The organism is Sphingomonas sp. ID1715 (assembly GCF_013044515.1).
Lineage (GTDB): Bacteria > Pseudomonadota > Alphaproteobacteria > Sphingomonadales > Sphingomonadaceae > Sphingomonas_B.
This window is the reverse complement of the sequence record NZ_JABEPR010000007.1, coordinates 108054-192123: the sequence shown is the minus strand read 5'-3', so window position 1 is coordinate 192123 and position 84070 is coordinate 108054. Positions and strand designations below refer to the sequence as shown.

Here is an 84070-nt window from a genome sequence, read left to right as displayed (position 1 = left end):
TGGAACGGTCCCAACTTCGGTAACGGCTGAACCTCTCGCCGGTAGGCCATGTCCGCCTCCGGCGCCCGAACCGCCTTACGCACCACACCACGCGACAGATGCAGGTCGCGCGCTATCGCCTTGATGGCCTTCCCCGACGCGTGCTCGCGTCGGATCCTCAACACCGTCTCCAATACCAACATCCCGATCTCGCCGCCTGACACACCGCCAAGCGTGCAGCCTAGACCACCGGGATGAGGGGTCTTTTTTCGACGCCGATCACCCCGCTACCGGGGTCCTTTTTCCACGCCGATCCACACTGATCCCACCCAGCGCGACTATGAGCGGACATTGGCACTGCTGGAACAGGAGCTTGGGGACGAGCCATTCGCGCTCGCCACCCGCGGCATGATCAAGGCCGTACGGGACAGCTATGCGCGCCAGACCCGCAAGGCTCACAAGATCAAGCAGATGGTGAGCCGCCTCTATAGCTGGGCAGACGAAAATGAGCTTGTGCCCGAAGGCTTCAATCCCGCGGCACGCATCAAGCGCCTCAAGCGCAAGGGCGGCGATCAGGAATATGTCGTCTGGTCAACCCACGAGATCGAACTCTTCCTCACCGAAGCCCCTGAACATGTTCGCACGCCGGTACTTCTGGCGCTCTACACCGGGCAGCGTGCCAACGACATTGCCCGAATGCTCTGGTCGCAGTGGCAGGGCGACTATATTCGCGTCCGGCAAGCCAAGACCGGCGCGATGCTCGACATCGCCTGCCACCAGCGCCTCAAGGCGCACCTGGAGACGCTGAAATCGACACGCTTATCGCTCAAGGGCACCATCTGCCTTACGGTAAGGGCCAAGAGCTTCAACGCGAACAATCTGGGAAGCGCGATTCACCGGGCGGTTCAGAACATCGCTGCCATGCCAAAGAACCGCTCGCTCCACGGACTGCGATACGCCGCAGGGTCTGCGATGGAAGAGGCAGGCTGCACGATCTCCGAGATCGAGGCCGTCCTGGGGCACAGGACACTCCGCATGGCGCTCAAATACGCGTCGCAGCGGCTCCGGACCCGATCGGCGATGACGAAGGTCGAGTCCTCTTAAGGCCAGCGGTGACAAGCCCGCATCGTTATGAAGCAAAGGATCTGGTGAGGGGCATAGCTGCAGCGCTCCATGAGCGACGCTCGCAACGCCGAAGGGACCCGGGGTGCTGTTCTCGAGGAGGCTCCCTGGGACGGCGCTGACGGCGCTAGACCGTCCGGCGAAGGAACAGCGATTTTAGCTTGCCCCATGCCGTGCGGCGCTCCGCAATCTGACGCCGCATCGTTGCCAAGTTGTGCGAACGATAGCGTTCGGTAATCCGAGGATCGTCTGCGAACTGATCGAAGATCTGGGCCGGGTCATTGGCCATAACGAGATGTGCTTTGCGGCCCGTCAGATCCGAGCGGAGATACTCGAATAACGCTTGCAATGTCCCTGTCGCATCGCGTTCCCGGCCCGATGCGAGCATCTCGTCTATATATTCCCGGAGGACGATGGGAGCGGCTTCGAGCTGCCTCTTGGCCGTGTCATCGGACCGATTGAGTTCGACCACGTTTGCGAGACGACTGCGGAGACAGTGGAACGGGTGCATGATCGGCACCTTGAGTTCGGCGATGCCGCCAGTCGTCTGCACTTGGAAGACCAGGTCTGCGGCGGATTTTTGCAATCTATCGTCCGGCACACCTTTCACGTGAGTGAGAAAATCGATTTCCACATTGTGGCCGTCGATGGTCGCCTTCACCCTGGCACTCTCGGGGGTATGGTCGTCTCGGCCCGGGAGCAGGACCTCACCATCGATCAGCTGCGCGAGTTTTCTCGCTGCGTCTACCTGCCCGAAATAGTCCAGGTCTTTGGACGTGTAGGGGCCATAGTAGGCGAGTTCATTCGCCTTCTCGAAATAGCGCTCAGCCCAGATATTGAGCGCCTGCCCACCGACGATGAATGCTCCGTCAGAGAGCGTCAGTGCGGACGCGATGCGATGGACGATGTCAGCGGGAAGCGGTTCGCCGCTCAGAGATGAGCGCTCTGGTGCTCAGCCGAGGAACCGACAATCTCAAGGGGCGCCAAAAAGCTGTTGCGGACCCGCAAATCCTCGCGCGAGACCCCGCTGCGAAGGGCAGCATCGTCGGCGGCGCGGGCAAGCGACTTCTCGCGCCGACGCTCCACCGGATCGAAATAACCCATCTTCAGCATGGTCAGCTCCGCAATCTCTCTACATTCGAGGATGTTTAGGGTCAATGAACGCGCGAAACGCACCGCCCTTTCCATAAAATGCTGTGCAGATGTGTGTGCAGATGTGGTGGCAATGGCTGCGACCCACAAGCGTGCCAGATCGCGCCATTCCACTGCCCTCCTACCCGATCGATCCTCGACAAGGGAGACTTGGGCTCCGCGGGGCTGTCAGTCACAGACCGCTGTCATCTCTCTCACCTGGGGCCCGCCGCCTTGCCCAGATCACCAAAGCCTCGGCTCTGCGGATCGCGGCCCATCCAAGCATGATCGCAGGAAGTGCCACAATCAGGTGAGATAGCAGGTCCATCGTCTCTCTCCCGCAAAGCCCAGCCTGAAGCACAAAGCTGTAGATGTAGGAAAGATTTTTGTTCCTGCTTCGTTCCTGTTGCGCGATGAGTAGCCGATGCGGCTTTCGAGCGACCATCTGACCTTCAAAGCGCTCGCTGCCCTGGACGAGGCCGCGGAAGCGACTGGGCCGGTGCCCAAGTCCTTCGCCCTGCGCTTCGCGCTCGCCTATCTCTACGCGATCTCGACTGGCGAGCGATGGATGTTCGACGAGTTCTGGCGGCGGGCCACGGAGCCATGTGCCGGCGACTTTGCGGGCGCCCTGGCCCGACGACAGAGCCTCAACGCCGCCTTCAACGGCATCTGCCGTGTCGCCGGCATGGAGCGAACGCCCGAGCTGATGCAGCGCTTGCGGCAGGCGCAGGAGCGTCGTGAGCACCGCCCGGATTGAGACCACCGCCTGCTTCGGGAGGTACCGAGTCGATGCGATGATCCGCTGCACGGTCTGCCGCCACACCGCTCGGGCAACGCCGCCCGAGCTGCGGCAGATGTTCCCCTATCCGCTCCGCTTGCAAACGGCCGCCCACCTGTTGAGATGCTCAGAGTGCGGCGCCAAAGGGCAGGTCCACATCGCTCCCGTTCCTGCGCAGGCACGCTAACGTCCCACATCTACAACCAAAGATCGGCGGACGTCATGGACCAGAACGGGCGGGCTCGGACGGTGGGAGTGCGGAAGTGATCGGGACGGCTCTTGCGGCGGGACTGGCCTTTGCCTGCACACCGGTACGAGTCTGGGACGGTGCTGGGCCGATCTGGTGTGCGGAAGGCCCCAAGATACGGCTGCCCGGCGTCGCAGCCCGCGAGACGGACGGGAGCTGCAGACCGGGTCACCCCTGCCCCGCCGAATCCGCAACCGGCGCCAGGGCCCGGTTGGTCGCGCTGCTCGGCGGCGCTCGCGGCCGATCGCCGGAGGGGCACGTCCTGGTGCGGGGACCGAGACTCCAGTGCCGATCCACGGGCTCGGCCGGCGGATCTCGAACAGCGGCCTGGTGTTCGTCGCCTCGCATTGGCGACCTGTCCTGCGCAATGGTTCGAACCGGTGCCGTGCTTCGCTGGGAGCGCTACTGGCGCGACCATCGATGCCCGGCGCGACCCGTCGAGCATTGAGTGCATCCGTAGGACGTGCCAGCTTGGCGGCATGTGCAATCGCTACCGCATGACTGCCAAGCAGGCCGAGCTTGCCGCACGCTTTCGTGTAGAGCCGATCTATGCGCCAGACGAGAGCTTCCCGCCACCCGAGCTGTTTCCGAAGAAAATGGGCTGGGTTGTGCGCGAGGAGGACGGCACCCGGCGGCTCGACATCATGCGATGGGGTTTTCCGCATCAGGTAAAGGGCGCTTCCGGCAAGATGCTCGACAAGCCGGTTACCAACGTACGAAATCTGAGCAGCCCCTTCTGGAAGTCTGTGCTCAAGACGCCGGAGCGGCGCTGCCTGGTCCCGGTCACCGACTTCTGCGAAATGGCCGGCCAGCCCGGCAAGATGAAGCAGCATTCGTTCAGCGTGCCGAGCCGCGCCATCTTCGCTTTCGCCGGCGTCTGGCGACCAGCCCCCGGTGGCAACGTCTTCGCTTTCCTCACATGCGAGCCCAACGAGATCGTGAAGCCGATCCATCCCAAGGCCATGCCGGTTGTGCTGCACGATGAGGACTTCGACGGATGGCTGTCCGGCGAGTATGACAGCGCCTGTGCGCTCGCCGCGCCCTACCCTTCGCAGCTCATGATGCTGGCATGACCGCTCGCCGCCCGTCCTTCCGGAGCTTCCACGGCGGATACTGGGTGGGCATTGCGGTCGCGATCGTGCTGACGGTCGGCGGCGCCGCGGTGCTCGCATAGAATAGCTGCGCCATGATGATCGAACATGAGGATCACGACCGGACCCCGGATCGGCTCAGCACCAGGATGCTGGCTTCGGCCTTTGTGGCCTTTGGGCTGTTCGCGATGGCAAGCAGCATAGCGTTTCTCGTGCGCCTGGTGCTGAGTTAGCAGCGCTGGCACTCGCCCCGTCCGGCAACGATCGCCCAGCGCATCGAATCACCGCGGAACGCCCTCTTCAGTTGCCATCCGCAGCACCCCTGATTATGGGCCCCGACACCGATTGCGAACTTTTCTGCGAACTTGCTGCGAACTTTTCGGTTGCGTAACAAGTTTTCGGTTTAGTTTCAGGTACTTGGCCCGATGGCGGAGTGGTTACGCAGAGGACTGCAAATCCTATTATTTCGCGACCGTGCGATGGTGCCGAGGCGGGAAGATCGGCTTCCATCTCGAAGACGCCCTGGCCATTTTCGGACTGACCGACGACATCGACAGCGGCTATGCCGAGCATCATCAAATCCGCGACCGGCGTCAGACCGTGCATTTGCCGGCCAGCATCGTGCTGGTCGCGACGCCGGTTCCGGTCACCGTACGAGATATCTCGCAGACGGGTATGCGGATCGAGGGCCCGGTTGCGGTCGACACCGAGTCGACGCTGCTGATCAAGTTGCGCGACCGCCCCTTGCTGCTCGGCACCGTCCGCTGGGCGTCCGGCGCCAAGGCCGGTCTTCAGATCGCCGAGCGCATCGCGGTCCTGAAACTCGTCTACCATTATGACTGAAAGAGGAGCGCCTTACTTGGCCTGATCGTCCTGGGCGAGCAGCAGCGCGCCGTGGAGCCCGGCATCGGCCAGCACGGGTGCCACGACGAACGGCGCGCTGCTGCCCGTTTCCGGCAGATAGCCTGCAAGCTTGTCGCGCAGCGTGGCGTTGACCGTGGCCAGGATGCCGAGCCGCGCCAGCACGCCGCCGCCCATGACGACCCGCTGCACACTGAGGCCGAGGCGCAGGGTCATGGCGAGCTGCGCGAGATAATCGGCCAGTACCAGCCGAAACGGGTGCCCTTCGCCCAGGCTGTCGAGCGGAGCGCCGAGGCGCGCCATGATCGCGGGTCCGCTCGCCAGGCCTTCAAGGCAATCGCCATGATAGGGGCAGATGCCGGCAAAATGATCGTCAGGATGGCGCCGCGGGAGCATGTGACCGATTTCGGCATGCAAGGCGCCATGATGCGGCGCCCCGTTCAGCAACAACCCCCCGCCAATCCCCGTTCCGACCGTCACATAGGCGACGTGCCGGCACCCTTGCGCTGCACCGAATCGCGCCTCGGCGAGGGCTGCAGCATTCACGTCCGTATCGATCACGACGGGGCAGCCGAGCCGCCGCTCGAAAAAGGGTGCGACTTCGGCATGTGCCCAGCCCGGCTTGGGCGTCGCCAGCATGCACCCCCAATCAGGAGAAGCCCGATTCAGCCGCACCGGGCCGAACGCGCCAATGCCGAGTGCCGTGATTGAGCCATGTTGCTCCGCCCATGCTTCGAGGATCGTTGCGGCGGTCGCGAGCGTCTCGTCCGGCGTCCGGGTCGGCATCCGCTCGACCGCCAGCGGCGCCGCCGGATCGTGACCGACGGCCACGATCGTCTTAGTCCCTCCCATTTCGATACCGGCCAGCAGCGGGAGAGCGTCCATTCGGTCACGCTAGTCGAGCCGGCGAAGCGGAGCAAACACCCCTAGAAAAACTAAGCAACACTTACTATATATCTGCATTATGGCCGACCAGATTGGGTTCCTCACCGGAGACGTGTCGCGGCTGCTCCGCCGCGCTTTCGACGTCCGTGCGCGGGAAATCGGCGTGACGCGGACGCAATGGCGGATGCTCACCACTCTCTCGCGCAATGAAGGCGCCAACCAGGGGCAGCTCGCCGAACTGCTTGATATCGAGCCGATCACGCTTTGTCGGCTGGTCGACAAATTGTCGGCGGCCGGGCTCGTCGAGCGCCGGCCCGACCCAGCCGATCGCCGCGCCTGGCGCATCTATCTGAGCGAAGCCGCGCACCCGATCATCGCTCGATTGCGTTTGCTTGCCGACAGCCTGCTCGACGAGGTTTTGGCGGGCATGGACGAAGGCGAGCGAGCGCATTTGGCCGAGCTGCTTGGCCGCATGCGGGACAATCTGGTTGCCGCCGAACGAAACGAACGAAAGACTGCTCATGGCTGACGCCGACCGCCCGATCATCGCCGATACGGAACTCGCGACCCTGATGGTCGCTGAAAGGCCGAAGCGCCGCTGGGGCCGACTGGTCGCGCTCGTCTCCGTGCCGCTTATCATCGTCGCGGTCGGGGCCTATCTTTGGCTGACTTCCGGCCGGTTCGTGTCGACCGACAATGCCTATGTTCAGCAGGACAAGGTGTCGGTGTCGGCAGATGTCGGCGGCCGTATCGTCGAGGTGCGCGCTGCCGAAAACGCCCATGTGAACAAGGGCGACGTGCTGTTCCGCATCGATCCGGCACCTTATCAGATCGCCGTTGAACAGGCGCGGGCGGCGCTCGCCAATGCGCAGGTGCAGGTGCAGACGCTGCAGACCGAATATCAGGGCAAGGGCGCCGATATCGAAGGCGCGCGCATCGCCATTCAGGCGGCGCAGGAGGATTTCGCCCGTCAGTCGGCGCTGATGGCGCGCGGCTTCACCACCCGCGCCTCCTACCTCAACTCGCAGCACGCGCTGCAGCAGGCGCGGGTGCAGCTGCAGAACGCTCAGGCCCAGGCCGCCGAAGCCCGCGCACGACTGCAGACCGGTGCGGCGGTGCCGGGCGTCAATCCGGCGATCGCCGCCGCGCGCGCCCAGCTCGACCAGGCCCTGCTCAATCTCGAGCGCACCACCGTCCGTGCGCCAACCTCCGGCACGGTCAGCCAGGCGGATCGGCTGCAGGTCGGCAACCAGATCGTCCAAGGCCTGCCCGCGCTCAGCATCGTCGTCGGCGACCGCGCCTGGGTCGAAGCGAACTTTAAGGAAACCCAGCTGAACAAGGTGCGCGTCGGCCAGCCCGCCCAGCTTGAGATCGACGCCTATGACGGGCTGAGGCTGAAGGGCCATGTGATGAGCTTCGGCGCCGGCACCGGCTCTGAATTCTCGGTGCTGCCGGCGCAGAATGCGAACGGCAATTGGGTGAAGGTGACCCAGCGCGTGCCGGTGCGAATCGCGATCGACGAGGCTTCGCCGCGGCCGCTGATCGCAGGCCTCAGCGCCAATGTGAAGGTCGATGTCCGCAACGGCCGCTAGCGGGCCGGCGGCAGACATCGCCGCCACGCCCGTCGAACAGAAGACGCTGCTCACCATCGCCGTGATGATGGCGACGGTGATGCAGATTCTCGACACCACGATCGCCAATGTCGCGCTGCCGCACATGCAGACGGCGCTCGGCGCCACCGCCGACACGATCACCTGGGTGCTGACCAGCTATATCGTCGCGTCCGCGATCGCGATTCCGATCACCGGCTGGCTGTCGGACCGGGTCGGCTCGCGCAACCTCTTCCTGGCCGCGGTTGCCGGCTTCGTGCTCGCCTCGATGCTATGCGGCACCGCGACAAGCCTGGAGGAAATGGTTGCCTTTCGCGTGCTGCAGGGGATCAGCGCCGCGTTCATCAATCCGCTCTCCCAGACCGTGATGATGGACATCAACCCGCCGTCCAAACAGGTGCGGGCGATGACCATCTGGGGCCAGGGCATCATTATCGGGCCGATCCTCGGACCGGTGCTGGGCGGCTGGCTGACCGACAATTTCGACTGGCGCTGGTGCTTTTACGTGAACGTGCCGTTCGGCATCGTCACCTTGGCGGTCATGTGGGCCTTGCTGCCCGCCAAGCCGCTGCGTCCCCGCCGGTTCGATCTGTTCGGCTTCTCGCTGCTCGCGCTTGCCGTCGCGTCCTTCCAGATCATGCTCGATCGCGGCCAGCAGGCGGACTGGTTCGACAGCTGGGAGATCCGCATCGAAGCCGCCATTGCGCTCGGCGCGGCCTGGATGTTTGGCGTGCACATGTTCACGGGCAAGGCGCCGATGTTCGAAAGGGCGCTGCTCACGAACCGCAACATGGCGACCGGCCTCTTCTTCATGGTCGTGATCGGCGTCATCATGTTCGCGACGATGGCGCTGTTGCCGCCGATGCTACAGCGCATCTGGAATTATTCGGTGGTCGACGCCGGCGCGCTGCTCGCGCCGCGCGGCGTGGGCGTGCTGGTGACGATGACGGTCGCCGGCAAGCTGATGGGCAAGGTCGATCCCCGCTGGCTGGTCGGCACCGGCATGACACTCGCCGCATTGTCGCTCTGGGAGATGACGAGCTGGTCGCTCGGCATGGACCGCACCTGGATCATCATCAGCGGCGCGCTGCAGGGGCTCGGCATGGGCCTCGTCTTTCTGCCACTGAACCTCACCGCCTTCGGCACGCTGGACCCGAAATACCGCACCGACGGCGCCAGCCTGCTCAACCTCTTCCGTTCGATCGGTGCGTCGGCGGGAATCTCCGTGGTGACAACCTTCCTCGGCCGCAACCTGCAGACCAGCCACAGCGACATCGCCGGCAACGTCACCTCGTTCAACCTGCCAGCCATGGACCCGAGCCAGGCGCAGCGGCTCGGCACGTTCGGCGACACCGCACTCGCCATGCTCGACGCCGAGGTCAATCGGCAGGCGCTGATGATCGCCTATCTGGACGACTTCAAGTTGATGGCGATCGTCACGCTATGCGCGGTGCCACTGGTGCTGCTGCTTCGCCGGCCGCGCGGGCGCCCCGCGGCCGACGAGCATCATGCGATGGAGATGTGACCGCCTACGGCTTGGGCGCGAACTCCGACCGGCCCGCCTGCCACAGCGCGAAGCTGAAGATGTCGGTCCATACCTGATCGAGCTGGCTGCGGGTCGATCCGATGCCGTGTCCGGCGTCGAAGTCGATGCGCAGCAGCACCGGCTCGCCGCTGGTCGTCGAGGCTGCCAGCTTCGCCGCATATTTGGCGCCGTGGAAGGTCGCCGCGCGCGGATCGTTGATGCCGCTGACGACCAGGGTCGCCGGATAGCGCGTGCCCGGCTTCACATGCTCATAGGCGTCGAGATCGTACATGATCTTGAACGTCCTGGCGTCGGTGATCGGCCCGCCCCATTCCTGGATGTCGGCGAAATTCTGCTCCGAGACATAGCGGATCGGGTTCATGAAGCCGACATTGGCGACCGCGCCGGTGAACAGGTCCGGCCGCTCGTTGACCGCCTGCCCGACCATCACGCCGCCCGCCGACGTACCGAGAATCGTCATATATTCAGGGCTGGTGAGCTTGGTGCGGACCAGTTCCTCCGCCACATCGATCGCGTCGCGCCAGGTGTTCGCCTTTGTCTCCGCCTTGCCGGCATAATGCCATTTGCGGCCGAACTCGCCGCCGCCGCGGACGCTCGCCTCGACATAGACGCCGCCGCGGTCGAGAAACGGGATCATCTGGCTGCGATAGGCCGGCGTCATCGAATAGCCGTAGCTGCCATAGGCCTCGATGATCAGCGGATTGCGGCCGTTCGTTACCAGCCCCTTGCGCGCCAGCACCGTGTACGGAACCTTGGTACCGTCACGCGCCGTCGCGATCAGCTCGCGCGCTTCGTACTTTGTCGGATCGAGGGCGGCGGGTGCTTTGACCAGGCCCAGGTCGACCAGCCTGTCGCCGTCGAGCCGATAGGGCTGTGCCGGCGCGAACCAGCCGCCAAGGCTTACAAAGCCACCGTCCGAGTCCAGATCGGTCTCGACCCAGCGCACGGTGCCCGACACCGGCAGGACGATGCGCCGCGCAACCCCGTCGCGGCCGACCCGCCACAGCGCGGACTTGCCCCCTTCCAGGGTCTTCAGGATCGCTCCTGACTTGGATGCGGTGATGCTCTCGATCACCGGGTTGCCGGGAATGGCGATCGGCTTGGCGGCGGCCAGGCTCGGCGCCTTGGCGGACGTGAGCAGTAGCCGGCCATTGCTGTCATCCTTGCGCGACACCAGCCACAGCGCGTCGCCGGACAGCGCCACGTCGACGATCAGATCGTCGAAGTCGGCGACGCGGGACCAGCCTGCCTTGCCCGCGACTACGCTCTCGCGGTCGGCGCGATAGACCGCGCGTTCGGAGCGGCCGTCCCACACGCCGAGCAGCGCCGTATCGGAATCGGGCGACACGAACACGCCCTGGAACTGGTCCGCGGTCAGGGGCACCGGCGGCTTGGCGCGATCGATCAGCACGGCGTCCGGCCCGCTCGCGCCGAGCCGGTGCAGCCGCGCCGAGTTGTTGACGTAATAGGTCGGCGTGCCCTTCTCGCCGACAAAGGTCAGATAGGTGAAGCCGCTCTCATCGGGCAGCCAGCCGAAAATGCCGAAATCGGTGTTGGGAATGCGATCCGGCAGCAGCTGCCCGGTCGCGGTGTCGACGATATGCAGGATCGACGCCTCGCTGCCGCGCTTGGACAGGCCCACGGCGACATAGCGGCCCTTGGGCGAAGCCTGCCACCAGTCGATCACCTGGTCGCCGCCGGCGACCTTCGCGGGATCGACCAGCACCCGTTCCGCGCCATTGCCGGTCCGCACGTAAATCACCGTGTCCTGCGCGCCGGCATCGCGCCGCTGGATCAGCCGGTGCGGCCCCGCCTGAACGACTTTCTGCACCGTCGTGACCGCGCCCGACAGCGCCTCGGCATCCTTCAGGAACGCCGCGCGGCCCGGCACAGACTCGAACGTCGCCCGCGTCGCATCCGCCTGCGACTTCAACCACGGCATCCAGCGCGAATCCTTGCCGCTTTCCATCCAGCGATAGGGATCGGTGATCTTGGTGCCGTAATAGTCGTCGGTGACCGGCTCGATGGGCGCAGGCGGCGGGGCGGCAAGCGCGCCCGCGGCGCAAACGGCAAGCAACGACAGACCGGAACGCACAATCGACGCACGAATCATGACACTCTCCCCCTGGGTCGCGGGCAGCTTAGGGAAAGGCTGCGGGAAATCGAGTGGCTTCAGATCTGCAGCTGGCTGCCCAGTTCGACCACACGATTGGTCGGCAGGCGGAAGAACTCCATCGCGCTTTCCGAGCTTTTGAGCATCCAGGCGAACAGCTGCTCGCGCCATAGCGCCATGCCCGGCATGGTCTTGGACGCGATGAGCTTCTGGCGGCCGAGAAAGAAGCTGGTGCTCATCATGTCGAACGGCGCGCCGCATTGGCTGATCCCGGCCAGGTCGCGCGGAATGTCGACCTCGTCCATGAAACCATAGTGCAGCACGGCGCGGTAGAAGCCTTCGCCGGCATCGTGCAGCTCGACCCGCTTCGCGTCGCTCACCTGCGGTACGTCCTCGACCTTGACTGTCAGGATGATCACCCGCTCGTGCAGGATCTGGTTGTGCTTCAGATTGTGGAGCAGCGCCGCCGGCACTGCATCGGCGGAACTCGACAGGAACACGGACGTGCCCCGCACCCGGTGGACCGACGATGCCGCTGAAGCGATGAAGACCGGCAACGGCAGCGCGCTTTCCTCCAGCCGTTGCCGCATCAGCAGCCGGCCCTTGGCCCAGGTCGTCAGCACGGTGAAGCTGATCGCAGCCACCAGCAGCGGGAACCAGCCGCCGTCCGGCACCTTGGTGATGTTCGACGCGAAGAAAGCGCCGTCGACCAGCAGGAACAGGCCGATCGTCCCTGTCGCGAGCAGGCGGTTCCAGCGCCACACCGCGAACACCAGCACCGCCAGCATCATGGTCGTGATCAGCATCGTGCCGGTGACGGCGATGCCATAAGCGGAGGCGAGCCGGCTGGACTCGCGGAAGCCGAGCACCAGCACGATCACCATCAGCAGCAGCCCCCAATTGATCGCGGGGATGTAGATCTGGCCGGCGGCCGTCTCGCTGGTGTGCAGGGTGCGTAGTCGCGGCAGGAAACCGAGCTGGATCGCCTGATGGGTCACCGAAAAGGCGCCCGAAATCACCGCCTGGCTCGCGATCACCGTGGCCAGCGTGGCGATACCGACCAGCGGTAGCCGCGCCCAGTCCGGCGCCATCAGGTAAAAGGGATTGGCGGCCGTTGCCGGATCGCCGAGCATCAGCGCGCCCTGCCCGAGATAGTTGAGCATCAGGCACGGATAGACGATCGCCAGCCAGGAAAAGCCGATCGCGCGCCGCCCGAAATGGCCCATATCGGCATAGAGCGTCTCGGCGCCCGTGACCGCCAGGAAGACGGAGCCGAGCGCCAGGAAGGACAGCTTCGGGTCGTAGACGAAGAAGCGCACGGCCCAGGCGGGGTTCAGCGCCTGCAGCACCTCCGGCCGAGCCGCGATGTTGGTCACGCCCAGCATGGCCAGCACGGCCATATAGACGAGGATGACGGGCCCGAAGAGCCGCCCGACTTTCGCGGTGCCGCGCGCCTGGATCAGGAACAAGCCCAGCAGGATGCACAGGGCGATCGGCAGCACCAGCGGCTGCAGGCGCGCTTCGGCGATCGTCAGCCCTTCGACCGCAGACAGCACCGAAATGGCGGGCGTGATCATCGCGTCCCCATAGAAGAGGCAGGTGGCGAGCACGCCGAGCAGCACCAGCGCCGGTGCCCATTTCCGTTCGCCCAGGCTGCGCGAGATCAGCGACAGCAGGGCGAAGGACCCGCCCTCGCCCTTATTGTCCGCGCGCATGGCGACGAAGACATATTTGACCGTGACGACCAGCATCAGCGCCCAGAAGATCAGGCTGAGCACGCCGAAAATGTGCAGCGCATCCACCTTCAGCGGGTGCGGCCCGAGGAAGCTTTCCTTGAGCGTATAGAGCGGCGAGGTGCCGATATCGCCATAGACGACGCCGATCGCGCCCAGCATCAGCTTGGGGAGTGCGTCACCGGGTGTGTGTTCGCCGGCAGGTGCGCCGCCGGCAGCTGTGGTCATGGTGGCCATGCCGCTCAGGTGCGCGCTGGCCACATAAAGATTCCATGAGGATCCCGTGAGTCCGGCGTAAGCAAAACGGGGGAATCCTGCGCCGCCCTCTCGACCTTCGCCCCAACAGCGCGCACCTTCCGGCGCATCATGACGACGCGCATTTCGATCGCTGCCCAACCCGCGGAAGGGTTGCCGGCCTTTGCGGCCGCCCTCCTGCTGGTCGCCGCCTCGACGGTGATCGGCCTTGCCATGGCGCCTTATTGGGGTACCGGCGCGGTCGACCTCGTCTATCTGCCCGCCGTCCTCGCGGCGGCCGCTTTTGCCGGGCGCGGCCCCGCTCTGCTCGCGGCGATTGGGTCGGCGCTCGCCTATAATTTCTTCTTCACGGTGCCGCTCCGGACCTTCCGCATCCACAGCCCGGCCGATTTGGTCACCGTGATTATGCTATTCCTGGTCGCGCTCGTGACCTCGACCCTCGCCTCGTCCTTGCGCCGTCAGGCGAGCCTTGCAGCCGCGCATGCCGACCGCAACGCGACGATTGCCGGCCTCGCCCGGTACCTTCTCAGCTGCGCGGACGCGCAGGAGATCGCCGATGCCACCGTCGCCGAGCTCTCCTCTCTGTTCGGCTGCAACGCCGTGATGCTGACCGGCGCGGCCGACCCGCGCATCGTCGCCGCGCGGCCCGGCTCCGCGGCGCTGACGCCGAGCGACCTGGCCGCCACCGCCGTGGTGCTGACGACCGGCGAGCGGACGGGCCGCGGCCTTGCCGGGGTGACGACGATCGAATGGCAGCTTCACCCGGTTCGCTCCGCCAGCGACATCCTCGCCGCGGTCGCCCTCGCGCGCGACGATGGCCAGCCGGCCGTGTCCCGCGACGAACTGTCCCTGCTCGACAGCCTGCTCGACCAGGTTGCGCTGGCGCTGGAACGCGCGCGCGCGGACGCGGAAGCGCGCGATCTCGCCACGGTGCGCGAGCGCGACCGGTTGCGCGCGACGCTGTTGTCGACGGTCGGCGAGGAGCTGAAGCCGCCGCTCCACGCACTGGTCGCCGCCGCCGCCGCATTGCGCCGCACCGGCGGGGCGGACAAGGAGCAATTGTCGGTCGTCACCACCGAGGTGACCCGGCTGCAGCGCTACCTCGACAATCTGCTGCAACTCGGCCCCGCTCCGGACGAGCAGCCGTTCGAGACCGGCGGCGTGACGATCGACCTGTATCACCGCACCGTGCTCCGCGACGGCGCACCGGTTCACCTCACGCCCAAGGAATATGCGGTGCTGGCGGAGCTCGCCAAATATCGCGGCCGCGTGCTGGGGCACGCCCATCTGCTCAAAAGCGCTTGGGGCCCCGCATATGAACGCCAGACCGACTATCTGCGCGTCGCGATCCGTGCCCTCCGCCAGAAATTGGAGCGCGATCCCGCCCGCCCCAGGCTGATCGTCAACGAACCTTCGGTCGGCTACCGCCTCGTCGCCTGAGCTTGCCGGGCGGTATTGCAGCCCCCATTTCCTGCTCTGGCGTCCTCCACAGAACAGAAGTAGAACTCGGCCCCTATGCTGACTCACATCCTTCAGCTGCGGTGTTCCGCATGCTGACCCACATTCAGGTGCGCGGCGCGCGCGAGCATAATCTCAAGGGCGTCGACCTCGACCTGCCGCGCGACAAGCTCATCGTGATCACCGGCCTGTCGGGTTCGGGCAAGTCGAGCCTCGCCTTCGACACCATCTATGCCGAGGGGCAGCGGCGTTACGTCGAGTCGCTCTCCGCCTATGCGCGCCAGTTCCTCGAGCTGATGCAGAAGCCGGACGTCGATCACATCGAAGGCCTCTCGCCCGCCATTTCGATCGAGCAGAAGACGACCAGCCGCAACCCGCGCTCGACCGTCGCGACCGTCACCGAAGTCTATGACTATATGCGCCTGCTCTGGGCGCGCGTGGGCATCCCCTACAGCCCCGCGACCGGGGAGCCGATCGCTGCGCAGCAGGTCAGCCAGATGGTCGATCGCGTCATGGCCCTGCCCGAGGGCACGCGCGCCTATCTGCTCGCCCCCGTCGTGCGCGGCCGCAAGGGCGAGTATCGCAAGGAGCTGGCCGAGTGGCAAAAGGCCGGCTTCACCCGCGTCCGCATCGACGGCCAGTTCCACGAGATCGACGAAGCCCCGGCGCTCGACAAGAAATACAAGCACGACCTGGAAGTGGTGGTCGACCGCATCGTCGTGCGCCCAGGCATCGAGAGCCGCCTCGCCGACAGCTTCGAACAGGCGCTGAAGCTGGCGGACGGGTTGGCGTATGTCGATCCGGCTGATCCTCCAAAGCCGGACACCCAAACTCCGTTCGCTTCGAGCGAAGTCGAGAAGCGGGTGGCCGGGGAACACGCCCCCCCGGGCCGCATCGTCTTCTCCGAAAAGTTCGCCTGCCCCGTCTCCGGCTTCACCATCCCCGAGATCGAGCCGCGGCTCTTTTCCTTCAACGCCCCGCAAGGTGCCTGCCCGGCCTGTGACGGCCTCGGCGAAAAGCTGATCTTTGACGAGAACCTCGTCGTCCCCAACGAGACGCTCAGCCTGAAGAAGGGCGCGATCGTGCCCTGGGCGAAGAGCCAGCCGCCCAGCCCCTATTACATGCAGGTGCTGGCCAGCCTTGCCCGCGAGTTCGACTTCGCGCTTGACACGCCCTGGGCCGAGCTGCCGCCGGAGACCCAGCGCGTCATCCTGCACGGCACCGAAGGCCGCCCCGTCACCCTCCGCTTCATCGACGGCCGCAAGAGCTATGAGGTCAAGAAGCCGTTCGAAGGCGTGATCGGCAACCTCAACCGCCGCCTGCTGCAGACCGAGAGCGCCTGGATGCGCGAGGAACTCGGCAAATACCAGTCGGCCCAGCCCTGCGAGACCTGCCACGGCGCCCGCCTCAAGCCCGAGGCGCTGGCGGTGAAGATTGCCGGCCGCGACATCAGCCAGGCCACCCGCCTGTCCGTTGTCGACGCGCTCGCCTGGTTCACCTCGCTCCCGCCGCACCTCTCCGACCAGCAGCGCGCCATTGCCGAGCGCATCCTGAAGGAGATCGTCGAGCGCCTCGGCTTCCTCAACAATGTCGGCCTCGACTATCTGAACCTCGACCGCACCAGCGGCACGCTGTCGGGCGGCGAAAGCCAGCGCATCCGCCTCGCCAGCCAGATCGGCTCCGGCCTGTCGGGCGTGCTCTATGTGCTCGACGAGCCTTCGATCGGCCTCCACCAGCGCGACAACGACATGCTGCTCGCCACGCTGAAGCGGCTGCGCGACCTCGGCAACACCGTGATCGTCGTCGAGCATGACGAGGATGCGATCCGCACCGCCGACTATATCGTCGACATGGGCCCCGGCGCCGGCGCGCATGGCGGCGAGATCGTGGCTCAAGGTGATTTGGCCGAGCTACTCAGCCACGAGAATAGCGTGACCGCCGATTACCTCTCGGGACGGCGAGAAATCGCCGTCCCGACGAAGCGCCGCAAGGGCAATGGCAAGAAGCTGACCGTCCACGGCGCCCGCGCCAACAATCTGCGGGGCGTCACCGCCTCCATCCCGCTCGGCACCTTCACCTGCGTCACCGGCGTGTCGGGCTCGGGCAAGTCGAGCTTCACCATCGACACCCTCTATGCCGGCGCCGCCCGCGCGCTGAACGGGGCGCGGATGGTCTGCGGCCCGTGCGAGAAGATCTCCGGCCTCGAACATTGCGACAAGGTGATCGACATCGATCAGTCGCCGATCGGCCGCACGCCGCGCTCCAATCCGGCCACCTATACCGGCGCCTTCACCCTGATCCGCGACTGGTTTGCCGGGCTCCCCGAGGCGCAGGCGCGCGGCTACAAGCCCGGCCGCTTCTCGTTCAACGTCAAGGGCGGGCGCTGCGAGGCCTGCACCGGCGACGGGCTGCTCAAGATCGAGATGCACTTCCTGCCCGACGTCTATGTGACGTGCGACGTCTGCCACGGCGCCCGCTACAATCGCGAGACGCTGGAGGTGAAGTTCAAGGGCCGCTCGATCGCCGACGTGCTCGACATGACGGTCGAGGACGCCGCCGAGTTCTTCAAGGCGGTGCCCGGCATCCGCGACAAGATGGCGATGCTGGTCGAAGTGGGCCTGGGCTATATCAAGGTCGGCCAGCAGGCGACGACGCTGTCGGGCGGCGAGGCCCAGCGCGTCAAGCTCGCCAAGGAACTCAGCCGCCGCAGCACCGGCAAGACGCTCTACATACTGGACGAGCCGACCACCGGCCTCCACTTCGAAGACGTCCGCAAGCTGCTGGAAGTCCTCCACGCCCTGGTCGAACAGGGCAACAGCGTCGTCGTGATCGAACACAATCTCGACGTCATCAAGACCGCCGACTGGATCATCGACCTGGGGCCGGAAGGCGGCGTCAAGGGCGGCGAAATCCTCGTCACCGGCACCCCCGAAGACGTGGTCAAGGAACCGCGCTCGTTCACCGGCGCGTATCTCGCGCCCCTGCTTTCCAAACCCGTTCGTGTCGAGCGAAGTCGAGACACCGGGTCGAACAAAGCGGAGGCAGCCGCCAGCGCGCCGGCCCGCCGCAAGACCCGAGAACGCGAACCCGCCGAATAAATGTCCCTGATCGCGCTCGCCCTCGCCGCCACGCTCAGGCTGGACCAGGGCGCCCGCGCCTATATCCCCGCGTCAGCGGGCGAAAAGCCCCCGCTCCTCGTCCTCCTCCACGGCGCTGGCGGCACGCCGAACTCGATCCTCGCTGCCTTTCGGCACGAGGCGGAGCGCCACGGCGTCGTCCTGCTCGCCCCCAGGTCACGCGGCCTGACCTGGGACCTGATCGCCCAGGCCCGCCCCCGCACCACCGCCGCTCCGACGCTCGACGAAGACCTGACCCGCATCCGCGCCGCCATGACGGCCTTGAGCACCCGCCGTCCCACCGACCCCGCCCGCACCGCGATCGGCGGCTTCTCGGACGGCGCCAGCACCGCCCTGACGATCGGCCTCGCCCACCCTCAGCTCTTCGGCACGATCCTCGCTTACTCCCCCGGCATGGCCTTCGCCCCGAGCCGCTACGACCCCGCCCAACGCATCTTCATCGCCCACGGCCGCAGCGACACGGTGCTGCCTTTCGCGAACACGGAGCGCAACCTCGTCCCCGGCCTGCAAGCGCGGGTAAAGGTCACCTTCCGCCCCTTCGACGGGGAGCACGGCATGACCGCGGAGGTGCAGGAGGAGGGGGTGGCGTACTTTGCTACCTAAGCGAGCCCATATTCTCAGCGTTTAGCTAATGAGTATCATGCTCTCGAGGGCGCAGCGGGGAATAGTTAACTTGGGCGATTAAACAAATCGTCGCCCCGAGGCTTTGGCTGCTGCTTAGGACGTTCAGCCCGAACCCGATCCGCAATCTGTTTCGCCTCAAGATAAGTCTGAACGTACTGATCGACCCGCGTCTCTGATAGTGGCTTGAGGTCAGACTGCGGGATGAGTGTCGCAAAGACCTCATCTTCCCCGGAGAGATCAACGATTTCTACACTACCAGTTGCCCAATCTCCCTTGCAGTAGGCTTGCAAACCCAAAGTCGCATAGAGACTTAACTTTTCCTCAAGCAGCGCTACTTTGCGCGGTTGAAGAAGCGGGATTATAGGCACACCGTCCTTGACATACCAACAAACAGCCTTGACGTTGATGACAACTTCAGGCCCCCATTCAATTTGCCGGCTCGTGGTAAGTCCTGATTGTGGAAAATCGGCGAATCGTTTGGTTTCTACCGGGTCACGCTCTCCAAGTTCACACAATGCGCGGATGCAAGCTTCAACACGGGGATGAGTTCCTGGAAAGACGATATGCGCGGACGTTGATTTGATGACCCCTCGTCGCGCTGCTGGCATTGCCGCCCAAGTGTGCGCATGAGTGAAGCCAATCTTGGCTTCATCAAACTCAAGCATTCGATCTACAGTGAGTCGCACATTGCCCGCTTCGGTTACGCTCGCAACGGAGAGTGCCAATGGAGCGCTTGAGCGAGTAGCTTTTGTCATTTTTAAATGAGAACAGAACGGGCCCGAGGAGTCAATGGACTGCCCGTTGAATCGGTCTCTCGTGGTGGCGTTGGATCACTTCGTTATCTATTGATCGACCTTTTATAGACCCCTTCCGAAATCGCCGAAGCGTTTCAGCCCAAGGGCCAGATTCCGAATGTGACATGTTCGATAGAATCGATGCAGTATACCTAGAGTAGGACTCAAAGCTACTTCGGATTAAAGGCTCGTAAGGGCCAAGCTTAGCTGAAACAGGAACCTCCCTATTGCACGTGATAGGATTGAAGATTTCCGCTCGAACACTGATCGGTGCCGCTTCGAAGCGCTTAAACTCGTGGAAGATAGAAGGGATGACTGGCCCAAATTCCCACGCCTCGAAGTCTTGTCTAATGAGCGGCTTACCTACGGTAACTAGAAAGTCGGCGTGACAGAAATACAGCAGCTTTTGAAGCTTCATAGGGGATACTGATATCCCCGCTTTGTCGGCCCAATCCAATATAAGGTTGGCAAGGGACTTCGCATCCACCGCCTCAAAACCAGGAGTATCTATCAGGGGTCTACGCCCCGCTACGTCCATCGCCCTGCTCCCTACCTGCGGTCTTCCATAGCATAGACGGAACGTCGCCTTTTCACCGTATTCTCAGCGAGACAAGTACCATCTATCCAAGCGATGAGAACATATCAAGAACGGTAAAACTTTTGTGGAAAACTGTGGCGCCTTTGTCGCAGCCGCAGATGCTGCACACACGTGCAAACTCCCACCACTCCGACCCAGAACGACCCTAAAGAAGTTAAGGTCTTGCGGCATGCCTCGCCGTCGCGCATTCCGGCTCCAGCGGAAATCCAAGGGCAAGCAGATGAAAAAGATCAGCATTTTCAACAATAAGGGCGGGGTCGGCAAAACCACCTACATGTATCACGTCGCGCACCTTCTGGCAGAGAGGAGTCTCTGCGTCCTAATGGTAGATTGCGATAGTCAATGTAACCTGACAGCATACACCCTTTCCGACGCGGCGATTCGCAGGGCATGGTCGGCCGATGGAAATAGCATCTATCGTGCGATAGAGCCGGTCTATCGAACTACCGGCGACATTCGGAACCGAGCGCCGACCCCCGTGCCAAATGCGCGTGGAGACCTCCATATAATTCCCGGGGATTTGAGGCTCACAGATTTTGAAGACGTCCTGGGCGATACGTGGAGTGGCGCTCGCGGCGGAAGCGAGCCAGCCTTGCGCGCGCAGTCTGCGATCCATCGCTATATTAGCTGGGCAGCAGACAGAGTTTCTGCTGATTTAGTCCTCATCGATTTAGGGCCTAACTTGGGCGCTTTGAATCGAGCTGTCCTCGCCACCAGTGATTACTTCATTACTCCTGTTGCCCCGGACCTCTTCTCGATCCAAGGTACCGAAAATCTCGGCAACAAATTGATCTCTTGGCGGCGCGATTGGGATCTATGCAATGCCTCTTGGCATGATCCTACGCTGTCGATTCCCTCGGGTCAGCCAACCTACTTGGGCTACGTCATTCAGCGGCACAATTCGATCCAACTCCACTGGAATGACGGAGGGGTGGCAAATTTACGGTAACGAGCTTGAAGGTGCTATCAAGGAGAACATCGTCGATAAGCTAACGCCAATTGGACAAGTAGTTGCGTGGGAAGATGCCGACTACAAACTTGGTCAAATCCCTAATCTTCACAGTCTTATTCCGTATTCGATGGATGCCCGGAAACCTATATTTTACTGCAACTCTGGAGATGGCTTGAGAGGCGCACATATAGCGTCTGCTCGGGACTCGGCTGATCATTTTCAAGAGATAGTAGATACGCTCGAACAAGTGGCGGGATGGTGAAATCTCACCACCGCGCCAAGCTCACATCCGCCTGCGCTCCCGCTCGTCCGCGTAGGTCTAGCGGATCGGGTCCACGCCGGGTGGAGCGGGGGGCGGCTGTTGCGGACGAAGGCGGGCGCCATGTCGCGGCCGTGCATCCAAATAAATTGCTGGTCCACAGCCATAGCTGTTCCAGCATCACCGCCCTCAACGCGCTCACAAATGCCCGGCCCACCACGCCTCCGACACGATCGCGATCGGCACGCCGCTTTCGCGCAGGTCGACGGCCTTCATGATCTTGGTTCCGAAGCTTGAGTGCTTCCAGCTTTCGGTCGCGTACATGCCGATCACCAGCACGTCGGTGCTGCGGGTAAGGCTGCCGCACTCGCCGCCGCGCCCGGTCACGGCCGCTTGGCACTCCTTGCGCTGGCCGAAGTTGAAGGTGCCGGTGAAGCAGTAACGCCGATCCCTGAACGTCAGCGCCGGTGCCGGATCGCACAGCGGCAGGGTCGTCGCCTTCATCACCTCGCCCAGCTCGAAGTCGCGATTCGAAAAGCTGTTCAGCGTGTCGAGCAGGTCGCGGCATTCCTCGGGGTCGGCGATGCCGTCCGCGAGGATGAGGTTCACCCGCTGGTACAGGCGCCGCACCATCGGCTGGTCGCTGATCGCCATATTGGCCGCGAGCCACTTCTGCAGGAACTCGACCTCAGCCTGGTTGATCATCCCGTCCGCCGCGATCCCGCGCGCAAGGCCGACCAGCTCGTCAATCTGCCGATCGGTGATCCGATCGCCGCCGACCTGGTTGTAGAACTGCTCGCCCTGCATGCCCCCCCCGCCGTCACCCCGGACTTGATCCGGGGTCCACCTTCTTTCCCCGGCTGCAGCAGAAGGGAAGGTGGATGCCGGATCAAGCCCGGCACGACAGGCAAGAAGCATCAGGGCAGGTTCCTCGGCGGCGGCGCCTTACCCGGCGTCTTCAGCAAAGGTTCGAAGCCCCAATCCTCGGCCAGGTCCCGCCAGGACGGGTTAGCCTTTTCGATCAGCGCCAGCTTCCAGTCGCGACGCCAGTTCCCTTCGACAAGCTCAGGACAGGCTTCAGCTGCTTTTCGCGCGCGATCGCGCCTGTCATGTCGCCGCCTGCCCCGAAACAGACCAGACCTGTCCTGAGCCTGTCGAAGGGCGCTTGCAGCCATAGCGTTCCGTGAACCCCTGGAAGCTGCCCTCCCGATGCTGCCATACGCGGCCGAGCAGGTCCGAGGTGACGCCGATGTAAAGCGTGCCGCGAAAGCCGCTCGCCATGATGTAGACCGCAGGGAGCTTGTCGCCGTGCATCTCACAACCCCTGTTCGTCTTGGCGGACTTGATAGAAGCTAAGGTGGACCGCGGATCGAGTCCGGGGTGACGGAGGAGAATGAACGGTCCCGCTGGCAATCGCATGGGCCAGTATGCGGGCGAGCGACAAAATCCTGTCCTACACCGTGCCGACCGCGTTACATCGGAGCGGTCGGTGCTCCTCGGGCCCGGCGACATGTTGGAAAAGGGCGTTTTGCTGCGAACATTCGTGACCATTCGCGCTTTGCGTGCCCCGGTTCAGCCGCGCCGCGAGAGTGAATCCCGCGTCGGACGGTGCTTTCGGCACCGCCGGCCGATCGCGCCACCGGCGCTGGATTTAGCTTCGGCTAAATCCTAGCGTGGCGCGATGTGCAACGAAGTCCGTCGTCGGATCGCGCTAGGGCAGCTGCGCGAGGATTGGGGTCAGACGCGCATTCCCCTGGTCTTTCCGGAAGGGGCGCCCAACATGGCGCCGCTGGAAAGCATCCGCATCACCGATCCGGCCGTCATCATCCGCGCCGCCGGCGGTCCGGACCAGGCCGAGGCGGTCACCCGCCGCTGGAGCTGGCCCGGCACCCACGGCAAGCCGGTCTATAATTTCCGCTCCGATGGCCGCGAGTTCCGCTCCGGCCGCTGTCTCATACCAGTCGACGGCTTTTTCGAATTCACCGCGCCTGCGGACCCCAAGCAGAAGCGCAAGGACAAGTGGCTGTTCACCCTCGCCGACCATGACTGGTTCTGCATCGCAGGCCTGTGGCGCAGCGATCCGGCGGTGGGCGAGGCGTTCACCCTGCTCACCTGCCCGCCCGGACTTGACACCGCGCCTTATCACAGCCGCCAGATGGTCGTGCTCGGCCGCGACGCCTGGGCAAGCTGGCTCGACCCGGCCGTCCCCGCCGCGCAGCTCTGCCAGCCGCTCCCGGCCGGCAGCCTGCAGGTCAGCCGCGTTTGAACGGCGCCATCTCGCCCATGAACGCCGCCTCGCGCGCCACCGCCGCCCGCTCCCGCTCCAGAAAGTCGGCGATGGCGGCGCGGAAACCGGGATCGGGGATGAAGTGCGCGGACCAGGTCGGCACCGGCACATAGCCGCGGGCGAGCTTGTGCGAACCCTGCGCACCCGCCTCGACCGTCTGCAGCCCGCGCGCGATGGCGGCATCGATCGCCTGGTAATAGCAGAGCTCGAAATGGAGGAACGGCACTTCCTCGGTCGCGCCCCAATAGCGGCCATAGAGCGTGTCGGCGCCGATCAGGTTCAGCGCGCCGGCGATCGGCACCCCGTCGCGCAGCGCCAGGATCAGCAAAGTGCGGTCCGCCAGCCGCTCGCCGAGCAGGGAGAAGAAGCGGCGGGTGAGGTAGGGCCGGCCCCATTTCCGGGATCCGGTGTCCTGGTAAAAGGTCCAGAAGGCGTCCCAATGCGCCTCGGTCAGCTCCGCGCCAGTCAGGTGGCGGATCTCCAGCCCCTCGACCGCGGCGGCGCGCTCCTTGCGGATCGCCTTGCGCTTGCGGGAGGACAGGTCGGCGAGGAAGTCGTCGAAGCTCTGATAGCCGCGATTTTGCCAGTGGAACTGGCTGTCGGTGCGGATCAGCCAGCCGGCCGCCTCGAACAGCGGCACCTGATCCGGCGCGACGAAGGTGGCGTGGGCGGATGACAGCCCGCTCTGCACCGTCACCGCTTCGATCGCCGCGATCAGCTGCGGCGCCGCGCTCTCGTCGCGCAGCAGCAGCCGTGGACCGGGCACCGGTGAAAAGGGCACGGCAACCTGGAGCTTCGGGTAATAGCGGCCGCCCGCCCGCTCCCAGGCATCGGCCCAACTATGATCGAACACATATTCGCCCTGGCTGTGGCTCTTGGCATAGGCCGGCGCCACCGCCACCGGCCGCCCGTCCTCACCGTCGACGATGATCGGGATGGGCTGCCACCCCGTCCGCGCCGTCGCCGATCCGGACTCTTCGAGGGCGGACAGGAAAGCATGGCCGACGAACGGATTGCCGCTGCCGGCGCAGGCGTCCCAGTCGGCGGGGTCGATCGAGGCCACGCTCTGGCCGATCCGCGCCACGAACTCGGAGGAGGAATCGGCCATGGCATCGATGTAGGATGCCACTGCCGCCGCGGCTAGCGGCTGAGGACGATCAGCTCGGTCCGACGGTTCTCGAAGCGGCCTTGGCCGGTCTGGTTGGAAGCGACCGGGTTGCTCTCGCCGCCGCTCACCGCTTCGATCCGGTCCTCGTCCACCCCTTCGCCGGTCAGCGCCCTGGCGACGCTGCGCGCTCGGGCATAAGCGAGCCGCTGGTTGGGCAGCTCGCCGCCGCTCGCATCGGTATAGCCGACCACCCGCACCCGGGCATTGGGATATGCGTTCAGCACGCGCGCCAGATTCTCCAGCTCGTTTTCGTCATCGTCGCGGATGTCGAACCTTCCGGTGTCGAAGTTCAGCCGGTCGAAGCTGAACGTCTTCGGCGCCGCCTCCTGCGAGGCCAGATAGGCCTGTACGTCATAGGAGAGGGTATTCGGCGCCAGCTCGACCGTCTTGCCGTTGGGCAGCGCGACCGGTGCCGCGGCGGGCTCGGCAACACCGGTCTGGCTGGCGGCCGGGACGGTGGCGGCCGGTTCGGCCCCGTCCCGGTCCTGCAGCAGCACAACGAGCAAGATCAGAGCGAGCAGCCCGGCGAGGATCCACGGCAGCCATTTGCGCAGGTCGATGGGCGCCGCGCCGCCGCGGTGCGGCCGCCGCCCGTGGAGGATGTCGAGCGCGCGCTGGTTCAGCCGCACGCTGTCCGCCTCAACCCGGTCGATCAGGTCGGCCGCGACATAATGATGCTCGCCGTCCGGCGTGCTGTCCTTGGCCAGCTTCAGGCCGAAGCGGTCCGACTCATCGACATTGCCGATCCGCTGCCCGTCCGGCGTCAGCACCGGCATTCCGGGCCGGATCACATGCGGCTGAAGCATCGACACTCTCCCTGTTTTCTGCCGGGTAAACAGAAAAAGGGTCGAACGGTTTCCTTGGCGCGATCAGGCGATCCGGTCGCGCAGTTCCCGCTTCAGCACCTTGCCGATCGGGCTGCGCGGCAGCTGATCGACGGCGTGCAGCGCCGATAGCCGCTGCGTCTTGCCGAGCTTCGCATTGGCAGCGGCGAGCACGGCATCCTTGTCGCCGCCGTGAACAAGGACGGCGAAGCCGACCGGCGTCTCGCCCCAATCCGGGTGCGGCACGCCCACCACCGCGGCCTCGACCACGCCCGGCTCGGCCGCGAGCACGGCTTCCAGGTCCGACGGGTAGATGTTGAACCCGCCCGAGATGATCATGTCCTTGGTGCGGTCCATCAGGATCAGGAAGCCGTCCTCATCGAAGCGGCCGACATCGCCGTGGCGGATGAAGCGGCGGCCGTCGCCGTCGAACCATTCCGCGGCGCGGCTGGCCTCCTCCCGCCCCTTATAGCCGCTCATCATCATCGGCCCGCGCCCGACCACCTCGCCGACCCCGCCCGGTGGCACTTCCCTACCGCCCTCGTCGATCAGCTTCATCTCACTATTGGGCGCGACCCGGCCGACCGTATGGAGCTTGTCGGGAAACTCGTGCGCGACGAGCACGCAGGAGGCGCCACCTTCGGTCATGCCGTAAAACTCGATCAGCCCGCCCGGCCAGCGATCGAGAATGTCGCGCTTCAGCTCGGCCGCGAACGGCGCGCTGGTGCAGAATTTGAGGCGATAGCTGGAAAGGTCGAAGCGATCGAACTCGGGCAGCGCCATCAGCCGCCGATACTGGACCGGCACCAGCATCGTGTGGGTGACGCGGTAGCGTTCCGACAGCTCGAGGAACCGCAGCGCGTCGAACTTCTTCATCAGCACCACGCTGCCGCCAAAGCCGAGGCAAGGCAGAAAGCTGACCAAGGTCGTGTTGGAGTAGAGCGGCGTCGACAGCAGCGTCACCGCATTCCGGTCATACACCCCGGCACGCGCGAGATAGTTCCAGCGCATCTGGTGCGACTGGACGATGCCCTTGGGCGTGCCGGTCGTGCCCGACGAATAGATGATGTTGAACGGGTCGTCGGGGCCGATCTCGACCGGCGTGGCGCGGCTGCCTTCAACAGGAAGCCAGCCATCCAGGTCATGGAGCGAGATCCGCTCAACGCCGCCCGGCACCTCCAGCTGAATGTCAGGATCGGCGAAGAGGTGGCGCGCGCCGCTGTCCTTGAGCATGGCAGTCAGCGCTTCTGGCGAGGCGGAAGTGGTCAGCGGCGCCGCGGCGGCACCGGTGCGGATCGCGGCCAGGAACACCGCGCTATAGGCGATAGAGTTCAGTCCGACGATCGCCACCGCGTCGCCCTTGCCGACGCCATCCCCCTGCAGCCGCGCCGCGATCCGCTCGACCAGGGCATCCAGCTCGCCCCAGCTGATCGCGCGCTGCTCGTCGGCGATCGCGAGCTTGTCCGGCTGCTCGGCCGCCAGCGCCCGGAATAGCTCCGAATGGTCGGTGAAAGGCTCGGCGAGAAGTTCAGCGGACGAGCGTGACAAAGCTGTATCCCTCGTGGTCTTCGCGAGCGGCTTCCCGCCAGCCGGTGAAGGGGGGCACGATCGTGTCGCCTTCCGGGCTGCCATGCACCTCGGTCAGTTCGATCCGGTCGGCCAGGGGCTCGAACAGCCGGAAAATGTCCGCTCCGCCGACAACCGACACGCGCCCGCCATCGGCCAGTGCAAGCGCGTCATCAACGGTACACGCCACTTCAGCGCCTTCGGCTGACCAATCGCCGCGAGTCAGCACGATGTGACGGCGGCCCGGCAGCAGCTTCGGCAGGCTCTCGAACGTCTTGCGGCCCATGATCATCGGAGCGCCCAGTGTCAGCGCCTTGAATCGCTTCAGATCCTCGGGAATGCGCCAGGGAAGCGCCCCGTCTTTGCCGATCACGCCATTTTCGGCGCGGGCAATGACGAAGACCACTTCCGGCTTCACGCGCCGTGGCGGGTCTGGTTGAGCTGCGGCGCGCGATATTCGCCCTGTCGCTGCAGCATCCAGCCGGGGTATTCGGGCGGCAGCTTGCTCGCGGCATCGAGCTTGGCCAGCTCGTCGGCGGTGAGTTCCACTTCGGCGGCGGCAATGTTGTCGGTCAGCTGCTCGACCCGCTTCGCACCGACGATCACGCTGGACACGGCCGGCTGGTGCAGCAGCCAGGCGAGCGCGATCCGCGCGACCGAAACGCCGCGGGCCTCCGCGATCGGCTTCATGACGTCAATCACGTCATAGGCGCGGTCCTTGTTGACCGGCGGGAAGTCGAACCCCGCGCGGCGGCCGCCATCGCCCTTCTCATCCTCGCGGCTGTACTTGCCCGACAGCAGACCGCCGGCGAGCGGGCTCCAGACCATCAGGCCCACGCCCTCGCTCTGCAGCATCGGCACAATCTCGCGCTCGAGGTCGCGGCCGGCGATCGTATAATAGGCCTGCAGGGATTCGAACCGGGCGAGGTTCAGCCGCTCAGACGTGCCGAGCGCCTTCATGATCGACCAGGCCGCCCAGTTCGACACCCCGACATAGCGCACCAGTCCGCGCTGGACGAGATTGTCGAGCGCGCGCAGCGTCTCCTCGACCGGCGTCGCCGGATCCCAGCCGTGCATCTGGTAAAGGTCGATATGATCTAGCTGCAGCCGCTTCAGGCTGGCTTCGACCTGGTTCATGATGTGGTAGCGCGACAGGCCGCGGTCATTCGGGCCCTTGCCCATCGGCCCCATCGCCTTGGTCGCGACGACCACCTGATCCCGGGCGATGCCGAGGTTGCGGAGCGCCTGCCCTGTGATCTGCTCCGAAAGGCCCTCGGAATAAACGTTTGCCGTGTCGATGAAGTTGATACCGGAATCGATCGCGGTCTTCACCAGCGCATCGGAATCGGACTGGTCGAGTTGGCCGATCGCCGTCCACATGCCCTGCCCGCCGAACGTCATCGTGCCGAGGCAGAGTTCCGAGACATAGAGGCCGGTACGGCCGAGCTTGTTATAGCGCATGGGACAACTCCTCAGACGGCGACGGGAGCTGCGATGTGGGGGTGGGGATCGTAGCCGGCAACCGCGAAATCCTCGAGCCGGTAGTCGAAAATGCTGTCCGGCCGGCGGAGCAGCTCGAGCTTCGGGAAAGGGCGGGGTTCACGGGCGACCTGCTCGGCAACCAGATGCTCGTGGTTCAGATAGACGTGCACGTCGGCGCCCATCCAGACAATCTCGCCGGGCTCCAGATCGCATTGCTGGGCGAGCATCCGGAGGAGGAGGGCCGCCTCGAAAATGTTGAAGCCGAAGCCGAGACCCAGGTCGCAGCTGCGCTGATAGAGGATGCCCGACAGCCGGCCGTCCGCCACATGATATTGGTAGGTCATGTGGCACGGCGGCAGCGCCATGCGGTCGAGTTCGGCCACGTTCCAGCCGGTGAAGATGTGGCGGCGGGAGGCGGGATTGTGCCTCAGGCCATGCACCAGCGCCTCGATCTGGTTGATCGTGCCGCCCTTGCCATCGGGCCAGGCGACCCATTGCTTGCCATAGACCGGGCCGAGATCGCCCCATTCAGCAGCAAACGCGTCGTCTTCGACGATGCGCGCCTCGAACGCGTCCCGGTCGATCGCCTCGCCAGTTTCGCGGCGAAAGCGGTCGAGCGGCCAGTCGGTCCAGATATGCACGCCCTGTTGGACCAGCGGGCGGATATTGGTGTCGCCGGAGAGGAACCAGATCAGCTCCTTGACCGCCGATTTCCAGAAGATCCGCTTGGTGGTGAGCAGGGGTACGGTGCCGTTCGACAGGTCGAAGCGCATGGTGACGCCGAACAGCGAGCGCGTGCCGACGCCCGTGCGGTCGCGCCGCTCGCTGCCCTCGGCCCAGGCCCGCCGCATGGCGTCCAGATACTGCTTTTCCGGGTGAGTCATTGCGGCGGTCTTTGCGCGACCGGGCATGGCTCCACAAGCCGCTTGCAAGCGATGTAATGTTGTATCATCCTGCGCTCACGGTCCGCAGAGGCCGAGTCACAGGAGACGATGCCATGACCGCAGACGGATTCCTCAACCAACGCCAGCGCCATCCGGTCGCGATGGCCGCGGCAATCGCCATCAACCTCGCCGCGGTGACCGCCGTGCTGCTCGCCAAATCGGGCTATGTGGTCATCAAGCCCGATCCGTTCATACTCATCCATCCCACGGAGCCGCCGGTGCCAGAGCCCGTCACTGAGAAACAGCCCGAGATCAAACGGCCCACGAAGTCGCCGTTCGTTCCGCCGCGCGAGGTCCCGACCAAGGCCGAACCGAGCGATCCGACGATCGAAGGCACTGGCTCTTTGCCCCCGTTCGGAAACAGCGGCGCTGGAACAGGGACGCGCATAGAGCCGACGCCCACGCCGACCCAAACCGCCACGCCCCAACCGGTCACCGTGGGCGCCGAGCCGCTGCCGAGCGCGATCCGTGACTTCCAGCCGCCTTATCCCTCGCAGCTGCTCCGCACCGGGGTCGAAGGCAAGGCCGTCGTACGCGTGCTGATCGGCACCGATGGCCGGGTGAAGCAGGTCGCGATCATCTCCGCCGACGATCCGCTGTTCGCCGACGCGACCGAGCGGCAGGCGCTGCGCAAATGGCGCTTCAGGCCCGCGACTCGAGACGGCGTGGCGATCGAAAGCTGGAAACAGATGACCGTCCGGTTCGAGATCAAGAGCTGAGGCTGGCAAGCGGGGCACGGGCCGCCTATCTTCCCCCCATGTCCCGCTTCCACCGCTACAATCCCCTGACCGGGCTCAAGGACCTGCGCAGCTTCCTCGGCACGCGGCAAAAGCATGAGCTCGTCTTCGCCTTCCTGGCCGTGGTGGTGACGGTCACGATCATCGCTGGTTTCTATCTGGACTCCGGCGACCTGAAGAAGCCTTGGCAGCGCGACGTGCAATATGTCGAAAGCTGGCCGCTCAACCGCACCGACGCCGAGATCGTCGCCGCGCAGAAGACGGACGCCAAGAACCGCGCGATCCGCGAGGCCGCCGAGAAGAAGCGGCAGGAAGAGAATCGCCGCTCCTTGAAAAAGATCGACGACGCGCTGACGCGGTGGGGCTTCTGAGCGACGAAGCGCGCTGGATGGGCGCCGCGCTCGCGCTCGCGGAGCGCGGTCGCGGGCGAACCGCGCCCAATCCGAGCGTCGGCTGCGTGATCTTGAAGGACGGCCGGGTGATCGGCCGCGGCTGGACCCAGCCCGGCGGCCGCCCGCATGCCGAGGCGGTGGCCTTGGCGCAGGCCGGCGCTGAAGCGCGAGGCGCGACGCTCTACGTCACGCTCGAACCCTGTGCGCATGTGAGCGCCCGCGGTCCTGCCTGCGCCGAGCTGATCGTCGCGGCGGGTGTGAAGCGGGTCGCCGCCGCCATGCAGGATCCCGATCCGCGCACCTGCGGCCTCGGCTTCGAGCGCCTCCGCTCTGCTGGAATCGAGGTCGTATCGGGCATCCGGGAGGCGGAGGCGCGGGCCGCCATCGCCGGTTTCCTGGCGCGGCGGGCGCTTGGCCGACCGTTCGTCACCCTGAAGCTTGCAACGTCGCTCGACGGCTGCATCGCGCTTGCGGACGGCACCAGCCGTTGGATCACCGGCGCGCCGGCGCGGGCGCATGCGCATCTCGAACGGAGCCGGCACGAGGCGATCCTGGTCGGGCGCGGCACCTGGGAGGTGGATGCGCCGAAGCTGGACGTGCGGCTGGAGGGGCTGGAAGCGCAGTCGCCGATGCGTGTCGTCCTTTCCTCGTTCCCCGGCGAAGGCCGGGGCCGAACTTCGGAGCGCACTGGACCCCGGCCTTCGCCGGGGAACATCATTGATTCTCCCGACCAGATCGCCACCCTCCCCGGCGACCACCTCCTCGTCGAAGGCGGGGCGCAGACCGCAGCCGCCTTCCTGCGCGCCGAATTGGTGGATCGGCTCCTGCTCTACCGCGCGCCGATCCTGATCGGCGGCGGCAAGGCGTCGCTGGGCGACATCGGCCTTGCCGACCTCGCCGCAGCGCACGGGCGGTGGCAATTGGCGGACGCGCGGATGCTTGGCAGCGACCGGCTCGAAGTCTACGTGCGACAGCGCTGACATATGTTCACCGGAATCATCACCGACGTCGGGACCATCGAGTCCGTGGAGCAGCGGGGCGACACGCGCGCCGTCGTGCGGACCGCGTTCGACATGGCGACGGTCGATCTCGGCGCGTCGATCGCCTGCTCGGGCGTGTGCCTGACAGTGGTGGACAAGGGACCGGGCTGGTTCGCGGTCGACATTTCGGGCGAGACGATCAGACGCACCGCGCAGGGCCAATGGACCGCGGGTCGCAGCCTCAATCTCGAACGGGCGATGAAGCTGGGCGACGAACTGGGCGGCCATATCGTCACCGGCCATGTCGATGGCGTGGCCGAAGTGGTCGGCATCTGCCCGGAAGGCGACTCCAAGCGGATCGGCTTTCGAGTGTCTTCCGACCTAGCGCCGTTCATCGCGACCAAGGGCTCGATCACGATCGACGGCGTGTCGCTGACCGTCAACCAGGTCGCCGATCAGCCGGACGGCAGCACGCACTTCTCGATCAACCTGATCCCGCACACCCAGGCGGTGACCACGCTCGGCGCACTTGCCCAGGGCCAGGCCGTCAACATCGAGATCGACGTGCTCGCCCGCTACCTCCAGCGCATGGAATATTATCGTGGCAAATCCTGAAGTCAGCCGCCTGCGCCACGCCTATCTCTCCAGCCCCGAAGAGATCATCGACGAAGCGCGCAACGGCCGCATGTTCATCCTGGTCGATGACGAGGACCGGGAGAATGAAGGCGATCTGGTCATCCCCGCGCAGATGGCGACGCCGGACGCGATCAACTTCATGGCGAAGCACGGCCGGGGCCTGATCTGCCTGGCCTTGTCCAAGGCGCGCGTCGACCAGCTAGGTCTCAATCTGATGAGCCGCAACAACGGCACCCGGCACGAGACTGCCTTCACCGTGTCGATCGAGGCGCGCGAAGGCGTGACGACCGGCATCTCCGCCGCGGACCGGGCGCGCACCATCTCCGTCGCGATCGACGGCTCCAAGAGCGCGGACGACATCGTCACGCCGGGCCATGTGTTCCCGCTGGTCGCGCGCGACGGCGGCGTGCTGGTCCGCGCGGGCCACACGGAAGCGGCCGTCGACGTTTCGCGTCTCGCTGGCCTCAACCCGTCCGGCGTGATCTGCGAGATCATGAAGGACGACGGGACGATGGCGCGTCTCGACGACCTCATCGCCTTCGCGCAGCTTCACAACCTCAAGATCGGCACCATCCGCGACCTGATTGCCTATCGCCGCCGCCACGACCATCTGGTCGAGCGCCGCGCGGAGATGACCTTCCAGAGCCGCTGGGGCGGCGACTGGAAGGCGGTCACCTTCGTCAACAAGGTCACCGGCGACGAGCTGATCGCGCTGCAGAAAGGCCGCATCGATCCGGCCAAGCCGACGCTGGTGCGCATGCATACCATGTCGATGTTCGTCGATGTGTTCGGCGAAGAGAGTGAGCGCGCCGGGCTGCTGTCCAAGTCGATGGAAGCGATCGGCGAAGCGGGCGCTGGCGTGATCGTCGTCATCAACAAGCCGATGAAGGGCATCGTCAGCCGGTTCATGCAGCTGCGTGCCGAGGGCAAGGGCGCTGGCGCGCCCGAGGTTGAGGAGCTGCGCGATTACGGCATCGGCGCGCAGATCCTGGCCGAGCTCGGCGTGCACGACATGGTGCTGCTGACCAACACGCACCACACGCTTGTGGGCCTCGAAGGCTATGGCCTGTCGATCGTCGGCGAACAGGCGATCCCCGGAACGGGCGGAGAATAATGGCCAATATCCTCATCGTCGAAGCGCGCTTCTACGAGCATCTGAACGACCTGCTGCTGGACGGCGTCCGCACGGCGCTGGACGCCGCAGGGCATAGCCACGAAACGGTGACGGTGCCCGGCGCACTGGAAGTGCCGGGGGCGATCGCGCTGGCGGCAGAGACGGGGCGCTATGACGCCTTTGTCGCACTCGGCGTGGTGATCCGCGGCGAAACCTATCATTTCGAGGTCGTCTCGAACGAAAGTGCGCGGGGCATCATGGCGCTGACGCTCGACGGGCTCGCAATCGGCAATGGTATATTGACGGTCGAGAACGAAGCCCAGGCGCTCGCCCGCGCCCGCCGCACGGAAAAAGACAAAGGGGGCGAAGCGGCCAAGGCGGCGCTCGCCATGCTGGCGCTGCGGCACAGGTTCGCAAACTAAGCGCTCGGTCCTGAGCGGAGTGCAGCGAAGTCGAAGGGCGTCGGTGCCACGCCCCTCGACTACGCTCGGGACGAGCGAAGAGTGACGTGCATGGGATGGGTTGTTAACCGCAACACGCTTTAGCTACACTCCTGTCAGTTAGTCGGGAGTCCGCTTGTGGCCCATGCGCACACCATTGAGGCCAATCCGCACTGGCTTCCGCTCAATCCGAAGCGCGCGGTGGAGCATATCCCGGGCGAGGATGGCTGGCCGTTCGTCGGCAACACGCTGAAATTGCTGAAGGACCCGCTCCGGTTCGGCAACCGCATGGTCGCGACCTACGGACAGGTCTATCGCAACAATGCGTTCGGCGGGCCGACCATTCAACTGGTCGGGCCGGAAGCGAACGAGCTGGTATTGTTCGATCGCGACAGGCTCTTTTCGTCCGAACAGGGCTGGGGCCCGATGCTCAACCTGCTTTTCCCGCGTGGGCTGATGCTGATGGACTTCGACAAGCATCGCGCCGACCGCCGGACATTGTCGGTGGCGTTCAAGCCCGAGCCGATGCGGCATTATGCCGAGCAGCTCAACCGCGGCATCGCGCGCGCGGTCACCGAGTGGCAGGGCAAGCCGATCCGCTTCTACGACGCGATCAAGGCGCTGAGCCTCGATCTTGCCGCGGAAAGCTTTCTCGGCATGGAGCTTGGGCCCGAGGCGACGAAGATCAACAAGGCGTTCGTGGACGAGGTGCAGGCTTCGGTCGCGCCGATCCGCGTGCCGGTGCCGGGCACGGCCATGCACAAGGGCGTCAAGGCGCGCGAATATCTGATGGACCTGTTCCTGCGCGAAATCCCGAAGCGCCGCAGCGGCGACGGCCAGGATTTCTTCTCGCTCTTCTGCCGGGCGACCGACGAGGAGGGCAAGCCGCTCTCCAATCAGGCGATCGCCGACCATATGAACTTCCTGATGATGGCGGCGCACGACACCATCACCTCGTCCGCGACCAGCCTGATCATGATGCTCGGCCGTAATGCCGAGTGGCAGGACAAGCTGCGCGAGGAGATCGCATCGCTCGGCCTGAACGACGATGAGGGCGTGCCCTATGGCCAGCTCGATCGGCTGGTGCTGACCGAATATGCGTTCAAGGAAGCACTGCGCATGGTACCGCCGGTGCCTTCCATGCCGCGCCGGGCGCTGCGCGACTTCGAGTTCGGCGGCTACAAAATTCCTGCCGGCACGTTCGTCGGGATCAGCATCGCCTACACGCACCGGATGCCGGAACATTGGCCGGAGCCGGAGAAATTCGACCCGATGCGCTTCACGCCCGAAGGGTCGCGCGGACGGCACAAATATGCCTGGGTGCCGTTCGGCGGCGGCGCGCATATGTGCCTGGGTCTGCACTTTGCGACGATGCAGGTGCGCATTCTGATCGCGCAGATCCTGCGCCGCTACCGGATCGAACTGGGACCCGGCGCCGGCGAGACGTGGCAATATTTCCCGATCCCGCGGCCGCGAGATGGGCTTCCCGTGCGGTTCGTGCCGATTTCTTGATCCTCCCCGGCACAGGGAGGTGGACCGCGACGCGAAGCGGCGTGGTGGAGGGGGCCCTTGGCAGAATGCCCCACCCTTGGGCCCCCTCCACCAGCCTTCGGCTGGTCCCCCTCCCCGTTCCGGGGAGGATTGTTCAGGCCGCTTCCCGCTCCAGCGTCGGATAATCGATATAGCCCTCGGGGCCCCGGCTGTACCAAGTGGCCATGTTGTCGGGCGTCAGCTCCGCCCCGGTGCGGAGCCGTTCGACTAGGTCCGGATTGGAAATGAACGGCCGCCCGAAGGCGATTGCGTCGGCGATGCCGCTGTCCAGTGCGGCCTGCGCCGATTCTCCGGTGAAGTCCTGGTTCAGCACGAGCGGCCCGCCGAACACCGGTCGGATGAGCGGCGACACCTTGGGCTCGTCCGATGCGCCGAAGGTGCCGTCCGGCCCCAGCTCGCGGAGTTCCAGAAAGGCGATGCCGATCTCGCTCAGTGCCTTGGCGGCAAGCGGAAAGACCGCGCCGGGATTGCTGTCCTCGACGCCCTGGCTGTTGCCGTTGGGCGACAGGCGCACGGCCGTGCGATCAGCGCCGATCTCGCTCGCAACCGTTTCCGTCACTTCGCGAAGCAGGCGAATGCGGTTCTCTGGCGAGCCGCCATAGGCATCGGTTCGGAAATTGGCATTGTCCCGCAGGAATTCGTCGATCAGATAGCCATTGGCGGCATGGATCTGGACGCCATCGAAGCCGGCCGCCTTCGCATTGCGGGTGGCGCGGCGGTAATCGTCGAGCAGCCGCGGGACCTCGGTCACGTCGAGCGACCGCGCCTCTTCATAGGGCTTCTTGCCGTCATAGGTGTGCGCCTTCAGCGGCAAGGGCGCAGTCGTCGCCGAGGACGAGACCGGCTTTTCGCCGCCCAGGAAATCGGGATGCACCAGCCGGCCCATGTGCCAGAGCTGCACGAAGATGCGGCCGCCGGCGCGGTGTACTGCCTCCGTCACCGGCTTCCACGCCTCGGTCTGCTCGTCGGACCAGATTCCGGGCGCAAAGGGCCAGCCCAGCCCTTCCTGGCTGATTCCTGTCGCTTCGGTGATCAGCAGGCCGGCCGAAGCGCGCTGCGCATAATAAGTCGGCATCAGGTCGCTGGGCACATGCTCGCGGCTCGAGCGGCCGCGGGTGAGCGGCGCCATTAGCACGCGGTTGGGGGCGCTCACCGCGCCAATCTGTATCGGATCGAACAGGCTCGCCATCTTCGGGTCTCCTTTTGCACGGGCGAGATAGGGGTCTATGGGGCCGCATGCACGGGTCCGATCGTCCAAGAAAAAGTTTCGGGGGTGTAAGCAGCTTCGCTTTCGCGGCGCTGCTGGGCGGCAATATCGCGCTGGCGTTCGGGCCATTGTTCGTGCGGCTAGCGGACACGGAGGCGCATGTCGGCCCGGTCGCGGCCGCCTTCTGGCGGCTCGCATTGGCCGCGCCCGTCCTCCTGCTGCTGACGCGCGGCAGTGGACAATCGATCGGTCGCATCGGCAAGGCAATGGTCGCCGCGATCGCCTTGGGCGGCATCTTCTTCGCCGCCGATCTCGGCTCCTGGCATCTGGGCATCTTAAAGACCAAGCTGGCCAATGCGACCCTGCTCGGCAACTCGGCGAGCCTGATCTTCCCGCTTTACGGCTTCCTGATCGCGCGCACCTGGCCGACGCGCGGCCAGTCGCTTGCGCTCTTGCTGGCCCTGGCCGGAGGGGTGCTGCTCCTCGGCCGCTCCTATGAGCTGTCGCACCAGAACCTGATCGGCGACCTGCTCTGCCTGCTCGCCGGCTTCCTCTACACCTTTTACCTGATCGCGATCGATCGGGCGCGCGCGAGCCTGCAGGCCTGGCCGGTGCTGGCGCTGTCGACAATCGCCGGCATCCTGCCGCTGCTGCTGTTCGCAAAGCTGCTCGGCGAGACGGTGTGGCCACAGGCCTGGGGGCCGCTGATCGGCCTGGCGCTCGGCAGCCAGCTGATCGGCCAGGGGCTGCTCGTTTTCGCCATGGGCCATGTGCGGCCGCTGGTCACGGGTCTCGCATTCCTGACCCAGCCCGTGGTCGCCGCGGCGATCGGCTGGGCGCTCTACGGCGAAGCACTCGCTCCGCTCGACTGGTTGGGTGTCGCCCTGATCGCGGCCGCGATGGTGCTGGTCAGGAGGCCGGCGACAGATCCCTTGCCGCCGGCCGACTGAGAGTTACCGCGGCAGGTAGAATTGCGTGACCATGCAATAGAGCATGGGGATCGACAGCAAGGTGTTGATGCGGCTGAACATCATCGCCGTGGTCGCGGCCTTCGCCTTGGTGTCGGCATCGGCTTCGACGATCCCGAGCGCCTTTTTCTGGTTCGGCCAGATCACGAACCACACGTTGAACGCCATGATCAGCGCCAGCCACATGCCCAGGCCGATCACGCGATAGCCTTCCTGGAAGCTCAACGCCTGGCCGATATAGGGTCCGTTCGGTCCCGGCATGCCCGCGATGGAGAGACCGGTCAGCACCGTGAACAGCGCACCGTAACGGAAGAACCAGAGCGCGGACGGCGCGATATATTTGGACACGCCCGGCTTCAGTTCGGCCGGCACCTTCGGCATGGTCGGGATCTGCACGAAGTTGAAATAGTAAAGCAGGCCGATCCAGATGATGCCGAACCAGACGTGCAGGAAGCGGAACAGATAGTTCGCATATTGCCCGTCGAACGCATCGGCATGGAACGCGAAGATCACGACCAGCAGCAGTGCGAAGCCGGTGGCGAGCACCGCATGCAGGTTGGAGAAGAATTTGGCCATGAGACGCCCCTCTTTATGTCGTTAATGGCGTGGAACGGTCTAGCAGGGCACTGGAATCGTGTCACTGGCCTTGGCCAGTCCTCCGGTCCGGCCTAGAGGGGGCATATGACCGAGCTGCCATCCGACCCGACGCTCGACGAGATCAGGGCGCATCTGGCGCCGCTGCTGCCCGCCAACGCGGCGTTTGACGGCTGGAGCCCGGCCGCGGTCGCGCTCGCGGCCGAGCAGGCCGGGATCGACACGGACGTGGCGCAGCTGGCGTTCAAGGATGGCGCTGTGCAGATGATCGACGCTTGGTTTCGCTCGGTCGATCACGCCATGGCGGCGCGACTGCCGGTCGAGCAGCTCGCGGCGATGAAGATCCGCCAGCGGATCACGGAACTGGTCTGGGCGCGGATCGAGATCGTCGCGCCGGATCGCGAGGCTTTACGTCGAGCGCTTGCCATCCTCGCCATGCCGCAGAATGCCGTTCGCGCCGCGAAGATGGGCTGGCGCGCGGTCGACCTGATGTGGCGCCTCGCCGGCGATACGGCGACCGACTTCAACCATTACACCAAGCGCGCCACGCTGGGTGGGGTCTATGCCTCGACCGTGCTGGCGCTGCTCGACGACGAGACTGCCGACCTCAGCGACACCCGCGCCTTTCTCGATCGCCGGATCGAAAATGTGATGCAGTTCGAACGGGTGAAAGCCGACTGGAAGGCACGCGGCGACCATCGACCGAGCCTGTCGCGCTTCATCGGTCGGCTCCGCTATCCGGCGGTTTAGGCGAAACCCCTTATTGATAATGGTTCTCAGCAGCCGTAGATAGGCGGCATGCAGCTCAGCGATCTTCCGCTCCGGAAGGCGGCCCATATCGACAGCATCGACTGGTCTTCGCTGAGCGAGGCCGAGGCCAAGCGGCTGCGCGAACTCGGTTTCGACGAAGGCGTCAGCATCGAGGCGCTGCACAGCGGCAGCATCTTCGGACGCGATCCGATCGCCTGCCGCGTCGGCCGCATGACGGTGGCCATCCGCCGCGCCCAGGCCCGCGCGATCCGCGTCGCGATCGCGGGATGAACCCGGCTCCGCTGGTTGCGCTGGTCGGCAATCCCAATGCCGGCAAGTCCTCGCTGTTCAACGCGCTGACCGGCGCGCGGCAGAAGGTCGGCAATTATCCGGGCGTTACGGTCGAGCGGCATTCGGGCCGGTTCGCGTTGCCCGACGGCCGCCCGGTCGAGCTGATCGACCTGCCCGGTGCCTACAGCCTCGAACCCGCCAGCCCGGACGAGGCGGTTACGCGCGACGTGATCCTCGGCAAGCAGGACGGCGAACGGCTGCCCCAGGCGCTGATCGTAGTCGTCGACGCCGCGAACCTCGACAACCATCTGCGCTTTGCAATGCAGTTGGTCGCACTGGGCCTGCCGATCGTAGTGGCACTCAACATGATCGATCTTGCCGTTCGCGACGGGCTCGAGATCGACGTCGACATTCTGGCCGAACAGCTCGGCGTGCCGGTGATCCCGACCGTGGCGGTGCGCCGCCGCGGCCTCGAAGAATTGAAAGCGGCATTGGGCGTGCTGATCGGCGACGGCAGCGTCAAGCTGCGTGCTGGTCCCGGCTTTGTGCACGAAGATCTGGCGACCGTGCAGCGCCGCGCCCGCGCGCTCGCCGTTAAGGCGATCGTCTCCGAAAGTCCGCAGCGCCGTTTCACCCATTCGCTCGACGCCGTGGCACTGCATCCGCTGTTTGGACCGCTGCTGCTGGCCGCGATCCTGTTCGTGATGTTCCAGGCGGTCTTTTCGTGGTCCGAGGCGCCGATCGGCTGGATCGAGAGCGGCTTCGAGGCGCTCGGCACCTGGGTCGCCGCGACCCTGCCCGACAACGTCCTGCGCGACCTGTTGATCGAAGGCGTGCTCGGCGGCGTCGGAGCAGTGGTCGTCTTCCTGCCGCAGATCCTCGTCCTGTTCCTCTTCATCCTGGTGCTGGAGGCGAGCGGCTATATGGTCCGCGCGGCCTTCCTGATGGACCGGCTGATGGCGCGCGTCGGCCTGTCGGGGCGCGCTTTCATCCCGCTCCTCTCCTCCTTCGCCTGCGCGGTGCCGGGGATCATGGCGACGCGCACGATCGACGACCCGAAGGACCGGCTGACCACCATCCTGATCGCACCACTGATGACCTGCTCGGCCCGGCTGCCGGTCTATACGCTGATCATCTCGGCCTTCATTCCGAACCGCAGCCTGGCGCCCGGCATCGGCCTGCAGGGGCTCGTGCTCTTCTGCCTCTACGGGCTGGGTGTTTTGGGCGCGTTCCTGGCCGCGCTGGTGCTGCGGCGCACGGTGACCAAGGGCGGCGGCGCCGGCTTCATGATGGAGATGCCCAAATATCAATGGCCGCGCTGGCAGGACATCGGCATCGGCCTATGGACCCGCGCAACCATCTTTCTGAAGCGCGCCGGCACGATCATCATGGTGACGACCGTCCTGCTCTGGGCGCTTGCGTCGTTCCCGAAGGCGCCGGCGGGCGTGAAACAGAGCGAATATTCGATCGCCGGCCGAATCGCATCGGGAGTCGAGACCGTCGTGCGGCCGATCGGCTTCAACCACGATATCGCCCTGGCGCTGATTCCGGCGATGGCCGCGCGCGAAATCGCGGTCTCTGCAATCGCCACCGTCTATGCGATCGACTCGTCCGACGAGGACAAGGCGGCGACCGCGCTCGAAGAACGGCTCGGCACCGCCTGGCCGCTCCCGACCGCCCTCGCCTTCCTCGCCTGGTTCGTCTTCGCGCCCCAATGCATCTCCACCATTGCCGTCACCAGGCGGGAGACCAATGGCTGGAAATGGCCGGGCTTCATGGTCGGCTATCTGTTCGCCATCGCCTATCTGGCGGCGGGCGCGACCTACTGGACTGCCGTCGCATTGGGCCTTTGACCGACTTATCCCCGTTCGTATCCAGCGACGTCGAGATACGCTTCTCGACTTCGCTCGAAGCGAACGGATAAGGAAGAAGAAACGAAGACGGGGAGTCCTGACGTGGCAGGCAGCGTGAACAAGGTGATTCTGGTCGGCAATCTCGGCGCTGATCCGGAAGCGCGGTCGATGAACAATGGCGGCGAGGTGGTGAATTTCAACGTCGCCACGACCGAGCGGTGGAAGGACCGGGACGGCGGCCAGCAGGAAAAGACCGAGTGGCACCGCGTGGTGATCTTCAACGAGAATCTGGGCCGCGTCGCCAAGCAATATCTGCGCAAGGGCTCGAGCGTGTATCTCGAGGGCCAGCTACAGACCCGCAAATGGACCGACAATAACGGCAACGAGAAATACACGACCGAGGTCGTGCTGCAACGCTTCCGTGGCGAGCTGGTGCTGCTCGGCGGCCGTGACGGCGGCGGCGGCTCCGGCGGCGGCAGCTGGGGCGGCGAGGAGCGCGGCAATTTCGGCGGCGGCGGCATGACGCCATCGGGCGGCAGCGGCTTCGGCGGACGGAGCGGTGGCGGCGGCGGCGGGCGCGGCGGACCGAGCCCGTTCGACAGCGACCTGGACGACGACGTCCCCTTCTAGGCGCAGGCATCGGCGAACGCCTCCGCCGGTGCGGCAAACGTCAGGAACGGCAGCGCCGGGTCGCGCGTCTTTCAGCTGTGTTTCACACCTGAGCAGAGGCAGCGCGCGATGGCCGGTATTCTCATCACCCTGGTGCTTTCGATGGGAATGCTGGCCGCGATCTGGCTCTTGCTGCGTCCGCGCCGCAACAGACGCCCAGACGCTGCGCTGCCCAACCAGCTGAGCGCGGAAGAGCGTCGCCGCCTGTACAAGAGCCTGGGGCTTGACCCCCAGGCGATGAGCCGCGGCGATTATCCCAATGTCGTGTGGCTGGACTCCCGCCGCGCGCAGAAGCGTGGGATCAGCAAGGTCTAGGTCTCACCGCCCAATTTGTCCTTCAGCGCCTTGAGCGCGGCGAACGGCCCTGCCTCCGCGCCGTCGCTCATGCCGGCTTCGCGCAATGCCTCGTCGGCGCCGGCGCAGCGCGGAAACGGGTCGAGCGCGAGGGCGAGCGTCTCTGCAGCGAGTTCGCCCAGGTCGATCTGGTTGCCTTCGAGCGGCAGCGTGTCGCAATCTTCGGAACTGAGCTCCACTTCCTCCTCGCTCGACCGCACATAGGCATCAGGCAGGTAGCGGACCGAGAAAGGCGCCTTCACCTCGGCGGGCATCGCTTCGCCGGTCACCACGCAGCTCTGCACCACCGCCGCGTCGACTTCGCCGTCGGCATGGATGATCCCGGCCCGGCGGGCGAGCGCGACCCGCGCCGACAAGCGGTCGATCGCCTGCAGGCGAAACCGACCCGCCAGCCGGCGCCGCTCATCGGCATCGGCGCCGATCTCGATCTGCTTGGGGCGCTCGTCGACGGTGTCGGCGGCCACGATGCGGGAGAATTCGGGAGTCATGGCAAGCGCCCCGCGATGATCGACTCGGCAGTCGCGGCATGCAGGCCCAGATAGAAGGCGCGCAGGCGCTCCGCCGTGTGTTCCAGCGCACCGGCCGCCGGCTCGGTTCCGCGGTAGAGGTTGCGCACCAACGCCGCCTCGAAATTGCCTGACCGCAAGCCTTCGCGATAGGCCCCGATCCGCCCGCCGAGCGCGCCCATCATCCGGCCAACATGCTTGCCGACCACCATGTCGCCGATGCCGATCTCGCGCAGTTGCCCGTCCATGTCGGATACGAACAATTCGACGAGCCAGGCGATATTCTGCCGCTGCTCCGGTTCCAGCTCCAGCCGCGCGATCACCAGCGACAAACAGGCGGCGATCATCTCGAACCGTCCGTCGATCGTGTCCGGCACGCCGCCTTGCGCATACCAATGCGGCTCGCGGCCGCGCGCGATCACCGCATTATAGAGCGGGCGCACCGCTTCGTTGGCATCGCGTCGGCCGAACAGCCGGTCTAGCAGGGACATCAAGGCTCCGTTCAGGCGCCGCCCGCTTGTGTGCGGCGCGTGGCGGGCATATTGAAGCGGACGTGCTCAAGCGCAATGCTTTGGCCGCCCGTCCGGGAGAGTCGAATGAGTTTGTTGAAGCGGCGCATCGCGTTCAGCGCCGCCCTTGCCGGGATCCTGGTCGCGAGCGGCGGCTGCTCGCGCATCGTCGGCCACCAGGGCTATCTGCTCGACAGCCAGCTGGTCGCTACCGTCCAGCCGGGCGTCGACAACAAGGCATCGGTGCAGCGCACGCTCGGCCGGCCGAGCTTTACCGGCCAGTTCGGCGACACCGACTGGTATTATGTCGCGCGCGAGACGCGGCAACTGGCCTTCGGCTCGCCGCGCCCGGTCTCGCAGACGGCGCTCCACGTTCAGTTCGACTCCGCAGGCAACGTCGCCAAGGTGTCGCAGCTTGGCCTCGACCAGGTCGCCTCGATCGACCCGGTCAACGCCAAGACGCCGACGCTCGGCCGCAAGCGCGGCTTCTTCGAGGATCTGTTCGGCAATATCGGCCGCGTCGGCACGATCGGCGGCGGTGCGGGCGGCCCCAGCGACAATACCGGCGGTTAAGCTCGCTTTCTGAGCCGGGCCGGATCGGCTATGCGCCCCGGCTCCCATGCATGCACCCATGCCCTTGAATGCCCGACCGTGGCGTGACGAGGCCGGCGCGACCGCCGCGCTGGCGGGGCCGCTCGTGCTCACCAACCTGGCGCAATCGGCGATCAACGCGACCGATGTGGTGCTGCTCGGCTGGCTCGGCGCGACGGAACTCGCGGCCGCGTCGATCGGCGTCAATCTCTACATCGCCTTCCTGATCTTCGGCATGGGGCTGGTGATGGCTGCTTCGCCGATCATGGCGCGCCAGCTGGGCAAAAGGCGGCACAGCCTGCGGGAACTGCGGCGGACCGTCCGCCAGACGATGTGGGCGGCAGTGACGATCACGCTGCCGGTGTGGCTGCTGCTCTGGCACGCCGAGCCGATCCTGAAGCTGCTCGGCCAGGACCCGGCGCTGTCGGCACACGCCGCGCACTTCGTGCGGCCGCTGATGTTCGGCCTGCTCCCCGCGCTCTTCTATCTGACCCTGCGCTCGTTCGTGGCTGCGTTGGAGCAGCCGGTCTGGGCGCTGACGATCAGCGTCGCGGGCGTGATCGCCAATGCCCTCATCAATTATGTGCTGATCTTCGGCGCAGGCCCTGTCCCGGCGCTCGGCCTGTTCGGAGCGGGCGTGGGCAGCGCGGTAACGCAGACGCTGATGTTCCTCGGCATGGCGACGGTCGTGATGCTCCACCCGCGCTTCCGCCGCTATCGGCTGTTCGGCCGCTTCTGGCGCGCCGACTGGTCGCGCTACGCCGAAGTGTGGCGGCTCGGCCTGCCGATCGCGCTGACCCTGTCGCTCGAGGTAACGCTGTTCATCGCGGCGGTCTTCCTGATGGGGCTGATCGGGACCACGTCGATCGCGGCGCACGCCATCGCGATCCAGATCGCCTCGCTGACCTTCATGGTTCCCCTTGGGCTCAGCCAGGCGGTGACGGTGCGCGTCGGCCTCGCCTATGGCCGCGGCGACCGGCAAGGCATCACCCGCGCCGGCTGGACGGCGTTCGTGATGGCAATCGCGTTCATGGCGGCGATGGCGCTGCTGATCTTCGCCATGCCGGAGCATCTGGTCACGCTGTTTCTCGATCCGGCCCTGCCAGAAAATCGACCGGTGCTGCCTTTGGCCGTCTCCTTTCTGATGGTCGCCGCTCTATTCCAAGTGTTCGACGGCGCGCAGTCGGTCGGGGCCGGCATGTTGCGCGGCCTTCAGGACACGACAGTGCCGATGATCTATGCCGGCTTCGGCTATTGGATCATCGGCATGGGCATCGCCTTGTCACTCGGTTTCGGCCTCGGCTGGGAAGGCATCGGCATCTGGATCGGCCTTGCTGCCGGCCTGGCGATCGTGTCGGTGCTGATGCTGTTCCGCTGGCTCCGGCGCGACGCAATAGGGTTAACCCCGCGGCCAGCTTAACAAATCGGTAAGCTTTGAAGGACAAACGGTAAATCAGCACGTTAGATGCTGAGGTCGTTCTATGCGTTTGGTTCGAGTTTTGGTTGTGGACGACTCCGTTACCATCCGCGCGATGATGCGGCAGGTGCTGGAAAGCGATCCCGAAATCCGCATCGCCGGCCTGGCCGCGAGCGCGGACGAAGCCGACCGCATGCTCGAAGATCATCTGGTCGACGTGATCACGCTCGACATCGAAATGCCGGGCCGCAGCGGCCTCGATTATCTGCAGGATCTGCGCAAGCGGCGGCCGACGCCGGTGATCATGTTGTCCAGTCACACCGCGCGCGGCGAGGAAATCCGCGTCAAGGCGCTGATGGAGGGCGCGGCCGGGTGCTTCAACAAGGCCAATGCGATGCGCGAGAAGGACCGACTGATCCAGCTGGTCAAGGACGCCGCGCACCGCGAGGCCCGACTCGACCAGGACGACAGCGCCGCACTCGAAGCGATGCGCGCCGCCGCCGAATAACCGGGTTTGACCCCGCCACTCCCCGCGTCATAACGGCGCGATGCTGCGGCTGGACGCCTTTCTCCCCTACCAGCTTTCGATCGTGTCGAACGCCGTCAGCGGCGTAATCGCGCGCACCTATGAGAGCCTGTTCGGCCTGCGCATTCCCGAATGGCGGCTGATCGCGGTGCTGGCCGAGGAGGAAGGGCTGACCCAGCAGGCGCTGGTCGCCCGTACAGAGATGGACAAGATGACGGTCAGCCGCGCCGCCCAGGCGCTGGTCGCGCGCGGCCTGGTCGCCCGCAGCGCCCACGGCACTGATCGCCGCTCCAATACGCTGGCGCTCACGGCAGCCGGCCAGGCGCTCTACGCGCAGATCTCGCCCAAGGCACTGGAGCTGGAACGGAAGCTGCTGGAGGCGATCGGAGAGCGGGAACTGAAGCAGCTGAAGGCAACGCTCGACAAGCTCAAGGCGGCGAGCGACTCGTTGCGCTGATTGGTAACATCTGTTACCAACTCGCCTTCAGATTGCAGGAGAGAGTCGATGAGCGCGGACAACCCGCTGGGCCTGAATGGATTCGAGTTCGTCGAGTTCACTTCCCCCGACCCTGAAGCGATGGCGCGCCAGTTCGAGCAGCTCGGCTTCGTCGCCAGTCACAAGCATCCGCGCAAGAACATCACCCGCTACAAGCAGGGCCGCATCAACCTGATGCTGAACCGCGACGAGACCGGCCGCGTGGCCGAGTTCCGTGCCGCGCACGGACCTTCGGCCAGCGCCATGGCCTTCCGCGTCGCCGATCCGGTCAAGGCGCTCGACTGGGCGCTCGCCCATGGCGGCGAGCGGACCGAGGAAGAGGACACCTGCATTGTCGGCATCGGCGGCTCCTACCTCTACTTCATCCAGGACGGCTCCGATCTCTATGCCGATTGGGAGGAAATCCCAGGCTGGCAGCAGGCGGAGGCGGAGAATAATGTCGGCCTCGACCTGCTCGACCACCTGACCCACAATGTGCGTCGCGGCCAGATGCGCGTGTGGAGCGAGTTTTATCGGGAACTGTTCGGCTTCGAGGAACAGAAATATTTCGATATCAAGGGCCAGGCGACCGGCCTGTTCAGCCAGGCGATGATCGCGCCCGACAAGGCGATCCGCATCCCCCTGAACGAGAGCCAGGACGACAAGAGCCAGATCGAGGAGTTCATTCGCGAATATAAGGGTGAGGGCATCCAGCACCTGGCCCTCACCACGCCCGACATCTACGACACGGTCGAGCGGCTGCGCGCGCGCGGCGTCAAGCTGCAGGACACGATCGAGACCTATTACGAGCTGGTCGACAAGCGCGTGCCCGGCCATGGCGAAGACCTGGAGCGGCTCCGCAAGAATCGCATCCTGATCGACGGCTCGGTCGAGACCGGCGAAGGCATCCTGCTGCAGATCTTCACCGAGAACATGTTCGGCCCGATCTTTTTCGAGATCATCCAGCGCAAGGGCAATGAAGGCTTTGGCAACGGCAATTTCCAGGCGCTGTTCGAGAGTATCGAACTGGACCAGATCCGCCGCGGCGTGATCAAGGTGGAAGAGCCGGCGGAGTAGAGAAATTCTTGGGTCCCGTTCGTTTCGAGCGAAGTCGAGAAACGGACCGTGACGTTCAGCGCGTTTCTCGACTTCGCTCGAAACGAACGGATCAATTATGAACGTCCAAGCCCAGATCACCGCCGCCCCCTTGACCGGCTTCGGCAATCATTTCGCGACGGAAGCCGCGCCGGGCGCCCTGCCGATCGGCCGCAACTCGCCGCAGAAGGTGCCGTTCGGTCTCTATGCCGAGCAGCTGTCCGGCACCGCCTTCACCGCGCCCCGCCACGAGAACAGGCGCAGTTGGCTCTATCGCCTGCGCCCGACCGCCAGCCACAAGCCGTACCGGCCCTATGGCGGCGGCAAGCTCCTCCGCTCCGGCCCGTTCGACGAAGTGCCGCCGAGCCCCAACCGCCTGCGCTGGGATCCGCTACCCATCCCGGCCGAGCCGACGGACTGGGTCGACGGGCTCGTCACCTATGGCGGCAACGGCGATGTCGCGGTGGGAGCCGGCATCGGCATCCACCTCTATGCCGCCAACCGCTCGATGGACGACCGGGTGTTCTACTCGGCCGATGGCGAGTTGCTGGTGGTGCCGCAGCAGGGCCGCATCACCTTCGCCACCGAACTCGGGCGCCTGGACCTTTCGCCCGGTGAGATCGGCGCGATCCCGCGCGGCATCCGCTTCCGCGCCGAGCTGCCCGATGGCGCGGCGCGCGGCTATGTCTGCGAGAATTACGGCGCCCCGTTCAAGCTGCCGGACCTCGGCCCGATCGGGGCAAACGGTCTTGCCAATCCGCGCGACTTCGAGACGCCGCATGCCTGGTTCGAAGATCGCGACGGCACCGTCGAGGTGGTGCAGAAGTTCCAGGGCCGGCTCTGGACCTGCACGCTCGACCATAGTCCGCTCGACGTGGTCGCCTGGCACGGCAATCTCGCGCCCTACAAATATGACCTTGCCCGTTTCAACACGATCAACACGGTCAGCTACGACCATTCGGATCCGTCGATCTTCACGGTGCTGACGTCACCGAGCGAGATCGCCGGCACCGCCAATTGCGATTTCGTGATTTTCCCGCCGCGCTGGATGGTCGCGGAGGACACGTTCCGCCCGCCCTGGTTCCACCGCAACGTGATGAGTGAGTTCATGGGGCTGATCCACGGCGCTTACGACGCGAAGGAAGGCGGCTTCGCGCCGGGCGGCGCGTCGCTCCACAACCAGATGGCGGGACACGGTCCCGATCTCGCCTCGTGGGAAAAGGCGACCACGATGGCGCTCGCTCCGCACAAGATCGAGAACACCATGGCCTTCATGTTCGAAAGCCGCTGGGTCATCCGCCCGACGCTCTGGGCGGCCGAGACGAAGCTGTGCCAGCTCGACTATGACGACTGCTGGGCGGGGTTCCCCAAGGCGACGGTTTGATCCGGTTTGACCTTCCTCGTCATCCCCGCGAAAGCGGGGACCCATTGGCACGGAAGGCTGGGTTCCCGCTTTCGCGGGAATGACGAAGGAGTAATAAGCGCGTGAAACTCGCATCCCTGAAATCCGGCCGCGACGGCCGTCTCGTCGTCGTCTCCCGTGACCTCCATTACTATGCGGACGCATCGCACATCGCGCCCACGCTGCAAGCGGCGCTCGACGATTGGGAGCATGCCGCGCCGCAGCTGCAGCTGCTCGCCACCGACCTCGAGCATGAGGCGATCCCGCGGGACCGGTTCCACGAACGCGAGGCGGCGGCGCCCCTGCCGCGCGCCTATCAATGGGCGGACGGCTCGGCCTATGTGAACCATGTCGAGCTGGTGCGGAGAGCGCGCGGCGCCGAGATGCCCGCCAGCTTCTGGACCGACCCGCTGATGTATCAGGGCGCCTCCGACAGCTTCCTCGCCCCGCGGGATTCGATCCCGCTGAAGGATGAGAGCTGGGGCTGCGACATGGAAGGCGAGGTTTGCGTCGTCACCAGCGACGTGCCGATGGGTGCCGACCGCGAGACGTGTCTCTCTGCCATCCGCCTGATCGGCCTCGTCAACGACGTGTCGCTGCGCAACCTGATCCCGGCCGAACTCGGCAAGGGCTTCGGTTTCTTCCAGTCGAAGCCCGCCTCGACGCTGTCGCCGGTGCTGGTCACGCCCGACGAGCTTGGCGACGCCTGGCGCGACGGGAAGGTGCATTATCCGCTGCTCGTCGAGTTGAACGGACAGCCCTTCGGCCGCGCCGACGCGGGCGTCGACATGACCTTCGATTTCGCGACGCTGATCGGCCATGTCACCAAGACCCGCGACGTGGGCGCGGGCTCGATCATCGGCTCCGGCACGGTTTCCAACAAGGGCCCGGACGGCGGGCCCGGCAAGCCGGTCACCGAAGGCGGACTCGGCTATAGCTGCATCGCCGAAATTCGGATGATCGAGACGATCCAGGGCGGCGCGGCGAAGACGCCGTTCCTGCGCCATGGCGATCGCGTGCGCATCGAAATGAAGGACGCGGCCGGCCATTCGATCTTCGGCGCGATCGAACAGCAGGTGGTCGCCGCCTGAGGCCGGCGTGGACCGCCTGACGTCCACTCCTGCCGGCGTGACGCTGTGCGCGCTCGCCGACTTACCCGATCCGGGAGCGCGCAATTTCGTGCTGGAGATGAAAGCCGGCCGATTCCATGGCTTCGTCGTTCGGCGCGGCGACACGGTGACCGGCTATGTCGACGCCTGCCCCCACATGGGCCTGCCGCTCGCCCAGCAGCTCGACCACTATCTGGCCGATGCCGGAGACCTGATCCAATGCAGCTGGCACGGCGCGCTGTTCCGTCCGGAAGACGGGCTCTGCGTCGGCGGGCCATGCACTGGACGGAAGCTCCAGCCATGGCCCGTCGAGGTGAGCGGCGGGAAGGTTCGGACCGCAGCTAGCTGAGCGCCACGCTCGGGGCGATCGGCGCTTGGCCGGTGTCGGTCTCCGTGCGCTCCGGTGCAGGCGAGGTGCTGCCTGCAGAACTTCCGCCGGAATGGCGCCGGTCCTCGCGCGCATCCTGTTGGGCCACGGCGGGGCCGCGTTCCTTTCTCTGTCGATAGTAGCCGCGTGATGCTTCGACGCCCTTGGGCAGGCCGGACCGATCGCTGTAGTCGGCGGGTGGCGGGCGTTCGCCGCCGCGCCTTCCCATCAGGGTCGCGGCAAAGGCGTCGAGCGCCGCGATACCTGCAACCGCGCCGATGCCGAGCATCGCATTGCGCTTGGCGTCCTCCTTGCCGGAGCGAGTGCCGAGCGCCAGCGTCGCCATGTCGAGCACGTCGCCGGCGACCCGCGACCAGAGCGCGGGCTGCGGATCGGTCGAGAGCGTGCCGATGCCGGACGCGATCTCGCGCGCTCCATAGGCGCGCAGCAGCCCTTCCTTGCCTTCCAGCCCGAAGGTCCTGGCGATCTTGCCGGGCGCGACGAGCTCCGCCACGCCCAATCCCAGCGAAAAGAGCCCGATGCCGCGCACCAGTGCGTCTGCACCGGTGAGCGAGCTGTCCTTGCCATATTTGAAAGCCATCACGCCGCCTCCATCTCCGGCTTGAGCATCACCTTCACGCAATTGTCCTTCCGACTTTCAAAGGCCGGATACATGGCCGGCCCGTCCGATAGCGGACGAGTGTGGGTGACCACGAAGCTGGGATCGAGCGCGCCATCCTCGATCAGCTCTATCAGCTCGTCGGTCCAGCGCTTCACATGAGTCTGGCCGGTGCGGATCGTCAGCCCCTTGTTCATCGCCGCGCCGAACGGGATCTTGTCCAGCACGCCGCCATAAACGCCGGGCACCGACAATATGCCACCGGGCCGGCAGAGCAGCATCATCTCGCGCAGCACATGCGGCCGGTCGGTCTCCATCATCATCGACTGCTTGGCGCGGTCGTAGAGATGCTCGGGTGTGATCTGGGAGTGTGCTTCGAGACCGACGGCGTCGATGCACTTTTCCGGGCCCTTGCCATCTGTCAGCTCGTCCAGCCGCTCCTTGACGCTTTCCTCGCCCGGATTGATGCAGATGGCACCGGCCGCAGCGGCCATGCTGAGCCGCTCGGGCAGGAAGTCGATCGCGACGACCTGCCGGGCGCCGAGCAGGATGGCCGAGCGGATCGCCATCTGGCCGACCGGGCCCGCGCCCCAGATCGCAACGGTGTCGGTCGGCTCGATGTCGCAATAAACCGCGGCCTGCCAACCGGTCGGCAGAATGTCGGTTAGGAACAGCGCCTGCTCGTCCGGGATCGAGTCCGGCACCTTAATGTGGGTGTGATGCGCGAACGGCACGCGCAGATATTCGGCCTGGCCGCCCGAATAGCCGCCGGTCAGATGCGTATAGCCGAACAGGCCCGCAGTGGTGCGGCCGAATGCTGTTTCCGCGAGGTGACGCTTGCGGTTGGTCGTCTCGCAGACCGAGAAATTGCCCTTGCGGCATTGCTCGCACTCGCCGCAGGTCATCTGGAACGGCACGGCGATGCGGTCGCCGACTTTCAGTGCCTTATTGTCCCTTCCGACCTCGACCACCTCGCCCATCGTCTCGTGGCCGACGATGTCGCCGGGCATCATGCCCGGCATCAGGTTATGGAACAGGTGCAGGTCGGAGCCGCAAATCGCGCAGCTCGTCACCTTGATGATCGCGTCGCGCCCGTCCTCGATCTCGGGATCGGGCATGGTCTCGTAGCGGATGTCCTGCTTGCCGTGCCAAACCAAAGCTTTCATGCGATCCTCCTGAGATGGGAGGCACAACGTGGGGCACGGGGTGGCGTTGCATTCCAAACACCTTCGAAACGAGAGCCGGGATTTTAGCAGTGTAGCAGAAACGACACAGTTCGGCGGAAATCCCTGCGCCCGATTGCCTTTGGCTCGCCATGCGCTAAAGGAAGGGAGAGTGAGCGGGCCATCTCGCGCACCAGATTTTTGTGCCGTTCAGGGAGGCAATGAATGTTCAAGCGTGGTATGATTGCGGCGGCTGCAGCCGCCAGCCTGGTTGCGGCTCCGGCCGTTGCGCAGAGCAGCGCGTCGAAGCTGTCGGTCGCCTCGTCGGTCCGCGCCGGTGCGTCGACCAAGGGCGCGAACCAGCTCGAAGGCGGCGCCCTGATCGGCGTGCTCGCGTTCGTCGCGGCAGTCGCGATCGTCTACTTCGTCGCCGAAGGCAATGACGAGTCGGCGAGCAACTAAGCAGCTGCTTTTTGAAGAGTGAGGGCCGGCGGTTCGATGAACCGCCGGCCCTTTTCTATTGCCCTGCCGCTGAATTCAGGCCGCGCTGGCGACCCGGGCGTCGGGATAGGCGCTTTCGGAAAGAGCGATCAGCGCGCGGTCGTCATGGTTCCACGGGTGAAAACCCGGCAGAAAGAAGGACAGCCAAGCCGGCAATGCCCGGCGGATCAGTCCCGGGCTAACGAAGAGATGGCGCAGCAGGCCGAAGCGCGCCTTCCAGCCCGTGATGCCGTCCTGGCGCAGCAATTCCATCGAACCTGTCCAGCGCTTGGTCCAGAAGCGATAGGAGACGAGCAGCATCATGATGCTCTTCACCTTCCAGCGCTTCCAGCGGGACCAGTCGCGCGTCGCGTGCAGCCAGGTGTCGTAAGCCACGCCCTTATGCTCGATCTCCTCGATCGCGTGCCACTTCCACATCGCGACGCTCTCGGCATCCGCCTTCGCCCAATAATGCGGATAACGCAGCATGGTCTGGGCCAGAATGGCCGTATAGTGCTCGAGCGCCATGGTGACGGCGAGGTTCAGGATCTGCGGCCGGCCCTTGGTGAGCGCCAGCGCGTCGGCGACGTCCTGCTCTAGCTTTGCCACGTCGTAGCCGGCGTCCGTCACCCGCTTGTTAAAGGCGACATGCTCGCGCGTGTGCATCACTTCCTGCATCACGAATGCCTTGATTTCCGCCTCCAGCTTCGGCGGCACGCCCTCGCGATGCGCCTTCACGCTGTCGATGAAGAAGGCCTCGCCCTTGGGGAACGTCACCGACAGCGCGTTGTGGAATGCCGTGGCATAGGGATCACCCCCGAACCACCAGCGCTGCTGCGCCATGCCGCGGCCGAACCGGCGGTCGCGTGGCGTGATGGTTAGGTCGGCAGGGGACTTCGCCGCAATCTGCATGAGTCGCAATCTCCAGAGCTCAAGCGAAGATGAGCAATACTGACATGAATGTCAATATATGGGCGCGCTTGCCGCTTCCGCCCTCGTGGCGAAGCCGTTAGGACAGGCCCGATGTCGCTCGCCAAACGCCGCCTCTCACCCGAAGCTAGCCGCTCTGCCGCCCTTGCCGCCGCCCGCGACCTGCTACTCGAGGCCGGCCCGCAGGCGGTGACGCTGAAGGCGGTCGCCTCACGGATGGGCCGCACGCACGCCAATTTGCTCCACCATTTCGGCTCGGCGGCGGGGCTGCAGCAGGCACTCATGGCAACGATGGCGGAGCGGATCACTGGCGAGATCGGCGCCGCGGTCATGAAGGCCCGCGCTGGACAAGGGTCCCCGCGCGACGTCGTCGACATGACCTTCAACGCGTTCGAGCGTGGCGGCGGCGCGCTCGCCTCCTGGATGATCCTGTCGGGCAACGACAATGCCCTGGACCCGGTGCTGGAGGCGATCCATCGGCTCGTGGATCGTCTCGGCGAAGGCCATGAAGATCGCGAGGTGCATCGCGAGACGCTGAACCTCGTGCTGCTAGCACTCGGCCATGCGCTGCTCGGCGAGCAGATGGCGGCCGCGCTCGGCCTGCCGCCAGAAACCGCTCGCGAGATGGCGCACCATCAATTGTCGCAATCCGCACTGCGGCGGCAGGAGTCGCTCGGCTAGCGGTTCCGCCACGGCACGCCTATGTGCCGCCCATGCATTTCCTCGACCAGGCCAAGATTTTCGTCCGCTCCGGCGCGGGCGGTCCCGGCGCCGTCAGCTTCCGGCGTGAAAAGTTCATCGAATATGGCGGACCCGATGGCGGCAATGGCGGCAAGGGCGGCGACATCGTCTTCGAAGCGGTCGCCGGCCTCAACACGCTGATCGATTTTCGCTACACCCAGCATTTCCGCGCCCCACGCGGCCAGGGAGGGTCGGGCAGCAACAAGACGGGTGCCGGCGGCGACGATCTCGTCATCAAGGTGCCGGTCGGCACCCAGATCCTGGCGGACGACGACGACCGTACTCTGCTGGCCGACCTGACGAAGGTCGGCGAACGCATCGTCTTCCTGCGCGGCGGCGACGGAGGGCGCGGCAATGCCAGCTACAAAACCTCGACCAATCGCGCCCCGCGCCAGCACGGCACCGGCTGGCCGAGCGAAGAGGCCTGGGTCTGGCTGCGGCTGAAGCTGCTGGCCGATGCAGGCCTTGTCGGGCTCCCCAATGCCGGCAAGTCGACCTTCATCAACGCCGTTACCAATGCGCAGGCGAAGGTTGGCGAATATGCCTTCACCACGACACGGCCGCAGCTGGGCGTGGTCCGGCACAAGGGCCGCGAGTTCGTGATTGCGGACATTCCCGGGCTGATCGAGGGGGCGGCCGAAGGCGCGGGCATCGGCGACCGCTTCCTTGGCCATATCGAGCGGTGCCGAGTCCTGCTCCACCTAGTCGACGCCAATGACGAGAGTGTGGCGGAGAGCTACCGGATCGTCCGCGACGAACTCGACGCTTACGGCGCCGGCCTTGCCGACAAGCCGCAGGTGCTTGCATTGAACAAGATCGACACGCTGGACGACGAGCTGATCGCCGCCCTGTCCGCCGAGCTGGAGGAAGCCAGCGGCATGTCCGTGATCCCAATCTCGGGCGCCGCGGGCATCGGCGTCGACTGGGCACTCGACCGGCTCCTGGAGGCGATTGGCCCCGAAAGCTCCGCCGTGACCGCCGACGACGAAGGCGAAGACGCAATCGAGTGGTCGCCGCTCTGAACGATCAGAGCAGCCCCAGCCGATCCGCGCCAAAGGTCAGCACCGTCATCACCATGCCGGCCAGGAAGGTGTGGTAGGCGAGCGCCAGATAGCGGTATTTCTTCCGCTTCAGCACCGATCCGTTCTGGTAGATATCGCGTGCCATCGTCCGGTAGACATTCTGCTCGTCGCCGAGTTCGGCGATCAGTCGCTCGATATAGTCTTCCTGCTCCAGCTGGGTGAAGGAGCCGAAGAAGAGCAGGTTGAGCGGCGCGCCGGGCTTGGGCTTCACCGCCGGCAGCACCGCCATCACGGCGAACGCTGCGGACAGCAAGGCGAAGCCGGCGAGCACCAGCATCTCGGGCGCCACCAGCCCCCTGGAGGTCTGGTTGAGCGTGATGGTGAAGACGACGAAGGTCGCGCCCATCAGGATGCTGGCCTTGTGGTCGGCCATGGCGGACAGCTGGACCTGGATTTGCTGAGTGGTGCGGATCAGGTGGATGGCGTCGGGCGCGTAGCGCTTGGGGATCTGTTCGTGAGGCAAGATGGTTCCTGTTTTCCTGTCTTCGGGCTGCCACCCTTCAGCCGCATTCGCTTGGCAAGGCGCGCCGGCACGCATTAGGGACCTGCCATGTCCAATCGTCAAGAAATCGAAGCCACCGTCCACCGCCTGATCGAGCCGTTCAACAAGAAGGGCGTGGCGCTGACCGGCGCGACCACCTTCGCCGGTGACCTCGAATGGGACAGCCTGACCGTGATGGACTTCGTCGCCGCCGTCGAAGACGAATTCGACATCATCATCACGATGAACATGCAGGCCGAGATCGAAACAGTCGGCCAGCTGGTCGATGCCGTGGGCAAGCTGCGCACCTGACCGATTAACCCGGTTTGGGCTGAGCTTGTCGAAGCCCTCCCTTCTTCAGGGCCGGAAAGAACAAGGGAGGCCTTCGACAAGCTCAGGCCGAACCGTGTTGAGGTACTCAAAATGACCGACAGCCTGCAAACCGCCGACGCGCCGCAGCCGGAGACCCGGGCTCTTGCGGGCGACCTGATGTCCAAGTTCGACGGGTTGATCGCCGAGCGCAAGGCACTGCTCGATTCCGGAGTCCGCGATCCGTTCGCGATCGTGATGGAGCAGGTGCTCTCGCCCACCGAAGCGGTGATCAGGGGCAAGAAGACGATCCTGCTCGGCACGTACAATTATATGGGCATGACGTTCGACCCCGACGTGATCGCGGCAGGCAAGGAAGCGCTCGACCGCTTCGGATCGGGCACGAACGGCAGTCGCATGCTCAACGGCACCTTCCATGACCATGTCGAAGTCGAGCAGGCACTGCGCGAATTCTACGGCACCAGCGGCGCGATCGTCTTTTCGACCGGCTATATGGCCAATCTGGGGATGATCTCGACCCTCGCCGGCAAGGGCGACTACATCATCCTCGACGCCGACAGCCATGCCTCCATCTATGACGGCTGCAAGCAGGGCTATGCCGAGGTGGTTCGCTTCCGCCACAACTCCGTCGAGGATCTCGACAAGCGCCTGTCGCGCCTGCCCCCGGAGGCCGGCAAGCTGGTCGTGCTCGAGGGCGTCTATTCGATGCTCGGCGACGTCGCGCCGCTGAAGGAAATGGTTGCCGTCGCCAAGAAGCATGGCGCCATGACGCTTTCCGACGAAGCGCACTCGATGGGCTTTTTCGGCCCGCACGGCCGGGGCGTCTATGAAGAACAGGGCCTGGACGGCCAGGTCGACTTCATCGTCGGCACCTTTTCAAAGTCGGTCGGAACCGTCGGCGGCTTTTGCGTGTCGAACCACCCGAAGTTCGAGGCGATCCGGCTGGCGTGCCGCGCCTATATCTTCACCGCGTCGCTGCCGCCGTCGGTGGTCGCCACCGCCGCCACCTCGATCCGCAAGCTGATGCATGCGCACAACAAGCGCCAGCATCTGTGGGAGAATGCGCGCACGCTCCACGGCAATCTGAAGGCGCTGGGCTTCAAGCTCGGCACCGACACGCCGCAATCGGCGATCATCGCGGTCATCCTGCCGACCCAGGAGGAGGCCGTCGGCATGTGGCAGGCGCTGCTGGAGCATGGGCTGTACGTCAACATGGCGCGCCCACCGGCGACGCCCGCCGGCATGTACCTGCTCCGCTGCTCGCTCTGCGCCGAACACACGGCCGAGCAAGTGGCTGAGATCACGCAGATGTTTGCTGCGGCGGGACGTGCCGTGGGCGCGATCCCGCAGTAAGACTGGACATGACCTGTTAACCACGCTCTGTTATAGGGCGTTTGGGGATGGGCAGGGTCGCAAATCAGGAGATCGAGCAGGGCTCGATCAGCGTGCGCCGCGCACTTGCGACGGCCTTGGGGCTGCTCGCCGCTTTCGGGCTGATCTCCCTCACCATCCTCGTCTCCAACTCGAACCGGCAGCGCGACGCGGCGTTGGCCGCGCAGCGGCACAGCTTCGAAGTCATCATCCTCGCCCGCTCGCTCGAAAGCACGATGAACCGCGCCGAGGCGACACTTGGCCGCTACGTGGTCAATATGGAGCCGCAATATGGGCGGCTGTTCGTGGACGACTGGCGCCGCGCGGGCAGTTCGATCGACCGACTGCGTGACGCCACGCGCGACAATCCCGAACAGATCATCCTCGTCGAACGTCTGCGCCGCATCTACAACGACCGGGACCGGATGTTGTCCGGAGCCGCGCTCCGCACCCGCTACGACCAGAAGATGAGCAGCCTCGCCGCTTATAACGCGGCCGGCAAGTCGGAGAGCGTGGCGGCGCTGTCACAAGCGATCGAAGCGATCGTCGCGACCGAAAAGCGGCTGCTGCAGGCGCGCATCGGTGCCGCCAACGCAACAGTCGAACAGTCAAACTGGGCGGCGAAGCTCCTCCTCGCCTTCGCCATCGTCATCCTGGTCGGCGCCGCCGTCCTCGCCTTCACCATGATCCAGGCGATCGCCGAGCGGCGCGCCGCACGCACCGATGCCGATGAAGTCGCCCGGCGGGCAGAGGAGCTCGAAGAGGCCGTTGCCGAACGTACAATCGAGTTGCGCCGCGCCAATGAAGCGCTCCTCGCGGAAGCCGCCGAGCGCGAGGCTGCCGAAGCGCAGCTGCGCCAGGTACAGAAGATGGAAGCGGTCGGCCAGCTGACCGGCGGCATCGCACACGACTTCAACAACATGCTGGCCGTGGTGATCGGCGGCCTGGAGCTTGCCCGCCGTCGGCTCATCGACAACACGGCTGAGGCCAGGCGCCATCTGGAAAATGCGATGGAGGGTGCCGCCCGTGCGGCCACCCTGACTCGCCGCCTGCTCGCCTTTGCGCGCGCCGAACCGCTGCTGCCGGAGCCGGTTTCGCCCGACGCGCTGATCGCCGGCATGGCCGAACTGCTCGACCGCACGCTGGGCGAGCGCGTCACGGTGCGGACCGATTATCAGGGCGGGGACTGGACGGTCTGGGTCGACAAGCACCAGCTTGAAAACGCCCTGCTCAATCTCGCGGTCAACGCGCGCGACGCGATGGAAGGCGAAGGCACGCTGACCTTGGCCACATCGGGACGCAGCCTGGCCGAAGGCGAACTGGGCGTCAGCCGCGCCGGCGACTATGTGACCATTTCGGTCACGGACACGGGCTGCGGCATGGAACAGAAAGTGCTCGACCGCGTGTTCGAGCCCTTCTTCACGACCAAGCCGGTCGGCAAGGGCACTGGTCTCGGCCTCAGCCAGATCTTCGGCTTTGTCCGTCAATCGCTCGGTGAGATCACCATTTCGTCGGAACCCGGCCAGGGCACCACCGTCTCGATCCTCCTGCCGCGCTATACCGGCGTCCAGCGCGTCGCTCCCGCCGAGGAAGTGCATGGCGTTCGTGCATCGGCTGCCGCCGCGCCCCAAAAGGTGCCGATCCTCGTCGTGGAAGACGATCCGCGCGTGCTCAACGCCACGGTCGAGGCGCTGGTCGAACTCGGGCACCGGCCGATCCCCTGCGCCGATCCCGAGCAGGCGCTTGGGCTGCTGGCGGCAAATCCTGGCGTGCGGCTGATCATTTCCGACGTGGTGATGCCGGGTACCACCGGCCCCGAACTGATCGCTGCCATCCGCCCGCTCCACGGCGATGTCGGCGTGCTGTTCGTCACCGGCTTTGCCGGCGAGATCGACGAGGCGGCGGCGTTCGGCGGGCATGACGTGCTGCGCAAGCCCTTCACCATCGGCAGTCTCGCGAGCGCGGTCGAGGCCGCGCTCGCTAAGCTCAACGGATCGCACCCGCCCGAAGCAACCGCGGCAGCAGCGTGACCGCGCCGAGCAGCGGCCAGCGCCGCTGCCATGGCTTGATGTCGATCCGCGTGCCGGCATGGCGGTTGATCTTCCAGGCCAGGTAATCGATGCCGCCGGCAAAGGTGAGGCTGGCCTTGGCCAGGCGGATCACGGTGAGCGCCTTCCCATTGCGCCGCAATTGCCGCCACCGCGCGCTCGAATAGCGGGACGGTGCGTTCGCCAACTCCGCGATGCGGCGATAGCGCTCGGGATCCCAGTCCACGATCGAGCCGGGCCGGTCGCCACGCTCGGCCCGCAGCTCCGCGCCGTAGGTGAGCGCAAAGCCTTGCCGCCACCGCTCGAGCGGATCGTCGCTGGCCGGCGCCAGCGTCATCAGCGTTCGCGGCGCCTGAGCGACGATCGCCGCCATGCGTCCCGGCACGTCGGCATCGGCCGCCCAGACCAGCCGGACCGGTTGCGCGAAACGCGCCCACACCGAGACGTTGCTGGCCTCGGGCCGGGTGAGCCGATCGAAATCCGCCTCGCTCAGCACTGCGTATTTGGCGGCGATACCTCCGTCCTCGAACGGGAACACATTGGGCGGCACCAGCCTGTTCGCCCCCGCCAGCCACGCCTTGCCATAGGCCTCGCGATAGTCCCGCACGATCAGGTAGAAATCGAGCATCTGCCCGTCGATCTCGCCGGTCCGCAGGCAAGACCCGTAAAAGAGCACGGCCAGCGCCCCCGGATAACCAAGCGCAATCGCCTCAGCCGCCGCCGACACGCGCCGGTCTACCGGCTGGGCGAGCTCCTGGGCGATGAGGTTTTGGAGGGTCATTCCGTTCGTTTCGAGCGAAGTCGAGAAACGTTCAAGCTCCGAGCCACCGCTTCTCGACTGTGCTCGAAGCGTACGGACCAGTGAAGGCTTATGCAGCCAGCTTCAGGAACGGCACCGGCGGGGTGGTGCGCAGCACGATCGGCTTGCCGGTCCGCGCCTGGAACAGCTCGCCGTCGAGAATAACGTTGGAGCGCTCGCCTTCGATCTCGATCTCGTCGCCCTGCTCGATATGCACGCCGCGCATCTGCGCCCGCCCGAGCCGCCCCCGGATGCTGGCGAGCACGGCGCGCAGCAGCGTGCCCGAGCCCTGCTCGACCGCCATCAGCTTCAAATGCCCGGCGCTGCCCTCGGCCTTGCTGCCGAGCAGCAATTTCTCGAGCGTGGTCACGATCAACAAGGTGAAACGGCCGGTGATCTGCCCGCCGCGCTTCAGCGACACGCGCACTTCCGAGGGTCGGGGCGGCAGGAATGCCGCGCGGATGCCGAGCACGGCGGTGACGATCACGGCGAGCGCCGTCAGCACATGGCTGAGGCCGTTCGGCAGCCCGAGCGGATAAATTTTGTGACGGCAGTAAAGGATCGAGTCGGCCAACCCCGCGCCGCCCAGGAACATACCCAGCACCGGTTTGCTGTCACCTTCGGAAAGGGCAATCAGTTCCCGCTGCACGATATGGGCGGCGAGGTCCGACTGGGCGAGGCCGACGATGTTTTCCAGGGCATCGATCGGATCGCCGCGCGCACCCAAGTCGAGCGCAATCAGGTTGGTCTTGCCGTTCGGCAGCACGGCCACCGGCGGCGGCGCTTCGCCGAAATAGCGGCCGCCATGCAGCTCGGTCAGCGCCGCCTGCACCGATCCGTCGCCGCCATTGATGACGATGACCTTGGGCTGCACGCGCGCGATCGTCTTCATCGCGTCGGGGATCTGGTCGACCCGCTCGACTTCGTAGTGAAAGACGTCGGGATTGCGCGCGCAATAGGCGCGAATGCGGGGCAGCAGTGCACGGTTGCCCGTGCTGTGTGGATTGGAGAGGAGGGCGACCGAGACCATCAGCCCTCGACCGGGCCGATCGAAAAGCCCCGTCGATAGTTGAGGATCACATCCACCGGTTTGACCCCCCGGCCGACCTGGATCACCACATCGCCATAGCTGGGCTTCAGATGGACCAGCGAAATGCGCGGATTGCGCGAAAAGCCGCCGCCATCGTTCCAGCCGGACTTGCCATTATTGTCCAGGTCGTGGCGGACGGCGACGGCATAGTTGCCAGGCCCAGGCAGGCCGACGCACACTTCCATCCTTCCCGTCCGCGCCACGGGCACGTCGACCCGGCGCAACTTCTTGCCCTTGGCAAGGAAGTCGGCCGGGTTGGAGCCATAGACCTGCACGCGCAGCATGCCCTGCCGTGCCTTGAAGCCGTCCACGCGCACCAGCACGGCCGTGTCGCCGCGCGCGCAGGCCGCGTCGCCGACCGCGGCCGGAGCGGCGCCGCTCCACAGCGCGATGCCCGCAGCCAGCCCGAATGCGATTGCAACTTTCTTCATGACCATCTCTGCATCCGCGGCTATAGCGGCGACGCCAAGCCGCATCTTGAAGACGGGAGATGGTGGAGCTTTGCGGCAAAACCATGGTCGCAGAGCGTTCAGATTTCGAAGATGTTGTCCGCTGTCGACCGCTACCTTGCCCGGCTGATCGCCGTCCCGCTGTTCGCGACCCTCGTCATCGCGGCGATGCTGCTGGTCTTGGACAAGATGCTGCGCCTGTTCGACTTCGTCGCCGAACAGGGCGGGCCGGTCAGCGTCGTCTGGCGGATGCTCGCCAATCTGCTGCCGGAGTATCTTTCGCTCGGCATTCCGATCGGGTTGATGCTGGGCATCCTGCTCGCCTTTCGCCGCATCGCGACCTCTTCGGAACTGGACGTGTTCCGGGCGGTCGGGCTGAGCTACGGCCGGTTGTTGCGGGTGCCTTACCTCTTCACCATCGCCCTGGCGCTGCTCAACCTCGCCATTGTCGGCTTCGTGCAGCCCAAGGCGCGTTACGCCTATGAGGGCCTGCAGTTCGAGCTGCGCTCCGGCGCGCTCGGCGCGTCGATCAAGGTGGGTGAGTTCACCAACCTCGGCCAGCAGATGACGGTGCGGATCGAGGAGAGCCACAAGCGTGGCGCCGACCTGTCCGGCATCTTCGTGCGCGCCGAAAGCCGGGGCGGACGGAGCCTTGCGGTGGCGGCCGAGCGCGGCACCTTCCTGCGCACCGACGATCCCGACACGATCATCTTCCGGCTGCGCAACGGCACGCTGATCCACAACGAGCCGAGTTTCCGCAGCCCGCGCGTGCTGAGCTTCACCTCGCACGACCTGCCGATCGACCTGCCGAAGGTCGAGCGCTTTCGCAGCCGCGGCGGCAAGGAACGCGAGCTGACCATTCCCGAACTGGCGATGATCGGCGGCGACCGGAGCAAGCCGCTGCCGATCCGCAACGAAAGCCGAGCCAACTTCCACTTCCGGATCGTCGAGGTGGCGATGATGTTCCTGTTGCCGCTGCTCGCCGTCGCGCTGGCGGTGCCGCCCAAGCGCTCCTCGTCGGCACTGGGCGTGTTCCTGTCGATCGTGATGGTCGTGACCTATCACAAGGTGAACGAATATGCGCAGGGCATGGGCTCGCTCGGCCGGGTCGATCCGCTGATCGCGCTATGGGTCCCGTTCCTGATCTTCGCCGCGATCATCTGGTGGCTTTATTACCAGCTCGCCTATGTGCCGGGCGGGCAGCCGATCGGCGGCCTGGAACGTGTGTTCGCGAAGCTCGGCAGCGTATTGAAGCGCTGGTTCAGCATCGCGCGCCGGCGTGAAGCGAGGGCGTGATGCAGCTGCAATTCTTCCCCTCCAGCACGGTCATGCTCTACACCGCGCGCATGTTCCTGGTCCGCTCCTTCTCGGTGCTGGCCGGGCTGGTGCTGATCCTGATGACGCTCGATCTGCTGGGAGAGTCCGGCAAGATCCTGGCCTATCCCGGCAATGGCGAGCCGCAGCTGTGGACCTATGTGTCGCTGCGCGTGCCGCAGATCGTTGCGCGCTTCCTGCCCTTTTCGGTGCTGCTTGGCACCCTCATCACCCTGCTGACCCTCAATCAGAACAGCGAAGTCGTGTCGATGAAGGCGTCGGGGCTGTCCGCGCACCAGATCCTCGCGCCGCTGATCATCGCCGGATTGCTGGTCGCGGCCCTGTCCTTCGCGTTCAACGAGCGGGTGGTGACGCGTGCGACGGCGACGCTCAAGGCCTGGGCCAAGGTAGAATATGGCCCCATCCCGAAGGACAGCGCCGTCCAGACCAATCTCTGGGTGCGCAACGGGGAGGATCTGATCCGCGCCGGTCGTGCGATCGGACGCGGCAGCGCCACGCGCCTGTTGGACGTGACGCTCTACGACCGCGTCCGCAACGAGCTGTCGGCGACGATCCAGGCCAAGGAAGGCCATTATGTCGGCGGCGCCTGGCGGCTGACGGACGCGAAGCGCTTCGACGTGGGCACGGGCCTGCAGACCGATCTCGGCACGATCATCGCGGCGCGCGGGGTTACGCCGGATCGCTTCACCCTCGCCAATGTCGATCCCGAAGGCCTGTCGTTCACGCAGCTCCGCCAGGCGATTGACGATCTGAACGCCGCCGGCCGCCCGACGCGTCCGCTGGAAGCCGCCCTTTGGCACAAATTGTCCGGACCGCTTTCATCGGTGCTAATGCCGCTGCTGGGCGCCGTCGCCGGCTTCGGCCTCGCCCGCTCGGGCAAATTGTTCGTCCGCGCCGTCGCCGGCATGGCGCTGGGCTTCGCCTATTTCGTCGCCGACAATTTCGCGCTGGCGATGGGCAATCTCGGCGCTTACCCGCCTTTGCTCGCGGCCTGGGCGCCGTTCCTGCTGTTCCTGCTGATCGGCGAGACCGTGCTGATCCGCAGCGAGGAATAGGTCAACCCGGCAGGCCCCGCCCACCCCGTGTGACGGAGCTCAGCCCGATCTTCCACATCAGACCCGGCAGACCCTTATAGTTCGCCTTGAAGTAAGGCGAGCTCGGGTCGAGCATCGCGGCGAGCCGGCGATGGGCGCTGCCGAGATTGTGATAGGGCACGCTCGGCAGCAGGTGGTGCAGCGCGTGATAGCGCAGGCCGACGGGCGCCCACAGGCCTGGGAGCAGGGCCGGCGGCGGCACGTTGACGCTGTCGAGATATTGCGCGGTCACCGTCATCGCCTCGCCCTCATTCTCCCAAAGGTGCGCGACCAGGGTCCGCACCTGGTTGAGCACGGCGACCGCCGAAGCGATGCCCAGGATGATGAGCACCGCGCGCAGCGGCAGCACGCCGGTCACTGCCAGCGCAACAAAGGTCACGGCCCACAGGCTCGTGACGATCTCCAGCCGCGTCCACAGCGCCTTGGCTTCGCCCTCGGGCGGCCGGCGGCGGAAGACCGGGTTGATCACCAGCCCCGAATAGCGCGCGACCACTGCCTCCCGCAGCTTCGGCGACAGCAGCGACAGTGGCGCCAGCACGGCGTAGCGAAGGATGAGCCCGATCGGCGCCAGCGCCGCGACCAGGATGAAGGCCGGCAGCGTCCAGGGTCTCATCAGCGCGAGCGGCAGATATTCCGGGTCCTCGGCGGTGCCATAGCGCGTTTTGGCGTGGTGCAGATTGTGCACGCCTTCATACATGAATGACGGCACCATCAGCGGCACGCCGATCAGTGCGTTCCACGCCGCGCGGAAGCCCGGCAACGCGCTGTGCTTCACATGAGTGATCTCATGGATGAAGCTTTCGGCGCGGTAGAGCGCCAGAACCGCGACGCTGCCGAAGCCGAACGCGGCCCAGCCACCCGACAGGATCGTCGCGACCAGCGCCGCATAGCCGATCAGCACCGAGGCGAGGAAATCTGCCCAATAGACCCGCGGGTCCGGCGCGCTCAACTCACGCGTCAGCTCGGCGGCGGCCTTCAGCAGCGCCATGTCGTCCGCGATCCGTGCACGGGGCGCAGGGGCCGCCGCTGCGGGCGCGGGCCCGTCGAAGGTGAGATTGGTTGCCATGGGTGTTGCCTTTCGACGAACATAGTGGCCGGAGTTTGGCATTCAAAGGGCCGTGCCATGTGCCCGCCTTCTCGACTTTGATCGGGATCAAAGCCTAGAGAAGCGGCCCATGTCCGAGATCCAGATCGTGCCCGTGTCAGACGCCGCCGGGCGCCGTGCCTTTGTCGACTATGGCTTTGCCCATTATGCCGGCGATCCGAACTGGGTGCCGCCGCTCAAAGGCGAGGCGGTCGGCATGATCACGCCGGCCAAGAATGCCTGGTTCACCCATGCGGAACAGCAGCTTTTCCTCGCCAGGCGCGGCGGCCGCACGGTCGGGCGGATCGGGGCCCATATCGACCGACTCGCGCTCGAACAGCCGGCGGAACAGGGTTTCGGTCCGGGCACCGGCTTCTGGGGCTTTTTCGATGCGGAGGACGAACCGGCCGGCCGGGCGCTCATCGCAGCCGCCGAGGACTGGCTGCGCGGCAAAGGCATGACGCGGGCGATCGGCCCCGTCTCTTCCTCTATCTGGGAAGAGCCGGGCCTGCTGATCAAGGGCCATGACCATCCCCCGACCGTGATGATGGGCCACCACGACGCCCGCTACCAGGGCTGGGTCGAAGGCGCCGGCTACGCCAAGGCGAAGGACCTGTTCACTTACGATCTGGACGTCCAGCAGGGGTTTCCGCCGCTCGTGCAGCGCATCGTCGCCGCGGGCGAGAAGAATACCCGCATCCGCGTTCGCCCGGTCAACAAGGCGCGCTTTGCCGAGGAAGCCGCGATCATCCTGCGCATCCTGAACGATGCCTGGTCTGACAATTGGGGCTTCGTGCCGCTGACCGACCCGGAAGTCGAAGAGGTCGGCAAGAAGCTGAAGCCGATCGTGTTCGAGGACCTGATCTACATCGCCGAAGTGGAAGGCGAGCCGGTCGCCTTCATGATTACGCTGCCGGACCTGAACGAGCCGCTGAAGCCGCTCAAAGGCTCGCTCCTCCCCTTTGGCTGGGCGAAATTGCTGTTGTGGCTGCGGCGCCCGAAGGCGCGAACGATGCGCGTGCCGCTGATGGGTGTGGTCAAGCGGCTGCAGGCCTCCCGCCTTGCGAGCCAGCTTGCCTTCATGATGATCGAATATTCCAGGCGGGCGGCCGTCGCCCGCTATGGCGCGTCACGCGGGGAGATTGGCTGGATCCTCGAAGACAATCAGGGGATGGTCGCGATCGCCGACACGATCGAGAGTAAGGTCAACAAGATCTACCGCGTCTACGAAAAGACGCTGTAACTTGCTCTGCCGTGTCGCCGATGCTAGCAGTTCGGCGCCGGCAGCCTTATCTGGCGCGGCATTACGTCCGATCGGCACTGTCGTGCCGATCCCACAGGTTGATGTTGCAATGAGGCATTCTTTCCGCGTCCCGCATCGCATGGCTGAGGCCAGCGGTTGCGCCTCGCGGAACATCGGCTCGGGTCTTTCACCCCGGCGTGCCCTTGCGACGGAAGCGCTTAACTTCACGTCCACAATGTCGGCAGCGGAGCGGACAGGGGCCGCCCCGCCACCGACTTTCACATATCGCGCAGCCGATCGCCGCTCCTGGAGCCGCGGCTGCGCTCGGAGAACATATAATGACAACGCGCATGCTGATCGACGCGCGCCACCGGGAAGAAACCCGCGTGGCGGTCGTCAAGGGTAACCGGATCGAGGAGTTCGACTTCGAATCCGCCGAGCGGAAGCAGCTCAAGGGGAATATCTATCTCGCCAAGGTAACCAGGGTCGAGCCGTCGCTGCAGGCGGCGTTCGTCGATTATGGCGGCAATCGCCATGGCTTCCTGGCCTTCAGCGAAATCCATCCCGACTATTACCAGATCCCGAAAGAGGATCGCGAAGCCCTGCTCCGCGAGGAAGCCGAGCATGCCGCCGAAGAGGAAGCCCTTCGCGCCCGCCAGGACGAGGAAGATGACGCGGACGAGAGCGCCGGCGACGAACAGGCCCATGATGACGAGCATGGCGAGGATGACGAGCAGCCGCGCGCCGAACGGGTAAATGCCAACGGCAACGGCTCGCACGACGAGGCAGTCGAGTCCCTGCGCGAGCGGCGCATGAACCTGCGCCGCCGCTACAAGATCCAGGACGTGATCCGTAGGCGGCAGGTGCTGCTGGTCCAGGTCGTCAAGGAAGAGCGTGGCAACAAGGGCGCGGCGCTGACCACCTATCTGTCGCTCGCCGGGCGCTATTGCGTGCTGATGCCGAACACGGCGCAGGGCGGCGGCATTTCGCGCAAGATCTCGAACGCCGCCGATCGCAAGCGGCTGAAGTCGATCATGGCGGAGCTGAAGCTGCCGCGCACCATGGGCTGTATCGTCCGCACCGCCGGGCTGCAGCGCACCAAGACCGAGATCAAGCGCGACTTCGACTATCTCGCCCGGCTGTGGGACACGATCCGCGAGAATACGCTGAAGGCGTCCGCTCCGTCGCTCGTCTATGGCGACAGCGACCTGATCAAGCGCGCGATCCGCGATATCTATAATCGCGAGATCGACGAAGTGATCGTGGAAGGCGACGACGGCTATCGCGCCGCGCGCAACTTCATGAAGCTCTTGATGCCGAGCCATGTGCGCCGCATCCAGGGCTATGCCGACCCGGTGCCGCTGTTCCAGCGTTTCGGCGTCGAGGATCAGCTGAGCCAGATGTACCAGCCGGTCGTGCAGCTGAAATCGGGCGGCTATCTGGTCATCAACCCGACCGAGGCCTTGGTGTCGATCGACATCAACTCGGGCCGATCCACCCGCGAACATGGCATCGAGGCGACGGCGGTCGCCACCAATCTGGAAGCCGCCAACGAGATCGCGCGCCAGCTGCGGCTGCGCGACATGGCGGGGCTCGTGGTCATCGACTTCATCGACATGGAGAATGGCTCCAACGTCCGTAAGGTCGAAAAGGCTATGAAGTCGGCGCTGGCGAACGACCGCGCGCGCATCCAGGTCGGTCGCATCTCGAGCTTCGGCTTGATGGAGATGAGCCGCCAGCGCCTGCGCACCGGCGTGCTCGAAGCCTCCACCCGCCCCTGCCCGCATTGCGAAGGCTCGGGCTTCGTCCGCACCGCCTCCTCGGCCGGCCTGTCGGCGCTGCGCCTGCTGGAGGATGAAGCGGCGCGTGGTCGCGGCTCGCAGCTGCTGCTCCGCGCCAGCCAGGAAGCGGCCTTCTACCTGCTCAACCACAAGCGCGCCGAACTGGCCGAGATCGAAGAACGCTATGGCGTGCGCATCGAAGTGATGTCGTCGGGCGAGATCGAGGGCGCTCGGATGGCGGTCGAAGCCAGCGGTCCGCCGCCGGTGCACGCGCCGCGCTTCGAGCCGCCGCAGATCGAGTTCGACGAGGACGACGCCGTTCTCGACGAGATCGACGAAGAGGAGGAAGAAGAAGAGGCGCGCGAGGAGCGCGAACCGCGTGCGGCTCGCGACGACCGCGAGGAGCGTGGCGAAGGCGGACGCCGTCGGCGCCGGCGCCGGCGCGGCGGCAAGCGCGGTGGCGAGCATGACGCTGCCCCGCAGGCGGAGGCGCAGGAGCCGGAGAGCGATGCGCTCGACAGCGACGATACAGCGGATCAGCCGGACACGGTCGAAGCTGCCGAGACGGCTGAGCAGCGCGAAGACGGCGAAGGCCGGCGTCGGCGCGGTCGCCGGGGTCGTCGCGGCGGTCGCCGCCGGCGCGGCGGTGACGAGCAGGTTGCAGCGGAAGCGGCGATGAGCTCGGACGCCGAAGAGGCACCCGCCGTGGAGGCCGCGGCTGTGGAGCCCGAGCCCATGCCCGAACCTGCGGCCGAGGAAGCTCCGAAGCGCCGGCGCACGCGCAAGAAAGCGGACACCGCCGAGACGCCTGCCGAGGCCCCGCTCGGGGAAGCTCCGGCGGAAGAGGCCAAGCCGAAGCGGACGCGCCGCAAGAAGGCCGACGCGGAGGCGCCGGCCGAGGCGGCCGCGCCCGACGCCGGAGCGGAGACGGAAGCGAAGCCGAAGCGGACTCGGCGGAAGAAGGCCGAGGTAGCTCCTGCGGAGCCGGCGCCCGTTGCCGCGGCCGAGGCCGCTCAGGCCGTCGCCGAACCGGCTCCGGATGCGCCCGCTCCCGCGGAGGCGGACGCCGTGACGCAGCCCGCCAATGATCAGCCTGCCGCGGCGCCCCGCAAGGGCTGGTGGCAGCGGACGATCGCGGGTCGGCTGTGACGAAACCCCTCTCCCTCGCCGGGAGAGGGCGTTTTCACCTGAGGTTCAGTCGCGTGCGGTGAAGATGGTTGCGATGCGCCACCTGCTCCGCACGCTTCTCGCGCTGCTGATCTCCTTTGCCGTGCTGACGCGGCCCGTCGCCGCCCAGTCGATCCTGCGCGACGCGGAGACGGAGGCGCTGCTCGCCGATATGTCGCGGCCGCTGATCGAGGCGGCGGGGCTGCAGCCCAAGAATGTCCAGATCGTCATGATCGCGGACAATTCGATCAACGCGTTCGTGGCCGGCGGGCAGATCGTCTACATCCATTCCGGCCTGATCACCCAGGCTGACAATGCCAATATGGTCCAGGGCGTGATCGCCCACGAACTCGGCCACATCACCGGCGGCCACATAGTCCGCATGGCAGAGGGCATGAAGTCGGCGACCGGCATCATGCTGTTGTCGCTGATCCTCGGTGCAGCGGCCATGGCGGCGGGCGCGGGCGATGCCGGCGCCGGCCTGCTGACCATGGGCCAGCAGGCAGCGCTCGGCAAATTCCTCGCCTTCAGCCGCGTCCAGGAATCGAGCGCCGACGCCGCTGGTGTCTCGTTCCTCAACAAGGCGGGGATCAGCGGCCAGGGCCTAGTCGCGTTCTTCAAGAAGCTGCAGAACCAGGAATATCGCTACGGCTACAACTCAAAGGATGCCTATGACCGCACCCACCCGCTCAGCCGCGAGCGCGTGACGACGCTGGTCGACTCGCTGCAGACCGCCCCATCCTGGAGCGCGAAGACGGACCCCGCGCTCGAAGCACGGTTCCAGCGCGTGAAGGCGAAGCTCAAGGGCTATGTGCTCGACCCGCCCGTCGTGATGCAGCAATATCCCGAGACCGATCTGAGCGTGCCGGCCCGCTATGCCCGTGCCTATGCGTGGCACCGGGGCGCCTATCCCGACAAGGCGACGGAAGAGGTCGACGCCTTGCTCCGCACCGCCCCGCACGATCCCTATTTCCTCGAGTTGAAGGGCCAGGTACTGCTCGAGTCCGGCAAGCCCAAGGAGGCGCTGCCGCCGCTGCGCGAGGCCGTGCAGCTGACCCGCTACAACCCGCTGATCACCTCCATGTTCGGCCACGCCCTGATCGCGACCGAGGACAGCGCCAACTTCGCCGAGGCGGAAAAGGTGCTGAAGTCGGCAATCGCCATGGACAATCAGAACCCCTTCGCCTGGTATCAGCTCGGCGTCGTGTACGACCGCAAGGGCGACACCGCGCGGGCGGCACTGGCGACGGCGGAGCGCTACAATCTCGAAGGCAATCCGAAGCTCGCCTTCGCCAATGCGCGCATGGCCATGGCCGGCATTCCGCGCGGCTCCGCCGACTGGGTCCGCGCGCAGGACATCTTCATGGTGTCGGAGCCGGAGATCAAAAAGAAGAAGAAGGACAGGCCGGAAGAATGACGCGCTGGCTGCCGATCGTTGCCGTTGCCTTGCTGTCCTCCGCCGGCACCGCGCTCGCCGTGAAGGCGCTCGACCAGCGCCAGGACACGCGCGCCTATCTGCTCGACCATCCCGAAGTGCTGCAGGAAGCGATGGAGAAGCTGCGGCTGAAGCAGGCGGCGGCGCAGATCGCCCCGCTGCGCCGCGATCTCGAAACGCCATTCGCGCAAGGCTTTATCGGCGCCAAAGATGCCGACGTCACCGTCGTGCAGTTCTTCGATTACGCGTGCGGCTATTGCCGCGCCAGCCTGGGCGACCTGCAGCGGCTGGTCCGCGAGGATCCGAAGGTGCGGATCGTGTTCCGCGAGTTGCCGATCCTCAGCCCCGGCAGCGAAGTCGCCGCGCGCGCCAGCCTCGCCGCCGCCGAGCAGGGCCGCTACCCCGCCTTCCACATGGCGATGTACGCGGCGAGCCCGCCCAGCCCGGCGAGCGTCGCCAAGGTCGTGCAGAGCGCCGGCCTCGACGCCGCGCGCGCCGAGACGGCGATGCGGACACCCGACAAGGATCGCGAACTCCACCGCAACATCGAACTCGCACGCAACCTGGGCTTCACCGGCACCCCAAGCTGGGTGATCGGCGACGAAGCGATGAGCGGCGCGATCGGCTACGACGCCCTCAAGGAAGCCGTCGCAAAGGCGCGGGCGAACAGAAGCTGAGCGTAGCGCCCCTCAGGCGGGGCGTTCACCCTTGAAGCCCTGCGCGATCACATACCATTCGCTCGACTCCTTGCGCGAGGCCGGCGGCTTGGCGTGTTTGACGGTGGTGAAGTGCTTCTTCAGCAGGGCGACCAGCTCATTGTCGGCGCCCCCAGCGAGCACCTTGGCGACGAAGCTGCCGCCGGGCCTGAGCGTCTCGATCGCGAACCATGCCCCGCTTTCGACCAGCGCCATGGTGCGCAGATGGTCCGTCTGCGCGTGGCCGACGGTGTTCGCCGCCATGTCCGACATGACCAGATCGGCCGCTCCGCCGAGCGCCTCGCGCAACAGCTCGGGCGCGGCGTCGTCGGTAAAGTCCATCTGGAACAGGGTGACGCCTTCGATCGGGTCGGTCGGCAGCAGGTCGATGCCGACCACCACCGCATCCTTGTGGCGGCGCTTGGCGACCTGCGCCCAACCGCCCGGCGCGACGCCCAGATCGACGATCCGCTTCGCGCCCTTCAGCAGGCCGAACCGCTCGTCCAGCTCGATCAGCTTGTAGGCAGCACGCGAGCGATAGCCCTCGGCCTTCGCCTTCTTAACATAAGGGTCGTTCAGCTGCCGCTCGAGCCAGCGCGTGGACGCGGCCGTGCGGTTGCGCGCGGTCTTGACCCGCTGGCGGCCGACGCCCCCGCCCCTCATGCAAAGCCGTCCCGCGCCATCAACGTGCGCAATATTCCTTCGCGGATACCACGATCGGCGACGCCGAGCCGCTCGGCGGGGAAGATGTCGAGGATCGATTCCAGGATCGCACAACCCGCGACAACGAGATCGGCGCGTTCATGGCCGATGCACGGCAATTCGACTCGCTCCGCATGGCTCATCCGCGACAGCATCTGGCTGACGCCGCGCATCGAGTCCGCCGGCACGATCAGGCCATCGACCGCGCTCCGGTCATAGCTCGGCAGGCCGAGATGGACGCTGGCGAGCGTCGTCACCGTCCCGCTGGTGCCGAGCAGCCGCATATGCTCGCGCGCCGCGCGCGGCAGGCGGGCGGCGAACGCGCTGAAGCTGTCGTTCACCCGGCCGCGCATGCGGGTGTAGATGTCCAGCCGCCCCTCGGAGGTGCTCGCGTCGCCGGGTTCGATTTCGGTCAGCGACACCACGCCCCAGGGCGCGCTGTACCAGTCGAGCGTCTTGGGCAGCGGCCCGCTCGTGTCGACCAGCACCAGCTCGGTCGAACCGCCGCCAATGTCGAAGATCAGGGCCGGACCGTCGCCTTCCTCGAGCAGCACATGGCAGCCCATGACGGCGAGGCGGGCCTCTTCCTCAGCGGGGATGATGTCGATGGCGATGCCCGTTTCGCGCCGCACCCGCTCGACGAACGCGGCACCGTTCGAGGCGCGGCGGCAGGCTTCGGTGGCGACCGAGCGGCAGATATGGACATGACGGCGCCGCAATTTGTCGCCGCAGATGCGGAGCGCCGAGACCGCCCTGTCCATCGCCGCGTCGCTCAGCCTGCCCGTGGTCGCCAGCCCCTCACCGAGCCGCACGATGCGGGAAAAGGCGTCGACAATGATAAAGCCCTGCGGCGCGGGCCGGGCGATCAGCAGCCGGCAATTGTTGGTGCCGAGATCGAGCGCGCCATAGGTGCGGCGCGGCGCTTGGCTCGCCGGAGCATAGGGTGCCGTGCGCGCCCGACTGTCGGGCTGCATCGGCAGGGGCGCGAGATCCGCCATGGCTGCCGTCACTCTGTTTCTTCTCCGGTCGGCCGATACCGCCGGTACTTGGGTCCGCTTCTACAGACGAGACCGCGTCGAGGCAACCGACTGTGGCTGAACTGCAACAGCCTGTCTTGTTGTGCTGCGTTCATGTTGCGTTGCCGCAGGTTCAGCGTTCGGGCCCCACTGGAAGCCGTCCGCCGCATCCCCTTCACACCGCGGCGGATGGAACCAGACCAAGAGTAACTGGAGTGTACAAAATGAAGAAGTTCCTGTTCGCAGCCCTCGCCGCGACCACGCTCGCCGGGCCGGCCCTGGCGCAGGAGGCGGCCCCCTTCACCGGCTTCCGCGTCGAAGGCCTGGTCGGCTATGACAAGCTCAAGGGCAATGGCGGCGGTCGCGACGGCGTGGCCTATGGCGGCGCGGCCGGTTACGACTTCCAGCTCGGCAGCGCGGTCGCCGGCATCGAGGGCGAGTATCTCGATTCCGACACCAAGGGCTGCGAAACCGCTTTCCTGACTGCCAACGACCGCATCTGCGCCAACGGCAAGCGCGACCTGTATGTCGGCGGCCGGCTTGGCTTCGCGGTGGCGCCGAGCACCCTGCTCTACGCCAAGGCGGGCTACACCAATGCCAAGGTTGGCGTGAACTACACCGACCCGACCACGCCGGCGAACAACTTCCGCACGTCCGACGATCTCGACGGCATTCGCGTCGGCGCGGGCGTCGAGCAGAAGCTCGGCACCAACCTCTATGCCAAGGCGGAGTATCGCTACTCCAACTACGAAGCCGGCATTTCGCGCCACCAGGTGCTGGGCGGGCTGGGCTTCCGCTTCTAAGCGGCGACGCTTGTGGAAAACCGGGGTCGGAGCGCTTGCTCCGACCCCTTTTTTTGTTCAGTAAATCCGGTGAACCGGGGCGCTCTTCGCTCCATCAACATGCATTATCAGGGCGTGTGCGCCCGGGGGGACCCATGAAGGCGACGATCGAACGGGCCACGCTGCTGCGAAGCCTGGCGCACGTGCAATCGGTGGTCGAACGGCGCAACACCATCCCGATCCTGTCGAACGTGCTGCTGGAAGCATCGGCGGATGGCGGCATCCGGCTGATGGCGACCGATCTCGACCTGCAGATCGTCGAGAGCGTCGAGGCCGCGGTCGACCAGCCCGGCGCCACCACCGTGTCCGCCCACACCCTGTTCGACATCGTCCGCAAGCTGCCGGAAGGAAGCCAGGTCCAGCTCTCGGCCGCCGAGGGCAAGATGGCAATCAACGCCGGCCGCGCCCGCTTCAACCTGCAGACGCTGCCCCGCGATGATTTCCCCGTGATCGCCGAGGGCGAGCTGCCGACCCGGTTCGAGCTGCCGGCGGCGACGCTTCGCCAGATCATCGACAAGACGCGCTTCGCCATCTCGACCGAGGAAACGCGATATTATCTGAACGGCATCTTCTTTCACGTCTCGGATGAGGCTCAGCCGGTGCTGAAGGCGGCCGCGACCGACGGGCATCGCCTGGCCCGCGTCACCGTGCCGCGGCCGGAAGGCGCCGAGGGCATGCCGGACGTGATCGTGCCGCGCAAATGCGTCGGCGAGCTGCGCAAGCTGCTCGAGGAAGTGGACGGCACCGTCGCCGTGTCGCTGTCGAACACCAAGGTCCGGTTCGATCTCGGCAGCGCAATCCTGACGTCCAAGCTGATCGACGGCACCTTCCCGGATTATTCGCGCGTCATCCCGACCGCCAACGACCGGCTGCTGAAGCTCGACCCGAAGAGCTTCATGGAAGGCGTGGACCGCGTCGCGACGATCGCCAGCGAGAAGACCCGAGCGGTCAAGATGGCGCTGGATCGGGACAAGATCACGCTGTCCGTCACCAGCCCCGAGAACGGCACCGCCTCGGAAGAAGTGCCGGGCGACTATGCCGCCCAGCCGTTCGAGATCGGCTTCAACGCCCGCTATCTGATGGACATTCTCCACCAGATTGACGGCGACCTGGTCGAGGTGCACCTGGCCGATGCCGCCGCGCCAACCCTGATCCGCGAGAACGACAGCGCGCCCGCGCTCTACGTGCTGATGCCGATGCGGGTGTGACCGGGGCCGCACCGGCTCCGCTTGTCGTCCTGCACGGCGCCAACGGTTCGGCGCGGGACATGCAGCCGCTGCTCGATCGCCTCGGCACCGAGCGGCCGGTGATTGCGCTGGACTGGCTCGGCCATGGTGGCCGGCCAATTCCGGAGCGATTTACCGTCGAGGCAATCGGCGCCGACCTGATTGCGCAGCTGGACGCCCGCGGCATCGCCGCGGCGCATTTCTTCGGCTTCAGCGTCGGCGGCCTGCTGGCTCTGTGGCTCGCCGCCCGCCACCCGGAGCGCGTGCTGAGCGTCGCCACCCTCACCGCCAAGTTCATCTACGACGCGCGCGCGATCGCCCATGCGACGCACCTCACCAGCGCCGAGCGGCTACTCCGCTCGAACCCCGAACGAGCGGCTGCCCTGGAGCGCATGCACGCACCGCAGGACTGGCAGGCGCTGATCGTCAAGGTTCGCGACATGTTCGCCGAGTTCGCCGAACGGCCCCCGCTGACCCGCGAAGAGCTTGCCGGGATCACCAAGCCGGTGCTGGCACTCGGCGCGCTGGAAGACCCGCTGGTGCCGGCGGCCGAGGTGCGGGAACTTGCCGGCCTGGTGCCGGGCGCCATCCCCGCACTCTTCCCCGGCACCGCGCACCCGCTCGCGCAAGCGCCGCTGGACACGATCGTGCGGACCCTGACCCGCTTCATCGACAACCCAGCCGGGCTGCAACGCACGGCGCGCGTGAAACTGACCGAGTTCAGGTGGGATCGGCGCTAGCGGTTCGCCGCCTCGCGTACTTTCTGCACAGCGGGCAGGAGCAAGCCCATCAGAGCCGCAATGGGGTTTGCGATGGCATAATCTTGGAACGAACTTTGCGCATGGGCGGCGCCCGGCAGGGCCAGTGCAGCGGCGGCTGAAAGTGCGAGCAGGTTCTTCCGAATGGTCATCATGCGTCTCCTTCTGGTGTGGAGCGCTGATTAGGCTGATTCGGGAGCAAGTGCTGTGCGCGTGCGCACAGGGCCTCAAAGAGAACCGACGCGGCAAAGCCGCGCCGTCGGTCCTCGCGCTGGCGAGGCCGGCCGACAGCAGCTGTGCGGGCGAGCGCTTCGCTTGCCCGCAGCGGCTGGCGGCACGCCAGCCTCAGCTGCTGTAGTACATGTCGAACTCGACCGGGCTCGGCGTCATTTCCCAGCGGGCGACTTCCTCGCGCTTCAGTTCGATATAGGCTTCGATCTGCTCGCGGCCGAACACGTCGCCCTTCAGCAGGAAGTCCATATCGGCTTCCAGGCTGTCGAGCGCTTCCCGCAGCGAACCGCAGACGGTCGGCACATCGGCGAGTTCCGCCGGCGGCAGATCGTAGAGATTCTTGTCCATCGGATCGCCGGGATGGATGCGGTTCTGGATGCCGTCCAAGCCCGCCATCAGCAGCGCCGCGTAGGCGAGATACGGATTGGCGAGCGCGTCGGGGAAGCGGAACTCGACGCGCTTGGCTTTCGAGCCCGCGCCATAGGGAATGCGGCACGAGGCGGAGCGATTGCGGCTCGAGTAAGCCAGCAGCACCGGCGCTTCATAGCCCGGCACCAGCCGCTTGTAGCTGTTGGTGGTCGGATTGGTGAAGGCGTTCAGGGCCTTGGCGTGCTTGATCACGCCGCCGATGAAATAGAGGCACATCTCGCTGAGGCCCGCATAGCCGTTGCCGGCGAAGAGCGGCTTGCCGCTCTGCCAGATCGACATATGGGTGTGCATGCCCGAGCCATTATCTTCCTTGATCGGCTTCGGCATGAAGGTCGCGGTCTTGCCATAGGCGTGGGCGACCTGGTGCACGACGTACTTGTAGATCTGCATGCGGTCCGCGGTCTCGACCAGCGTGCCGAAGGTGAGGCCAAGCTCGTGCTGGGCGGCGGCGACTTCATGGTGGTGCTTGTCGCAGGGCAGGCCCATTTCGAGCATGGTCGACACCATCTCGCCGCGGATATCGACAGCGGAATCGACCGGCGCCACCGGGAAATAACCACCCTTGGCGCGGGGCCGATGGGCGAGGTTGCCGCCTTCATACTCACGACCGGAATTCCCCGGCAACTCGATGTCGTCGAGCTTGTAATAGCTGGTCGAATAGCTGTTCTCGAACCGCACATCGTCGAACATGAAGAATTCGGCTTCGGGGCCCACATAGACGGTGTCGCCGAGGCCGGTGTTCTTGAGATACGCCTCGGCGCGCTTCGCGGTCGAGCGCGGGTCGCGGCTGTAGAGCTCGCCGGTCGAAGGCTCGACGATGTCGCAGAACAGGATCAGCATCGGCGTGGCGCTGAACGGATCGACATAGGCCGCGTCCAGGTCCGGCTTCAGGATCATGTCGCTTTCGTTGATCGCCTTCCAGCCGGCGATCGACGAGCCGTCGAACATCAGACCGTCGGTCAGCTGGTCCTCGTCGATCGTCGAAGCGACCATCGACAGATGCTGCCACTTGCCCTTGGGATCGGTGAAGCGGAGATCGACCCATTCGATCTCTTCGTCCTTGATACGCTTAAGCACGTCGGAAGCAGTGGCGGCCATCGTAAGGTCTCCCCGGAGTAGAAGGCTAGATCACTCTCTCGTCAGTCCCGCGAAAGCGGGGCCCAGCGGCGCTGGCAAGACGAAAAGCTTTGGGTTCCCGCCTGCGCGGGAATGACGAAGAACTGGGCGGGCGCGATTACAGCGCATCCGCGTCGCGTTCGCCAGTGCGGATGCGGAGCACGGTTTCGACCGGCAGCACGAAGATCTTGCCGTCGCCGATGCGGCCGGTCCGGGCGGCGGTGGCGATCGCTTCGACGACCCGGTCGGCAAGGCCGTCATCGACCACGACTTCCAGCTTCACCTTGGGCAGGAAGTCGACGACATATTCCGCACCGCGATAAAGTTCGGTGTGCCCCTTCTGCCGGCCGAAGCCCTTGGCTTCGGTGACGGTGATGCCGGACACGCCGACTTCGTGCAGCGCCTCCTTCACCTCGTCCAGCTTGAACGGCTTGATGATGGCTTCGATCTTCTTCACCCGAGCCCCCGCTCATTGTGCGCTGCACAATCTTTGGCGCGCATTGTTACGAGTCGCAAGCGCGGATTATCCGATCTGTCATATTGTTGCAGCAACTGGCCGCCGTTCAACCGCAGCCGCCCTGGATCCACCAGCTGAGATCGCCGGTGCGCGGGTCGACGCCGTCGCCCTTGCGGAACAGCCAGAAACGGGCTCCGCTCTCGTCCTCGACGCGAAAATAGTCGCGCACCGCGTCGCGTTCGCGGCCGTGCTTCCACCATTCGCCGGTGATGCGCTCGGGCCCGTCACCCCTGACCAGCCGATGCGTCTTGCCCCGCCAGGTGAAACGCTTGGGCGGCGCGTCGGGCATTTCGGCCATGACGTTGGCGATCGGCTCCGGCCGGGGCAGCAGCCGCGGCGGGCGCGGCCAGGCAGCGGGCCAGGACTCTGGCGTGTCGAGCGGCGCGACCTTGCGCACGCTGCGTTCCGGCACGTCGCTTTCGACCGCGCTCAGCCGGTAAAGATGCTGCGTCCCGATCCGGCTGGCGATCAGGTCGACCAACTGCGACAGGTCGGGCGTGGGTTCCGGCGCGGCCAGGTCGCTCGGCAAGGGGGCCCCGCCGAGCGGCTCGGTTTGCACCGCGACCAGCCGCATCGCATCGATGCCGAAGCCCGGATCGATGCTTTCGATGTGCCGCCCGAGCAGCCGCAGCCAATGCGCCTTGTCGCGCGTCGCCCGCGCCGCTCCGGCCTCGATCCGCTGCTGCTGCCGGTCGACCCGATCGCACAGCAGCAGCAGCGTGCGGGCGCCGAGCCCCGCTTCGCGCAAGCGCTCGATCAGCTGGTCGAGCAGGGTCTCGATGGCAGCGGCGATGGTCTCCGCACCGCCGATCGGTTCGGCGAAGCGCAGCTCGGCCCGGGGCGCATCGCGCGGCACGACCGGGTCGAACGGCTCGGCCGCCCGGCCGAGCGCCCGGTCGAGCTTCAGCAATGTCTCCTTGCCGAACCGACGGGCGAGCGGCGCCCGGGGCATGGCGGCCAGGTCGCCGATCCGCTCCAGCCCCAGCCGGCGCAGCGCATCGACCACCGCCTGTTCCAGCCGCAAGGCAGTGAGCGGCAGCTGTGCGAGCGCCGCCTGTTCACCGCCTTCCGGGCAGAGCAGCAGCCGCTCCGCCCCGTGCCGCGCCAGCGCGTGTGCCGCCGCGCCATTGCCGGCCACCGCAATGCGCGCGCCGAGCCCGAGCTTCGAACAATAGCGCAGCAGATCGACGCACAGCTGCCGCTCGCCGCCGTGCAGATGCGCGACGCCGGTCAGGTCGAGCCACAGGCCGTCGCTGCCCGACACGGCCACCAGCGGCGTCAGCCGCCGCGCGGCAAAGGTCGCGATCCGCTTCAGCAGCGCCAGGTCGCCAGACGGATCGGCGTCGCGCACCTCCAGCCCCGGCACCATCGCCCGCGCTTGGGTCAGCGCCATACCGGGGGTGAGCCCCAACGCCAGCGCATTGCGGCACACGGCCGCCAAGGTGATCTTAGAGCCGGAACGGGCAACGGTGACGACCAGCCCCTCTCCGGCGCCCGCCTGTTCCCCGGCGAAGGCCGAGCCCCTTGTGCGGGAAGCCTGAGCAGCTGGACCCCGGCCTTCGCCGGGGAACGCACCGCCCTCATCCGGCTTCATCCCCTTGAACGGCATGTCCGCCGCTTCGCTGCGCCGCCCAAGCTCGCGCATGGCCGGACGCTGGTGGAGCGGCAGCCGGGCAATCTCTGCTTCGGTGCGGAGCCGCCGCTCCTTGGAGTTCTCAGCCCAGCGCGCGCCCGGCCGCCAATGCCCGTCGCGCGGGCAGGAACATTCGGTGCCGAGATAGATGCCGCCTTGCTCCTGCTCGCCTGGCGGCGGAGCCAGAGGCAATGGCGGCGGTGGAGGAGAGGGGCTAGGCCGCGCGCCGCCATTCTCCTCCATCCGCCTGATCCGGTCGGTGGGGAGAAAGGGCAGGTAGAGCGAGGCGACCCTGCGCATCGCAAGCCTCCGTGATGAGGGAAAATCCGGGTCCGCCGCGCTGGCGGGCGAGTTCGATGGTCCAGCAGGGCGGGCCAACGCCGGCGGTCGGCAGCGGAACCGACGGCGCCGGGCCGATCCGCCAGCGCGTGATCGCGGTCGAGGGTTCGGCCAGAGGGTCGGCCTTGCGCCAGCGCCTCAGCATCAGCGCCATGGTACCACCCTCCTCCGCCGCCAGCTGCAGCCGCCGCGTCTCGGTCAGGCCAGCCCGCCCGACCTCCCCCACCACGGCCGCAAGCGCGCCATGCCGCAGCCCTTCTTCCATCACCGCCAGCACATCCTCGTCGCGGCCGGCCTCAGCGATCAGCAGCCGCTCGGGAGGAAGTCCGGCCAGCGCCAGCCCGGGGGCGAACAGGTCGCGGCGCGAGACCACCCACAGCACCGTCCCCCGCTCCCCCGCGCGACGCCCGGCAATGCCGGCCAGGAACAGGGTCGCCGCCGCATCGTCGCTATAGCCGCACGAGGCTCCTGCCGCTTCGTGCAGCCCCGCATCGGCAAGCCCGCCGCCCGCGATCCGCCCGTCCAGCGCCTCCAGCCCGAACGGCAGCGCCGCCGCTGGGTCCTTCCCCCCTGCGGCGATGGCGCGCACTTCGGCACGCAGCTGTTCAAGGCGCATCGACTGGCGCATGCTGGCGACTCGACTCATTTGTTCTACTTCTGTTCCCGTATCGGGACTCGAGTCAATCAAGCTTGCCGCCTGTCACCCCGCACAATATCTTGCTGGAAAGGAGCCGCAGATGGGCGAGTTGCGCAAACTGGATGTGACGCTCAGCCAGGAGCTGATCACGGACATGGACCAAGCCATTCAAACCGGCGATTACTCCAATCGGGACGACGTCATTGATGATGCGATGAAGCTCTGGCGCCGGCGGCGAGAGGCTGAGCACGCCCGCATCCACGCTCTTATCCAGGAGGGACTGGACAGCGGACCTCCGCTCGAAGGTCCTTTTGACCTTGAAGATATTCGACGCCGCGGCATGGACCGGCTCCGGCGCGAGGGACGCATTTGAAGCGCATCCGGCGTTTGCCGACTGCGGTTCGCGACCTTGACCAGATCTGGGCAGACATATTCGTAGACAATCCAGCGGCAGCAGACGACCTCGCTACGCTGCTCATCGGCGCCACCAACAGGCTGCGCGACTATCCCGAAAGCGGCACACCGAAGTTTGGCATCCTTCCCGGACTCCGGTCGATCTCGGTCAAGCGTTACCGCATCTACTATCGCGTATCGCCCGAGGCAGTTGAAATCATGCGAATCGTCCATCAGTCACGAGACGAGTCATCGCTCACATTCTATTGACGCCGCCGCCACTCCCTCCGATGATCCGGTGATGAGCAAGGCCGATCCGGGTGCATTTTTCCGCGAGTTGCTCGGGCAGTGGGAGGGGGTCGCCAATCAGTTCGGGACCGAGCTGATGAAGTCCGGCGAGTTCGCCCGCACCATGCAGGGCGCGACCTCCGCCAGCCTCAAGGCGCAGGAAGTCGCGAAGGACGCGATGAGCCGCGCGCTCGCCGCCGCCAACATGCCCAGCCGCGAGGAGATGGTGATGCTGGGCGAGCGGATCGGCGCCGTCGAGGAACGGCTTTCCCGCATCGAGACGCTGCTGATCAAGCTGGCCGGGCAGGACGCGCCGCGGCCGGACCGGCCCAAGCCGCCGCGCACCAAAAAGCCGTCGAAAAAGGACTGATGGCCGAGACCGTCCAGCCCGATCTGGTCGAACAGGCGCGGCTGACCTTCGAGCGGGCGCTCCAGCGCAATATCAAGGGCCTCGGCTATCTCGCCTCGCCAGCACCCGTGCTCGGCGCCAGCCCCAAGGATGTGCTGATCCAGCGCGGCACCATGAACCTCTACCATTACCGCGCGCAGTCCGACGAAGTGTACCGCGTGCCGCTGCTGCTGGTGATGGCGACGACCAACCGCGGCTATATCTTCGACATGGTGCCGGGGCAGAGCCTGGTCGAGTTCCTGCTGAAGCGCGGCTATGACGTGTTCATGCTCGACTGGTCGCCACCCCGGCCCGATGAGCGTAGTCTCGGGCTCGATGACTATGTCCTCGACTTCATTCCTTCCGCTATCGCGCGCGTGGCCGAGGAGACGGGAGAGCCGGACCTGACATTGGTCGGCTATTGCTTCGGCGGCGTGCTGTCGGTGCTCTGGGCGGCGCTCCATCCCGACGGGCCGATGAAGAACCTCGTGACCTTCACGACGCCCATCGACTTCAAGGCGATGGAGATGTTCCAGGCCTGGTCGGACCAGCGCTTCTTCGACGTCGATCGGCTGGTCGACACCTTCGGCTGCTGCCCGGCCGACATGCTTTACACCTCGTTCAGCATGCTGCGCCCGGCCGCACAGATCGCCGGCAACATCCGCCTGCTCGACAATTTGTGGAATGACGAGTTCGTGAAGAGCTACCGCATGTTCGATCGCTGGGCGACCGACATGCTGCCGCTCGCCGGTGAATATTTCCGGGAAACCACCAAGAAGCTGATGTGGGACAATCGGCTGAACGAAGGCACGATGGACGTCGGCGGGAGGCCGATCGACCTCGGCCGCATCACGGCGCCATTCCTCCACGTCGTGGCCGAACATGACCATATCGTGCCCAAGGCTGCGTCGGCGCCGCTGATCGACATGGTCGGTTCCACCGACAAGGAAGAAGTGGTGCTGAAAGGCGGGCATGTGAGTTTGGTTGCCGGGGGCAATGCCATCAAGCGGCTCTGGCCCCGGCTCGACCAATGGCTTCAGGAGCGTTCTCTGTGACCGACCTGCCCGTCACCATCCGCCGCTTTCGCAGCGACGACATGGACGCGATGCTCCGCTTTTCGCGTGCACTGCCCGAACACGACCTGCTGTTCCTCAGCCGCGACCTGAAGCACCGCAAGGTGATCGAAGCCTGGTCCGAGGCGGTCGAGGACGGCTTCATCGACAGTTTCGTGGCGGAAGACGGCGATGCGATCGTCGCCACCTGCGCGCTGGTCCGCGATCCGCTCGGCTGGTCGACGCATGTCGGCGAAGTGCGCCAGCTCGTTTCGCCCGAACTCCGCGGCCAGGGGGTCGGGCGACGATTGCTTGACGAGATGTTCGTTGCGGCTCAGCAACGTGAATTGAAGAAATTGGTGGCACAGATGACGCCGGATCAGCGCGGCGCCATCCAGCTGTTCGAGGAGAGCGGCTTTCGGGGGGAAGCGTTGCTCAAGGATCATGTGATGGACCGGCAGGGCCAATTGCATGATCTCGCGATCCTCAGCCTGGATGTCGCGCAGATCGCGGCCAGGCATGAAGCGTTCGGTTTGGGAGGGGCGTAAGCGTCGGACACAAAAGCGTTAACAAGCGTTTGGACGGCTTACGTAAACGGAAAGGCGTTTGTTTTGACTTCACTTCATGCGAGCGAGCGGATTGCGCCGCCGTCCAAGCTGCTGGCGCTTTCGGAGCTGCCGCGCGCTTTGGCGGAACTCGGTTCGCTGCCCTGGTTCGGCCCATTGCTGATGAGCGCGCCGCGCGGCGACGGTCATCCGGTGCTGGTGCTGCCGGGTTTCATCACCACCGATGCGTCGACCGGTCTGCTGCGCCGCTATCTCGAGCTGCTCGGCTACCAGCCCTATGCGTGGGAGCTGGGCCGTAATCTCGGGCCGAAGGCGATCGGGCGCGAAGGTGAGAAGCTGATCGACCGGCTCGACGCCATCTATGCGGAGACGGGCCGCAAGGTCTCGATCATCGGCTGGTCGCTGGGCGGCGTCATGGCGCGGCAGGTGGCACGGCGGCGGCCGGACAAGGTCCGCCAGGTCATCTCGCTCGGCTCGCCCTTCACCGGCAATCCGCGTGCGACGAATGTCATGCGGGCCTATGAGTCGCTGACCGGCCAGCGC

89 protein-coding genes and 2 pseudogenes (1 of these 91 running past the window's edge) are annotated in these 84070 nt (G+C 65.8%); 56 read left to right on the top strand and 35 right to left on the bottom strand.

Annotated elements, in window-relative coordinates:
* Positions 1 to 182, bottom strand: a pseudogene (locus tag HJG53_RS18410) (IS21 family transposase); the annotation flags it as partial.
* Between the two features lie 148 nt (positions 183 to 330).
* On the opposite strand from HJG53_RS18410, the gene HJG53_RS15825 reads away from it, so the two are divergent.
* Positions 331 to 1083: a tyrosine-type recombinase/integrase gene (locus HJG53_RS15825; protein ID WP_171132279.1), complete on the top strand. Its 753-nt coding sequence runs from the start codon at positions 331 to 333 to the stop codon at positions 1081 to 1083.
* 145 nt (positions 1084 to 1228) lie between these two features.
* Here the strand turns inward: HJG53_RS15825 and HJG53_RS15820 are convergent, their stop codons facing one another.
* Positions 1229 to 1762, bottom strand: coding sequence for a hypothetical protein (locus HJG53_RS15820; RefSeq protein WP_171132277.1), 534 nt, complete (start codon positions 1760 to 1762; stop codon positions 1229 to 1231).
* Positions 1763 to 2031: 269 nt separating this feature from the next.
* The gene (locus tag HJG53_RS15815) at positions 2032 to 2367 is read right to left on the bottom strand and encodes a hypothetical protein (RefSeq protein ID WP_171132275.1); all 336 of its coding nucleotides are present in this window, start codon (positions 2365 to 2367) and stop codon (positions 2032 to 2034) included.
* A gap of 289 nt (positions 2368 to 2656) precedes the next feature.
* Between HJG53_RS15815 and HJG53_RS15810 the strand changes: the two genes are divergently transcribed.
* The 5 genes from HJG53_RS15810 to HJG53_RS15795 all read left to right on the top strand — a co-directional run bounded on the left by HJG53_RS15810 (position 2657) and on the right by HJG53_RS15795 (position 5191).
* Positions 2657 to 2989 carry a hypothetical protein gene (locus HJG53_RS15810; protein WP_171132273.1) on the top strand — a complete coding sequence of 111 codons (333 nt, stop codon included), beginning with the start codon at positions 2657 to 2659 and terminating at the stop codon, positions 2987 to 2989.
* Positions 2990 to 3273: 284 nt separating this feature from the next.
* The gene (locus HJG53_RS18895; protein ID WP_368039595.1) at positions 3274 to 3705 is read left to right on the top strand and encodes a hypothetical protein; all 432 of its coding nucleotides are present in this window, start codon (positions 3274 to 3276) and stop codon (positions 3703 to 3705) included.
* 31 nt (positions 3706 to 3736) lie between these two features.
* The gene (locus tag HJG53_RS15805; protein WP_302477396.1) at positions 3737 to 4330 is read left to right on the top strand and encodes an SOS response-associated peptidase; all 594 of its coding nucleotides are present in this window, start codon (positions 3737 to 3739) and stop codon (positions 4328 to 4330) included.
* 113 nt (positions 4331 to 4443) lie between these two features.
* On the top strand, positions 4444 to 4581 hold the full coding sequence (locus tag HJG53_RS15800) for a hypothetical protein (RefSeq protein ID WP_171132269.1): 138 nt from the start codon (positions 4444 to 4446) through the stop codon (positions 4579 to 4581).
* 241 nt (positions 4582 to 4822) lie between these two features.
* On the top strand, positions 4823 to 5191 hold the full coding sequence (locus tag HJG53_RS15795; RefSeq protein WP_217352889.1) for a PilZ domain-containing protein: 369 nt from the start codon (positions 4823 to 4825) through the stop codon (positions 5189 to 5191).
* Between the two features lie 12 nt (positions 5192 to 5203).
* Here the strand turns inward: HJG53_RS15795 and HJG53_RS15790 are convergent, their stop codons facing one another.
* Positions 5204 to 6094: an ROK family protein gene (locus HJG53_RS15790; RefSeq protein WP_171132265.1), complete on the bottom strand. Its 891-nt coding sequence runs from the start codon at positions 6092 to 6094 to the stop codon at positions 5204 to 5206.
* 79 nt (positions 6095 to 6173) lie between these two features.
* On the opposite strand from HJG53_RS15790, the gene HJG53_RS15785 reads away from it, so the two are divergent.
* The 3 genes from HJG53_RS15785 to HJG53_RS15775 are packed head-to-tail and all read left to right on the top strand — an operon-like array spanning position 6174 to position 9229.
* On the top strand, positions 6174 to 6623 hold the full coding sequence (locus tag HJG53_RS15785) for a MarR family winged helix-turn-helix transcriptional regulator (RefSeq protein WP_171132263.1): 450 nt from the start codon (positions 6174 to 6176) through the stop codon (positions 6621 to 6623).
* Positions 6616 to 7686 carry an HlyD family secretion protein gene (locus HJG53_RS15780; protein ID WP_171132261.1) on the top strand — a complete coding sequence of 357 codons (1071 nt, stop codon included), beginning with the start codon at positions 6616 to 6618 and terminating at the stop codon, positions 7684 to 7686. The genes HJG53_RS15785 and HJG53_RS15780 overlap by 8 nt, the downstream gene beginning before the upstream one ends.
* A complete protein-coding gene (locus HJG53_RS15775; RefSeq protein ID WP_171132259.1) occupies positions 7667 to 9229 on the top strand; it encodes a DHA2 family efflux MFS transporter permease subunit in 1563 nt (520 codons plus the stop codon). Before HJG53_RS15780 ends, HJG53_RS15775 begins: the two co-directional genes overlap by 20 nt.
* A gap of 4 nt (positions 9230 to 9233) precedes the next feature.
* Here the strand turns inward: HJG53_RS15775 and HJG53_RS15770 are convergent, their stop codons facing one another.
* Both HJG53_RS15770 and HJG53_RS15765 read right to left on the bottom strand, forming a co-directional pair.
* Positions 9234 to 11363 carry a prolyl oligopeptidase family serine peptidase gene (locus HJG53_RS15770; protein WP_171132257.1) on the bottom strand — a complete coding sequence of 710 codons (2130 nt, stop codon included), beginning with the start codon at positions 11361 to 11363 and terminating at the stop codon, positions 9234 to 9236.
* Between the two features lie 59 nt (positions 11364 to 11422).
* Positions 11423 to 13258, bottom strand: coding sequence for a potassium transporter Kup (locus HJG53_RS15765; RefSeq protein WP_254447833.1), 1836 nt, complete (start codon positions 13256 to 13258; stop codon positions 11423 to 11425).
* Positions 13259 to 13462: 204 nt separating this feature from the next.
* Between HJG53_RS15765 and HJG53_RS15760 the strand changes: the two genes are divergently transcribed.
* From HJG53_RS15760 to HJG53_RS15750, 3 genes are all read left to right on the top strand, one after another.
* A complete protein-coding gene (locus tag HJG53_RS15760) occupies positions 13463 to 14791 on the top strand; it encodes a DUF4118 domain-containing protein (RefSeq protein ID WP_171132255.1) in 1329 nt (442 codons plus the stop codon).
* A gap of 110 nt (positions 14792 to 14901) precedes the next feature.
* The gene (uvrA, locus tag HJG53_RS15755) at positions 14902 to 17907 is read left to right on the top strand and encodes an excinuclease ABC subunit UvrA (RefSeq protein ID WP_171132252.1); all 3006 of its coding nucleotides are present in this window, start codon (positions 14902 to 14904) and stop codon (positions 17905 to 17907) included.
* Positions 17908 to 18549: an alpha/beta hydrolase gene (locus HJG53_RS15750; protein ID WP_171132250.1), complete on the top strand. Its 642-nt coding sequence runs from the start codon at positions 17908 to 17910 to the stop codon at positions 18547 to 18549. It begins immediately after the preceding gene.
* 65 nt (positions 18550 to 18614) lie between these two features.
* On the opposite strand, the gene HJG53_RS15745 is transcribed toward HJG53_RS15750, so the two are convergent.
* Positions 18615 to 19295, bottom strand: a complete 681-nt coding sequence (locus HJG53_RS15745; protein WP_217352888.1) for a hypothetical protein — start codon at positions 19293 to 19295, stop codon at positions 18615 to 18617.
* A 61-nt stretch (positions 19296 to 19356) separates the two neighbouring features.
* The gene (locus HJG53_RS19210) at positions 19357 to 19782 is read right to left on the bottom strand and encodes a Panacea domain-containing protein (protein ID WP_368039596.1); all 426 of its coding nucleotides are present in this window, start codon (positions 19780 to 19782) and stop codon (positions 19357 to 19359) included.
* Between the two features lie 400 nt (positions 19783 to 20182).
* On the opposite strand from HJG53_RS19210, the gene HJG53_RS15735 reads away from it, so the two are divergent.
* Positions 20183 to 20911, top strand: coding sequence for a ParA family protein (locus tag HJG53_RS15735; RefSeq protein ID WP_217352887.1), 729 nt, complete (start codon positions 20183 to 20185; stop codon positions 20909 to 20911).
* Between the two features lie 460 nt (positions 20912 to 21371).
* On the opposite strand, the gene HJG53_RS15730 is transcribed toward HJG53_RS15735, so the two are convergent.
* Together HJG53_RS15730 and HJG53_RS15725 are read right to left on the bottom strand one after the other, a co-directional pair.
* Positions 21372 to 21980: a BRCT domain-containing protein gene (locus tag HJG53_RS15730; protein ID WP_171132245.1), complete on the bottom strand. Its 609-nt coding sequence runs from the start codon at positions 21978 to 21980 to the stop codon at positions 21372 to 21374.
* Positions 21981 to 22090: 110 nt separating this feature from the next.
* Positions 22091 to 22487 (bottom strand): annotated as a pseudogene (locus tag HJG53_RS15725) (GIY-YIG nuclease family protein).
* Between the two features lie 367 nt (positions 22488 to 22854).
* On the opposite strand from HJG53_RS15725, the gene HJG53_RS15720 reads away from it, so the two are divergent.
* The gene (locus HJG53_RS15720; RefSeq protein WP_171132243.1) at positions 22855 to 23439 is read left to right on the top strand and encodes an SOS response-associated peptidase family protein; all 585 of its coding nucleotides are present in this window, start codon (positions 22855 to 22857) and stop codon (positions 23437 to 23439) included.
* On the opposite strand, the gene HJG53_RS15715 is transcribed toward HJG53_RS15720, so the two are convergent.
* The 6 genes from HJG53_RS15715 to thyA form a co-directional block, all read right to left on the bottom strand.
* A complete protein-coding gene (locus HJG53_RS15715) occupies positions 23426 to 24568 on the bottom strand; it encodes a GNAT family N-acetyltransferase (protein ID WP_171132241.1) in 1143 nt (380 codons plus the stop codon). The two genes, HJG53_RS15720 and HJG53_RS15715, sit on opposite strands and share 14 nt — an antisense overlap.
* Before the next feature lie 32 nt (positions 24569 to 24600).
* Positions 24601 to 25434 (bottom strand): OmpA family protein, encoded by an 834-nt coding sequence (locus HJG53_RS15710; protein WP_171132239.1) that lies wholly within the window; start codon positions 25432 to 25434, stop codon positions 24601 to 24603.
* A gap of 63 nt (positions 25435 to 25497) precedes the next feature.
* Entirely contained in the window at positions 25498 to 27084 is a 1587-nt protein-coding gene (locus HJG53_RS15705; protein WP_171132237.1) for a class I adenylate-forming enzyme family protein, read from the bottom strand.
* Positions 26981 to 27436 carry a dihydrofolate reductase gene (locus tag HJG53_RS15700; protein ID WP_171132236.1) on the bottom strand — a complete coding sequence of 152 codons (456 nt, stop codon included), beginning with the start codon at positions 27434 to 27436 and terminating at the stop codon, positions 26981 to 26983. The genes HJG53_RS15705 and HJG53_RS15700 overlap by 104 nt, the downstream gene beginning before the upstream one ends.
* Positions 27433 to 28479, bottom strand: coding sequence for an aldo/keto reductase (locus HJG53_RS15695; RefSeq protein WP_171132234.1), 1047 nt, complete (start codon positions 28477 to 28479; stop codon positions 27433 to 27435). The genes HJG53_RS15700 and HJG53_RS15695 overlap by 4 nt, the downstream gene beginning before the upstream one ends.
* 11 nt (positions 28480 to 28490) lie before the next feature.
* Complete coding sequence (thyA, locus tag HJG53_RS15690) at positions 28491 to 29411, bottom strand: thymidylate synthase (RefSeq protein WP_254447825.1); 921 nt, start codon at positions 29409 to 29411, stop codon at positions 28491 to 28493.
* A gap of 86 nt (positions 29412 to 29497) precedes the next feature.
* Here thyA and HJG53_RS15685 point away from each other — a divergent pair, with 86 nt between their 5' ends.
* The 7 genes from HJG53_RS15685 to HJG53_RS15655 all read left to right on the top strand — a co-directional run bounded on the left by HJG53_RS15685 (position 29498) and on the right by HJG53_RS15655 (position 35255).
* Complete coding sequence (locus HJG53_RS15685) at positions 29498 to 30163, top strand: energy transducer TonB (RefSeq protein WP_171132230.1); 666 nt, start codon at positions 29498 to 29500, stop codon at positions 30161 to 30163.
* Between the two features lie 38 nt (positions 30164 to 30201).
* The gene (locus tag HJG53_RS15680; RefSeq protein ID WP_171132228.1) at positions 30202 to 30552 is read left to right on the top strand and encodes a hypothetical protein; all 351 of its coding nucleotides are present in this window, start codon (positions 30202 to 30204) and stop codon (positions 30550 to 30552) included.
* Positions 30553 to 30569: 17 nt separating this feature from the next.
* The gene (gene ribD / locus HJG53_RS15675) at positions 30570 to 31553 is read left to right on the top strand and encodes a bifunctional diaminohydroxyphosphoribosylaminopyrimidine deaminase/5-amino-6-(5-phosphoribosylamino)uracil reductase RibD (RefSeq protein ID WP_171132308.1); all 984 of its coding nucleotides are present in this window, start codon (positions 30570 to 30572) and stop codon (positions 31551 to 31553) included.
* A 3-nt stretch (positions 31554 to 31556) separates the two neighbouring features.
* The gene (locus HJG53_RS15670) at positions 31557 to 32168 is read left to right on the top strand and encodes a riboflavin synthase (protein WP_171132226.1); all 612 of its coding nucleotides are present in this window, start codon (positions 31557 to 31559) and stop codon (positions 32166 to 32168) included.
* Positions 32152 to 33303 (top strand): 3,4-dihydroxy-2-butanone-4-phosphate synthase, encoded by a 1152-nt coding sequence (gene ribB, locus HJG53_RS15665; protein ID WP_171132306.1) that lies wholly within the window; start codon positions 32152 to 32154, stop codon positions 33301 to 33303. Before HJG53_RS15670 ends, ribB begins: the two co-directional genes overlap by 17 nt.
* A complete protein-coding gene (gene ribH / locus HJG53_RS15660; RefSeq protein ID WP_171132224.1) occupies positions 33303 to 33725 on the top strand; it encodes a 6,7-dimethyl-8-ribityllumazine synthase in 423 nt (140 codons plus the stop codon). Before ribB ends, ribH begins: the two co-directional genes overlap by 1 nt.
* A 156-nt stretch (positions 33726 to 33881) precedes the next feature.
* A complete protein-coding gene (locus tag HJG53_RS15655) occupies positions 33882 to 35255 on the top strand; it encodes a cytochrome P450 (protein WP_171132222.1) in 1374 nt (457 codons plus the stop codon).
* Positions 35256 to 35388: 133 nt separating this feature from the next.
* Here HJG53_RS15655 and HJG53_RS15650 read toward each other — a convergent pair whose 3' ends face one another.
* The gene (locus HJG53_RS15650) at positions 35389 to 36483 is read right to left on the bottom strand and encodes an alkene reductase (RefSeq protein ID WP_171132220.1); all 1095 of its coding nucleotides are present in this window, start codon (positions 36481 to 36483) and stop codon (positions 35389 to 35391) included.
* A 47-nt stretch (positions 36484 to 36530) separates the two neighbouring features.
* Between HJG53_RS15650 and HJG53_RS15645 the strand changes: the two genes are divergently transcribed.
* Positions 36531 to 37451, top strand: coding sequence for a DMT family transporter (locus HJG53_RS15645; protein ID WP_171132218.1), 921 nt, complete (start codon positions 36531 to 36533; stop codon positions 37449 to 37451).
* Between the two features lie 3 nt (positions 37452 to 37454).
* Here the strand turns inward: HJG53_RS15645 and HJG53_RS15640 are convergent, their stop codons facing one another.
* Complete coding sequence (locus HJG53_RS15640) at positions 37455 to 38045, bottom strand: urate hydroxylase PuuD (protein ID WP_171132216.1); 591 nt, start codon at positions 38043 to 38045, stop codon at positions 37455 to 37457.
* Positions 38046 to 38150: 105 nt separating this feature from the next.
* Between HJG53_RS15640 and HJG53_RS15635 the strand changes: the two genes are divergently transcribed.
* The 5 genes from HJG53_RS15635 (at position 38151) to HJG53_RS15615 (ending at position 41941) form a co-directional block, all read left to right on the top strand.
* Positions 38151 to 38813 carry a COQ9 family protein gene (locus tag HJG53_RS15635; RefSeq protein WP_171132214.1) on the top strand — a complete coding sequence of 221 codons (663 nt, stop codon included), beginning with the start codon at positions 38151 to 38153 and terminating at the stop codon, positions 38811 to 38813.
* 48 nt (positions 38814 to 38861) lie between these two features.
* Positions 38862 to 39104, top strand: a complete 243-nt coding sequence (locus HJG53_RS15630) for a FeoA family protein (protein ID WP_171132212.1) — start codon at positions 38862 to 38864, stop codon at positions 39102 to 39104.
* The gene (locus HJG53_RS15625; RefSeq protein WP_171132210.1) at positions 39101 to 40957 is read left to right on the top strand and encodes a ferrous iron transporter B; all 1857 of its coding nucleotides are present in this window, start codon (positions 39101 to 39103) and stop codon (positions 40955 to 40957) included. The genes HJG53_RS15630 and HJG53_RS15625 overlap by 4 nt, the downstream gene beginning before the upstream one ends.
* Before the next feature lie 102 nt (positions 40958 to 41059).
* A complete protein-coding gene (gene ssb / locus HJG53_RS15620) occupies positions 41060 to 41587 on the top strand; it encodes a single-stranded DNA-binding protein (protein WP_171132209.1) in 528 nt (175 codons plus the stop codon).
* A gap of 108 nt (positions 41588 to 41695) precedes the next feature.
* A complete protein-coding gene (locus HJG53_RS15615; protein ID WP_171132207.1) occupies positions 41696 to 41941 on the top strand; it encodes a hypothetical protein in 246 nt (81 codons plus the stop codon).
* On the opposite strand, the gene HJG53_RS15610 is transcribed toward HJG53_RS15615, so the two are convergent.
* Both HJG53_RS15610 and HJG53_RS15605 read right to left on the bottom strand, forming a co-directional pair.
* Positions 41938 to 42468 carry a DUF177 domain-containing protein gene (locus HJG53_RS15610; RefSeq protein ID WP_171132205.1) on the bottom strand — a complete coding sequence of 177 codons (531 nt, stop codon included), beginning with the start codon at positions 42466 to 42468 and terminating at the stop codon, positions 41938 to 41940. The two genes, HJG53_RS15615 and HJG53_RS15610, sit on opposite strands and share 4 nt — an antisense overlap.
* Positions 42465 to 42977: a ubiquinol-cytochrome C chaperone family protein gene (locus HJG53_RS15605; protein ID WP_171132203.1), complete on the bottom strand. Its 513-nt coding sequence runs from the start codon at positions 42975 to 42977 to the stop codon at positions 42465 to 42467. Before HJG53_RS15605 ends, HJG53_RS15610 begins: the two co-directional genes overlap by 4 nt.
* A 105-nt stretch (positions 42978 to 43082) precedes the next feature.
* Here HJG53_RS15605 and HJG53_RS15600 point away from each other — a divergent pair, with 105 nt between their 5' ends.
* The 8 genes from HJG53_RS15600 to HJG53_RS15565 all read left to right on the top strand — a co-directional run bounded on the left by HJG53_RS15600 (position 43083) and on the right by HJG53_RS15565 (position 49959).
* Positions 43083 to 43568: an outer membrane protein assembly factor BamE gene (locus HJG53_RS15600; protein WP_171132201.1), complete on the top strand. Its 486-nt coding sequence runs from the start codon at positions 43083 to 43085 to the stop codon at positions 43566 to 43568.
* A 58-nt stretch (positions 43569 to 43626) separates the two neighbouring features.
* Positions 43627 to 45006, top strand: coding sequence for an MATE family efflux transporter (locus HJG53_RS15595; RefSeq protein WP_171132199.1), 1380 nt, complete (start codon positions 43627 to 43629; stop codon positions 45004 to 45006).
* An 85-nt stretch (positions 45007 to 45091) separates the two neighbouring features.
* On the top strand, positions 45092 to 45511 hold the full coding sequence (locus tag HJG53_RS15590; protein ID WP_171132197.1) for a response regulator: 420 nt from the start codon (positions 45092 to 45094) through the stop codon (positions 45509 to 45511).
* 40 nt (positions 45512 to 45551) lie between these two features.
* On the top strand, positions 45552 to 45986 hold the full coding sequence (locus tag HJG53_RS15585; protein ID WP_171132195.1) for a MarR family winged helix-turn-helix transcriptional regulator: 435 nt from the start codon (positions 45552 to 45554) through the stop codon (positions 45984 to 45986).
* 48 nt (positions 45987 to 46034) lie between these two features.
* Positions 46035 to 47081, top strand: coding sequence for a 4-hydroxyphenylpyruvate dioxygenase (gene hppD, locus HJG53_RS15580; protein WP_171132193.1), 1047 nt, complete (start codon positions 46035 to 46037; stop codon positions 47079 to 47081).
* 97 nt (positions 47082 to 47178) lie between these two features.
* Positions 47179 to 48483 carry a homogentisate 1,2-dioxygenase gene (gene hmgA / locus HJG53_RS15575; protein WP_171132191.1) on the top strand — a complete coding sequence of 435 codons (1305 nt, stop codon included), beginning with the start codon at positions 47179 to 47181 and terminating at the stop codon, positions 48481 to 48483.
* Between the two features lie 101 nt (positions 48484 to 48584).
* Positions 48585 to 49592 carry a fumarylacetoacetate hydrolase family protein gene (locus HJG53_RS15570; RefSeq protein WP_171132189.1) on the top strand — a complete coding sequence of 336 codons (1008 nt, stop codon included), beginning with the start codon at positions 48585 to 48587 and terminating at the stop codon, positions 49590 to 49592.
* Between the two features lie 7 nt (positions 49593 to 49599).
* Positions 49600 to 49959 (top strand): Rieske (2Fe-2S) protein, encoded by a 360-nt coding sequence (locus HJG53_RS15565; RefSeq protein WP_171132187.1) that lies wholly within the window; start codon positions 49600 to 49602, stop codon positions 49957 to 49959.
* Here HJG53_RS15565 and HJG53_RS15560 read toward each other — a convergent pair.
* Positions 49952 to 50578, bottom strand: a complete 627-nt coding sequence (locus HJG53_RS15560) for a DUF4267 domain-containing protein (RefSeq protein ID WP_171132185.1) — start codon at positions 50576 to 50578, stop codon at positions 49952 to 49954. The genes HJG53_RS15565 and HJG53_RS15560 overlap by 8 nt on opposite strands.
* Positions 50578 to 51762 (bottom strand): zinc-dependent alcohol dehydrogenase, encoded by a 1185-nt coding sequence (locus HJG53_RS15555; protein WP_171132183.1) that lies wholly within the window; start codon positions 51760 to 51762, stop codon positions 50578 to 50580. Before HJG53_RS15555 ends, HJG53_RS15560 begins: the two co-directional genes overlap by 1 nt.
* A 222-nt stretch (positions 51763 to 51984) precedes the next feature.
* Here HJG53_RS15555 and HJG53_RS15550 point away from each other — a divergent pair, with 222 nt between their 5' ends.
* Positions 51985 to 52221 carry a hypothetical protein gene (locus tag HJG53_RS15550; protein WP_171132181.1) on the top strand — a complete coding sequence of 79 codons (237 nt, stop codon included), beginning with the start codon at positions 51985 to 51987 and terminating at the stop codon, positions 52219 to 52221.
* Between the two features lie 75 nt (positions 52222 to 52296).
* Here the strand turns inward: HJG53_RS15550 and HJG53_RS15545 are convergent, their stop codons facing one another.
* Positions 52297 to 53151: a metal-dependent hydrolase gene (locus HJG53_RS15545; RefSeq protein ID WP_171132179.1), complete on the bottom strand. Its 855-nt coding sequence runs from the start codon at positions 53149 to 53151 to the stop codon at positions 52297 to 52299.
* A 111-nt stretch (positions 53152 to 53262) separates the two neighbouring features.
* On the opposite strand from HJG53_RS15545, the gene HJG53_RS15540 reads away from it, so the two are divergent.
* Both HJG53_RS15540 and obgE read left to right on the top strand, forming a co-directional pair.
* On the top strand, positions 53263 to 53850 hold the full coding sequence (locus HJG53_RS15540) for a TetR family transcriptional regulator (protein WP_171132177.1): 588 nt from the start codon (positions 53263 to 53265) through the stop codon (positions 53848 to 53850).
* 32 nt (positions 53851 to 53882) lie between these two features.
* Positions 53883 to 54932: a GTPase ObgE gene (obgE, locus tag HJG53_RS15535; protein ID WP_171132176.1), complete on the top strand. Its 1050-nt coding sequence runs from the start codon at positions 53883 to 53885 to the stop codon at positions 54930 to 54932.
* A 4-nt stretch (positions 54933 to 54936) separates the two neighbouring features.
* Here obgE and HJG53_RS15530 read toward each other — a convergent pair whose 3' ends face one another.
* On the bottom strand, positions 54937 to 55455 hold the full coding sequence (locus HJG53_RS15530) for a Pycsar system effector family protein (protein WP_217352885.1): 519 nt from the start codon (positions 55453 to 55455) through the stop codon (positions 54937 to 54939).
* 87 nt (positions 55456 to 55542) lie between these two features.
* Here HJG53_RS15530 and HJG53_RS15525 point away from each other — a divergent pair, with 87 nt between their 5' ends.
* The 3 genes from HJG53_RS15525 (at position 55543) to HJG53_RS15515 (ending at position 59204) form a co-directional block, all read left to right on the top strand.
* On the top strand, positions 55543 to 55785 hold the full coding sequence (locus HJG53_RS15525) for an acyl carrier protein (protein WP_171132174.1): 243 nt from the start codon (positions 55543 to 55545) through the stop codon (positions 55783 to 55785).
* Between the two features lie 111 nt (positions 55786 to 55896).
* Positions 55897 to 57156, top strand: a complete 1260-nt coding sequence (locus tag HJG53_RS15520; RefSeq protein ID WP_171132172.1) for an aminotransferase class I/II-fold pyridoxal phosphate-dependent enzyme — start codon at positions 55897 to 55899, stop codon at positions 57154 to 57156.
* Positions 57157 to 57203: 47 nt separating this feature from the next.
* On the top strand, positions 57204 to 59204 hold the full coding sequence (locus HJG53_RS15515; RefSeq protein WP_171132170.1) for an ATP-binding protein: 2001 nt from the start codon (positions 57204 to 57206) through the stop codon (positions 59202 to 59204).
* Here the strand turns inward: HJG53_RS15515 and HJG53_RS15510 are convergent.
* From HJG53_RS15510 to HJG53_RS15500, 3 genes are all read right to left on the bottom strand, one after another.
* The gene (locus HJG53_RS15510) at positions 59161 to 60003 is read right to left on the bottom strand and encodes a hypothetical protein (RefSeq protein ID WP_171132168.1); all 843 of its coding nucleotides are present in this window, start codon (positions 60001 to 60003) and stop codon (positions 59161 to 59163) included. The two genes, HJG53_RS15515 and HJG53_RS15510, sit on opposite strands and share 44 nt — an antisense overlap.
* 88 nt (positions 60004 to 60091) lie before the next feature.
* Positions 60092 to 61051, bottom strand: coding sequence for a diacylglycerol kinase family protein (locus HJG53_RS15505; protein ID WP_171132166.1), 960 nt, complete (start codon positions 61049 to 61051; stop codon positions 60092 to 60094).
* Positions 61051 to 61542 carry a DUF2141 domain-containing protein gene (locus HJG53_RS15500; RefSeq protein ID WP_171132164.1) on the bottom strand — a complete coding sequence of 164 codons (492 nt, stop codon included), beginning with the start codon at positions 61540 to 61542 and terminating at the stop codon, positions 61051 to 61053. The genes HJG53_RS15505 and HJG53_RS15500 overlap by 1 nt, the downstream gene beginning before the upstream one ends.
* 111 nt (positions 61543 to 61653) lie before the next feature.
* On the opposite strand from HJG53_RS15500, the gene lptF reads away from it, so the two are divergent.
* Entirely contained in the window at positions 61654 to 62856 is a 1203-nt protein-coding gene (gene lptF, locus HJG53_RS15495; RefSeq protein WP_171132162.1) for an LPS export ABC transporter permease LptF, read from the top strand.
* Positions 62856 to 63950 (top strand): LPS export ABC transporter permease LptG, encoded by a 1095-nt coding sequence (lptG, locus tag HJG53_RS15490; RefSeq protein WP_171132160.1) that lies wholly within the window; start codon positions 62856 to 62858, stop codon positions 63948 to 63950. The genes lptF and lptG overlap by 1 nt, the downstream gene beginning before the upstream one ends.
* Before the next feature lies 1 nt (position 63951).
* Here the strand turns inward: lptG and HJG53_RS15485 are convergent, their stop codons facing one another.
* Positions 63952 to 65055, bottom strand: a complete 1104-nt coding sequence (locus tag HJG53_RS15485) for a fatty acid desaturase (protein WP_171132158.1) — start codon at positions 65053 to 65055, stop codon at positions 63952 to 63954.
* A gap of 109 nt (positions 65056 to 65164) precedes the next feature.
* On the opposite strand from HJG53_RS15485, the gene HJG53_RS15480 reads away from it, so the two are divergent.
* The 4 genes from HJG53_RS15480 (at position 65165) to HJG53_RS15465 (ending at position 71376) form a co-directional block, all read left to right on the top strand.
* Complete coding sequence (locus HJG53_RS15480) at positions 65165 to 66316, top strand: N-acetyltransferase (protein WP_171132157.1); 1152 nt, start codon at positions 65165 to 65167, stop codon at positions 66314 to 66316.
* Positions 66317 to 66654: 338 nt separating this feature from the next.
* Complete coding sequence (locus HJG53_RS15475; RefSeq protein ID WP_171132155.1) at positions 66655 to 69246, top strand: ribonuclease E/G; 2592 nt, start codon at positions 66655 to 66657, stop codon at positions 69244 to 69246.
* Between the two features lie 73 nt (positions 69247 to 69319).
* Positions 69320 to 70681, top strand: coding sequence for a M48 family metalloprotease (locus HJG53_RS15470; RefSeq protein ID WP_171132153.1), 1362 nt, complete (start codon positions 69320 to 69322; stop codon positions 70679 to 70681).
* On the top strand, positions 70678 to 71376 hold the full coding sequence (locus HJG53_RS15465; protein ID WP_254447824.1) for a DsbA family protein: 699 nt from the start codon (positions 70678 to 70680) through the stop codon (positions 71374 to 71376). Before HJG53_RS15470 ends, HJG53_RS15465 begins: the two co-directional genes overlap by 4 nt.
* A gap of 12 nt (positions 71377 to 71388) precedes the next feature.
* On the opposite strand, the gene HJG53_RS15460 is transcribed toward HJG53_RS15465, so the two are convergent.
* Together HJG53_RS15460 and HJG53_RS15455 are read right to left on the bottom strand one after the other, a co-directional pair.
* Entirely contained in the window at positions 71389 to 72057 is a 669-nt protein-coding gene (locus HJG53_RS15460) for an RlmE family RNA methyltransferase (RefSeq protein WP_171132151.1), read from the bottom strand.
* On the bottom strand, positions 72054 to 73070 hold the full coding sequence (locus HJG53_RS15455; RefSeq protein WP_171132300.1) for a Ppx/GppA phosphatase family protein: 1017 nt from the start codon (positions 73068 to 73070) through the stop codon (positions 72054 to 72056). The genes HJG53_RS15460 and HJG53_RS15455 overlap by 4 nt, the downstream gene beginning before the upstream one ends.
* Before the next feature lie 266 nt (positions 73071 to 73336).
* On the opposite strand from HJG53_RS15455, the gene HJG53_RS15450 reads away from it, so the two are divergent.
* From HJG53_RS15450 to HJG53_RS15440, 3 genes are all read left to right on the top strand, one after another.
* Positions 73337 to 73915, top strand: a complete 579-nt coding sequence (locus tag HJG53_RS15450; RefSeq protein WP_171132149.1) for an outer membrane protein — start codon at positions 73337 to 73339, stop codon at positions 73913 to 73915.
* 134 nt (positions 73916 to 74049) lie between these two features.
* Complete coding sequence (gene dnaN / locus HJG53_RS15445; RefSeq protein ID WP_171132147.1) at positions 74050 to 75162, top strand: DNA polymerase III subunit beta; 1113 nt, start codon at positions 74050 to 74052, stop codon at positions 75160 to 75162.
* Positions 75159 to 75920 carry an alpha/beta fold hydrolase gene (locus HJG53_RS15440; RefSeq protein WP_217352884.1) on the top strand — a complete coding sequence of 254 codons (762 nt, stop codon included), beginning with the start codon at positions 75159 to 75161 and terminating at the stop codon, positions 75918 to 75920. The genes dnaN and HJG53_RS15440 overlap by 4 nt, the downstream gene beginning before the upstream one ends.
* On the opposite strand, the gene HJG53_RS15435 is transcribed toward HJG53_RS15440, so the two are convergent.
* From HJG53_RS15435 to HJG53_RS15415, 5 genes are all read right to left on the bottom strand, one after another.
* The gene (locus HJG53_RS15435; protein WP_217352883.1) at positions 75917 to 76093 is read right to left on the bottom strand and encodes a hypothetical protein; all 177 of its coding nucleotides are present in this window, start codon (positions 76091 to 76093) and stop codon (positions 75917 to 75919) included. The two genes, HJG53_RS15440 and HJG53_RS15435, sit on opposite strands and share 4 nt — an antisense overlap.
* Positions 76094 to 76283: 190 nt before the next feature.
* Positions 76284 to 77696 carry a type I glutamate--ammonia ligase gene (gene glnA / locus HJG53_RS15430; RefSeq protein WP_171132143.1) on the bottom strand — a complete coding sequence of 471 codons (1413 nt, stop codon included), beginning with the start codon at positions 77694 to 77696 and terminating at the stop codon, positions 76284 to 76286.
* Positions 77697 to 77832: 136 nt separating this feature from the next.
* Positions 77833 to 78171: a P-II family nitrogen regulator gene (locus tag HJG53_RS15425; RefSeq protein WP_171132141.1), complete on the bottom strand. Its 339-nt coding sequence runs from the start codon at positions 78169 to 78171 to the stop codon at positions 77833 to 77835.
* Between the two features lie 106 nt (positions 78172 to 78277).
* Complete coding sequence (locus HJG53_RS15420; protein ID WP_171132139.1) at positions 78278 to 80164, bottom strand: DNA polymerase Y family protein; 1887 nt, start codon at positions 80162 to 80164, stop codon at positions 78278 to 78280.
* Positions 80079 to 80849 carry an ImuA family protein gene (locus tag HJG53_RS15415; RefSeq protein ID WP_254447823.1) on the bottom strand — a complete coding sequence of 257 codons (771 nt, stop codon included), beginning with the start codon at positions 80847 to 80849 and terminating at the stop codon, positions 80079 to 80081. The genes HJG53_RS15420 and HJG53_RS15415 overlap by 86 nt, the downstream gene beginning before the upstream one ends.
* 91 nt (positions 80850 to 80940) lie before the next feature.
* Between HJG53_RS15415 and HJG53_RS15410 the strand changes: the two genes are divergently transcribed.
* The 6 genes from HJG53_RS15410 to HJG53_RS15385 all read left to right on the top strand — a co-directional run.
* The gene (locus HJG53_RS15410; RefSeq protein ID WP_171132137.1) at positions 80941 to 81213 is read left to right on the top strand and encodes a type II toxin-antitoxin system ParD family antitoxin; all 273 of its coding nucleotides are present in this window, start codon (positions 80941 to 80943) and stop codon (positions 81211 to 81213) included.
* Positions 81210 to 81503, top strand: coding sequence for a type II toxin-antitoxin system RelE/ParE family toxin (locus tag HJG53_RS15405; RefSeq protein ID WP_171132135.1), 294 nt, complete (start codon positions 81210 to 81212; stop codon positions 81501 to 81503). The genes HJG53_RS15410 and HJG53_RS15405 overlap by 4 nt, the downstream gene beginning before the upstream one ends.
* Positions 81504 to 81534: 31 nt before the next feature.
* A complete protein-coding gene (locus HJG53_RS15400) occupies positions 81535 to 81891 on the top strand; it encodes a hypothetical protein (protein WP_171132133.1) in 357 nt (118 codons plus the stop codon).
* On the top strand, positions 81891 to 82964 hold the full coding sequence (locus HJG53_RS15395) for an alpha/beta fold hydrolase (RefSeq protein ID WP_171132131.1): 1074 nt from the start codon (positions 81891 to 81893) through the stop codon (positions 82962 to 82964). The genes HJG53_RS15400 and HJG53_RS15395 overlap by 1 nt, the downstream gene beginning before the upstream one ends.
* The gene (locus HJG53_RS15390; protein WP_368039594.1) at positions 82961 to 83509 is read left to right on the top strand and encodes an N-acetyltransferase family protein; all 549 of its coding nucleotides are present in this window, start codon (positions 82961 to 82963) and stop codon (positions 83507 to 83509) included. The genes HJG53_RS15395 and HJG53_RS15390 overlap by 4 nt, the downstream gene beginning before the upstream one ends.
* 63 nt (positions 83510 to 83572) lie before the next feature.
* Positions 83573 to 84070 carry the 5' portion of a triacylglycerol lipase gene (locus HJG53_RS15385; protein ID WP_171132129.1) on the top strand. The gene runs 297 nt beyond the window's last position, so the window shows 498 of its 795 coding nt (coding positions 1-498); the start codon lies at positions 83573 to 83575; its stop codon lies beyond the right edge, outside the window.

Coding starts and splice junctions, on each gene's coding strand:
- HJG53_RS15525 (WP_171132174.1), top strand. CDS start 55,543: ATGTCCAATCGTCAAGAAATCGAAGCCACCGTCCACCGCCTGATCGAG.
- HJG53_RS15610 (WP_171132205.1), bottom strand. CDS start 42,468: ATGACTCCCGAATTCTCCCGCATCGTGGCCGCCGACACCGTCGACGAG.
- HJG53_RS15555 (WP_171132183.1), bottom strand. CDS start 51,762: ATGAAAGCTTTGGTTTGGCACGGCAAGCAGGACATCCGCTACGAGACC.
- HJG53_RS15715 (WP_171132241.1), bottom strand. CDS start 24,568: ATGGCCGATTCCTCCTCCGAGTTCGTGGCGCGGATCGGCCAGAGCGTG.
- HJG53_RS15475 (WP_171132155.1), top strand. CDS start 66,655: ATGACAACGCGCATGCTGATCGACGCGCGCCACCGGGAAGAAACCCGC.
- HJG53_RS15625 (WP_171132210.1), top strand. CDS start 39,101: ATGAACCCGGCTCCGCTGGTTGCGCTGGTCGGCAATCCCAATGCCGGC.
- HJG53_RS15810 (WP_171132273.1), top strand. CDS start 2,657: ATGCGGCTTTCGAGCGACCATCTGACCTTCAAAGCGCTCGCTGCCCTG.
- ribD (WP_171132308.1), top strand. CDS start 30,570: ATGGGCGCCGCGCTCGCGCTCGCGGAGCGCGGTCGCGGGCGAACCGCG.
- HJG53_RS15635 (WP_171132214.1), top strand. CDS start 38,151: ATGACCGAGCTGCCATCCGACCCGACGCTCGACGAGATCAGGGCGCAT.
- HJG53_RS15500 (WP_171132164.1), bottom strand. CDS start 61,542: ATGAAGAAAGTTGCAATCGCATTCGGGCTGGCTGCGGGCATCGCGCTG.
- HJG53_RS15595 (WP_171132199.1), top strand. CDS start 43,627: ATGCCCTTGAATGCCCGACCGTGGCGTGACGAGGCCGGCGCGACCGCC.
- obgE (WP_171132176.1), top strand. CDS start 53,883: ATGCATTTCCTCGACCAGGCCAAGATTTTCGTCCGCTCCGGCGCGGGC.
- HJG53_RS15790 (WP_171132265.1), bottom strand. CDS start 6,094: ATGGACGCTCTCCCGCTGCTGGCCGGTATCGAAATGGGAGGGACTAAG.
- HJG53_RS15455 (WP_171132300.1), bottom strand. CDS start 73,070: ATGCAGCCCGACAGTCGGGCGCGCACGGCACCCTATGCTCCGGCGAGC.
- HJG53_RS15545 (WP_171132179.1), bottom strand. CDS start 53,151: ATGCAGATTGCGGCGAAGTCCCCTGCCGACCTAACCATCACGCCACGC.
- HJG53_RS15470 (WP_171132153.1), top strand. CDS start 69,320: ATGCGCCACCTGCTCCGCACGCTTCTCGCGCTGCTGATCTCCTTTGCC.
- HJG53_RS15710 (WP_171132239.1), bottom strand. CDS start 25,434: ATGCTTCAGCCGCATGTGATCCGGCCCGGAATGCCGGTGCTGACGCCG.
- HJG53_RS15585 (WP_171132195.1), top strand. CDS start 45,552: ATGCTGCGGCTGGACGCCTTTCTCCCCTACCAGCTTTCGATCGTGTCG.
- HJG53_RS15760 (WP_171132255.1), top strand. CDS start 13,463: ATGACGACGCGCATTTCGATCGCTGCCCAACCCGCGGAAGGGTTGCCG.
- HJG53_RS15415 (WP_254447823.1), bottom strand. CDS start 80,849: ATGAGTCGAGTCGCCAGCATGCGCCAGTCGATGCGCCTTGAACAGCTG.
- ribH (WP_171132224.1), top strand. CDS start 33,303: ATGGCCAATATCCTCATCGTCGAAGCGCGCTTCTACGAGCATCTGAAC.
- HJG53_RS15645 (WP_171132218.1), top strand. CDS start 36,531: ATGCACGGGTCCGATCGTCCAAGAAAAAGTTTCGGGGGTGTAAGCAGC.
- HJG53_RS15600 (WP_171132201.1), top strand. CDS start 43,083: ATGAGTTTGTTGAAGCGGCGCATCGCGTTCAGCGCCGCCCTTGCCGGG.
- HJG53_RS15420 (WP_171132139.1), bottom strand. CDS start 80,164: ATGCGCAGGGTCGCCTCGCTCTACCTGCCCTTTCTCCCCACCGACCGG.
- HJG53_RS15485 (WP_171132158.1), bottom strand. CDS start 65,055: ATGGCAACCAATCTCACCTTCGACGGGCCCGCGCCCGCAGCGGCGGCC.
- HJG53_RS15510 (WP_171132168.1), bottom strand. CDS start 60,003: ATGACCCTCCAAAACCTCATCGCCCAGGAGCTCGCCCAGCCGGTAGAC.
- hppD (WP_171132193.1), top strand. CDS start 46,035: ATGAGCGCGGACAACCCGCTGGGCCTGAATGGATTCGAGTTCGTCGAG.
- HJG53_RS15775 (WP_171132259.1), top strand. CDS start 7,667: ATGTCCGCAACGGCCGCTAGCGGGCCGGCGGCAGACATCGCCGCCACG.
- HJG53_RS15410 (WP_171132137.1), top strand. CDS start 80,941: ATGGGCGAGTTGCGCAAACTGGATGTGACGCTCAGCCAGGAGCTGATC.
- HJG53_RS15735 (WP_217352887.1), top strand. CDS start 20,183: ATGAAAAAGATCAGCATTTTCAACAATAAGGGCGGGGTCGGCAAAACC.
- HJG53_RS15720 (WP_171132243.1), top strand. CDS start 22,855: ATGTGCAACGAAGTCCGTCGTCGGATCGCGCTAGGGCAGCTGCGCGAG.
- HJG53_RS15480 (WP_171132157.1), top strand. CDS start 65,165: ATGTCCGAGATCCAGATCGTGCCCGTGTCAGACGCCGCCGGGCGCCGT.
- HJG53_RS15540 (WP_171132177.1), top strand. CDS start 53,263: ATGTCGCTCGCCAAACGCCGCCTCTCACCCGAAGCTAGCCGCTCTGCC.
- HJG53_RS15680 (WP_171132228.1), top strand. CDS start 30,202: ATGTCCCGCTTCCACCGCTACAATCCCCTGACCGGGCTCAAGGACCTG.
- HJG53_RS15400 (WP_171132133.1), top strand. CDS start 81,535: ATGAGCAAGGCCGATCCGGGTGCATTTTTCCGCGAGTTGCTCGGGCAG.
- lptG (WP_171132160.1), top strand. CDS start 62,856: ATGCAGCTGCAATTCTTCCCCTCCAGCACGGTCATGCTCTACACCGCG.
- hmgA (WP_171132191.1), top strand. CDS start 47,179: ATGAACGTCCAAGCCCAGATCACCGCCGCCCCCTTGACCGGCTTCGGC.
- HJG53_RS15765 (WP_254447833.1), bottom strand. CDS start 13,258: ATGCTGGGCGCGATCGGCGTCGTCTATGGCGATATCGGCACCTCGCCG.
- HJG53_RS15640 (WP_171132216.1), bottom strand. CDS start 38,045: ATGGCCAAATTCTTCTCCAACCTGCATGCGGTGCTCGCCACCGGCTTC.
- HJG53_RS15695 (WP_171132234.1), bottom strand. CDS start 28,479: ATGCGCTATAACAAGCTCGGCCGTACCGGCCTCTATGTCTCGGAACTC.
- HJG53_RS15605 (WP_171132203.1), bottom strand. CDS start 42,977: ATGTCCCTGCTAGACCGGCTGTTCGGCCGACGCGATGCCAACGAAGCG.
- HJG53_RS15800 (WP_171132269.1), top strand. CDS start 4,444: ATGATGATCGAACATGAGGATCACGACCGGACCCCGGATCGGCTCAGC.
- HJG53_RS15685 (WP_171132230.1), top strand. CDS start 29,498: ATGACCGCAGACGGATTCCTCAACCAACGCCAGCGCCATCCGGTCGCG.
- HJG53_RS15465 (WP_254447824.1), top strand. CDS start 70,678: ATGACGCGCTGGCTGCCGATCGTTGCCGTTGCCTTGCTGTCCTCCGCC.
- HJG53_RS15395 (WP_171132131.1), top strand. CDS start 81,891: ATGGCCGAGACCGTCCAGCCCGATCTGGTCGAACAGGCGCGGCTGACC.
- HJG53_RS15705 (WP_171132237.1), bottom strand. CDS start 27,084: ATGGCAGCCCGGAAGGCGACACGATCGTGCCCCCCTTCACCGGCTGGC.
- dnaN (WP_171132147.1), top strand. CDS start 74,050: ATGAAGGCGACGATCGAACGGGCCACGCTGCTGCGAAGCCTGGCGCAC.
- HJG53_RS15770 (WP_171132257.1), bottom strand. CDS start 11,363: ATGATTCGTGCGTCGATTGTGCGTTCCGGTCTGTCGTTGCTTGCCGTT.
- glnA (WP_171132143.1), bottom strand. CDS start 77,696: ATGGCCGCCACTGCTTCCGACGTGCTTAAGCGTATCAAGGACGAAGAG.
- HJG53_RS15560 (WP_171132185.1), bottom strand. CDS start 50,578: ATGGCTTTCAAATATGGCAAGGACAGCTCGCTCACCGGTGCAGACGCA.
- thyA (WP_254447825.1), bottom strand. CDS start 29,411: ATGCCCGGTCGCGCAAAGACCGCCGCAATGACTCACCCGGAAAAGCAG.
- HJG53_RS15730 (WP_171132245.1), bottom strand. CDS start 21,980: ATGCAGGGCGAGCAGTTCTACAACCAGGTCGGCGGCGATCGGATCACC.
- HJG53_RS15435 (WP_217352883.1), bottom strand. CDS start 76,093: ATGATGACCATTCGGAAGAACCTGCTCGCACTTTCAGCCGCCGCTGCA.
- HJG53_RS15550 (WP_171132181.1), top strand. CDS start 51,985: ATGTTCAAGCGTGGTATGATTGCGGCGGCTGCAGCCGCCAGCCTGGTT.
- HJG53_RS15520 (WP_171132172.1), top strand. CDS start 55,897: ATGACCGACAGCCTGCAAACCGCCGACGCGCCGCAGCCGGAGACCCGG.
- HJG53_RS15650 (WP_171132220.1), bottom strand. CDS start 36,483: ATGGCGAGCCTGTTCGATCCGATACAGATTGGCGCGGTGAGCGCCCCC.
- HJG53_RS15670 (WP_171132226.1), top strand. CDS start 31,557: ATGTTCACCGGAATCATCACCGACGTCGGGACCATCGAGTCCGTGGAG.
- HJG53_RS15630 (WP_171132212.1), top strand. CDS start 38,862: ATGCAGCTCAGCGATCTTCCGCTCCGGAAGGCGGCCCATATCGACAGC.
- HJG53_RS15450 (WP_171132149.1), top strand. CDS start 73,337: ATGAAGAAGTTCCTGTTCGCAGCCCTCGCCGCGACCACGCTCGCCGGG.
- HJG53_RS19210 (WP_368039596.1), bottom strand. CDS start 19,782: ATGAAGCTTCAAAAGCTGCTGTATTTCTGTCACGCCGACTTTCTAGTT.
- HJG53_RS15460 (WP_171132151.1), bottom strand. CDS start 72,057: ATGAGGGGCGGGGGCGTCGGCCGCCAGCGGGTCAAGACCGCGCGCAAC.
- HJG53_RS15505 (WP_171132166.1), bottom strand. CDS start 61,051: ATGGTCTCGGTCGCCCTCCTCTCCAATCCACACAGCACGGGCAACCGT.
- lptF (WP_171132162.1), top strand. CDS start 61,654: ATGTTGTCCGCTGTCGACCGCTACCTTGCCCGGCTGATCGCCGTCCCG.
- HJG53_RS15515 (WP_171132170.1), top strand. CDS start 57,204: ATGGGCAGGGTCGCAAATCAGGAGATCGAGCAGGGCTCGATCAGCGTG.
- HJG53_RS15780 (WP_171132261.1), top strand. CDS start 6,616: ATGGCTGACGCCGACCGCCCGATCATCGCCGATACGGAACTCGCGACC.
- HJG53_RS15785 (WP_171132263.1), top strand. CDS start 6,174: ATGGCCGACCAGATTGGGTTCCTCACCGGAGACGTGTCGCGGCTGCTC.
- HJG53_RS15615 (WP_171132207.1), top strand. CDS start 41,696: ATGGCCGGTATTCTCATCACCCTGGTGCTTTCGATGGGAATGCTGGCC.
- HJG53_RS15750 (WP_171132250.1), top strand. CDS start 17,908: ATGTCCCTGATCGCGCTCGCCCTCGCCGCCACGCTCAGGCTGGACCAG.
- uvrA (WP_171132252.1), top strand. CDS start 14,902: ATGCTGACCCACATTCAGGTGCGCGGCGCGCGCGAGCATAATCTCAAG.
- HJG53_RS15805 (WP_302477396.1), top strand. CDS start 3,737: ATGTGCAATCGCTACCGCATGACTGCCAAGCAGGCCGAGCTTGCCGCA.